Source organism: Veillonella sp. DNF00869 (assembly GCF_001553345.1).
Lineage (GTDB): Bacteria > Bacillota > Negativicutes > Veillonellales > Veillonellaceae > F0422.
In genome coordinates this window covers 87,124-200,214 of record NZ_KQ960771.1, presented here as the reverse complement: position 1 = coordinate 200,214, position 113,091 = coordinate 87,124, and the positions used below count along the sequence as shown (strand labels likewise).

The 113,091-nt window shown below is 38.4% G+C and carries 106 protein-coding genes, 1 other RNA gene and 1 riboswitch; of the genes, 7 read left to right on the top strand and 100 right to left on the bottom strand.

Features of this window, described 5'->3' with window-relative positions; genetic code table 11:
- The 22 genes from HMPREF3032_RS05260 to sigH form a co-directional block, all read right to left on the bottom strand.
- Positions 1–984, bottom strand: a 984-nt coding sequence (locus HMPREF3032_RS05260; RefSeq protein ID WP_197413491.1) for a hypothetical protein, incomplete at its 3' end; no start/stop codon positions are given.
- Positions 985–1,130: 146 nt separating this feature from the next.
- A complete protein-coding gene (locus HMPREF3032_RS07760) occupies positions 1,131–1,229 on the bottom strand; it encodes a DNA/RNA non-specific endonuclease (RefSeq protein WP_369813346.1) in 99 nt (32 codons plus the stop codon).
- A 43-nt stretch (positions 1,230–1,272) separates the two neighbouring features.
- Complete coding sequence (locus tag HMPREF3032_RS05255) at positions 1,273–1,863, bottom strand: hypothetical protein (RefSeq protein ID WP_062402700.1); 591 nt, start codon at positions 1,861–1,863, stop codon at positions 1,273–1,275.
- Between the two features lie 71 nt (positions 1,864–1,934).
- Positions 1,935–2,519 (bottom strand): hypothetical protein, encoded by a 585-nt coding sequence (locus HMPREF3032_RS05250; protein WP_062402696.1) that lies wholly within the window; start codon positions 2,517–2,519, stop codon positions 1,935–1,937.
- A 465-nt stretch (positions 2,520–2,984) separates the two neighbouring features.
- Complete coding sequence (locus HMPREF3032_RS05240) at positions 2,985–3,362, bottom strand: hypothetical protein (RefSeq protein WP_062402689.1); 378 nt, start codon at positions 3,360–3,362, stop codon at positions 2,985–2,987.
- Positions 3,363–3,550: 188 nt separating this feature from the next.
- Positions 3,551–3,721, bottom strand: a complete 171-nt coding sequence (locus HMPREF3032_RS07645) for a hypothetical protein (protein ID WP_164725935.1) — start codon at positions 3,719–3,721, stop codon at positions 3,551–3,553.
- A 59-nt stretch (positions 3,722–3,780) separates the two neighbouring features.
- Positions 3,781–3,963, bottom strand: coding sequence for a hypothetical protein (locus HMPREF3032_RS07600; protein WP_156439346.1), 183 nt, complete (start codon positions 3,961–3,963; stop codon positions 3,781–3,783).
- Between the two features lie 616 nt (positions 3,964–4,579).
- Complete coding sequence (locus HMPREF3032_RS05230; RefSeq protein ID WP_062402683.1) at positions 4,580–4,783, bottom strand: hypothetical protein; 204 nt, start codon at positions 4,781–4,783, stop codon at positions 4,580–4,582.
- A gap of 392 nt (positions 4,784–5,175) precedes the next feature.
- Complete coding sequence (locus HMPREF3032_RS05225) at positions 5,176–5,370, bottom strand: hypothetical protein (protein ID WP_062402681.1); 195 nt, start codon at positions 5,368–5,370, stop codon at positions 5,176–5,178.
- 210 nt (positions 5,371–5,580) lie between these two features.
- Complete coding sequence (locus HMPREF3032_RS05220) at positions 5,581–5,859, bottom strand: hypothetical protein (protein ID WP_062402679.1); 279 nt, start codon at positions 5,857–5,859, stop codon at positions 5,581–5,583.
- A 198-nt stretch (positions 5,860–6,057) separates the two neighbouring features.
- A complete protein-coding gene (locus HMPREF3032_RS05215) occupies positions 6,058–7,299 on the bottom strand; it encodes a methionine gamma-lyase family protein (protein WP_062402676.1) in 1,242 nt (413 codons plus the stop codon).
- Position 7,300: 1 nt separating this feature from the next.
- A complete protein-coding gene (gene miaA / locus HMPREF3032_RS05210; RefSeq protein ID WP_062402673.1) occupies positions 7,301–8,248 on the bottom strand; it encodes a tRNA (adenosine(37)-N6)-dimethylallyltransferase MiaA in 948 nt (315 codons plus the stop codon).
- Between the two features lies 1 nt (position 8,249).
- Positions 8,250–9,029, bottom strand: a complete 780-nt coding sequence (locus tag HMPREF3032_RS05205; RefSeq protein WP_082717801.1) for a class I SAM-dependent methyltransferase — start codon at positions 9,027–9,029, stop codon at positions 8,250–8,252.
- A 1-nt stretch (position 9,030) separates the two neighbouring features.
- Complete coding sequence (gene mutL / locus HMPREF3032_RS05200; RefSeq protein WP_062402667.1) at positions 9,031–11,049, bottom strand: DNA mismatch repair endonuclease MutL; 2,019 nt, start codon at positions 11,047–11,049, stop codon at positions 9,031–9,033.
- On the bottom strand, positions 11,049–13,649 hold the full coding sequence (gene mutS, locus HMPREF3032_RS05195; protein WP_062402664.1) for a DNA mismatch repair protein MutS: 2,601 nt from the start codon (positions 13,647–13,649) through the stop codon (positions 11,049–11,051). The genes mutL and mutS overlap by 1 nt, the downstream gene beginning before the upstream one ends.
- A 14-nt stretch (positions 13,650–13,663) precedes the next feature.
- Positions 13,664–14,974, bottom strand: coding sequence for a tRNA (N6-isopentenyl adenosine(37)-C2)-methylthiotransferase MiaB (miaB, locus tag HMPREF3032_RS05190; protein WP_062402660.1), 1,311 nt, complete (start codon positions 14,972–14,974; stop codon positions 13,664–13,666).
- 1 nt (position 14,975) lies between these two features.
- Positions 14,976–15,833 carry an Asp23/Gls24 family envelope stress response protein gene (locus HMPREF3032_RS05185; protein WP_009352777.1) on the bottom strand — a complete coding sequence of 286 codons (858 nt, stop codon included), beginning with the start codon at positions 15,831–15,833 and terminating at the stop codon, positions 14,976–14,978.
- A gap of 9 nt (positions 15,834–15,842) precedes the next feature.
- A complete protein-coding gene (locus HMPREF3032_RS05180; protein WP_062402657.1) occupies positions 15,843–16,670 on the bottom strand; it encodes a PHP domain-containing protein in 828 nt (275 codons plus the stop codon).
- Positions 16,671–16,683: 13 nt separating this feature from the next.
- Positions 16,684–17,148 (bottom strand): SsrA-binding protein SmpB, encoded by a 465-nt coding sequence (smpB, locus tag HMPREF3032_RS05175; protein WP_009352740.1) that lies wholly within the window; start codon positions 17,146–17,148, stop codon positions 16,684–16,686.
- On the bottom strand, positions 17,148–19,520 hold the full coding sequence (rnr, locus tag HMPREF3032_RS05170) for a ribonuclease R (RefSeq protein WP_072270767.1): 2,373 nt from the start codon (positions 19,518–19,520) through the stop codon (positions 17,148–17,150). Before rnr ends, smpB begins: the two co-directional genes overlap by 1 nt.
- Before the next feature lie 55 nt (positions 19,521–19,575).
- Positions 19,576–19,812 (bottom strand): preprotein translocase subunit SecG, encoded by a 237-nt coding sequence (secG, locus tag HMPREF3032_RS05165; protein ID WP_038144301.1) that lies wholly within the window; start codon positions 19,810–19,812, stop codon positions 19,576–19,578.
- 19 nt (positions 19,813–19,831) lie between these two features.
- Complete coding sequence (gene sigH, locus HMPREF3032_RS05160; RefSeq protein WP_062402655.1) at positions 19,832–20,476, bottom strand: RNA polymerase sporulation sigma factor SigH; 645 nt, start codon at positions 20,474–20,476, stop codon at positions 19,832–19,834.
- Between the two features lie 128 nt (positions 20,477–20,604).
- Here sigH and ssrA point away from each other — a divergent pair.
- Positions 20,605–20,946, top strand: a transfer-messenger RNA (tmRNA) gene (ssrA, locus tag HMPREF3032_RS05155).
- Between the two features lie 316 nt (positions 20,947–21,262).
- On the opposite strand, the gene HMPREF3032_RS05150 is transcribed toward ssrA, so the two are convergent.
- From HMPREF3032_RS05150 to HMPREF3032_RS05005, 30 genes are all read right to left on the bottom strand, one after another.
- Positions 21,263–22,999: a proline--tRNA ligase gene (locus tag HMPREF3032_RS05150; protein WP_062402653.1), complete on the bottom strand. Its 1,737-nt coding sequence runs from the start codon at positions 22,997–22,999 to the stop codon at positions 21,263–21,265.
- 35 nt (positions 23,000–23,034) lie between these two features.
- Complete coding sequence (gene ispG, locus HMPREF3032_RS05145; RefSeq protein WP_062402649.1) at positions 23,035–24,111, bottom strand: flavodoxin-dependent (E)-4-hydroxy-3-methylbut-2-enyl-diphosphate synthase; 1,077 nt, start codon at positions 24,109–24,111, stop codon at positions 23,035–23,037.
- Positions 24,112–24,120: 9 nt separating this feature from the next.
- Positions 24,121–25,140: an RIP metalloprotease RseP gene (gene rseP / locus HMPREF3032_RS05140; RefSeq protein WP_062402647.1), complete on the bottom strand. Its 1,020-nt coding sequence runs from the start codon at positions 25,138–25,140 to the stop codon at positions 24,121–24,123.
- Positions 25,134–26,294, bottom strand: a complete 1,161-nt coding sequence (locus HMPREF3032_RS05135) for a 1-deoxy-D-xylulose-5-phosphate reductoisomerase (protein ID WP_062402645.1) — start codon at positions 26,292–26,294, stop codon at positions 25,134–25,136. The genes rseP and HMPREF3032_RS05135 overlap by 7 nt, the downstream gene beginning before the upstream one ends.
- A gap of 24 nt (positions 26,295–26,318) precedes the next feature.
- On the bottom strand, positions 26,319–27,137 hold the full coding sequence (locus tag HMPREF3032_RS05130) for a phosphatidate cytidylyltransferase (RefSeq protein ID WP_062402643.1): 819 nt from the start codon (positions 27,135–27,137) through the stop codon (positions 26,319–26,321).
- A 1-nt stretch (position 27,138) separates the two neighbouring features.
- Positions 27,139–27,906, bottom strand: coding sequence for an isoprenyl transferase (locus HMPREF3032_RS05125; RefSeq protein ID WP_062402641.1), 768 nt, complete (start codon positions 27,904–27,906; stop codon positions 27,139–27,141).
- A complete protein-coding gene (locus tag HMPREF3032_RS05120; protein ID WP_009352768.1) occupies positions 27,878–28,135 on the bottom strand; it encodes a hypothetical protein in 258 nt (85 codons plus the stop codon). The genes HMPREF3032_RS05125 and HMPREF3032_RS05120 overlap by 29 nt, the downstream gene beginning before the upstream one ends.
- Positions 28,135–28,695, bottom strand: a complete 561-nt coding sequence (gene frr / locus HMPREF3032_RS05115; RefSeq protein WP_062402639.1) for a ribosome recycling factor — start codon at positions 28,693–28,695, stop codon at positions 28,135–28,137. Before frr ends, HMPREF3032_RS05120 begins: the two co-directional genes overlap by 1 nt.
- Positions 28,696–28,707: 12 nt before the next feature.
- Complete coding sequence (gene pyrH, locus HMPREF3032_RS05110) at positions 28,708–29,427, bottom strand: UMP kinase (protein WP_009352746.1); 720 nt, start codon at positions 29,425–29,427, stop codon at positions 28,708–28,710.
- Between the two features lie 76 nt (positions 29,428–29,503).
- Positions 29,504–30,187 (bottom strand): translation elongation factor Ts, encoded by a 684-nt coding sequence (gene tsf, locus HMPREF3032_RS05105; RefSeq protein WP_009352758.1) that lies wholly within the window; start codon positions 30,185–30,187, stop codon positions 29,504–29,506.
- A gap of 121 nt (positions 30,188–30,308) precedes the next feature.
- Complete coding sequence (gene rpsB / locus HMPREF3032_RS05100) at positions 30,309–31,034, bottom strand: 30S ribosomal protein S2 (protein WP_062402636.1); 726 nt, start codon at positions 31,032–31,034, stop codon at positions 30,309–30,311.
- A 182-nt stretch (positions 31,035–31,216) separates the two neighbouring features.
- Positions 31,217–32,521 (bottom strand): phosphomethylpyrimidine synthase ThiC, encoded by a 1,305-nt coding sequence (gene thiC / locus HMPREF3032_RS05095; RefSeq protein WP_062402633.1) that lies wholly within the window; start codon positions 32,519–32,521, stop codon positions 31,217–31,219.
- Positions 32,522–32,598: 77 nt separating this feature from the next.
- Positions 32,599–32,707: riboswitch (TPP riboswitch) on the bottom strand.
- 51 nt (positions 32,708–32,758) lie between these two features.
- Positions 32,759–33,490 carry a YebC/PmpR family DNA-binding transcriptional regulator gene (locus HMPREF3032_RS05090; protein WP_062402630.1) on the bottom strand — a complete coding sequence of 244 codons (732 nt, stop codon included), beginning with the start codon at positions 33,488–33,490 and terminating at the stop codon, positions 32,759–32,761.
- Between the two features lie 9 nt (positions 33,491–33,499).
- A complete protein-coding gene (locus HMPREF3032_RS05085; RefSeq protein WP_009352767.1) occupies positions 33,500–34,072 on the bottom strand; it encodes an RNA methyltransferase in 573 nt (190 codons plus the stop codon).
- Positions 34,073–34,903: a tRNA (guanosine(37)-N1)-methyltransferase TrmD gene (trmD, locus tag HMPREF3032_RS05080; protein WP_062402628.1), complete on the bottom strand. Its 831-nt coding sequence runs from the start codon at positions 34,901–34,903 to the stop codon at positions 34,073–34,075.
- A 188-nt stretch (positions 34,904–35,091) separates the two neighbouring features.
- Positions 35,092–35,514 carry a PaaI family thioesterase gene (locus HMPREF3032_RS05075; RefSeq protein ID WP_062402625.1) on the bottom strand — a complete coding sequence of 141 codons (423 nt, stop codon included), beginning with the start codon at positions 35,512–35,514 and terminating at the stop codon, positions 35,092–35,094.
- 1 nt (position 35,515) lies between these two features.
- Entirely contained in the window at positions 35,516–36,976 is a 1,461-nt protein-coding gene (gene menE / locus HMPREF3032_RS05070; RefSeq protein ID WP_062402622.1) for an o-succinylbenzoate--CoA ligase, read from the bottom strand.
- Between the two features lie 11 nt (positions 36,977–36,987).
- Positions 36,988–37,830, bottom strand: a complete 843-nt coding sequence (gene menB, locus HMPREF3032_RS05065; protein ID WP_009352753.1) for a 1,4-dihydroxy-2-naphthoyl-CoA synthase — start codon at positions 37,828–37,830, stop codon at positions 36,988–36,990.
- Positions 37,831–37,911: 81 nt separating this feature from the next.
- Positions 37,912–38,331 carry a HutP family protein gene (locus HMPREF3032_RS05060; protein ID WP_062402619.1) on the bottom strand — a complete coding sequence of 140 codons (420 nt, stop codon included), beginning with the start codon at positions 38,329–38,331 and terminating at the stop codon, positions 37,912–37,914.
- Positions 38,332–38,600: 269 nt separating this feature from the next.
- On the bottom strand, positions 38,601–39,386 hold the full coding sequence (trpA, locus tag HMPREF3032_RS05055; RefSeq protein WP_062402616.1) for a tryptophan synthase subunit alpha: 786 nt from the start codon (positions 39,384–39,386) through the stop codon (positions 38,601–38,603).
- Positions 39,379–40,572 (bottom strand): tryptophan synthase subunit beta, encoded by a 1,194-nt coding sequence (trpB, locus tag HMPREF3032_RS05050; RefSeq protein ID WP_062402613.1) that lies wholly within the window; start codon positions 40,570–40,572, stop codon positions 39,379–39,381. Before trpB ends, trpA begins: the two co-directional genes overlap by 8 nt.
- Before the next feature lie 60 nt (positions 40,573–40,632).
- On the bottom strand, positions 40,633–42,198 hold the full coding sequence (gene trpC / locus HMPREF3032_RS05045; protein WP_062402611.1) for an indole-3-glycerol phosphate synthase TrpC: 1,566 nt from the start codon (positions 42,196–42,198) through the stop codon (positions 40,633–40,635).
- Between the two features lie 211 nt (positions 42,199–42,409).
- A complete protein-coding gene (trpD, locus tag HMPREF3032_RS05040) occupies positions 42,410–43,426 on the bottom strand; it encodes an anthranilate phosphoribosyltransferase (RefSeq protein WP_062402608.1) in 1,017 nt (338 codons plus the stop codon).
- A 14-nt stretch (positions 43,427–43,440) separates the two neighbouring features.
- Positions 43,441–44,019, bottom strand: a complete 579-nt coding sequence (locus HMPREF3032_RS05035) for an anthranilate synthase component II (protein ID WP_062402605.1) — start codon at positions 44,017–44,019, stop codon at positions 43,441–43,443.
- Position 44,020: 1 nt separating this feature from the next.
- Positions 44,021–45,484 (bottom strand): anthranilate synthase component I family protein, encoded by a 1,464-nt coding sequence (locus HMPREF3032_RS05030; protein WP_156439344.1) that lies wholly within the window; start codon positions 45,482–45,484, stop codon positions 44,021–44,023.
- A 628-nt stretch (positions 45,485–46,112) separates the two neighbouring features.
- On the bottom strand, positions 46,113–46,868 hold the full coding sequence (gene aroD / locus HMPREF3032_RS05025) for a type I 3-dehydroquinate dehydratase (protein ID WP_062402602.1): 756 nt from the start codon (positions 46,866–46,868) through the stop codon (positions 46,113–46,115).
- Positions 46,869–47,234: 366 nt separating this feature from the next.
- Entirely contained in the window at positions 47,235–47,663 is a 429-nt protein-coding gene (locus tag HMPREF3032_RS05020; RefSeq protein WP_062402599.1) for a YbaN family protein, read from the bottom strand.
- 54 nt (positions 47,664–47,717) lie between these two features.
- A complete protein-coding gene (locus HMPREF3032_RS05015; protein ID WP_062402596.1) occupies positions 47,718–48,926 on the bottom strand; it encodes an ATP-binding protein in 1,209 nt (402 codons plus the stop codon).
- 458 nt (positions 48,927–49,384) lie between these two features.
- Positions 49,385–54,637: a TonB-dependent receptor domain-containing protein gene (locus HMPREF3032_RS05010; protein WP_072270766.1), complete on the bottom strand. Its 5,253-nt coding sequence runs from the start codon at positions 54,635–54,637 to the stop codon at positions 49,385–49,387.
- A gap of 448 nt (positions 54,638–55,085) precedes the next feature.
- Positions 55,086–60,320 (bottom strand): TonB-dependent receptor plug domain-containing protein, encoded by a 5,235-nt coding sequence (locus HMPREF3032_RS05005; protein WP_062402593.1) that lies wholly within the window; start codon positions 60,318–60,320, stop codon positions 55,086–55,088.
- A gap of 720 nt (positions 60,321–61,040) precedes the next feature.
- Between HMPREF3032_RS05005 and HMPREF3032_RS05000 the strand changes: the two genes are divergently transcribed.
- Together HMPREF3032_RS05000 and HMPREF3032_RS04995 are read left to right on the top strand one after the other, a co-directional pair.
- A complete protein-coding gene (locus tag HMPREF3032_RS05000; RefSeq protein ID WP_369813345.1) occupies positions 61,041–62,012 on the top strand; it encodes a sirohydrochlorin cobaltochelatase in 972 nt (323 codons plus the stop codon).
- A 74-nt stretch (positions 62,013–62,086) separates the two neighbouring features.
- Positions 62,087–63,031: an ABC transporter substrate-binding protein gene (locus HMPREF3032_RS04995; RefSeq protein ID WP_062402587.1), complete on the top strand. Its 945-nt coding sequence runs from the start codon at positions 62,087–62,089 to the stop codon at positions 63,029–63,031.
- Between the two features lie 370 nt (positions 63,032–63,401).
- Here HMPREF3032_RS04995 and HMPREF3032_RS04990 read toward each other — a convergent pair whose 3' ends face one another.
- The 15 genes from HMPREF3032_RS04990 to HMPREF3032_RS04920 all read right to left on the bottom strand — a co-directional run bounded on the left by HMPREF3032_RS04990 (position 63,402) and on the right by HMPREF3032_RS04920 (position 75,051).
- The gene (locus HMPREF3032_RS04990) at positions 63,402–64,253 is read right to left on the bottom strand and encodes a KilA-N domain-containing protein (RefSeq protein ID WP_062402584.1); all 852 of its coding nucleotides are present in this window, start codon (positions 64,251–64,253) and stop codon (positions 63,402–63,404) included.
- Between the two features lie 246 nt (positions 64,254–64,499).
- Positions 64,500–65,273: an ABC transporter ATP-binding protein gene (locus tag HMPREF3032_RS04985; RefSeq protein WP_062402581.1), complete on the bottom strand. Its 774-nt coding sequence runs from the start codon at positions 65,271–65,273 to the stop codon at positions 64,500–64,502.
- A complete protein-coding gene (locus HMPREF3032_RS04980; RefSeq protein ID WP_369813344.1) occupies positions 65,273–66,235 on the bottom strand; it encodes a FecCD family ABC transporter permease in 963 nt (320 codons plus the stop codon). Before HMPREF3032_RS04980 ends, HMPREF3032_RS04985 begins: the two co-directional genes overlap by 1 nt.
- A gap of 35 nt (positions 66,236–66,270) precedes the next feature.
- Positions 66,271–66,936: a precorrin-8X methylmutase gene (locus tag HMPREF3032_RS04975; protein WP_062402575.1), complete on the bottom strand. Its 666-nt coding sequence runs from the start codon at positions 66,934–66,936 to the stop codon at positions 66,271–66,273.
- On the bottom strand, positions 66,923–67,699 hold the full coding sequence (gene cobK, locus HMPREF3032_RS04970; RefSeq protein WP_062402572.1) for a precorrin-6A reductase: 777 nt from the start codon (positions 67,697–67,699) through the stop codon (positions 66,923–66,925). Before cobK ends, HMPREF3032_RS04975 begins: the two co-directional genes overlap by 14 nt.
- The gene (gene cobJ / locus HMPREF3032_RS04965) at positions 67,696–68,385 is read right to left on the bottom strand and encodes a precorrin-3B C(17)-methyltransferase (RefSeq protein ID WP_062402569.1); all 690 of its coding nucleotides are present in this window, start codon (positions 68,383–68,385) and stop codon (positions 67,696–67,698) included. The genes cobK and cobJ overlap by 4 nt, the downstream gene beginning before the upstream one ends.
- 20 nt (positions 68,386–68,405) lie before the next feature.
- Positions 68,406–69,482, bottom strand: coding sequence for a cobalt-precorrin 5A hydrolase (locus tag HMPREF3032_RS04960; RefSeq protein ID WP_062402567.1), 1,077 nt, complete (start codon positions 69,480–69,482; stop codon positions 68,406–68,408).
- Positions 69,482–70,240 carry a precorrin-4 C(11)-methyltransferase gene (gene cobM, locus HMPREF3032_RS04955; protein WP_062402564.1) on the bottom strand — a complete coding sequence of 253 codons (759 nt, stop codon included), beginning with the start codon at positions 70,238–70,240 and terminating at the stop codon, positions 69,482–69,484. Before cobM ends, HMPREF3032_RS04960 begins: the two co-directional genes overlap by 1 nt.
- Before the next feature lies 1 nt (position 70,241).
- Positions 70,242–70,823: a precorrin-6Y C5,15-methyltransferase (decarboxylating) subunit CbiT gene (gene cbiT / locus HMPREF3032_RS04950; RefSeq protein WP_062402561.1), complete on the bottom strand. Its 582-nt coding sequence runs from the start codon at positions 70,821–70,823 to the stop codon at positions 70,242–70,244.
- The gene (gene cbiE / locus HMPREF3032_RS04945) at positions 70,820–71,446 is read right to left on the bottom strand and encodes a precorrin-6y C5,15-methyltransferase (decarboxylating) subunit CbiE (protein ID WP_062402559.1); all 627 of its coding nucleotides are present in this window, start codon (positions 71,444–71,446) and stop codon (positions 70,820–70,822) included. The genes cbiT and cbiE overlap by 4 nt, the downstream gene beginning before the upstream one ends.
- Positions 71,422–72,540 carry a cobalt-precorrin-5B (C(1))-methyltransferase CbiD gene (gene cbiD, locus HMPREF3032_RS04940; protein ID WP_062402557.1) on the bottom strand — a complete coding sequence of 373 codons (1,119 nt, stop codon included), beginning with the start codon at positions 72,538–72,540 and terminating at the stop codon, positions 71,422–71,424. The genes cbiE and cbiD overlap by 25 nt, the downstream gene beginning before the upstream one ends.
- A 54-nt stretch (positions 72,541–72,594) precedes the next feature.
- Complete coding sequence (locus HMPREF3032_RS04935; protein ID WP_062402554.1) at positions 72,595–73,089, bottom strand: YajQ family cyclic di-GMP-binding protein; 495 nt, start codon at positions 73,087–73,089, stop codon at positions 72,595–72,597.
- A 180-nt stretch (positions 73,090–73,269) separates the two neighbouring features.
- A complete protein-coding gene (gene rpoZ / locus HMPREF3032_RS04930; RefSeq protein WP_009354099.1) occupies positions 73,270–73,482 on the bottom strand; it encodes a DNA-directed RNA polymerase subunit omega in 213 nt (70 codons plus the stop codon).
- Positions 73,483–73,512: 30 nt separating this feature from the next.
- Positions 73,513–74,145 carry a guanylate kinase gene (gene gmk / locus HMPREF3032_RS04925; RefSeq protein ID WP_009354106.1) on the bottom strand — a complete coding sequence of 211 codons (633 nt, stop codon included), beginning with the start codon at positions 74,143–74,145 and terminating at the stop codon, positions 73,513–73,515.
- A 24-nt stretch (positions 74,146–74,169) separates the two neighbouring features.
- Complete coding sequence (locus tag HMPREF3032_RS04920; protein WP_062402553.1) at positions 74,170–75,051, bottom strand: YicC/YloC family endoribonuclease; 882 nt, start codon at positions 75,049–75,051, stop codon at positions 74,170–74,172.
- A gap of 485 nt (positions 75,052–75,536) precedes the next feature.
- On the opposite strand from HMPREF3032_RS04920, the gene HMPREF3032_RS04915 reads away from it, so the two are divergent.
- Positions 75,537–77,264: an Rqc2 family fibronectin-binding protein gene (locus HMPREF3032_RS04915; protein ID WP_062402552.1), complete on the top strand. Its 1,728-nt coding sequence runs from the start codon at positions 75,537–75,539 to the stop codon at positions 77,262–77,264.
- 288 nt (positions 77,265–77,552) lie between these two features.
- Here HMPREF3032_RS04915 and bioA read toward each other — a convergent pair whose 3' ends face one another.
- The 14 genes from bioA to nth all read right to left on the bottom strand — a co-directional run bounded on the left by bioA (position 77,553) and on the right by nth (position 89,417).
- Positions 77,553–78,899, bottom strand: a complete 1,347-nt coding sequence (gene bioA / locus HMPREF3032_RS04910) for an adenosylmethionine--8-amino-7-oxononanoate transaminase (protein WP_062402549.1) — start codon at positions 78,897–78,899, stop codon at positions 77,553–77,555.
- A 33-nt stretch (positions 78,900–78,932) separates the two neighbouring features.
- Positions 78,933–79,637 carry a dethiobiotin synthase gene (gene bioD, locus HMPREF3032_RS04905; RefSeq protein WP_062402547.1) on the bottom strand — a complete coding sequence of 235 codons (705 nt, stop codon included), beginning with the start codon at positions 79,635–79,637 and terminating at the stop codon, positions 78,933–78,935.
- A 108-nt stretch (positions 79,638–79,745) separates the two neighbouring features.
- Complete coding sequence (locus tag HMPREF3032_RS04900; RefSeq protein ID WP_062402544.1) at positions 79,746–80,312, bottom strand: biotin transporter BioY; 567 nt, start codon at positions 80,310–80,312, stop codon at positions 79,746–79,748.
- 265 nt (positions 80,313–80,577) lie between these two features.
- The gene (gene surE, locus HMPREF3032_RS04895) at positions 80,578–81,339 is read right to left on the bottom strand and encodes a 5'/3'-nucleotidase SurE (RefSeq protein WP_062402541.1); all 762 of its coding nucleotides are present in this window, start codon (positions 81,337–81,339) and stop codon (positions 80,578–80,580) included.
- Between the two features lie 158 nt (positions 81,340–81,497).
- Positions 81,498–81,935, bottom strand: coding sequence for a ribose 5-phosphate isomerase B (gene rpiB, locus HMPREF3032_RS04890; protein WP_062402539.1), 438 nt, complete (start codon positions 81,933–81,935; stop codon positions 81,498–81,500).
- Positions 81,936–81,973: 38 nt separating this feature from the next.
- On the bottom strand, positions 81,974–82,417 hold the full coding sequence (locus HMPREF3032_RS04885) for a low molecular weight protein arginine phosphatase (RefSeq protein ID WP_062402536.1): 444 nt from the start codon (positions 82,415–82,417) through the stop codon (positions 81,974–81,976).
- 154 nt (positions 82,418–82,571) lie between these two features.
- The gene (locus HMPREF3032_RS04880) at positions 82,572–83,666 is read right to left on the bottom strand and encodes an L-threonylcarbamoyladenylate synthase (protein WP_082717800.1); all 1,095 of its coding nucleotides are present in this window, start codon (positions 83,664–83,666) and stop codon (positions 82,572–82,574) included.
- Positions 83,667–83,699: 33 nt separating this feature from the next.
- Positions 83,700–84,650 (bottom strand): peptide chain release factor N(5)-glutamine methyltransferase, encoded by a 951-nt coding sequence (gene prmC, locus HMPREF3032_RS04875; protein ID WP_062402533.1) that lies wholly within the window; start codon positions 84,648–84,650, stop codon positions 83,700–83,702.
- Positions 84,643–85,725 carry a peptide chain release factor 1 gene (gene prfA / locus HMPREF3032_RS04870; protein WP_062402531.1) on the bottom strand — a complete coding sequence of 361 codons (1,083 nt, stop codon included), beginning with the start codon at positions 85,723–85,725 and terminating at the stop codon, positions 84,643–84,645. The genes prmC and prfA overlap by 8 nt, the downstream gene beginning before the upstream one ends.
- 12 nt (positions 85,726–85,737) lie before the next feature.
- Positions 85,738–86,628 (bottom strand): DUF1385 domain-containing protein, encoded by an 891-nt coding sequence (locus tag HMPREF3032_RS04865; RefSeq protein WP_062402528.1) that lies wholly within the window; start codon positions 86,626–86,628, stop codon positions 85,738–85,740.
- Between the two features lie 72 nt (positions 86,629–86,700).
- Entirely contained in the window at positions 86,701–86,898 is a 198-nt protein-coding gene (gene rpmE, locus HMPREF3032_RS04860) for a 50S ribosomal protein L31 (RefSeq protein ID WP_009354094.1), read from the bottom strand.
- Positions 86,899–86,984: 86 nt separating this feature from the next.
- Complete coding sequence (locus HMPREF3032_RS04855; RefSeq protein WP_009354108.1) at positions 86,985–87,275, bottom strand: YdbC family protein; 291 nt, start codon at positions 87,273–87,275, stop codon at positions 86,985–86,987.
- A gap of 2 nt (positions 87,276–87,277) precedes the next feature.
- On the bottom strand, positions 87,278–88,780 hold the full coding sequence (locus tag HMPREF3032_RS04850) for a hypothetical protein (RefSeq protein WP_062402525.1): 1,503 nt from the start codon (positions 88,778–88,780) through the stop codon (positions 87,278–87,280).
- Between the two features lies 1 nt (position 88,781).
- On the bottom strand, positions 88,782–89,417 hold the full coding sequence (gene nth, locus HMPREF3032_RS04845; protein WP_062402522.1) for an endonuclease III: 636 nt from the start codon (positions 89,415–89,417) through the stop codon (positions 88,782–88,784).
- 151 nt (positions 89,418–89,568) lie between these two features.
- Between nth and HMPREF3032_RS04840 the strand changes: the two genes are divergently transcribed.
- Positions 89,569–89,835: a DUF896 domain-containing protein gene (locus HMPREF3032_RS04840; protein ID WP_231723410.1), complete on the top strand. Its 267-nt coding sequence runs from the start codon at positions 89,569–89,571 to the stop codon at positions 89,833–89,835.
- A gap of 1 nt (position 89,836) precedes the next feature.
- Positions 89,837–91,165 (top strand): threonine/serine exporter family protein, encoded by a 1,329-nt coding sequence (locus tag HMPREF3032_RS04835; RefSeq protein ID WP_062402519.1) that lies wholly within the window; start codon positions 89,837–89,839, stop codon positions 91,163–91,165.
- Between the two features lie 42 nt (positions 91,166–91,207).
- Here the strand turns inward: HMPREF3032_RS04835 and trxA are convergent, their stop codons facing one another.
- From trxA to polA, 8 genes are all read right to left on the bottom strand, one after another.
- Positions 91,208–91,531 carry a thioredoxin gene (gene trxA, locus HMPREF3032_RS04830; RefSeq protein WP_009354160.1) on the bottom strand — a complete coding sequence of 108 codons (324 nt, stop codon included), beginning with the start codon at positions 91,529–91,531 and terminating at the stop codon, positions 91,208–91,210.
- A 12-nt stretch (positions 91,532–91,543) separates the two neighbouring features.
- Positions 91,544–91,915 carry a CoA-binding protein gene (locus HMPREF3032_RS04825; protein ID WP_062402516.1) on the bottom strand — a complete coding sequence of 124 codons (372 nt, stop codon included), beginning with the start codon at positions 91,913–91,915 and terminating at the stop codon, positions 91,544–91,546.
- Positions 91,916–91,939: 24 nt separating this feature from the next.
- Positions 91,940–92,866 (bottom strand): tRNA glutamyl-Q(34) synthetase GluQRS, encoded by a 927-nt coding sequence (gene gluQRS / locus HMPREF3032_RS04820; RefSeq protein WP_062402513.1) that lies wholly within the window; start codon positions 92,864–92,866, stop codon positions 91,940–91,942.
- Between the two features lie 9 nt (positions 92,867–92,875).
- Complete coding sequence (locus HMPREF3032_RS04815) at positions 92,876–94,888, bottom strand: ABC-F family ATP-binding cassette domain-containing protein (protein ID WP_062402510.1); 2,013 nt, start codon at positions 94,886–94,888, stop codon at positions 92,876–92,878.
- Positions 94,889–94,988: 100 nt separating this feature from the next.
- A complete protein-coding gene (locus tag HMPREF3032_RS04810) occupies positions 94,989–95,633 on the bottom strand; it encodes a hypothetical protein (RefSeq protein ID WP_062402507.1) in 645 nt (214 codons plus the stop codon).
- Between the two features lie 11 nt (positions 95,634–95,644).
- Positions 95,645–96,208, bottom strand: coding sequence for a lytic transglycosylase domain-containing protein (locus HMPREF3032_RS04805; protein WP_062402504.1), 564 nt, complete (start codon positions 96,206–96,208; stop codon positions 95,645–95,647).
- Positions 96,205–96,819, bottom strand: coding sequence for a dephospho-CoA kinase (gene coaE, locus HMPREF3032_RS04800; protein WP_062402501.1), 615 nt, complete (start codon positions 96,817–96,819; stop codon positions 96,205–96,207). Before coaE ends, HMPREF3032_RS04805 begins: the two co-directional genes overlap by 4 nt.
- A 79-nt stretch (positions 96,820–96,898) precedes the next feature.
- Positions 96,899–99,514, bottom strand: a complete 2,616-nt coding sequence (gene polA / locus HMPREF3032_RS04795) for a DNA polymerase I (RefSeq protein ID WP_062402497.1) — start codon at positions 99,512–99,514, stop codon at positions 96,899–96,901.
- 210 nt (positions 99,515–99,724) lie between these two features.
- Between polA and rpsT the strand changes: the two genes are divergently transcribed.
- Complete coding sequence (gene rpsT, locus HMPREF3032_RS04790; RefSeq protein ID WP_009354152.1) at positions 99,725–99,985, top strand: 30S ribosomal protein S20; 261 nt, start codon at positions 99,725–99,727, stop codon at positions 99,983–99,985.
- A gap of 174 nt (positions 99,986–100,159) precedes the next feature.
- On the opposite strand, the gene HMPREF3032_RS04785 is transcribed toward rpsT, so the two are convergent.
- From HMPREF3032_RS04785 to HMPREF3032_RS04735, 11 genes are all read right to left on the bottom strand, one after another.
- Positions 100,160–100,696 (bottom strand): YacP-like NYN domain-containing protein, encoded by a 537-nt coding sequence (locus HMPREF3032_RS04785; RefSeq protein WP_009354153.1) that lies wholly within the window; start codon positions 100,694–100,696, stop codon positions 100,160–100,162.
- A gap of 10 nt (positions 100,697–100,706) precedes the next feature.
- Positions 100,707–101,426: a 23S rRNA (guanosine(2251)-2'-O)-methyltransferase RlmB gene (rlmB, locus tag HMPREF3032_RS04780; protein ID WP_062402494.1), complete on the bottom strand. Its 720-nt coding sequence runs from the start codon at positions 101,424–101,426 to the stop codon at positions 100,707–100,709.
- A 691-nt stretch (positions 101,427–102,117) separates the two neighbouring features.
- Positions 102,118–102,576, bottom strand: a complete 459-nt coding sequence (locus tag HMPREF3032_RS04775) for a Mini-ribonuclease 3 (RefSeq protein ID WP_072270764.1) — start codon at positions 102,574–102,576, stop codon at positions 102,118–102,120.
- The gene (gene cysS / locus HMPREF3032_RS04770) at positions 102,566–104,014 is read right to left on the bottom strand and encodes a cysteine--tRNA ligase (RefSeq protein ID WP_062402491.1); all 1,449 of its coding nucleotides are present in this window, start codon (positions 104,012–104,014) and stop codon (positions 102,566–102,568) included. Before cysS ends, HMPREF3032_RS04775 begins: the two co-directional genes overlap by 11 nt.
- A 24-nt stretch (positions 104,015–104,038) precedes the next feature.
- Positions 104,039–105,478 carry a glutamate--tRNA ligase gene (gene gltX, locus HMPREF3032_RS04765; protein ID WP_062402488.1) on the bottom strand — a complete coding sequence of 480 codons (1,440 nt, stop codon included), beginning with the start codon at positions 105,476–105,478 and terminating at the stop codon, positions 104,039–104,041.
- A 3-nt stretch (positions 105,479–105,481) separates the two neighbouring features.
- The gene (ispD, locus tag HMPREF3032_RS04760) at positions 105,482–106,648 is read right to left on the bottom strand and encodes a 2-C-methyl-D-erythritol 4-phosphate cytidylyltransferase (protein WP_062402484.1); all 1,167 of its coding nucleotides are present in this window, start codon (positions 106,646–106,648) and stop codon (positions 105,482–105,484) included.
- Between the two features lie 12 nt (positions 106,649–106,660).
- On the bottom strand, positions 106,661–107,794 hold the full coding sequence (locus tag HMPREF3032_RS04755) for a PIN/TRAM domain-containing protein (RefSeq protein ID WP_062402481.1): 1,134 nt from the start codon (positions 107,792–107,794) through the stop codon (positions 106,661–106,663).
- 83 nt (positions 107,795–107,877) lie between these two features.
- Positions 107,878–109,254, bottom strand: coding sequence for a DNA repair protein RadA (radA, locus tag HMPREF3032_RS04750; RefSeq protein ID WP_062402479.1), 1,377 nt, complete (start codon positions 109,252–109,254; stop codon positions 107,878–107,880).
- A 71-nt stretch (positions 109,255–109,325) separates the two neighbouring features.
- On the bottom strand, positions 109,326–109,952 hold the full coding sequence (upp, locus tag HMPREF3032_RS04745; RefSeq protein WP_062402476.1) for a uracil phosphoribosyltransferase: 627 nt from the start codon (positions 109,950–109,952) through the stop codon (positions 109,326–109,328).
- A 23-nt stretch (positions 109,953–109,975) separates the two neighbouring features.
- Entirely contained in the window at positions 109,976–111,211 is a 1,236-nt protein-coding gene (gene glyA, locus HMPREF3032_RS04740) for a serine hydroxymethyltransferase (RefSeq protein WP_062402473.1), read from the bottom strand.
- A gap of 96 nt (positions 111,212–111,307) precedes the next feature.
- On the bottom strand, positions 111,308–112,966 hold the full coding sequence (locus HMPREF3032_RS04735; protein WP_062402470.1) for a ShlB/FhaC/HecB family hemolysin secretion/activation protein: 1,659 nt from the start codon (positions 112,964–112,966) through the stop codon (positions 111,308–111,310).
- Between the last annotated feature and the right edge of the window lie 125 nt (positions 112,967–113,091).

The window sequence follows — 113,091 nt, the reverse complement described above, 5'->3', positions numbered from 1 at the left end:
GTGCATAGTCCCTGTGATACATCCTTCATGTGGTGCTACTGCATGCGTATGTAGTGGTTCTCCTTCCGGGGAGAAATACCGTTCTTCCCAGGCATTTATCAAAGCTAGTTCATCAGTAAAATTATCTTCTGTGATATTGTCATATACATAAGAGAGTTCACCAGTGGAAATATTAAATATACAATCTAAGGAAGTATATCTTTTTTCTAAAATTCTATGCATATCATAAAACTCATTAAACCAGTCCCAATAAGCAGCTGGCACTCTAAAATCCACTGTACCTTCAAATTTTGATTGTATATTTTTTTCTTTAATCCATGTATTATCCTTATACTCAACATAGATATTCAATTTTTTCTTATCACAGATTGTATCTAAATGAAAATACATTCTTTTAGAGTTCTTAGATATAAAATCTCTTAAATAAAGTGGCTTTTTCTTAATTATATTATTCAAAGTATCAACTAAATCAACAGATTTAATCCTATTTTTGAGTACTTTTTCTGGAATAATATTTTGTTTCTTTACTATACTAGCTGCTTCATCCCCCCAAAGAACACGACATTTATACCCTATCTTTCTATACTGCCAGATTAATTCTGGCGTATCGTGATATGTATAATCTAGAGGAATTTCATAATAATTAATTTGACTATTTCCGTCAACACCCACTTCTAACTCCACAATATCCAAAGGACAATTCTCTTCATCCTTTGGACTAATATAAGCACTATTAGCTATTTTTCCTAATCCTAGCCCTGAAATATCGTCACGGAGATAATTAGAGACTATAAATAAATCATTTCTAGTTATAAATGAATCATCATTATATATAACTATAAAGTCGCCACAATATGATCCTAAATATAATTCAATATGAACTAGTATCTTTAACCAATTGCCAGGAATATACGTACTTCCTATTTCTCTAATAGCCTGTATTAAATTTTCTTCCATCAATAATTTATTTTCTTCTGAAAACATTATGTACCTCCATTAGAAAACCTAGCTTTCTCTTCATTTCCATTAATAAAATAACTTATATTAAATTCTTTCGGTCTTTTATTTTCTCCATCATATACTATATCTATCATTACCTTTACCTCCTTACCCCTTTGTAACGCATTCTTCTATTGATTTTCCATTATTCTATAATCACTTCTGTTAACAATTTTATCCATAACAACTAGATTATCTAATTCTCCTGATCCTCCAAAGGTTTTAGCTATCAGATGCCCCCTTCGTCATTTGGTAATCGGTCATCATCTGAATTTAATTGATCTCCTTTATTTCTCCATTTCTCTTCATATACTCTTTAACTAATGAGGCATTTAATTCTCGGAGTCCTTGTGCCACTTTTTTTTCATCCTTGTAAACATCAGGGTATTTTTCTATAATCAATAAATATTCTTCATCATCCTTCATTTTCTTATACAACAAATAAAAGGTATCTAGATCTTGATCATCCATATCTTTAAAATTTGTTAAAAGAGTAATATCGTCTAAATACCCATATCTTAATTCCCCTATACTAGAATAAAATGAGCCTCTTCCTTCTACATCAGCAATATAATTTTTTTCATATTCAACATTTAAGACTTTAATAATATGTATACCTAATCCTAATTTTGTCTTTGTATATCCTGACACTCCATAAGTATACAAATAATCACCTTTTACAATATACGTATACATCTCATTTTCTATAGTTAGATTATTAAAGTAATCTCTCAATTCATAAAAATAGGTTATTTCATATCGAAAAAATGTTTTTATATCCATATACCGATAAATATTAATATATAGATAAAGTGGTCCCATTATCGCCATAATTATTAAAAACCATATGCATACTTTTTTCACAATTCATCACCTGCTAAGGATATACAATAGAATATGTAAAGGATAGATAGTTCAGTTGCTTTTTCTTAAATTTACGGAAATAATTGGAAACTATCGTCAAATGTAGGTTCAACTCTCCAATCTATATTTCGTGACTCTAAGTATTCAAAATAATCAACATTACGCCATATACTAGATTCTAGGAAAAATGAATTATCAATAGTTGCAAATGTATGCTGTAAAGCAAACTCTTTTATTTCTTCATACTTTTTCTCAAATAATAAACCTTTTATAATAAAACTTTCAAATTCCCATGCATTAATTATTAAATATCTATAAAAATGCACACAATTTTCTTTATTTGGATTATACGAAAGTATCTTTTTATATAGTTCTATTGCCAAAAAATATGGTTGGCATATAAGTTTCTCTGACTGAATTAGCTTTTCTAATAGGTCATATAATTGGCTATCAAAATGAACATCAGTGATTAGATTATATAAAATATAATAGATTCTAGATATTTTATTATCCCAAATCTTTTCCAGAAACTCAGTTTTTGTTAAAGAGTGTATCGTTCTCTTATCCCAATATTGGTAAAAAAGACAATCAAAAATATTTTTCCCGTCTAGAATACTTGTAAACAGGTATAATAGTATTTTATATCTTTTACACATGTAATAACCTCTACTTAATAAATTGGATAGGATAAAATAGAAAATGACTTTTTGAAAGTTTAAACTTCCAACAACTTGCACAAGATGTATATACTTTCAATACAAACAGAACTGTAAAAGGTATATTTCAAAATATGACGCACTTTATTAGTGAGGGATGATAACAATTCCTCATGTACCCAATAGTAGTAACCTATAATAGTGTAAGTTATTAATAATAAGGAGTTCCATTTAATCCAACCATCTATAAATCCAAATCGAATTAATGTACCAAAAGAGACAGAGAAAATTAATACTCGTAAAATATGAATCCCTATATTGGTTAACATAGTATATCTTTTGTTATTGTATTTAAAACAATATATGCATAACGGAATCAATCCAATGCAATTATAAAACAAAAATAACATATCCTCCACATCAGCTCCATAGCCATCAAGTGTTTGGAGTGTTATTTTGATGATTTCATGCATTTGTATCCTCTTTCACTAAATGACCTAACTTATTTCTCATCTTAACGATAAAATCATCATTTGACTCTGCTACTATAAAACATAATAGATGAAGAGGTATAATAAACATAGCTGTTGCCCAAATGGTTGGAATATTCATTGATCTGAACCGTTTTATAGTAAATATAAACAACATATACTGAGAACCACCTATGATGATAGCTACTATTAAAGCAAGAATGTCAACCTCTGCCCCATTTTTCTCTAAAATAAGTGCAGGAATCCCTAGTAGCCATGACCACAATATTATCCAGCCTAAACTTTTATTATAACCTTTTATCGAAAGTGGTTTATATGGATTAAAATTATCTTTTATTCTCTGCATAATCATTTTTAACTCTCCTTAATTTTACCACTCATTATATATACATCATATCATATTGATAAACTAAATTTGAATAGCCAACCATTTGCTACACCTGTTATTTAACTATTGTTTCTTACTACATACGTTTTTATAAAATCATCACCACATTTCATGCAACACAAAAGGACGCTTATTTCTAAGCGTCCTTATTCCTATTCTGTTTCTAACATCCGTTTCGCTCGTTCTTTGTCTTTTTTCAAGATTTGAGAAAACTCTCTAATGATTTGCCATTCTTCTTCTGTAGCTCTTAATTGGCGTTGCTTTCTTAGCTCTCCACCTGTTAATGGTCTACCTGCACCTTCTCGTGCTCCCCCTCTAGGCATCCTTATCACCACCCATGAATTTAGCTATAATTGTAATTGCATAGCTAACAACAAAGCCATTAATCCATGAACTCCAATCTAACCCTGTGTAAATTTTGGCGATAAACACAGCAATTGCTAATACTACGTACACTTTCAATATTGTTTTCATACTTTTCACGTGTCACAACGGATATATATTGAGAGATTTCTTCTAGCAGTAAGGCTACTATCGAATCGACAATCTCCATCCATTCTTTCACGCTTCACCTCCTTTCATATTTATATTATATCATCTTATAATTCAAATATAAGGAAAGTTAATAGAAAAACCACCTACTTATGCAGGTGGTTTTTATACTTCTCGGTGGGTGTCGCTTACCCCACATCTCAATCCTATTTCTAGTTGTGTAGAGGCCACAAATTTTCTACCTCGAGAAGTTCTTATACCTATTCTACTAAAAATATTAGTAATTTGTAAAGCTCTTTAAATAAATTATGCTGAAAATACCCGATATAATTCTTATCAATAAAACTTCAAGTTAAATTAATCAATACCATATAATGCTTGCTTCATCCTTGCAATCATTATTTGCAATCATTTCTTTGACTTTTATTAAAGCTTTGAAAAAAAATAATTCCGGATAGATTGGATCTAAGCATTCAACCGTAAAGTTGAGAGTTGTTTTATCTACTGAAAATGTCCCATAATCTGTTCCATTATTGGGATAATAATTATATTTTACGGTATTCACTGTTTCATATTGTTTTTGTAGTCTTACCATTCTGTATAAACCTTATTATATTTTAGAATTGTGTAATGTTATAATTTTTTAGGTATTAATATATTCAATCATTTATTAAAGCAACAATAAATAATTAGACTTTTCGCAGTTCATCTTCTAATTCTTTTAACTTTTCTCTTGCTTTATTAATATCTTGTTTTACTAAGTTGGCAAATGCTTTAACTACTTCCCATTCATCTTCGTGCAATCGGATTTGATGACCTTGTCTAGCCTCGCTATATCCTTTACGCCACCCAACCTTGCGACCTGCACCTTCTCGTGTTCCACCTCTAGGCATCCTTATCTCCCCCTAACAGTTTAGTTATGATTGTAATTACATAGCTAACAACAAAGCCATTAATCCAGGAGCTCCAATCTAACCCTGTATAAATTTTAGCAATAAATACAGCAATCGCTAATACTACGTACACTTTCAATATAATTTTTCATACCTATCAACTCTAAAATTCCTTTCATAGTTAATCTATGTCATTTTATGATTACTTTTATTATACCACTTTACCGAAAAAAGTTTATATAGATAAAGATTATTTTTAATCCTCTGCATAATCACCTATTTTAATCCTCCTTAGCATATTGATAACTAAATTAGAATGAGTAGTCTTATGTGTGTCCTTTTTCATATTAATATATCTTTATACATAAAAAACCACCTACCTAAGTAAGTGGTTAGTATCCAAATTGTTTACACAATGCATCAAGTAACTCTTGATATTCTTTATCTTCTGCTAGCATTCTACAAAATTCATCTGCACTTGCAAAATAGGCTTCTTTTGTCTCCCATGTTATCACTGGCTCTGGATTGTTTTTAAAGTCATCAAGATAATCATATTTTATCTTTTCTTTTTGCAATTTGTTCGACATATGTTAACACTCCTTTATTTTGTAAATTTATAAAGGCTGCTCTGACAATTTTGAGGCTCCCATATCAGATTATTTTTCTATTTTATTATATAAAGTATCAAATATTTTTACAACATGCCGTTTATTCCCTTTAATATTCTCACTGTAAAATCACCCATAGGCCATTGCCTAGAGTGCTATTACAGATTATATTTTATTTATTGATTAGTTCTACATTTGTGTATCGACAAGTCTCTTAACCTTTCTTGACTTCTTCTTCTCTTTTCTTGACCTCTTCTTGTTTTTCTTTTTATCAGAAAATCCCAAACTTTTAAATAAATTTTCTGTCCATTCTTTCAACTCTTCATTTGAATCAACCAGTTTTTCAAATTCCTCAATCTCTTTATGATACAAATGAACTGTTTCTAATGTATAAAACGGTGTTGGCTCGTTTTCCCAATCATCTAAATAGTCATATAAATCATCATTTCTTTCGTTTATCTGCGACATATGATCCCCCCTTACCAAATATTGTTATCAATGTCTTCTCAACGATATATGTCTTATCTTTCCTATTATTTATCTACTCATACAAATTATAAGTTATATCAAATGTTGGGGCAAGAGGTTTTCGTCTAATTTAAACTCACCATAGAAAATACGTCATTTGTAACAAAAACCACCTACCTAAGTAAGTGGTTTCAAGATTTAATCTCTATGTTTTAATATCTCTTCCGCAGCCCCCAAGATGCCTAGCATGGAGTGTTCAAATACAAGTCCGCCTTGCATAAAGATGGTGTACGGTGGTCGCACTGGTCCATCTGCGCTCAGTTCAATGGAGGATCCTTGTACAAAGGTTCCGCCAGCCATGATGATTTTATCTTCGTAGCCAGGCATATCTCCTGGGATAGGGTGAACATGGGCATCTACAGGGCTATAGGCTTGCATGCCACGGCAGAAGTATTCCATTTCTTCTGGTCCATGTAGATTGATAGCTTGGATTAAGTCAAAGCGTGGTGCATCGACTTTTGGAAATACTTCATATCCCAATAAGGTTCCCACCGCTGCTGTATAGACCGCCCCTTTTAAAGCTTGTAATACTACATGTGGTGCTAAGAATAGTCCTTGGAAGAATAAGCGATATCCCGGTGCGTAGGATCCCATATGGTCTCCTAAGCCTGGAGCTGTTAACTGATACCCCACTTGTTCCACTAGGTCATCTCGACCTACCACGTAGCCACCGGTAGGCGCAATCCCGCCACCAGCATTTTTAATGAGGGAGCCTGCCATAATATCGGCTCCTACTTCTAGAGGCTCTCTAGTTTCTGTAAATTCACCATAACAATTATCCACAAAGGTTATGGTCTCAGGATTCACTTCTTTTACAGCTTTCACAATGATACCAATGTCTTCTACAGATAAAGGTTCTCGCGTACTATACCCTCTAGAACGTTGGATTACCACTACACGAGTGTCTTTTGTAATAGCTTGGCGAATGCCCTCTAAATCGTAGGTGTTATTTACTAAAGGAACTTCTTTATAGATGAAATCTTGCTCTGTTAATGATCCCGGTACATGACGTGACGCACCAATAACAGACTGCATCGTATCATATGGTTGCCCTACAGCATAGACAAACTCTTTCCCTTTCGATCCATTGCCCAAGATAGCTTGCAAGGTTGTGGCTAATGCATGGGTGCCAGACACGAAATGAGGGCGCACGATGGCACGCTCTCCTTTAAACACGTGAGCGAACACCTCGTCTAGTTTCTCACGACCCACATCATTGTAACCATAGCCACTGGTGCCATTAAAATGATAATCTGAAAGTTGGCACTCTTTAAATGCTTCCAGTACTTTTTTTGTATTATATAACGCCACAGGCTCAAATTTTTTGAACTCTTTTTCAGCTAGCTCAAGAGCCTGTTGACGGATTTCTTCTACAGTCATTCTATTCCTTTCTATGTATAGAAAACTCAAAACTAGTTTTAACCAGCTCCATAGCTTCCTCATAAATGCTTTCTTCACTGCGATTCGGAGTGATAGAAATCCACTGAATATACGGCATCCTTTTATACCACGTAATTTGCCGCTTTGCAAATTGTCGTGTATGTTGTTGGACTAATTCAATAGCCCGTTCTTTTGAATATTCCCCGTGAAAGTAAGGAATAATCTCTTTATATCCAATGCCTTTGAAAGCCTGCGAATCTGGTTTCACGCCAGATTCCAATAGGTGTTCTACTTCCTCGAATAAACCATCTCGAACCATATACTCTACTCGAAGGTTAATCCGTTCGTATAACTCCTCTCTGGACCGTTCTAAGCCGATGACAGGACCATGAAAGACTAATCCTTCTTTTGACGGCGTTAATAAAGCATGTCCCTCACCAGCTAGTACGCACTCAATCGCACGGTATAGGCGATGTTTATCTTGAAATGGTAACGTAAGATCTTCTTTTTTAGCCAATTCATTGGCATAGGCTTGCAAACCTTCTAATCCAGAGGTATCAAAAATTTTATCTAATTCAAGGCGCAAACTGTCATTGCGAGGTACATCTAAAAAGTCATAGCCCTCTAGCAAGGATTGCACATATAGCCCTGTCCCACCGGATAAAATGGGAATCTTACCGTCCTTGTTAACGACATCTATGACATTGTTAGCTTGTGCATCGAACTCTGCCACACTATACGAGTCATTAGGCTCATGGGTATCGATGAAATAATGAGGCACTCTGTTCAATTCTTCAAGGGTAGGTTTGGCAGTGCCAATAGTCAACCCTTTATAAATTTGGTAAGCATCTCCAGATAGTACGGGAGATTGTAAGGTTTCCGCCATCCGCAAGGTAAGGGCTGTTTTCCCTACTGCGGTAGGTCCCAAAATAGTGATTAACTGATTCATCTTACCTCCTTTCATAGATACCATAGGCAATGGAACTATATTTACCACCTACCATTTCTATAGGTGGTATGTCTTTGAATAGACGACTGCCTTTGCGCTCTTTAATGACCAAACGTTTCGATTTTTCCAAGCCGAGTTCTACAATATCTGGATGTATCTTAGATTCTAGTAAATGACCACGCCACTGCTGAAATTGAGGACTTTCATAAACAGGATTTTCAAACATAGGGTCCAAATAGATAACATCATACCGATTAGGTTCTATCTGGTTTAAAAAATCCTGATAATTGCAAATGACTAATTGAATACGGCGCAATGCCTCTGTTACACTTGGATTCTTATGTTGAAAGTGTCGAAATCCATAATTGGTGATATACCCCAAGATAGGATGTCCTTCAATAGCCGTATGACGTGTTAACTGTGGACAACCATAGCTGATAATAGCACTATCGGCTCCTAAGCCGGCAGTACAATCTAAAACAGATGTGGCCGTTTCATAGCCGATAGCTCGCAGAAGATGGTCTGTATGTCCACGGTCGATTTCTAACAAGCGCAAATGTGCCATAGACAGATGAAATTGATGAGGTATTCCCTCTTTTGTTACAAAAGAAGGACCTTCCTTGGTCACTACTAAGGCACCCGCACAATGATGTGCATCTAATAATTCTTCCACGGACTGATGCTTACGCGTCACATAGGGCATTTGCAGGAGTTGACTTAGCTCCTTAGCCTGTTCAATGAGATATGCATTTGTCTTTGAACTTGTGCTAATGAGATACATATTAACTCCGTAAAAATAATTTTCCTAATTCGTCTGGTGTAAATTTAATGATCGTAGGTCGTCCGTGAGGACACACATAGGGCTTTTCTGTGCTGAACAGGTCTTGTAATAAAGCATCAATTTGTACCAAGTTTAGATTATGCCCTGCTTTAATGGCGCCACGACAGGAAGCATAGGCCAACATTTCATGACGTAATTGCGCCGCACTTGGGCTTTGATGATCATGCATATAGGAAAATACGTATTGTAAAATTTCTGGAACTTTACTTTCAATAATATCCACAGGATGACCATCAATACGTAAGGAAGTGGGTCCACCTTGGTCTACTTGGAATCCTAAATCTAACAATGCATCTCTCTGTTCTTCCGCTAATGTTAATTCTTCCTCGCTAACATCCATGTGTATAGGCATCAATAATTCCTGCATAGGAATGGACTCGGAAGATTTGCATAGTTTATCATACCGCACACGTTCGTGCGCTGCATGTTGGTCGATAATGTATAAATCATCGCCTTTTTTTGCCAAAATATAGCAAGAGGCTACTTGGCCCATAGGAAGTAATCCTTGATTGGCTACTGTTTTACTAATATTAGTATTGTTTGAATCACCATGATGAGTATCATAAGAATCATCTGCACCAATAGCTGCTCCAGTGTGAGAATCACCTGCTAATCCTTGTGATGTAGTTAAACCTTCAGCTCCAAATTCTTTTCCAATATGGTTTATATATGGATCTACAGAGCTTGGCACTAGATTAGGCCGTGATTCACGGATTGCTCTGAACCGATCTTTGTCTTCCTGTGTATAACTTTTAGGCACAAAGTTTTCATTCACATCTAGGGATTCGTTAAAATTGCTTTGTTCATACACAGTGCGCTGTGGCACTGTATATCCCTTTTGACGGATGGTATCCACAAGGGCCTCTGTTTTTTCACGCATCACTGTAAATCCTTGGGAACGTCCAGTGAATACTTTATCGTAGTCGATAGCTGTAGCAATGGTTTCTTCTTGCTGGCTAGTTGTGTGATGAGTCGGATGTTCTAAGGCTTGTAAAATACTGTTATACACTGCCTTAAATACCGGCTTATCGTCAGAGAATTTCACTTCACTTTTTCGTGGATGTACATTGATATCTACGGTCCCTGGAGGTACTACGATTTGTAACACCACCAAGGGATAGCCACCTTTCGGTAATAGGGCATGGTACGCCGTATCGATAGCCTTATAGATAGCTTTGTCGGAAATGACACGTTGGTTTACGATGATCGTCTGCCATTGACGGCTACTTTTTAGTACCGTTGGCTTGCTGACCACACCTTCCACATAAATACCTTCCGCCTCATAAGCAATGGGAAATACATCTTCACTCACTTTAAATCCATAGAGAGCGGCGATAGTATCCACCATATTTCCATTTCCTGGTGTCATGATGGTTACACGATTATCCACGATGCATTTAAAGGCTATATGGTTATGGCTAAGAGACAATTTACCAATCATATCTTGAATCTTATTCGCTTCTGTACGAGTAGATTTTAAAAACTTTCTACGAGCCGGGGTGTTATAAAATAAATCTTTCACCTCAATGGAGGTGCCCACCGATGTGCCACATGGATCGCAATCTACCATATGACCACCTTCGATATAAATCCGTGTGCCCATAGTATCCGTTTCCTGACGGGTCCATAAGGTAAACTTAGATACAGAGGCAATGCTGGCAATCGCTTCACCACGAAAACCTAAAGAGGCAATATCGTATAAATCGTCGGCACTGCGAATTTTACTAGTAGCGTGACGCAATACGGCTAGCCGTGCATCTACTTCGGACATACCGCACCCATTGTCGGTAATACGCATGTATTCGATGCCACCTTCTGCGATTTCCACTTCAATAGAAGTAGCCCCTGCGTCGATGGCATTTTCTACTAACTCTTTGATAACAGAGGCAGGGCGTTCTACGACTTCGCCAGCTGCTATCTGATTAATAGTCGTTTCATCTAGGACATGAATGGTTGGCATTACTTGCCACCTCCTTGTTTCGCCTCTTCCTGTAAACGATATAATTCACTGATGGCCTCTATGGGTGTCATACTCATTATGTCTAGCTTTAATAACTGATCCAGAACAGGTTGTGTAAATAAATCACCACTCCCGAATAGAGGGCCTGTAACACTTTGTTTTTCTTTTTTCTTAGGCACTGCTTCCGATACCACTTTTCCATCTTCCAAATGAGATAGAATTGTGTTAGCTCGATCTAGAACAGCCTTAGGAAGACCTGCTAATTTAGCCACATGGATACCATAACTGCGGTCTGCCCCACCTTTTACAATGCGGCGCAAAAATAGTACATCATTGCCTTTATCTTTAACGGCTACCGTATAGTTTTTCAGTTTATTATATTGGTCTTCCAGTTCAATCAACTCGTGATAATGCGTGGCAAACAAACTTTTACAGTGGATGGTTTCACAAATGTGCTCTATTACGGCACGAGCAATGCTAAGGCCATCAAAGGTAGATGTACCACGGCCAATTTCATCGAGGATGACTAGACTGTTGCATGTCGCATGCTCTAGGATATAGGATACTTCTTTCATTTCCACCATGAAAGTACTTTGGCCTGTGGAAATATCATCGCTGGCACCGACGCGGGTAAAAATTCTGTCCACAGGAGCAATGGTGGCTTCTCTAGCAGGAATAAATGAGCCAATTTGCGCCATAATCATGAGCAAAGCCACTTGACGCATATAGGTAGATTTACCTGCCATGTTAGGACCTGTGATAAGGATAAACTCTTCTTCGGAATGGTTCAACACCACATCATTAGGAATGAACAATTCCTGTTTCAGCAAGATTTCAATCACTGGATGGCGACCGTCTTTGATGGAAATCGCTCCATTTGTAACAATAGTAGGACATACATATTTATTAGTAAAGGCCACTTCCCCTAAGCTCAAAATCACGTCTAACTGTGCAATGCCACGAGCCGTTTCTTGAATCTCTTTAATATGCGCTTTAGCAATCAACCGTAAGTCTTGGTACAAAGAATATTCCAACTTTTGAATTTGCTCTTTTGCATTGAGCATTTTTATTTCAAACTCTTTTAGCTCTGGCGTAATATAGCGCTCCGCATTGGTTAAGGTTTGCTTACGAATGAAATAATCTGGCACGAGCCCCACTTGCCCTTGGGATACTTCAAAATAGTATCCGAATACTTTATTATAGCCTGTTTTAAGACGAATTCCTGTAGCTTGTTTCGCCTCTTCTTCTAAGCGATGTAGCCACTCTTGACTATTGGTAGCCAAAGAACGTAATTCATCTAATTCTTCACTGTATCCATCACGGATAACATGACCATCTTTCAACGCCAACGACGGCTGATCCACGATAGCACGTGTTAAGAGGTCACATAGGTCATCATGAGTATGAATCATAATATGACAGTCTTGAAGAATATTAGAGATACAATGTTGTATTACCTCTTGAATCATCGGTAAGACCCGCAAAGATTCTCGTAAGGAGGCAAAATCTCTAGGAGACACACTCCCCGTTTCTACACGGCTTAGAATACGTTCAAAATCATAAACTGATGTCAGTAAAGAACGCAGTTGACTGCGCATGGTTGGATTATCAATAGATTCACCTATGCCCATTTGACGGCGCACGATGCGATGGATATCCATTAAAGGATGTTCAATCCACTGTTTCAACATGCGAGCCCCCATAGGGGTTAATGTTTTATCTAGTACATCTAGGAGCGTACCTTTTTTAGATCCATCTCGAACATTTCTTGTAATCTCCAAATGACGCAAACAAGATGTGTCCAATATCATGCGGTCTCCCACAGATAGTTGGTGTACATAATTAATATGAGATGTATCTGTTTTAATAATTTCTTGTAAATAGAGAATTACATAACCTAAGGCTTCTAATACATCTTCTTCTAGCAAGCCGGCGTCAGAAAAATGTTCACGACCTTTTAGGCGAATACTGTCTATAGTTTCTGTAGGCGTGAACGGAGACAAGGCTATGCCTGACATTTGACGTGTCAAAAATTCTTGGATACTAGGAGGTAATTCACTACTACCAGCTAGGATAAGCTCTTTTGGTTGGTACATGGTGAAAGCATCAAATAAAGAACTTTCACTACCGCAATTCATACGTTCCCAAATCACTTCACCAGTAGTGATATCTGTGAACAACACAATGCGCTGCCCCCCTGTTTCATAGGTCAAGGCTAAAAAGTTATTTTCTCCATCTTTTGTACCATTTTCACTGAGTACTGTACCAGGCGTGATGACACGAATGACATCACGTTTTACGATACCCTTTGCCTCTTTAGGATCTTCCACTTGTTCACAGATGGCTACCTTGTATCCTTTACTGATGAGTTTTTCAATATAGGATTCCGCAGAATGGAAGGGAACGCCACACATAGGAGCTTTATCTTCTTCACCAGCATTGCGACCTGTTAAGGTTATATTCAATTCTCGTGATGCGGTGATAGCATCGTCGTAAAAAAGCTCATAAAAGTCACCTAACCGAAAAAATAATAGTTCCTTTTCATAGCGAGCTTTAATACTAAAATACTGCTCCATCATAGGCGTTTGTTTCTTGCCCATCTGCTAACTCCTTTCTATAGTACCGTGCCGTATAATACCCAAGTTTGTCCTTTATCGATGCGCACATCGATAGTATCCCCAATTTTTAAGGTCTCTTGTTTAGGGAATAGGACCATTTTATTACCTGATGTACGACCAAACCACATATTTTCATCAGTACGGCTAGGACCTTCTACGATAATATCGTATACCTTGCCTTCCATGGCTTGGTTTAACTCGAGGGAAATCTCGTTTTGCACGTCCATCAAGGCTTGCAAACGAACACGTTTTACTTCCTCTGGCACTTGTTCTTCAAACTCCGCTGCTGGTGTACCAGAGCGTTTGGAATAAATGAAAGTAAATGCCATATCATAGCGTACGTCTTTCAATAATTGCAATGTTTGTTGGAAATCTTCCTCTGTTTCTCCAGGGAAACCCACAATAATGTCTGTTGTGATAGTAACGCCATCGATTTTTTCACGGCAATATTGTAACAACTCTTTATATTGTTCTACAGAATAATGACGATTCATTCGTTTTAAAATGTTGTCAGATCCAGACTGCACTGGTAAATGTAACTGTGTCACAATATTAGAAGAACGACCTAAGGCATCTACCATGCCTTTCGTCATATCTTGGGGGTGGCTTGTCATATAACGAATACGCTCGATACCTGGAATGCCATCTAAGGCATCTACTAAAGTACCAAAGTCTGTACCATCTTTAAAATCCAAACCATAGGAGTTTACGTTTTGTCCCAACAAAGTGATTTCTTTAAAGCCCTTTTCACCTAGTTCACGCACATCCTTCACAATGGACTCTACAGGTCGGCTAATTTCACGGCCCCGCACATGGGGTACGATACAGTATGTACAGAACTTATTACAACCATTCATAATTGGTACCCACGCAAAGAAAGTACCATTTGGTTTCGCCGCCAGTTCTGGTAATACAGTGTTATCCATTTCTACATTGACTTGGCGTTTTTTCGTACGTTGCACTTCTTTTACCATTTCATTGATATGTTGGATATTATGCGTACCCAATACAATATCAATATGAGGTGCTCGTTTGAACATATCCGCTTGGTTTTTTTGTGCCATACAGCCAGTGATGGCAATGATTAAGTTTTTATTCTTTTCTTTCAAATGCTTTAACTCGCCAATACGGCCATAAATTTTATTTTCCGCTGTTTCACGAACGCAACAAGTATTTAAAATAATCAAATCCGAAGAATCTACATCTTCTGTAGGTACATATCCAACAGACTCTAATTGATGTGCCAATCGTTCTGAATCACTTTCATTCATTTGGCAACCATATGTATAAATATAGTATGACTTCATATTACTCCTTATGCTTGTATTTTACTTTTGATGGCTCAATGGTGCCACCTACCTTAATAGCAAGTCGCTCAATAGACATGCCTGTAATATATTCAATTTCTTGACGTATCGTTTTTTGTAAAGTATCCATGATTTCCTTGACCACAAATCCTAGCATAACGGTAACGTCAATTTGTAAGATTAAACCATTAGTGACTTCTTTACTTTTCTTAATGTCCATACTACGCACATCTGTCACACCTGGAGATTTTTCAATGCTATTCCTGATGAGTGCTTGAATCACTGCATCTTCAAAAACTAGTTTTCCATAATAGCTAAAAGCTGGACGGATAACAGATTTTTCCCATCCTTCATCTTGTTTCGAAGATAATCTAGTTCTTCGCCAGAAAGATTTAATAGGGTCGATTAAAAAGCCTTTAAAATGGGGTTTCAATTCAACAGTTGGAACGGGAATAATATGCTTTCCTTCTTTTAATCTAGCGTGTTGTGCTTTTTCAATATCTTTTGGGGTGGCTACATCTTCAATATGGATATAATAGGACGGCCCAGGGATGCCGAGGGCTTTTGTAATTTTTCCAATCATATTTTCCGACGTACCTAATATCATAAGGCGTTCTGGTTGAATTTCATCTAGCGCTTTTCTTACGCTTTCTACCTGTTTTTTATCCTGAAAGATAGCACGTCGAACTGCTTTAATGCGATTTTCTTCTTTTTTTGCTGAAAAACCACCTACAATGCGATTATTATGAATTAAAATTCCATCATCAATGATACAAGATGCGTGATGTTCATGTGCCACCACCAATGCTCTATGACTTTTACCTGTTCCGCTAGGGCCAATAAATGCGATTACATCCATACTACACCTCTATGCGCCTTGTAAGGCTTTCATAAAATTAGCTACCCACTCATGTTGTATTTCGTATTCTCCAAGACCGATACTTTCAGGGAAACGATCTTGAATGCCATGAAAGTCGGATCCACCAGATATTAACAATCCTCGAGTCTCTGCAATCTTGCGATATTTAGTACTATCCTTGGTGGAATGACTAGAATGATACACCTCGACACCATCAAATGGTAGGTCTAGTAACTCATTCACATAGGTATCATTCTCTACTAGTTTCGGGTGTGCAAGTACAGCTATACCACCAGCACGATGAATCAAATCAATGGCTTGTTGAGGCTCATACTTTTCTTTTGGTACAAAGCAAGGACCTTTTGGGTTTAACATCGTATCAAAGGCTTCTCCTACGGTTTCCACATACCCATGAGCAATAAGTAATTGCGCAATATGAGGGCGTCCAAAGGACACTGCATCAGTGAATGTATTTACTAATTCCTCGTAGGAAATATCATAGCCTGCGTCCGCACATTTATCTACCATTTTATGAATTCTAGAGCGTCGCACTTCTTTAAAATGAGAAATATAATCCTGTAGTTCTGGATGCTCTAAGGAAAACTGATATCCCAACACATGAACTTCTTTTTCATGGTAATAGGTACTAAACTCGCAACCATGAAAGATTTGAATCCCTGTTCTATCATTTGTCGTCAATTGCGCATAGGCTCCTACTTCATCATGATCTGTAATAGAAATAGCTTGTAAATGCTTTTCCTTTGCTAATGCCACCAAATCTCTTGGCATATATGTACCATCTGATACATTCGTATGCATGTGGAAATCGACTAACATAGACTTTCCTTTCTTAACGATTTTGTTCTTTCATACGGCGCTGAATATCTCGTTTTGCATCACGTTCCGCCATATCTTGTCGTTTATCATAATTTTTCTTACCTGTTACAAGGCCAATAGTGACTTTAACATATCCATGACTATAGTGAAAGTTCAAGGGGATCAAAGAGTAACCTTTTTCTTTTACTTGCCCTAATAATTTATGAATCTCCCGTTTATGCATAAGCAATTTACGTGTCCGTTCTGGCTCATGATTAAATTGATTGCCTTGCTCGTATTTACTGATATGTACTTGGTATAAGAAAAGTTCACCATGTTCAATGCGGCAAAAACTATCTTTTAAATTGATGCGACCAGCTCGAATGGATTTCACTTCCGTTCCCGTAAGGGCAATCCCTGCTTCATAGGTTTCATGAATGTGAAAGTCATGCCTAGCTTTGCGATTATCTACAATTAATGCATTGTTATCTTTCGCCATTACCGTTTCCTCTGTTTCTTTCCTTTTTTATGATTACTTTTTTTGTGTATCGTTTCATAAAATGCTGTTTTCTTTTTTGTATCCAACTTGCGTAGCATTCGCTCTACCGCTTTCGTGGTACCTGTCGTTTCTATTATATCATGAGTTTGTCTATCTCGACTTTTTCGTTTCTCTTCTCTTTGCTTCTTATAGGATTTTCTATTTCCCCGTTTCGGTTTTGAAAGTGACTCTTCACGACCTTGTCCTCGCCGTAAGTATCTATCGATGTATTCCACTTCACCAATGACAAAATCGATTTGGCGAAGCTCTGTATCAGCTTTAATCAATGTTACTGTCACCGGTGTACCTAAGTGATATTCCTTTCCACTTCGTCTACCATAGGCCATATAATGTGGCTCGTCAAAGACATAATGGTCATCATCCATTAAATTATACGGTACTAAACCATCTACCCCATTATTAAGTTCAATAAATAAACCAAAGGCAGTAATTGAACTTACATGTCCTTCGAAACTTTCACCAACATATTGTGCCATATACTGAACCTTTTTCATGTCCAAAGTTTCCCGTTCTGCTTCTGTAGCGATTTGTTCACGCTCTGAGCAATGACTGGCACTATGTGTTAAATAGGACTCATCAGCAATCGGCGCGAGTCGTTTTGGTTTGCCTTCTAGGACATAGCGCAATAGTCGATGAATCATTAAATCTGGATAGCGGCGAATAGGTGATGTAAAATGGGTATACGTAGAAGATGCCAGACCAAAGTGTCCCATATTCTCTGAACTATATTTTGCTTGTTGCATAGAACGAAGTACCATGATTTGTACTACAGGTTCAATCTCTGTACCAGCCACAGATTGTAATAACTCCTCAATATGCTTAGGCTCAACCTTAGTCGGCAGTTTTACAGGATATCCTGCATGGTGTAATACCGTAATAAGTTGCTCTAACTTTGTATCTTTTGGTTCTTCATGAATACGATACACAGAAGTATCTAACCGTTCACTAAGAAATGTAGCTACGGTTTCATTGGCTAATAACATACATTGTTCGATTAATTTTTCTGCAATGGTTCTATCTTTTCGTACGATTCGTTGCGGTATGCCTGTAGCATCTAAAAGAACCTTATATTCTGGGAATTCAAAACTTATGGCTCCTGCTTGTTGACGCATCTTAATTAATTGGTATGCCAATGTTTCTAGGGTCCGCACCATTGCCATGAGTGGTGCCAAATCATCAGGAATGATATTTTCTTCTAAAGCTAAATAGATTTCCTTATAGCTACAACGACGAGTGATATGAATAATGGATGGCTTTATAGAATAGTGCAATACCTTACCTTGAGGACTTACTTCCATAATACAGGACATGGCATAGCGATCTTCCTTGGCTTGTAAGGAACAAATACCGTTTGATAGCTCCACTGGTAACATAGGGATCACACGATCCACCAAATACACACTGGTGCCACGGCGGTATGCCTCTTGGTCAATGATTGATCCAGCTGGCACGTAATGACTGACGTCTGCAATATGAACCCCCAATTCAATATTGCCATTGTCCAATACTTTCGCATGCACAGCATCATCTAAATCTTTCGCATCTTCTCCATCGATGGTGATCATTTCTTGGTGGCGCAAATCTAAGCGGTCTGCATCATCAGTAACTGTGAAAGAAATCTTCCGGGCCTCTTCTTGCACATCTTTTGGAAACTCTTTTGGCAAATTAAAGGTAGCCATCACTGACAAGACATCTAAATCTGGGGTAGAACTATCCCCTACAATTTCTACAATTTTTCCTTCTGCTTTACGATTTTCTTCTGGCCAAGCAGTTAATTCTACCACTACGGTAGCACCACTTCTAGCATCTAAAGTAGCTTCTAAAGGAATATAAATATCATCACCTAATCGTTCATTATGAGGTGTAACAAATCCACTTGTTTTTAGACGCTCAAAAACACCTACTACACGATTCGTATTTCGAGTCACAATACGATGGATAATACCTTCTGCTTTTCGCTCACTAGTTCCTTTCCGTTTGATTATATATTCTACTTCATCATCATGCATGGCTGTGCCTGAACAACCATTGGGAATGAATACATCTGGTAAGTGTCCCTCTGTAGGTATAACAAATCCAAACCCTTTTTTACTAGCTTTATAGATACCTAGTAATTTCCTATTTTCTGTTTTTTGATAGGTTGCATATTCACCATCTTTAATGCAAATAGAGCCTGCAGTTTCTAAATCATGTAAAATAGAAAAATATGCTTTAATTTCCTCATCTTTATAGCCCAAGATGAAAGGAACATCTTCTATATGATAAGATTCAGGCCATATATCTCTAAAAAATTGTAAGATTTCGTCTCTCATAGTACCTCAATATATCTATAAAAAAAACCTACCATAGGGTAGGGTTTTTTGTGTATTAATAAGAACTTAACACTAAATCTAATGCTAAGCTAACCAAAATGAATAGTGTTGCTAACACAACTGTACACCGTGATAAGAATCCATCTACACCACGTTCTTTCCCACCGAATACGGAATCAGCTGCGCCAGAAACAGCACCACCCATACCTGCACTTTTACCGGTCTGTGCTACTACTACCACAATTAAAAGAATAGAAATAATAATTTCAACAACCATTAGAAAATCTCTCATGAATCTCTTCCTTTCTGTATTAACGGTTATGTCCGAAGTAAACTTCCATTTTTTTCTTTACTCGTTGCAATGCATTATCAATAGATTTTATAGAACGATGATGTTCTTCTGCCATTTCTTGGTAGGATTTGGCATCCATATATCCACGTAATACATCCCATTCTAGAGGGCTCAGAACAGCCTCCATCACTTCTTTAATAAGAGCGTATTGCTCTCTATTAATAACTACTTCCTCTGGGTCTAAATTTTTTTCTGTTTCCAGTACTTCTATTAAAGTTCGCTCTGAATCATCATAGGCTGGTTTATTTAAAGAGATATAGGAATTCAAAGGAATGTGCTTTTGACGACTAGCCCCTTTGATAGCAGAAATGATTTGTCTTGTAATACATAATTCAGCAAATGATTTAAAACTGACCTCACGGTCTCGATTATAGTCTCTTGTTGCTTTATACAAACCAATCATACCTTCTTGAATAATATCTTCTTTATCAGCACCCATTAAAAAATAGGACCTAGCTTTAGAGCGTACAAAATTTTTATATCGTTGAACAATATAATCAGTAGCAAAATGATTGTTTTCACGTTGATAAATATCAACAATCTCTTCATCAGATAATGATGAAAACCTTTCAAACTCAGCTACTGTTTCTGTTTCATATGACATAGGATTCCTCCTGTAACTCTGTACTAGGAATGATATTTAATAGTATACACTATCTTTAAAAAAAAGTACATATTACATTTGACTTTCACAAGATATATCTATATAATTATAAGACAATAATTACATATGGGGACGTAAAGGTTTCGACAGGTATGGATGTATCTTAGAAAGCGAGCTGGTGTCTCACTTGACCATAAAACAGTGAAACTTAAATTAAACGCAGAAGAAAATTTTGCATTAGCTGCATAAGCTACGTCACACCTTCTCTCGCCCGTGGAGAGGGATGTGGCGTCAAACTACGGGCTAGCTAGTTCTATCCGCTCAATTAAAGCTAGTTAAATCTCATGAGCTAGAATAGCTTAGGTTGTTGATGTCCAAACACTATTCGAAGTTAAAAACATCAACTGCGCTCGGAGAGGTCTAGGGGGCAACATGTTTGGACAGGGGTTCGACTCCCCTCGTCTCCACCACAATACAAAATGAAATAACCGTTTATTCATAAGTGTTCGCAAGTGTTCGCGAATACGATGAATAAGCGGTTTTTGTTATTTTTATTTCTTTTTTATGTTCGTAAGTGTTCGTATAGTTTAGGTGTTTTTGCCCACTGGAAAATGCCCTATAGAGAACACTCAATACAAAGGCTATTCCATTAATAATAAAAGACAATTTAAAAAAATATACTTTAAAGACTATTGCTATCCCCCAAAATATATTATAGAGGCAAAAAAGCTGTTCTACGCATATACGCATAGAGCAGCTCTTTTTAGTTTATACTATAATCATAAATTATATGGAAAATCCATCTTTCAACAGACGAAGTAATCCTTGTACAGAGGTACTTACTTCATCAATTTTAACAGTGCTTGTAGAACCATCTTTACGAACACGTAATTCTACTTCACCAGATTCGATGGTATTTTTACTTACTGTGATGCGTACAGGATAGCCAATCAAATCTGCGTCTTTAAATTTAACACCTGCACGATCTTTACGATCATCCAATAGAACATCAACGCCAGCTTGTTTCATCTCTTTATACAAGCGTTCACTTACATCCATTAAAGCTTCATCTTTCGCATTAATTGGAACGATAACAACCTCGAATGGAGCGATCGCTACTGGCCAAATGATACCATTTTCATCATAACTTTGTTCAATAGCAGCTGCCAATGTACGTCCTACACCGATACCATAGCAACCCATTTGGAATGGAGTTGGACGGCCACCTTGGTTCAATACTGTGGCATTCATAGATTCAGAGTACTTCGTACCCAATTTAAATACTTGACCTACTTCGATACCTTTATCGATGCGAAGTTGACCACCGCATTTAGGGCATGGGTCATCGAGAGTAATCAAACGAATTGGTGCCACAATGATATCATCTACATTGAAATCCCGGTTAGGATTGATATTGATATAATGCGCATCTGTTGTATTAGCACCGCCACATACATTATGTAAGTTCATCACTGTTTCATCCACTACAATGGCAAACTCTTCTGATTGTGAAAGTCCAACTGGGCTAATGAATCCAGCTGTTAATCCTACACGTGCTAAGTCTTCTGGGGTTGCCATTTCTGGCTCAATGCCACCTTCTACAGCTCGTTGTACAGCGATTTCATTCACTTCATGGTCACCACGAACAATAGCAAGAATAACTTTACCTTCAATGTTGTAGACTACTGCTTTAATTGTTTTTTCCAATGGCAATTGTAACATATCGGCTACCGCTTGAATTGACTTAGCATCTGGTGTAGATACTGTTTCCAATGCTTTAGCTTCTTCTGTATCCACTTCCAATGCTTTTGGTTGGCCAATTTCAATATTTGCAGCATAATCACATTTTGTGCAGTGGATAACATCTGCTTCGCCGGATTCCGCCAAAGCCATGAATTCAAAGCTACCGGAACCACCAATAGCACCATTATCTGCTTCTACTGGTTTACATGTTAAGCCACAACGTTTGAAAATTTTACTATATGCCTCATACATATCCCAAAAAGACTTGCTCATACCTTCTTCATCGATGTCAAAGGAATAGGCATCTTTCATGATAAACTCACGGCTACGCATCAATCCATAGCGTGGACGACGTTCATCGCGATATTTATTTTGAATTTGATATAAACTTAAAGGTAATTGACGATAGGAATTGACTTCTCCTCGAACTAGATTAGTTACCATTTCTTCATGAGTTGGTCCTAAGCAATATTCACGGCCATGACGATCAGAAATGCGCATCATTTCTGCGCCATACGCAGCCCAACGACCAGATTCTTCCCATAGTTCACTAGGTTGTAAGATTGGCATCATGATTTCTTGGCTATTGATAGCTTCCATTTCTTCACGAATGATTTCATTAATTTTATGAATACTGCGCCAAGCCAATGGTAAATAAGTATATAATCCACCTGCTACTTTACGAACAAAACCTGCACGCAACATTAACTGTTGGCTGATTACATCAGCATCGGAAGGCATTTCACGTAATGTTGGTGCATACAAGCGACTTGCTAACATAACATACTCCTTTATATTCTATATGATTCATACTCTTAATTATCTTCTAACGTTAAAAGATATTGATCGATTTCAGCAAATAAGGTATCTACCAATTCTTGTTCTGGTACAGTTTTTAATACTTTTCCTTTACGGAAAATGATACCTTGTCCTTTACCTCCTGCAATACCAAAATCAGCTTCTCGTGCTTCTCCAGGTCCGTTGACTACACATCCCATAACAGCTACACGGATTGGGGCTTTTATAGCCTTCAATCGTTCTTCAACAACGTCTGCCATATTGAATAAATTGACTTGGCATCTGCCACAGGTAGGACAAGAAATCATAGTCGCTCCAAAGGTACGAAGTTCCAAAGAACTTAAAATAGTTTTTGCCACTTCTACCTCATGGATTGGATCGCCCGTTAAGGACACACGAATGGTATCACCGATACCATCTGCTAAGAGTGTTCCAATACCGATAGCCGATTTAATCGTTCCTTGTTTGATAGTTCCTGCTTCCGTTACACCTAAATGCAATGGATACGGTATTTTACTTGATAATTTGCGGTATGCTTCAATCATTAAAGGTACATCTGTAGCTTTAATAGAAATTTTCATTTGGTCATATTCTAAAGATTCTAAAATACGAATATGTTCTAAGGCAGTATCCACCATACCATCTGCTGTAGGATGTCCACCATGGGCATCTAATACATGCTGTGGTAAAGAACCAGCATTGACACCTATACGAATAGGAATCAATTTAGGCTTCGCTTTTTCCACAACTTTTACCACATTATCGATACTACCTATATTTCCTGGATTAATGCGAAGCCCATCAATCCCACTGTCAATAGCTTGCAGTGCTAACCGATAGTCAAAATGGATATCCGCAATTAATGGAATCATCGCACGCTCTTTGATATCTTTAATTGCTTTTGCTGCAGCCATATCAGGAACAGCTAAACGAACCAATTCACAACCAGCAGTAGCTAGGCGATTGATTTCCTCAATAGATTGTTCTACTTTCACAGGATTTGTAGTAATCATAGATTGGATACTGACAGGTGCGTTATCACCAATATGGACGGTACCCACTTGAATACCTTTTGTCGGTTTACGTTCTATCATAGGATACCTCTAAAATAATCGTAGAATATCTTGGAATGTAGAATATACAAACACTAATAATAATAGGCCTACGCCAGTCATTTGGATGTATTGTAATGCCTTCTCTGGTAGTTTACGGCCCGTAATTCCTTCTAGAATTAATAACACCAAGTGGCCACCATCTAAGACGGGAATTGGCAATAGGTTGATAACTCCAAGGTTTAAGCTCAATAATGCAGTAAATAGTAGCAAACTGATAAAACCATGTTGTGCTACTTGCCCTGCCATTTGTGCTACACCGATAGGACCCGCTACATCGCCTTTACTATGCCCTGTTACAATATTCCACAATCCTTGTATCATATCAGTAAGGGTAGATCCAGTGTGGGATACAGCATGCACCGCAGATTCGCTAATACTATACTCTTTTACTTCCAATACTGGATTGATTCCGATAACGGCTCTATCACCAGATTCACGAGGAATCACTGTCGTAGATATAGTCTCACCATTTCTATCTAAAATAACTGACACTACATGATTGCTATGACCTTTTAGAGACTCTGTAATATCTTTCCATTCTTTAATGGATTGACCATTAATGGATACAATTTTGTCTCCCTTTTGGATACCAGCCGTAGCCGCTGGATTTCCTGCTAATATATCTCCAATAATCGGTTCCTGAGATGGTACTGTGGTTCCATGGAACGCAAATACACAAAAATATATCACAATAGCCAATAAAAAGTTAAATGTAGCACCTGCAGCGATAACGATAAATCGTTGCCATACAGGTTTACTATTAAAACCACGTTCGCCAGCATCTTCCGATGGATCCATACCAGCAATTTTGTTGAATCCACCTAGTGGTAATAAACGCAAGGAATATAGTGTTTCTCCTTTTTGCTTTTGAACGACATTAGGGCCAATACCGATAGCAAATTCATCAACACGCATGCCACAGGCTTTCGCAGTTAGAAAGTGCCCCAATTCGTGAATCATAACTATAACGCCGAATACGAAGACAGCTCCTAAAATTGTAATTAACATGCACTTCTCCTTTGTATTTCTTTGGTAGCTTCTTGTCTAGCCCAGGCATCCATAGCAAGTACTTCTTCTATGGAAGTAGGCACGCCATTTATCATCCTCCCGAGAACGGTAGAAACTACTTCATATATATGTCCATAGGTAATTCGTTCATCCAGTAAGGCATACACGGCCATTTCATTGGCTGCATTAAATACAGCAGGTGCATAACCGCCTTCTTTTCCCACCGTGAAAGCTAGTCGTAAGGCAGGAAAATCATCCCACCGAGGTGCCATGAACTGAAGATCTAAACCTTTGGTAAAATCTAAATGCTCCATTTGTAATGGATATCGTTTCGGATAGGTCATCGCATATTGGATAGGCTCACGCATATCTGGATTCCCTAACTGTGCCAAAATAGCACCATCTTTCATTTGAATCATAGAATGTACAATACTTTGTGGATGTACCACTACGTCAATATGATTGTAATCAAAGTCAAAAAGCCAATGGGCTTCAATAACCTCTAGGCCTTTATTAAATAAAGTAGCGGAATCAATAGTAATTTTATTTCCCATATTCCATGTTGGGTGTGCTAAACAATCTTTTGCTGTCGCTTTATATAAATCGTCTGACTTCCAGTGACGTAAGGCACCACCTGAAGCTGTGACGATTAATTTTTCTACATTACCTCTATCTTGACCTTCCAAACATTGAAAGATAGCACTATGTTCACTATCAATTGGCAAAATTGAAACACTATTGTCTTGGGCAGCTTTTGTAATTAAAGACCCACAAGCCACTAAAGTTTCTTTATTAGCAAGGCCAATCGTTTTTTGTGCACGAATCGCAGCCATGGTAGGTTCAATGCCTGCAGCACCAACTACGGCAGTGACTACCATCATAGCTTCTGGCAAAGTTGCCGCTATAGATAAGGCTTCTTTACCACCAATAATTTCTGTGGGGCCATTATAGCCTTCTCTTAATTGTATATATGCCTTTTCATCTACAACACCAGCCATAATTGGCTTAAATTCGGCAATTTGCTGCTCTAGTAAATCAATATTTCCATGTGTTACTAACGCTACTGCTTGGAATTGATCTGGATGTTGACGAATCACATCTAAAGTTTGTGTTCCTATAGACCCCGTGGAGCCTAAGATACTTATAGCTTTCATAAAGGTCTCCCTACAATTAAATCATTACAGCATAAGAATATATGCCAATACTAATGGTGCAGCAAACAATAGGCTATCAAAACGATCTAATACGCCACCGTGGCCAGGTAATAATGTGCCAGAATCTTTTTTATTTGCCTCACGTTTTAATTTTGATTCGAATAAATCTCCTAGCGGTGCTAATATCCCAACAATGACACCTATACCAACGCCAAAATTCAGAGGTAATCCTAAGGAAAGAGATCCAATCCACCCTGTTAAAATACAGCCGATGAAACCACCAATAAAACCTTCCAATGTTTTATTAGGACTAATAGTTGGTACAATGTTTCGTTTTCCAAAAGAACGGCCTACAAAATAAGCAAATGTATCACTAGCCCAAATAGCTATCAACACAAGCCAAATGACAGCCGTACCAAAGCCTTCTTGACCAGCATAATACGTTGTATTTTCATAGATACTATTATCACGCAACACCATCAATGCAATAAAGCCACTGGTAACATACAACAAACTACTAATAGTAGATTGCACTGTTGGAAGAGTTCTTTTCCCGTTGCAGAAGGTATATTCGATGACCATAGCTAACATCACCAAAATTCCTAAGAATAAAGCTAATGGGTAGCTACCAAACACCAAGGAACCGCATACAAGGGCAATATAAATCAGACCCCACTGTGGTAATAGACGCCGTTTCATATGACGAAATAAGCTAACACATTCTACCCAACCGATGACAGCTAACACGGACATCACAAGATTAAAAAACAGGCCCCCATAGGTGATGGCAACCGCCAGCAAGACAACGCCAATCAAAGCTGTGATGAGACGGGTTTTTAACATATTATTTCTCCTCTTTTAAACCACCAAATCTACGCTCACGTTGTTGGTATGCCAAGATGGCTTCTTCCAATACTTGTGGCGTAAAATCTGGCCAATGCAAAGGGGTAAACCAGAACTCTGCATAAGCAATTTGCCATAACAAGAAATTACTAATTCGTGCATCATTACTTGGTCGAATCAGTAAATCCACACGATCAAATTCTTTTGTATCTAAGTAGGAAGAAACCAATGTTTCTGTAATATCTTCCTCAGTGATAGCACCCTTTGCCACATCTTGGACAATCTGTTTTGTAGCTCTTGTGAGTTCGTCACGTCCCCCATAATTAATTGCTAATTGCAGTGTGATTCCCTTATTATCTTTTGTTAATTCCTCAGATTCTTTGATGATTCCTTGTAACTCTTGAGATAACTTGGTTATATCTCCCACAAAACGAATGCGCACACCTTCCGCATGCATACGTTTTACATTTGAAAGTAAATACTCTTTAATAAGACCCATTAACAGGCTGACTTCTTCTTCTGGTCGTTTCCAGTTTTCAGTGGAAAAACCATAGACAGTCAATGCTTTCACACCAAATCCTTGGGCTGCTTTCACAATATCCTTTAATACTTCCGCACCTGCGCGATGACCCATACTCCGTGGCATGCCTTTACGCTTTGCCCATCTACCGTTACCGTCCATGATAATGGCAATATGTTCTGGAATATTCGTTGGATCTATAGTCGGTCTCTCTTGATGTTTACTTTTCTTCCATAAGTTTTTTAGCATACTGTACCTCATTCGACTGCGCCACATGACTGGCTACCATAGGATGAAAGAGAACTATCTCCCATGCGCCTTCTTTTACTATGACACGGCCTACATAACATTCTTCGGAAGAAATGGAAAAGAACCGATTATAGTTCTTTTCTATTTTTGTAGTAAAAGGGATAGAGGCAGCCTGCAAAAGAGACTGTGCAAGCTGCCATGGAAATCCCAAAATAGATGTATGTTCCATTAGACAGACATAACATCCTTTTCTTTTATATCGCGAAGTTCATCAATTAAATTAATTTTTTTGTCAGTCAATTTTTGAACTTGTTCTTGTCCATCTTTTGACACGTCTTCAGTAATAGTTTTCGCTTTTTCTTCTTTTTTGATTGCATCATTAGCATCACGACGAATGTTACGAATCGCAACTTTAGCGTCTTCTGCTTTTTTGCTTACAACTTTTACCAATTCTTTACGGCGGTCTTCCGTCAATTGAGGAATCGCCAAACGAATAGAATCACCATCATTATTAGGATTTAATCCTAAGTCAGATGTTAAGATTGCCTTTTCAATAGCACCAATCATCGTTTTATCCCATGGAGCGATTAAAATCATACGTGGATCTGGAGCAGATACATTCGCTACTTGATTAACAGGTGTTGGTGCACCATAGTAATCTACCATAACGGAATCCAATAAAGATGTATGTGCACGACCTGTGCGTACATTAGCAAATTCATGTTTTAAGGATTCAATTGTTTTGTCCATGCGCGCTTCTTCGCGGCTAATAATTTCTTTAATTTCCATAGTGTTCACCTTTTATTTTACGATAGTACCGATGGCTTCTCCCTTAGCAGCACGTGTGATGTTACCAGGAATATCCATGCTAAATACAACGATAGGAATATGATTATCTTTACATAATGTAGTTGATGTAGCATCCATTACTTTCAATTCTTTGCTGATTACATCCATGTATGTCAATTCATCAAATTTTACAGCATTTGGATTTGTTTTAGGGTCGGAATCGTATACGCCATCAGCAAATTTTTTCGCCATTAAAATAGCATCCGCTTCGATTTCAGCAGCACGCAAAGCAGCTGTTGTATCTGTAGAGAAGTATGGATTACCCGTACCTGCTGCAAAGATAACAATACGACCTTTTTCTAAGTGACGAATAGCACGACGACGAATGTATGGTTCTGCTACTTCTTGCATTTCAATCGCTGTTTGAACACGAGTTGCTACGCCTGCATTTTCAAGAGCATCTTGTAATGCGATAGCATTCATCACTGTTGCAATCATACCCATATAATCAGCAGATGCACGATCCATACCTTTAGCACTACCGGATAGACCACGCCAAATATTTCCACCACCTACAACGATAGCAATTTCAATACCACTTTCTTTGGAAAGTGCGGCAATTTCTTGTGCCAATGGTTCTACCACTTGTGGGTTAATGCCAAATCCTTGATCACCTGCTAAGGCCTCACCGCTAAGTTTTAATACGATACGTTTAAATTTACGTTCACTCATGTCCTTCTCCTTATGACGTTTCTAACAAATAATTCAAAAATAAGAGAACACTTGCGGTGTTCTCTTATCTCCGTACTTATTTACCTACAGTAGCCATAACTTCTGCAACGAAATCGTCTTGTTTCTTTTCGATACCTTCGCCTAAAGCATAGCGAACATAACGACGTACGTTAATGTTTTCACCGATTTTAGCGATTGCTTCATTGATCATAGCTTGTACAGTTTTTTCACCGTCTTTAATGAAAACTTGTTCTAATAGGCAGTTTTCTTTATAGAATTTTTCAACGCGGCCAGCTACCATTTTTTCAAGAACTGCTTCTGGTTTTGGTTTACGGCCAGCTTTAACGTCTTCTTCAGCTTCTACTTTAGCTTGTTCCATCAATACAGCTTTTTCGTGTTCGATTATATTAGCTGGAACATCTTCACGTTTTAAGTATGTTGGGTTAGCTGCTGCAATTTGCATTGCTACATCTTTACAAAGAGCTTGGAAATCATCAGTTTTAGCAACGAAGTCTGTTTCACAGTTTACTTCTACTAATACGCCGATACGTCCACCACCATGAATGTAAGATGCTACTACACCTTCAGCTGCAATACGACCAGCTTTTTTAGCTGCCGCTGCTAAGCCTTTTTCACGAAGAAAGTCAACTGCTTTTTGGATATCGCCATCAACTTCTACCAATGCTTTTTTAGCATCCATCATACCTGCGCCAGTCATGTCGCGTAATTCTTTTACTAAAGCTGCTGTAATTTGAGCCATGATTTTTCCTCCTATAAATAATTAAGGTAAGACCTTAGCCTTACCTTAATTTTACATCGTTATTACTTATTTATCAATTAAGACTATGTCTGTATATATTGTTAAATAATCTTACAGATTCTTAAGCTTCTTCGGAAGCAGTTTCTGTACCGAAAGCGTCTTGTTCACCTTGACGACCTTCTAAAATAGCGTCAGCCATTTTACCAGCTAATAATTTAACTGCACGAATAGCATCATCATTTGCTGGGATAGGGAAATCAACTTCGTCTGGATCACAGTTAGTGTCCACAGTAGCTACTACAGGAATACCTAATTTTTTAGCTTCTGCGATAGCGATTTTTTCTTTTTTAGGGTCAATTACGAAAAGTGCGCCTGGCATTTCTGGCATATCTTTGATACCGCCAAGATATTTTTCCAATTTTTCCCACTCATGACGAAGACGAATTACTTCTTTTTTAGGAAGAACTTCAAATGTTCCATCTTCAGCCATTTTTTCTAATTGTTTTAAGCGTTTAATACGAGCTTCGATAGTTTTGAAGTTAGTCAACATACCGCCCAACCAACGTTCGTTAACGAAGTACATATTAGCACGAAGAGCTTCTTCTTTTACAGCTTCTTGAGCTTGTTTTTTAGTACCTACGAAAAGGATTGTTTTGCCTTCTTGAGCTACTTCACGTAAGAAATCATACGCTTCTTCTACTTTTTTTACAGTTTTTTGAAGGTCAATGATATAAATACCATTACGTTCAGTGAAGATGAATTTAGCCATTTTAGGATTCCATCTTCTTGTTTGATGTCCAAAGTGAACACCAGCTTCTAATAATTGTTTAAGTGATACTACTGCCATGTTGGCACCTCCTGTTAAAAAACCTCCGCAACTCTCATCCCTCAGCAAACGCGAAATTGCGCACAGAACTGATAGTCTAGTTGCGTGTGTATTCATACTTGGTTAGTATAGCACAAAATGTGAGATGAAAGCAAGTGCAAAACAACCAACTTCCTACAAAAGTTGGCTGTTTCGTTTCTCATTTATAATATATCAATCTTCTCTCCCTCTAAGGCTTTATTGATGCTCCGTACGGCGCAAAATTTACCACACATACTGCAAGCTTCTTTATGCCCTTCTTCTGGGGCACGACTTTTACGGATGCGACGTGCTTTTTCAGGATCTAGTGCTACTGCATATTGTGCTTCCCAATCGAGTTTTTGGCGCGCCTCTGCCATCCGGTCATCGCGATCTCGTGCATTCGGAATGCCTTTTGCAATGTCTGCGGCATGCGCAGCAATTTTGAAAGCCATGATGCCTTCTTTTACATCATTTTCGTCAGGTAAGGCTAAGTGTTCTGCTGGTGTCACATAGCAAAGGAAGGCTGCCCCATGCATGGCTGCCACGGCACCACCGATAGCCGCTGTAATATGGTCATAGCCTGGTGCAATATCTGTGACCAATGGTCCTAACACATAGAACGGTGCCCCATCGCAGATCGTTTGTTGCACTTCCATGTTGGCTTGTACTTGATTCAATGGTACATGACCAGGACCTTCCACCAACACTTGTACACCACGTTCACGAGCTCGTTTTGTTAACTCACCAAGACGAACGAGTTCTTCGATTTGACAGATATCTGTAGCATCTGCCAAGCAACCAGGACGGCATGCATCGCCAAGAGAAATAGTCATGTCATATTCTGCACAAATGTCCAAGATTTCATCATAGTGTTCATAGAAAGGATTCTCTTGACCAGTCATGGACATCCAAGCAAAGACTAAACTACCGCCACGACTAACAATGTTTAACTTCCGTTTGTGACGTTTAATTTGCTCCACTGTATGTTGTGTAATTCCACAATGTAATGTGACAAAATCTACCCCATCTTCTGCATGGAGACGGATCGTAGAAATAAAGTCTTCAGCTGTCAATTCACCTAAATCTTTTTGATGATGGATAACGCTATCATAGATAGGCACGGTGCCAATCATTACGGGACATTCTTTTGTGAGCAGACGGCGGAACACCTTTGTATCACCATGTGTAGATAAGTCCATAATCGATTCAGCCCCTAATGCCACTGCATGATGAACTTTTTTCATCTCTTCTTCGTAGTCTGTACAATCCTTAGATGTACCTAAGTTTACATTAATTTTTGTGCGTAACTTTTGTCCGATTCCTTCTGGTTGTAAAGATGTATGATGCTTGTTACACGGAATTGTTACATGTCCTTTTGCCACTAAGTCTCGTAATACTTCAACATCCATGTTTTCTTTTTCTGCTACCACTTTCATCGCGTCGGTAACAATGCCTTTTTGGGCTGCTTGCATTTGTGTGTAAAACATAAAAAGCTCCTTTCATTACAAAGGAGCCTATTTTGAGTACTCTATACACAAAAAGGTATCGACATTACATCGATACCCACATATGTCAGCGTGCTTCCTACGCGGGCATGATCCCGATCAGGTCAAAAGGTCAGGTACTTCATAGTCCTTTCTCAGCCTATTACATAGGCTCCCTTGCAAATCTAAAATATTTACTTGTTTATAGTATAGCATGGAATGGTGGATTTTTATAGTAAATTATTCTTCCTCATCCATGATGGCATTATGATACACATCTTGTACATCGTCTAAGTCTTCCAGCATGTCTAGTACTCGTTGCATATTCACTGCGTCATCACCGGTTAATTCCATATTAGTATCTGGAACCATTGTGATTTGTGCCATATCTGTAGCGATGGATGCTTCTCCTAGGGCAGCTTCTACGGCATCGTAATCATCTGGCAATGTGTAGATAACGAATACATCGTCTTCTACTTTGATGTCTTCAGCGCCAGCGTCAAGAGCCAATAATGTCAATGTCTCTTCATCATTGCCTTCTTGGGGAATCACGAATACACCTTTGCGTTTAAACATCCAGTTAACAGAGCCACTTTCACCTAGGTTACCGCCACGTTTGGAGAAGGCATGACGCACATCAGCTGCTGCACGGTTACGGTTATCTGTCATCACTTCTACAAGGATAGCAGCACCGCCTGGGCCGTATCCTTCATAGGTAATTTCTTCGTAATTGTTCGCATCCCCTGCACCGGCACCTTTATCGATGGCACGTTGAATATTATCCTTAGGAATGTTATTTTCACGAGCTTTTTGTAGCGCCAACTTAAAGCGCATATTACCTGTTGGGTCTGTACCACCAGCTTTCACAGCTACTGTGATTTCACGACTAATTTTTGTGGTAATTTTTGCTTTTAATGCATCATTTTTACCTTTTCTATGTTTAATATTTGACCATTTAGAATGTCCTGACATTGTGTCCTCCTATTTATTCCACCACGCTTCGCCTCGCAAGCGGTCTAATATAATTGATACGGCACTACGAACTGAAAGGTGATTGTACTCTCCATGTCCATAGATGGGTTCTAAGATATAATCGAAATCTTCCATTGTTTCTTTCGTCATACCATACCCCGTTCCAAATAATACTACCACAGGACGGCTCTCACTTTCAAGTGATTTACGGAGCGATGCATAGGTAATGGTATTATCATAGGTCCGTGCATCCGTAGTACACACGATTGGCGTCTGTCCTTCTAATTCCGTCACCATATCGATGGCTTGTCGAATGGAATTGACAAGTTCCACATGTTTGAAAGCATCTTTTCTATCCGGATTATAAGTACTGCCAAATCCCGTTTTCCAATGACTCATCACAGTTTCTGCCAATTCACGTTGGCTCGGTACATTGTGAATGATGAAATATCGTTCCACATCGTAGGTTGTAGATGCTCTGGCAATATCATGGATATCGTAGTTCGTGATGGCCGTCGTGATCACCTCACCATGTTTATTCATAATGGGATAATGAACGAGGCCGATATATAAATTCGCCATTTATTTCCTCTTTTCCTCTGTGAAATTAGACTGTTCTATCAATTTTGAAAGTACTTGTTGTTCCTCTTCAGAATCCACTCTATCTAGTACTCTTTTCAGAGCCTTAAATTCATCTACAGTTAATTCTCGTTGCAACAAATCATTTCGCAGTAAAGCAGTCCGTTTCAATGACTCTTCTAATCGCCACTGCTCAATATGTTTATGATGACCACTTAATAATATATCTGGCACCATCATACCTCTGTATATTTGGGGTTTCGTATATTGTGGACATTCAAGTACTGGATGATAAAAAGAATCTTCTATAGCTCCTGAGGTAGCTCCTAAAACACCGGGAATCATGCGAGCCACTGCGTCAGCTACCACCATGGCTGGTAGTTCACCGCCAGTTAACACATAATCTCCAATAGATATAGTTTCATCCACTAAGTGTTCTTCCACTCGATAATCTACCCCTTCGTAGTGTCCACAGACGATGACAAGTTGATCATAGGTGGACAATTCCCTTGCTTTTTCTTGTGTAAATGGTCTCCCTGTAGGCCCCATAAACACAACATGGCGTTTGTGACTCTCCTTTGTACAACGATGTTCTTCTATGGGAATCTGCAACACATGCTCTACAGCCTCAAAGAGAGGAGGTGCTTTCATGAGCATGCCAGCGCCACCTCCATAAGGAGTATCGTCCACTTGACCATGCTTGCTATGAGAAAATTCTCGTGGATTTGTCACTTTCATTTCTAATCGATTTGCCTGTAAGGCACGTTTGATGATGGAATGTGTAAAAAAGGCATCAAAAAACTCTGGGAATAGGGATATAATATCTATTTTCATGGACTATGCACCTCCTTTCTAGTCAATACAATACTGTATAACATATTAATTCTATTCAGACTTATGCTACTTATTTATAAAGTGTTACGGTGTACTACCAATCTATCTATAGATACTCTTTTATAATTAACATGGATGTAATAATAACATCGTGTTATACATAAATTCCGACTAATAGATATAATTTCTTACACCTTAATTATACTATTCGTCACCGTCATATGAGATAACAATCGATCTGTTTCATCAAAGATATTAATCATCCATACATGATTTCGACCACCTTTGTGTAACAATTGCCCACGTGCTACGACATATCCTTCACATCGTTTCGGTTTCACATGATTAGCCGTTATGGATTGACCTACAGCTACTTTTCGTTCAGCCGAATCTAAGTCCACGCTTTTATGGCTCGATGTTGATTCTTGTGCCAATATAGCATTAGATGCCATGCCTGCTAATACTTCTCCATAGGCTAAATACACGCCACCGTTGACGAATCCAAAGGGTTGTGCATGAAACGATGAAAGCTTCATAGTACTTTGAAAGGCCTGTTGAGTACAGTAAAATGTCTCTATCTGTAATTGTTCTAATAAAGAGGTTTCCTTCATACTATGCCCTTTCTACTGTGTGAATCAAGTCTTGTCGCAATATTTTCCCCATACTATTTTTCGGTAATGCATCAAAATATATCATTCGTTTCGGTACTTTATACTTTGCTAAACGACTGAGTAGATATTGTGATATATCTTCTTTGGAACAATTTGTTACCACGCACAATACAGGTACTTGTCCCCACTTAGGATCTGATACAGGAATGACTGCACATTCCTGTATACCGTCCATTCCATATAGAATATCCTCGATTTCCTTAGGATAAATATTCTCACCCCCAGAAATGATGATGTCCTTTCTGCGATTCAAAAGATATAAAAATCCATCTTCATCTACGTATCCAATGTCATCTGTATTAAAAGCACCTTTTATAAGTTCTTTATTAAGATATCCTTTCATCAGCATTGGGGATGAAAGCCACACTTCTCCTACTCCTTCTTCATCAGGATTGCGAATTTCAATAGTAACACCCTGTAAAGGATATCCTACAGAGGCTAATTTATTCGGATACTCCTGTATACTAAAGGTAGTACTTTGAGCAAAAGTTTCTGACATGCCGTATGTCTTATAGACGGGTAAATTTCGTTGTACGCACTCTTGTAAGAGTGGCATAGGAATAAACTCGCCACCTAGTAAGATAGCCCGTAAAGTTGGTACTTGTATCCGTTCTACTATGCGTTGTAATACTGTAGGCACCAAAGATACCATGGTGACTTCATCTGTTTTCAATGCCTCTAGTACGACTTGTTCCGAGAACTTTTCACGAATCGTTGCTCTTGTGCCATTGTACAAGGTACGCAAAATAATAGATAAGCCGCTGACATGGAACATAGGGAGCACCACAAGCCAATTGTCATCTTTCTCCACGCCAAGCACATTGGCAGAAGCTTTCACATGAGCCTTAATCTGTGACCACCGCACAGGGACTGATTTGAATTTGCCTGTTGTAGCACTGGTATTAATGATGCAAAATACTTTTTCATCAGATGGATCCCACTCTAGATTTTCGTCACTATGTTTAAGAGAAATAGGGTTGAAATCAATATCTTTAGAAAAGCACAAATACTGTAAGACTGCTGTACTTTGTCTATGCGAAGACCTAGAAACATCTGTGATCTCTATGTCACAGACTCCCTTATGTGCACGCAATATCTGTGTCATTTTTTCTGACATCAATAAGGTGCGAACTTCCGTACTTTCCATCTGTTCGGTCACTTCTCGTTCAGTCAGATTCGTATTCAGCAACACTGTTTCTATACCCAATGCAGATAGAGCAAATAGGTGTATCGCCATGGATACTGAATTTTCTGCCCATAAAGCAATACGACTCTCCCCTCGAAGATGAGGAGCGAGTCGTTTTGCTGTAGCTATTGTTAAATCCAACACAGTACCATAGGTAAGCTCGTTTAAAAAAAGCTTATCTCCATGTGTTTGTGCTCGATTATATAACCACTTCATAACCTAACCCATTAAGGGAATTTAGGGAACTGTTTGAAATTAGGTTTACGTTTTTCTTTAAATGCATCGCGACCTTCTTTACCTTCATCAGTTGTGTAGAACAATAAAGTCGCATCCCCTGCAAATTGTTGTAAACCAGCTAAACCATCTGTATCCGCATTGAAGGAAGCTTTCAAGAAACGAAGTGCCATTGGAGATAATTGAAGAATTTCTTCACACCATTTTACTGTTTCTGCTTCTAATTGATCAAATGGAACTACTGTATTGACAAGTCCCATGTCTAAGGCTTCTTTTGCAGAATATTGACGGCATAAGAACCAAATTTCACGAGCTTTTTTATGGCCTACTAAACGCGCTAAGTATCCAGCACCGTAACCAGCATCAAAAGATCCTACACGAGGACCTGTTTGACCGAATTTTGCATTTTCAGAGGCAATAGAAAGGTCACATACGATGTGCAATACATGACCACCACCAATAGCAAAACCGTTAACCATAGCAATAACAGGTTTTGGAGTAATACGGATTAAATGTTGCAAATCCAATACGTTTAGACGAGGAATTTTATCATCCCCCACATAACCGCCATCTCCACGAACACGTTGGTCACCACCAGAGCAGAATGCTTCTTTATCTTCTCCTTGACCATGATTAGCACCAGTCAAAATGATAACGCCCACTTCTGCATCTTCACGAGCAATGGTAAACGCATCGATTAACTCCATCACTGTTTTAGGACGGAATGCATTACGCACTTCTGGACGATTAATTGTAATTTTAGCAATCCCATTATATGTTTCGTAAATGACATCTTCGTAATTACGATCTAATACTTTCCAATCGAATTGACTCATAGTTACCTCCAAAATGATTAGCTATTGTCTATAAACTCTAAAGAACATTATACCAAAAATACTGTAAAATTTATAGCACCACTACATACTTGGTACAGCTCGATGTGCCATAGCCACAGCAATCTCATCTAAATGCAATACGCCAACACCTAAATAAATAGCTACACTTAGATGTTCTTGGCTACGTGCAATTCCTACTTTACCGCCCACATTGAGACCGACACATTTATTTTTCAGTTGCTCTAAGGCTTGTGCTGTAGCGCCTACCACAGCGCCTTTGCTAACGTGATCATCTTGAATCAACCCTTGTCGGTCCGCTGCTACCACAGCTCGTTCAATGATTTTAGGAATAATCTCTGTGAAAGCTCCTCCAAAATCTATAGCACACGTATGAATCCCCTGCGCTTCAAACTCTTTCCGCAATGCCATCTCTTCGGCGCGACTTTCAGAGATAGCCACATGTAATGCAGCACGCCCAACGCCAATACTTGTTTTTTCCATACCCTATGTCTCCTGTTAAGAACTATGTATAGTATTAAGTATACAGTATATCAAATCATGTTACCATCAATTTTTTTAAGACTGCAGTATATCTACTTTAACTATGATCCTCTGTGAATGTAATGTCCTTTCGATGAAAAAATAGCTGCACAAGAGAAACTTCTTGCACAGCTATTCAAGAGACATCGTAAATAACAGAATAGGATATAAAGGATACTATCACCAAGTAACTCTGTCATACATAGGAGTTACCTTAGAATACATTACTATTAGTTACCCACAGCTTCTACCATAGAACAAACGTACTTATATAATTGTTGTTCACCATTAGGACCCCACTCTCCAATTTGTTTCACAATGGCACTGCCTACGATGGCTCCATCAGATACTGCGGCCATCGCCTTTGCTTGTTCCGGCGTGGAAATACCAAAGCCAACAGCTACAGGAATATCTGTGTATTGACGAACTTGTTCTACGATGCTAGCAATGTCTGTTGTAATGTCACTGCGCATACCTGTTACACCAAGAGATGACACACAATACACAAAGCCTTCTGCTTGACTAGCAATCTCCTCAATTCGTTGCTCTGAAGTAGGTGCAATTAATGAAATGACAGCAACGCCATGAGCTTTTGCTTGATGGGATAATTCTTGTTTTTCTTCCAATGGACAGTCTGGCACAATGACACCTTGGATTCCCACTTCTTCACAGCGTGTCATGAAGCTTTCAACACCATACACATAGATAGGGTTCAAATAGGTCATGAACACAAGTGGTATGGTCAACGGCTCTGTACCGGTGCGCAAACGTTTTACCATATCAAAGATATCATCTGTTGTAATGCCTGTGGATAGAGCGCGCTCACTGGCGGCTTGAATGACAGGACCTTCTGCTACAGGATCAGAAAAAGGAATGCCAATTTCAATCAAACTGGCCCCCGCCTTCGCCATAGTACGAATGTATTTCTCTGTGGCATCAATCCCTTGGTCACCGGAAGTAATGAAAGGGATAAATGCTTTCTTTTTGAAAGCCTCTGCTATTGTTATCTTATTCATGTAAATTCACCCCTCTATATCTCGCCATAGCTGCTACATCCTTATCACCACGTCCGGATAAGCAAATGATGATACTTTCATCAGGACCTAACGTAGGTGCCAATCGCATAGCATGGGCTACGGCATGAGCACTTTCAATAGCTGGAATAATGCCCTCCATACGAGACAGATATTCAAAAGCATCCACTGCCTCATCGTCTGTTATGGGCACATATTGAGCACGGCCACTGTCATGTAAATAGGCATGCTCTGGACCTATTCCTGGATAATCCAAACCTGCTGAAATAGAAAATACAGGTGCGATTTGTCCATAGGAATTTTGACAGAAGTAAGATTTCATACCATGGAAAATACCTACTGTACCTTTTGTCATGGTTGCTGCATGTTCTTCTGTATCAACTCCTTTGCCAGCCGCTTCACAACCGATGAGTCGTACACCTTCATCCTGAATGAAATGATAGAACATACCAATGGCATTACTACCGCCACCAACACAAGCTAATACGGCAGCAGGTAATTTACCTTCTTTTTCTAAAATTTGCTCCCGTGCCTCACGACTGATGATGGACTGAAAGTCACGTACCATCATAGGGAACGGATGAGCCCCCATAACAGATCCTAAGACATAATGGGTGTCCGCCATTCGATTGGTCCATTCCCGCATCGTTTCAGACACAGCATCTTTCAGGGTACCTGTTCCAGAAGTAACCGGATGCACCTTAGCACCTAATAGTTCCATGCGGTATACATTTAAAGCTTGTCGCTCACAGTCTTCTTGACCCATGAAAATTTCACATTCCATGCCCATTAAAGCCGCCACTGTGGCAGTGGCTACACCATGTTGACCGGCACCCGTTTCTGCAATCACTCTCGTTTTACCCATTCGCTTAGCCAATAACATTTGACCTAACACATTATTTAATTTGTGGGATCCTGTATGGTTTAAGTCTTCCCGTTTTAAGTAAATTTTAGCTCCGCCCAAATCTTTTGTCATTTGTTCTGCAAAATATAGTAAGGATGGACGGCCGGTATAGGATACATGTAAATCTTCTAATTCCTTAACAAATTCAGGATCATTTTTATACATTTCATAGGCTGCTTCCAGTTCAATGATGGCATTCATTAGTGTTTCTGGCATGAATTGTCCACCAAATTCACCAAAATAGCCATGGCGATGTGTTGTCATAGTCTATCTCCTTATCTGCTTGTTACTATCTTAACGATCTGTTCCATAGTTTTCATTTTCTTAGCATCTATTTGTTACTGTTTTAATAATCTGTGCCATAGATTTTATTTTCTTCACATCTTTTTGCCCATTTGTCTCTAGACTACTACTCATGTCGAGCCCATAAGGCTGTAGTCGACGAATGGCACGAGCTACATTGTGTAGCCCTATACCGCCTGCTAGGTAGTATGGAACCTGCACATCATCAAGCAATGACCAATCAATAGTCTTACCAGTGCCTCCACGTTCTTCCTTTGAATAGGCATCTACCACCAGTCCATCGATGGGAGCTTGTTTCCATGGCAAGATATCTTCTTTACCTTGCACTTGTATAGCTTTCCAAATCTCAATGGATTCTAATTGTTCTTCCCGTAATTGGCTCCGTAATGTTTCAATATATGTTACAGTTTCATCTCCATGTAATTGCACTACTGAAAGTGGTACTGCCTTTGTAATCTCTACAATAGTAGGTATCGTTTCATTCACAAATACGCCTACCCGTGAGCAGCATTTGTTACCGCTTGTAGTGTGTACGCTATCTTGCAAACTTCTCGTAATAGATTTGGCTTGTTCTACCGTCACTTGTCGTTTGCTGGGTGCAAAGATGAACCCCACATAGTCTGGTTGTGTCTCCAGTAATACAGGAACTGTATCTTCTTGGGATATGCCACAAAATTTGACCTTAACCTCATAACTAGATTGAGTAGCTTCATCTACTGTTGGTGCACTTGGTACCTCTATGTTAGATGTATCTTCTGTTCCTAACCTGTCTCGTTCTGTATTATTATGTATATAACATTTCGATCTGATAGGTCCATACAATTCAGCTAATTTAGCAACTTTATCGTTAGTTCGCATAAAGCTTTCACCCATAAGTGCAGCGTGAATCTTGTTGTCTCGTAACCGTTGGATATCTGCGGCTGTATCTAGGCCACTTTCAGAAACGAAAATCACTGAATCATCCACTAGCTTTCGTAGGCGAATGCTATTGTTCACGTCCACCGTAAAATCTTTTAAATTTCGGTTATTGACCCCAATGATGCGGGCCCCTATATTCACTGCTCGCAATACTTCCGTTTCATCGTGAGCTTCTACCAAACAAGATAGACCCAAACTATCTGCCAACTTATGAAAGCGTGCCATTGTTTCATCATTCAAGATAGCGGCTATGAGTAATATAGCTGAGGCACCCCACAATTTTTCTTCATAGATTTGATATTCATCGATAATAAAGTCCTTCCGTAATACAGGAATATGTACCGCTTCAGCAATTTCTTGTAAATATTGCGGGCTACCTAAAAAGAAATCTGGTTCTGTCAACACGGAAATAGCAGCCGCCCCTGCCATTTCGTACTCCTTGGCTATCTCTAAATAGGGAAAATCTTCTGCAATTATCCCTTTTGATGGAGACGCTTTTTTCACTTCACATATAAAATTAAAATCTAATTCTTGTAATGCCTGTTCAAAAAGAAAATCCTTCGTAATAGGCATTCTTTCTACTTGCTGTTGCAACTCTGACAAGGGTAAATTATCTTTTGCGTCATAGACCCGTTTTTCAGTAGCTGCTACAATCTTATCTAATATCATAACTATTTCTATCCTATTATTCTGGAATAACCTTATTATCATAGTATGTATATGCCAAAACACTTTCCGTAGCATTCATATATCTAAATGATATGGGTAGGAATTACTATATTTGTACTATTTAGTTACCAAAATACCTAAATACGTTTTAGAATCTACTATTCCTAAAGGATATCTCCCGCTTTATAAATATATTGACAATCACGGCCTATTAAGCATTTTGTGATGCTTTCACAAATTTTAAAAGTGCCTTTGCTCCAACACCAGAATACAATAACTCTTGCACCGTTTTAAAAGCATTCTCTAAGGTTACCGTTCCCTCTTTGGCTAAGTAGTATGCCATGCCCGCATTTAAAATCACAGCGGTAGCACGACCGCTTCTATCTTTGCCTTCTAATAGTGTACGTGTAATCTCTGCATTAACTTTTGCGTCACCACCTACAAGTTCATCTGGTGTGGCGCAGTCAAATCCATAGTCCTTAGGATCTAATTCATAGGTCTTGAACGTACCATGATTGATTTCGCACACTGTCGTTGTTCCGGTTGCTGTAATTTCATCTAGCCCATCGCTACCATATACGACAGCACCACGATGAACACCTAAGTTAGATAAAACCTGTGCCAATGGTTCCACTAAGGACCGATCGTATACACCCATCAGTTCTACCGTTGCACCTGCTGGGTTTGCCAAAGGTCCCAAGATATTAAATACGGTTCTGACCCCCATAGATTTTCGTACAGGACCTGCGTATTTCATCGCTTCATGATATACCGGAGCAAACATAAAGCAAATATTTGCTTCTTCTAACACTTTTTTATTCTGCTCTCCATTGAGTTCTAGTTTCACACCCAATGCTTCTAGCACATCAGCGGCGCCACATTTACTAGATACGCTACGATTCCCATGTTTAGCGATAGGAACTCCCGCTGCAGCTAGTAGGATGGCAGATGTCGTAGAAATGTTGAAAGTACTACTACCATCTCCACCGGTACCTACGATTTCTACCACTGTATTGTCATGTGGCACAGAGCCGGCTTTTTCTCGCATGACTTCCGCAAAGGCGGTAATCTCTGTAACGCTAGGTCCCTTTGCTTGTAAACCACCTAAAAAAGCAGCCATAGGCACTTCCTGTACGTCTCCACTCATAATAGCGTTCATCGTTGCTTTTGCCACTTCATATGGCATATCTTGTCCCTCTGTGACAAGGCGTATTGCTTGTTGAATCATACTCTATATCTCCCTTATATAATCTTATGATATTCCAAGAAATTCTTAACCATTTGTGTTCCTTGCGGTGTCAAAATAGACTCTGGATGGAATTGCACTCCGTAAATCGGATGTGTTCTATGTTCCATGGCCATGATTTCTCCATCTTCCGTACGAGCCGTTACTACTAGTTCATCTCCTAGGGTATCTTCCAAAACTGCTAAGGAATGATACCGCGCTACGGGGAACTCTTGAGGAATATCTTTCCATAATATGGATGGATAACATTGGGTAGCTACGCTTTGTTTGCCATGCATGACTTCTTTCGCATATCCCACAGTGGCGCCGAACACTTCGCCCATGGCTTGATGGCCCAAGCAAATGCCCAAGATAGGAAACTCACCTTGGCATATTTCCAGCAATTCTTCATACACACCTGCATCTTTTGGTCTGCCCGTGCCTGGTGAAAGGATGACGCACTCAGGTGAAAGCTCTTGAATTTCTTTCACTGTCATTTCATCACTGCGGATTACCTTAATATCTTTTACTAGCGAGCCAATTAATTGATAAATGTTAAAAGAGAAACTATCGTAATGATCGATAAGTAATACCATGTTACACCTCCTGTGCCAATGTGATAGCCGTTACCATAGATTGTGCTTTGTGGATAGTTTCATTATACTCATTCACAGGCACACTATCTCGCACAATGCCACCGCCGGAACGAACGAATACCCGACCATCTTTTGCCATGGCCATGCGGATACCAATACACACATCCATATTTCCGGAGAAATCTAAGTATCCTACAGCACCACCGTAGACACCACGAGGACTTTTCTCTAATTCTTGTAAAATCTGAATGGCACGAATTTTAGGAGCCCCCGATAAAGTGCCTGCCGGTAAAGTAGCACCGATAGCATCTAAGGCATCAAACTCTTCTCTTAATGTTCCTTTCACAGTACTCGTTAAATGAATCACGTGAGAGAACCGTTGTAATTGATGTAACGCTTCTACTTGGACGGACCCGAACTCACAGACTTTACCAATGTCGTTACGTCCTAAATCGACGAGCATATTATGTTCTGCTAATTCTTTTTCATCTTTGCTTAACTTAGCCTCTTGCGCTCTATCTTCCTCTTCATTCTTGCCCCGTGGCAATGTGCCCGCAATTGGGAATGTATAGACGCTTCTATCTTGCAATTTCACCAATGTTTCCGGTGAAGCTCCCGTTAATTCTACAGACTTACCACTCATATAGAACATATACGGAGATGGATTCATCGTTCTTAGTACACGATAAGCATTGAGTAAACTTCCTTTGAATTTTGCTTCTCTACGATTGGATACGACGGCTTGAAAGATATCTCCTTCCGTGATGTAATGTTGTGTTTTTCGTACTACTTCTTGGTATTCTTCGGAAGTAAACTCCGAGGTGAATTCACTTTCTAATACACCTCGCTCGATTTGAGCCTCTTCGCCTTCTTTCACTAGGTCTGCTAAGGCTTGCAATTCCAATTGGGTACGCTCGTAATTACGTTCAATATCGTCTGTACGTACATGACCGATGATATAGATTTTATTTTTATAATGGTCGAACGCAATGACTTTATCGAAGAGCATAAGATCTACATCGTTCACCATACTCGTATCTGTATCACTAATATGTTGATCTAAGGTAGGCTCAATGTAACGTATGTATTCATAGGCGAAGTATCCCACAAATCCACCTGTGAAAGTTGGCAATGCTTCTACTCTAGGGCTTTTATATTGACCCAAGATGTTTCGAATTTCTTCTGCTGGATTATGACATGTAAACGTACGTATCATATCTCCTTTGATCGTCATCATATGGTTTTTGCATGTTACTTCTAACAATGGATTATAACCTAAGAAAGAATATCGCCCCCAGTGATGGGTGTTATCTGCACTTTCCAATAAGAATGTATGAGCGCTCATCTTTTTTAACGCTTTCAATACAGAAATAGGTGTACGAATATCCGATAATAATTCTACATAGACCGGTACGATATCAAATCCCTGTCCTAATTGTTTTACCGTTTCTATTGATGGTTTCATAATTCCTCCTGCAATAAAAAAACTCGCCCTAGACGTAAATGTCAAGGACGAGTTCATATGCTAAATAACTGCACAAATGCGCAGAAAGATTCATATAAATCGCGGTACCACCTTGTTTGAATGCATGCATTCCCCTTTGCAGGATACTATCATATCCCTCACGATTAACGCTCATGACACGTTATGCTATACTAGGACACATTGTCCGTTCCCCATACCCTCGGTGGTCCATTTAATAGACTGCGTTCTGCGGGGCTCTCAGCTACCCCCCACTCTCTGGAAGTGCACGTTCTATTTTTATCTCCACCTCATCGGTTTGTTAGGCGAGTATTAAATTATGTATCAAATCTTATCACACTAAAATACATTTGTCTACTGAATAATAACAATTTTCTATAATTTTTATAGGAGTATCCTGTATAACCTATAGATACTCCCTATAGATATATATCTACTAAGCATAAAAGTGAATAATCGCATAAGTGCTCCCTATAGCTACGTAACTACTCCGCATGAAAACGAATAATCTCAATATCTACTCCTTACCATGCAGAATAGCAGAAATAATCTTCTTGATTCCATAGTATAGTAATTATAAAACAATTTTACTATCACGTTGATTTTTGCCTTATACTAGTTGCTTTAAAACCGCTACCTCTACCTGTCCAGGTGCTGATGCTTGTCCCAGTGTACCAAAGGTCAAACAATTTCCAAACACATGGCCGCAAGTCCGTGTCATCTGTCCTAATTTTCCCATAGACATAGTAATCCGTGGCAATTGTGGATACCGTTCAGTTAACTCCTTTGTAAATTGTAACACTGAAAGTACATCATCACTCGTTGTTGGCATCAAGGCAAACTTAATCACTGCAGCTCCTGCTGATATCATACGTTCTGCATAGAGATGCAATGTATCTCTATTCAAGGTTTTGTGGAAATTATGATAACTCATTACTGTTTGAATCCCTTGATGATGAGCTTCTTTGATAATTTGGCCGATTGTGTCTGTATAGGTAAATAATTCCACATCCACAGCATCTACTACATTTTGATCCACAATTGCTTGTAATAGGTTACCGTAATTCTCGTTACTTAAGGACGTTTCTCCACCCTCAGCTAAGGTGCGCCATGTAAACAATATCGACATTTTTTCATATCTGGAGTGCACTTCTTCTACCAAGTTTACTATTGTTGGTATGTACTCTTCTTCATGCAGATGAGAACCCTTCATCCACATATCTGGGCGCAATTCGATGAGGTCCACCTTTGCTTTCACTGCCTCTTGCACCTGTGAAAGTATATCCTCTACTGTCGGTCCTACAATAGGAACGCAGATACCACATCGATCTCCTTGTATAGGGCCTTGTTGTTGTTTTGAATTCATAATATTCCGCTCCTAATTATAATCTATACATATACACATCCATATAGTGCTACCATTATTTATTTTCACAGTCAGAGCATATCATATCTAGTATGTCGAATCATTCTTAACGAATAGATTGTCATACTCACTATGTATGGTAGCTAAAGATCTTGTAAAATAACTTCTATCAATACACCCAATGACTAGGTTATCTTTAGGCATCTTTATGGTTGCTACTACTATACCACATAAGCACAATACAATAAAAGCCAAATCACGATGAGCATTCATTCATGATTTGGCTAATACAACTATTCTATCTGTATGTGTACATCATATTCAGTAAAATACAAACATGATAAAGTTGCACTACTACTAAAATAACTATTGCTCTGCTTTAGCATCAGGTGGCGCCGTTTTCACAATAAATGCAAGGGCAATGACATGACCGATCCACACGGCTCCCATAATATACAATGCTACAGGCATATTACGCATACCATAAGCTCCAATACCCAATAAAATCGATACGGACACTAAGATATTAATCTTAGTACGAAGTGGCATGCCACTTTTATTCTTAAAAGGTTCTACATAATTTGCATAAAGCTTAGAGTTTACAAACTTCTCATGGAATCGTTTAGAACCTCTAGCAAAACAAAATACGGCGAATAAATAAAACGGTACCGTTGGCAATAAAGGTAATACAATTCCCAACGAACCTAAGCCAAAGCTAATAGCACCTAATACAATCCAAATATAACGAATCACACCTGTTGATTCTTGTACTTCTTTTGTTACTGTTTCTTTCACTTGTCACCCCTATATAACGTATATTCTAATACGTTTATTCCATATTTAAAATCCCTATTCCAATAGCCATTCTATCACATTTTTTTGTTGTATTCCCTCATAAGATGCATTGCTATTAATCTCATCCAAAGTAAGCAAAAATTTCGGATGATAGTCTTTCACCTCAAATAAAGGCGTTAGTTCTCTGTCTAATGTGGTAGGGTCTAACACACTTTGACTCACTTGATAATACTCAAATAGTCCATGTTTCTGAGCTACAAAATCTATTTCACCATTTTTTAGGATACCGACATGAACCGTATAGCCTCGGCGCAATAATTCTAAATACACCACATTTTCAAGAATGTGACCTGTATCTCGTCCTGTATTAGGTACGAAAAATCTTCTCAGCCCAGGATCAACTAAATAAAATTTAGAATATAATCTAAGCAGTTCTTTCCCTCGCACATCAAATCTAGACGCTTCATAAATTAACAATGCATCTCTCAGTGCTGCTATGTACCTTTCTACAGTACGACTATCTACCTTTCTTCCCATACTAGTAAGAGAATCAGCTATCTTCTTAGGTGTTAATAAACTTCCCACGTTGGCAGCAATATACCGAATAATACTTTCTAATATTAAAATATCGCTTCCCTTTAAGCGTGTCATAACATCTTTCAACACTACAGAATTGACTATACCTTCTAAATAGGTATGTAGCATTTCATCATGACCAGCATATTCTAGTGTCCCTGGGAAACCACTTTGCGCTACAAATAGACGATACAAACCATTCAAAGATAGATTCGTTGTCTCTTTGTGTGCTTCAACAAACTCTTTAAATGATAAAGGTAACATATCTAGCTGAACATATCGACCCGCTAATAATGTAGCTATTTCTGAAGACATAAAGTACGCATTAGATCCGGTAATATAGATATCTACATTATCTTTAATATAGAAACTATCTACCACACGTTCGAACCCTTGCACATGTTGGACCTCATCCAAAAATATATACATTTGTTGATTAGGAATTATTTTGGATTTTATGTATTCATACAACCGTATATAATCCGTTAAGTCCCTGTATTCCAAATCTTCAAAGTTAATAGCGATGATTTGATTTTCATTTACCCCTTCTTGTAGTAACTCTTGTTGAAAGAGATAAAATAAAGTTGATTTACCACATCTACGCACGCCAGACACAATTTTTATAACACGTTTTTCTCTGTGATTTCTCAGAAACTGTATGTACTTTTCCCTATTAATTAACTTCATGTCTACTCCTCTATCATTTGTGATACCCTTCAATACAATGAAAGTGTTATCCATACTCTCAGTATATTGCAAAAATACATTACAATGTAATCTTTATTATAATTTTAACTAAGATTGCATTTGATTGCAATCTTTATTTTAAATAAATTACTTTTTGCATTTCGATGTAACTTTTATTCTATAATAGATAATTTTTGCATCTCAATGCAATCTTTAATCACAATGTAGTTTTTATATCACAATATATTTTTGGATACACAGAGAATGACCCATACCTTTAGATAGCTCGCAATCCTTTGTTCCCATACTAGTACACATAGCATAGTAATAGAGGATAGCTAACTTGCATCGTTAACTATCCTCTATGGTATATCATTATGTACTGAATGCCTGTCTATCTTCCTATGAAGTTATACACAGGTATAGTCCAACATCTATAAGATTTCTATTCCTTTATCTTAGAATTTGTACGTACCTTGGATACGAGTGTAGTTACCTAATTTAAAGTTTTCTCCACCGTATAATGTATCACGTTGTCCAATACCTTTTGCATCGAATGTGTAGAATGCTTCTACTAAGAAATCTTTCGCTGGTACATATCCACCACCTAATGTGAAGCTACGAATACCATCTAAGTAACGATCTGGTACAGCTCCTGTGCCATTACCACCTAAGAAAGCACCATGTCCGAAGTATTTGTAGTCAATAAATGCATTCCAGCTACCAGGACGGTAGTAATCAGATTGACCTACATCAAAACGAAGTGCCCAGAAGTGTGGAGTACCACCTGTTCTATGACCTTTCAATTCAAATTGAGGATTACCTGCTGGATTATCATATACTTTACCTGCTGTAGATTGATAGATACTTCCACCATTCATATAGCGACCGAAGTCTGTTCTATTTTGACCATAGTCGAAAGATACAGCTGTATTATCACCAATTTGGTATTTTAAGCCTAAACCAAATACATTCGCTAAACGACCAAAGCTGCGAGACTCATTTCCGTTATCGCTTGTATAATGTACAGTATGATTTTCATGGCCTGTAGAGCGTAAGTACCAAGCTGTGACACCTAATTTATTATTTACTTGTTGACGATATTGGATAAAACCAGCACGTTTAACAGCAGGAATTACATCACGTTGGATAATAACACCTTCCGTTGGAATGACTTTGCCTGTCGCATTGCCTAAAGCTTCACGAGGAAGTTTACTGTAGTGGTCAGCTTCTGTTAAAGTTTTTCTCATATTATCAAAAAATGATACTAACATTCTTGAATATGCATTAGAAGTTCCTGTTAACAGTCCACGTTGACCAGAATGTTCTTTATAAATATTTTCATAAATAAAGCGCTCTTTTAAGTTACTCATCACCTGATTATCAAGTACAATAGATTCATTTGTAGCTGATTTATAAATAGTAGCTATTTTATCTTTATTAGTATCAAACCATTTTGATAGGTATGTTATACCGCCATTATCTAATAACCCTGGAGTATTTAACGGTATATCAAATAATGCTTTATCTTTATCACTTAAAGAGCCAGTTGGATCTACAGAAACTTTTTTATCCATATTGCCATTTTCTAATACTGGTAATTTGACTTCAGGAATCTCAATTCTAAGTTTATTTTTTTCTGATAAAGCATCACTATATCCTTGATTAGCTAAATCAGTCATTCGTTTTAAAACTTCAAATTGTTTGTCTATAAATGGCTTACGTATTTCATTTCTTTTTGCTTCTTTACTATCTTCTTTACTAGCCTCTAAATCGTTACGTTTACTAATAAATCTATTTTCTTCATCAATCACAGATTTGTATTTTACTTTTAAATCTGACTTCTCTTTATCTAATTCTTTGCTTTTTTCAAGCAATGCATTAAATTTTTCTTCCGGTAGTGGGTTATCTCCAATTTCAGGATCTCCATCTGCAATCTCATCGTTAATTTTACTAATCTTATCATCTAAAACAAGTTTTTTATCGTTATATTCCTTGTAAGCATTAGACTCTTTAAATGTATTTAATTCATTAGTTATCTCATCAATTTTAGAGTTTATTTCTTCTCCCGCATTATTAATAACATCTGTAGCTGCTTCGACTGCTTTTTTCTCGTCTTCTTTTATGACTTCTAGCTGTTTATGGAATCCAATGGTATTACCAGCATTTTCAATATTAAGCTCTTCATTACCGCCACCTGAGCTAGTTTTAACTCCCATAAATTCATCAACAGTTGGAGCTCGTTTAAATGCGTTATAAATAGCATGTGTATAGGCAGAATCTGTTACACCTGTGCTATGTGAGAAATCACCATAGCCGACACGAACTTGTTTCGTATCATCTGTCCAAACACCACGAATACCATCGTATTCTTTTCCAAACCAATATCCAGTGACGCCCATTGGCTCTGTCATGCGACCTGCAGTGATATCCCATTTGTTAGTATGCTTTGTTATCGTCGCTTCATCAATCCGTTGATGGTTAAAGCCTTTTGTCACTGTAACATGATGATCTGTATCTACACCAGCTTGACCACTAGCGCTAGCTACAACACGCACATCCACATCTTTACCAATACGAGCATCTACGCCAGCACGAACGCGGGATGTAAATCCATGATTATCTGTATCTCGAAGGTTTTCTACCGCATCATTGTCAATATAGCTAGTCGCTGTTACACGACTAGTTGGGCGGTCAAAGCCTAAATGGCTATCCCAACGGTTTCTGTAATCGCCAACGAAAGACACACCTTCTGGTTTATTTTCATCGAAATCACGGTGAATGAAAGAATCCATTGGATCCATCACTCGTGTTTTTACTTCTACTGTAGCCGTATTCGGTTGACCACTACCTGTATTAGCATCGCTACCAAATTTCAAGTTAATACCCATACGGAATTGGCGTGTAGAAAGAGCACGATCATCATCACGATGGTCAAAAATGTTATTGATACCGAAGTACACACGGGAATCTTTATTGATTTTCTTTTGAACGATCATATTCCAAATGCCATATGTTTTACGTTCATACATATCGCTAGTACGACGGTCAGATCCAGAGTAAGAAATTTCAGATTTACCTTCTATTTTCTTAGCTTTTCTTGTAACAGGATCAAGTACAATAGCTTTTGTAATTGGATCTCTTTCATAGGCTGTACCTGATGTCATATATCCGCCACCACCAGATACGGAGTTACTATCTAACATATTGATGTAGTAATCACTCCAGAGGCTACCAGACCAACCTGTTTTTTCATCTTCGTAATCTACGCCAATACCAATTTTGTGAGTCGGTTTGTCTAACAATTGACGTGGCATATCTGGATTACTCTTGTTGATAGCATGTAAATAGGTATAGCCTAAACGAGCTTTCCATTTATTGGAAAGTTTTTGTTTTAATTCCCATTCAAGACCAGTAATCTCTGCTTTACCAATATTTTTAAAGCTGTAAATCATATCTGGAGCATATAAGAATTTATAAATTCCTCGTTCTGTATTTTCATTCAAATCTGTATGGAAGTCTAAGATATGTCCTGTATTATAAGCAGTAATATAATTATCTATATTATTTCTGAATACAGTCAATTTACTGTAGGTATTTTTATTTTCACCTTCAATAGATACGTCAAAGTTAATGGATTTTTCAGGTTTTAAGTTAGGATTACCTTGCCAATACCAACCAAGACGAGCTTCACCACCATTTAAACTAAATGCCGTAATATGGGATGGGAACATTTGCCAGTTATAGAATAATTCACCCATACCTGGTTCTACATAGCTACTACCCACGTTAGCTTTCAAACGGCGATGTGTATTGCCATTCAAATTATGCGTTACGCCCATATTGAAAGATAAATTAGATCCAAACAAGCTGCTATGGTCAAAGCGAGCAATTGGATTTAAGATTGTGTTCTTGTTTAATTGCCAAGTATCTTGTATAAATAGGTATTGTTTATTAATAGTACCAGTACCGACCGTTTGTTTATTGATACGTTTGTTAGCTTCTTCTTTGAAAGTAGCACCGTTTAGCTTAAGGACTTCACTAACTTTTGGTTTAACTGTATTATCATAATAATACAATGGTAAATATGCTACATCATATCTTGAGTCGAGATCTACTTTATCACTATTACTAGTTTGCTTTTTATTAAACTCAATCAAATCTGCTCTATTAATTTCTTTTAGTGTATTGGCAAATTCTAAGTATTTTTTATATGCTTCAGGGTATTTTTTTTCTAATGTATTAGGGTTAACTCCATTAATCCATGTTCTAGCGGCTGCAGGATCTCCTTCCGTCAACTTCTCTTTATAATTCAAGAAATCTTCATAGGTAAACTCAGGTACTTTACTGTTTGCATTGGATTTATCTGTGTTGTACCACTCTTTTTCTTTATTTCGTTCGATGATACCATCTTTATTCTTACCAAAAGAATAGTCATAAATGTTAGATTTTGGAACACCATTTCGGTCTACAGATAGACTCTTATCGTAATCCCATGGATCTATATCACGTACATAGGTATGCGGTGCATTTTTCAAACGGCTACCTGTACCTGTTTCACGAGACATGCCAACACCATAAGATACTAGGTGATTGTCGTTGGCTTGAATATCTCCAGAAATGCCAAAGTTCCATTGTCTGTGGTCAATATTATCTGTGTATTCTAAAGTGTTTTTACCTTCATAGGTGCTTTTACCATAGTCACTGCTCAACGTTAAATCGTTTTCATTGGTACGAGTATAGTTAACTTCCGCTTTCCAGTTGGATACATCGTCTCTACCTTCGTAAGTTAAGTTCATAGTATTACGATTTAAATCACGTTTGTAATGCATTTGTGGGACCATGAAAGAATCACTATTTTTCACATAGCGCTCTAAATCTTCACGATAACGATCTAGCTTCATGCTGATCGTTTGATTATCTTTCACATCTATAATACTAGCCACACCTACATTCGCATTTGTACCATAGTAACGCAAGGAGTTTTTAAGGAACCCATGGTCTACCGTATCATCAGCTCCTAGACAATCTGCTCTAGGTCTTTCACTAGCATAAATAGGCATAATATCTCGTTTGCTGCCAAAGATATTTACTTTTACTTTGCCCATTTTACCAGAATCGGCACGGACAAAGACGTTCGTAGCTGGTGTACTGTTGCCGTCACCTCGCTCACGGATGCCTTCTACATTTAACTGAAGACCCGCTTTATTGCGTGGCTTGTTAGTAATCACATTAATGACACCACCCATAGCATCGGAACCATATTTAGCGCTCGCTGCACCTTGTACAATTTCAATATGATCTAAGTTTTCAGTGCCAAGACGTTGTAACTCATCACCAGCACCTTGATATTTCGATAGGTCACCCATTACAGGTTGACCATCTACCAAGATTAGGGTATGACGAGGCTCTGCCCCACGAATGGATACACCAACACGACCCATGGCATCCACAGTACGGCTTACACCTGTTTCACTAAATACAATATCTTCCGCAGACTTAGCCTGCTTAGCTTCGATATCTTTTTTAGTAATAATTTGTACTTGTTGCGAATTATACTTAGCCTCTTCTTGTGCACGATTCGCTGTTACATATACAGACCCTTCTGCATGCGCTACTGTTGGAACTAGAAAACTTGCGCCCCCAATCCATGTAGCAATGGCACAGGAAAGCATAAGGTATTTCTTTGTTGATTCACCTTTCCTTGTCATTGGCAACCTCCTCCTAAACTCAAAATTATACATTTTTTTGAGAAATAAATTCAAATTACTTTTATTATATCTGTTATTGATAATCTTTTTCTACTCTAAAAAGTATGCCAATGCTCCATTACGACATTTTAAGAATAATTTTTATATAATATATGATTAATTTCTTTCTCTATTCTTAATAACACTTTATACACAGAATACTTATTAATTTACTTTTAGTATAATTATCTCCTATATTGATAGTATATATATAATTACTTTTAGTTTTATCACCATATATTTGGTATCTAATATGCAGAAAAGCTATAACTAATTGAGGGTATTCCTCAACTATGCTATAGCTTTTCTAATGTATATTCCCCCTATGTTATCTTTTTTACAAACGATACTGCTTGATCATCGTGCCACGGCGAATTATATCATAAGAGAAATACTATGTAATTGTATATTAGAATTTGTAAGTACCTTGAATACGAGTGTAGTTACCTAATTTAAAGTTTTCTGCACCGTATAATGTATCACGTTCTCCAATACTCTTCGCATCAAATGTATAGAATGCTTCTAGTAATAAATCTTTACGAGGAACATAACCACCACCTAATGTAAAGCTGCGGATACCATCTAAGTAACGATCAGGTACTGCACCTGTGCCATTACCACCGAAGAAGGAACCATGGGCAAAGTATTTGTAATCCATGAACGCATTCCAGCTACCAGGTCTTGTGTAATCAGATTGACCGATGTCAAGACGAGCAGTCCAGAAGTGTGGAGTACCCCCCATAGAGTGACCTTTCACTGTGAAGTCAGCTGTATTTCGTACATGATCAAAGTTTGTATGACCGTTCATATAACGACCGAAATCACTGCGATTCAAACCATAATCTAAGGAAAGTAACGCATTATGACCTAATTGATATTGTGCACCGATGGCAAATATATTTGCCAAGCGATTTGTTGTGTATGTATCATTTGTTAAGTCTGGTACTTCAGATGTTACATCCCCGTAAATAGGTGTTGAATAGTAATCATTAGCATGTCCTACCACATCTCGATGTGTTTCCATCTTAGTTTTTGCATGACCAGCTTGCATTGTGTGTTCATTATTGTTCAAAGAGCGTAAGAACCATGCTTGAATACCTAACCGTGGATTGATTTGTGTTTTATATTGAGCAAACACAGCTTTATCAATAGCTGGAATTGTATCACGTTCTAGTTTTAAACCAGTCACTTTGACAGGTTTACCAATTACTTTTTCTAAAGCGGCACGAGGTAATGTATTACCTTGTTCAGATTCTTCAACTGCAAGCTTTAATAACGATAAATATTCTCGTGCAATTGTAGTTACATCACCCTTGCTATATTCACTATCACTATTACTAAAGTTTGCAGCCTTTAATTCATCAACAACATTAACATCATCCGCTTTTTTTGTACTAGTAGCAAAATCATAAGCTCCTAGTTTCTTTATTCCTACGACTCGTTTAAACTTAAAGTTCTTTACTGGATTGGTTAATTTATCAATATCCATTGTTTTAGGTAATAATGATTTTGCAACAACTTTTGTGGAAAAACCTGTTAATTGTCCATTAATAATATTTTTTAAAGTTTTCTCCCGTTCATCACTTTGGTATAAGTATATGCTATTAAAGTGTGTTTTAGCTACCCATTCAGCAACCTTAGAATAAGCTGATTCAAATTCCTCTTTATGATTATCTATATAGTTAGAATTAAGAATATTAGCATTATCTAATGTTGTGCCAAACCGTTTATTTAATTCAGGCTTTTCTTTGAGATATAATTCACCCAAGACTTTATTTTTTTCTTCTTTGTAAGCTTTTATCACAGCAGAATCTTCTTTTTCATCGATACGATCTGGGCTAAAATTAGAATCATAATATAGAGCCATCGTTGATGTTAAATACCCTACATTATGGTTTTCATCTTCTACTTCATAAACGACGTGTATATTATCCGGGCTTTCAGCAACTTTATATGAAATATTATGATTTTTGATAAGTTCTGGATAAGCTTGGCTTAAGATATTAGCCATACGTTGAATAATCTCTGTGCGCTTAGCAATTTTTTCTTCCTCAGTAGCATTAGGCATTGAATTATCAACATCACTCAATTGCTCCATGAAATAAAGGTTTTCATTTTTACCTTTAAATTCTCTAAGGTATATATCCATTGGTGACCCTTCACCAGCCACTTTATTACCATCTACTTCAGGTACAACACCCCATTTATCAGCTAACATCGCTTTATCATTATCATATGGATATAAGTGATTTAAACCAATAAATTCTTCCATTGTTGGAGCTCTAAAGTATGTAGAGTATGTGCTATGGCTATACGCAGAGTCTGTAATACCAGTGCTTGCTTTGAATGAGCCGATACCAGTACGGAATTGATTGCGTTGGTCCGTCCAAACAGCACGAATACCATCAAACGTTTTATTAAACCAATATCCTGTGGTACCCATAGATTCAGATAAACGACCGATAGAGAAATCCCAACGTCCGTTAGAATTTGTTACGTCCAAGTTTTCCAATCGTTGTTTATTAAGTCCTTGTGAGTTAACTGTCGTGCTTGCAGTATCTACGGAGTGAGTACCACTTGCACTCGCTAATACTTTCACATTCGTATGGTCATTGATTTTTGCATCTACACCAAAACGAATGCGTTGTTCTAGGCCATGCTCTCTTTGATCTTTTAAGTTATATTCAGCACTTCCTACATAAGAAGTACTTGTATACAAGGATTGTGGACGTTCAGAGCCACCATGTGCCATTAAGCGTGCACGGTAATCACCGATAAATTGAGTGCCTACTTCTTTATTTGCATCAAATGGACGATCTAAGAAGTGATGACTATGTCCCATATCATCGCCATTGATTCTAGCTAATGCAGTATCAACTTGAGTTTGTGAAATCGCTGTTGTAGATCCTGTACTATTATTCGATGTACCTGGGGTTTGTGCTTTCGCATTTGCATCTTTATGTGCACCACCAGCACCGAATTTAAGGTTCACACCAAAACGGTACACACGAGCTTGGGTAGCTCTGTCATCATCACGATGGTCAAAGATATTATTAATACCAAAGTATACTAAGGAATCATCGCCAAATTTACGTTGTACCATCGCATTCCATGTACCGTAGGATTTTTCTTCGTATTCATTAGACACATTGTAAATAGCACTGTCAGAATCTATGCCACTAATCCAGTAATTGGAACGATTTTTTTGTGTGTTACTATCAAGCATTTTATGATAGTAATCTGCCCAAAGTTGTGCATTCCATTTTTTACTTTCATAGGTAATGCCAAAATCAATTTTATTTGTTGGACGATCTAATAATTGACTTGGCATAGTAGGATCAGATTGGTTCAACGCTTGTAGACGAGTCCAACCAAAGCGTGTACTCCAATGGTTGCCAAATTTATGTTTCCACTCTAATTGAACCCCTGTTATCTTAGCTTTTCCAATATTTTTGAAGCTATAGATTAAATCAGGTGCTTGCATCCATTTATCTTGTTTCGATAATTGTGGAGCCCAATCTTGTAATTCTCCTGTAAAGTATACAGACATGTAGTTAGTAATACGATTTTGGAAAATGCCAAAGCGAGCATAGTCATTTTTGCCTTCTCCTTCAAAACTAATGTCAATATTTTTTGATGTTTCTGGTTTTAAATTAGGATTGCCTGCCCAGTACCATCCCATTTTAGCTACGCCTTGTGCTACTGGGTTAGAACCAAACATTTGCCAGTTATACCACAATTCACCCATACCTGGTTCAGCATAGCCTGTTCCTACATTGACTTTCAAGCGACGATGAGCATTAGAATTTACATTATAAGTAGCCCCTAAATTCCAGGATACGTGGCTACCAAATAAGTTGCTCTTATCGAGACGAATCGTAGGTTGTACTAGCAAGTCTTTATTAACCTGCCATGCATCAGATAAATACACATTTGTCTTGTTGATAGTGCCTTCCCCTTCTGTGATACGTTGTTCGCGTTCACGGTATTTTTCGAGGAATTTGACACCTTTATATTTTGGTGCTTTCGCACGTTCAGCTGGATCTAAAGATTCCCCTTGTGTAAAGTATTTTACATACACCGAAGAAGCACCTTGAAGATTATTTTCTTTTTTCAAAGCTTCATTAAATTCAACAATTTTTTTCCAATGTGCATCATCTACATCAAATTTAGATAAATTATTGTACGAATTATATGGCTCGGTACTTTCTTTAGGATCATCTAATTTATGTTCTCGGAAATATTCATATGTAATCGGTGGAACATCACTTTCTTTTTCCACACCATAATATTCATAATCTTTATCCCAAATTGGTAAACTATCTTTGCCTGGTTTAAATTTATAGTCGTGAATATGAGAATAAATACGTAAACTATTGTCTCCAGGGCGACGCTCTAGACGGTCCACTCCGGCTACTAATAAGTTCTTATCGTAATCCCATGGATCAATGTATCGAGTTTTTACATTTGGAGAGCTTTTTAATCGGCTACCAAAACCAGTTTCATGGGTTTGCGCAATACCCCAACTCAATGTGTGTTTGTCCCCAATAGCTGAATTTGCATTGAAGCGGACATCAGTTTGACGATGATCAACATCATCAATATACTTCAATTCATTCTTACCTTCATATTGAGAACGACCAGTGTAGTTAATTAAAGATATATCATTTTCATTAATACGAGAATGATTCAATTCTAATTTCCAATCACTAGCGCCACCTCGGCCGTTCCAAATCATATTCATGGTGTTACGATTACTATCACGTTTGAAATGACGTTGTGGCTCAAACGGAGATGTACTATGTTTTACATCACGTTGTAAATCTTCTGTATAGCGGTTTAAACGGATTTGGATATTATTTTCTTTATTAATATCATAAATCGCATTTAGTCCAATATCCGACGTGTCACCATAGAAACGAAGTACATTTGGTTTAAATTCGCCTTCTAATTTATCTCCTGTATCTCTTCTTTCTTGCGTAGCATATACAGGTAAAATATCCCGTTTACTACCAGAGATAGCTACCCGGACTTTACCCATTTGTCCAGAGTCGGCACGCATAAAGAAGTTGGAGTTACGATAGCCAGGTTCTCCACCCTTCGCACGAGATCCTTCACCATTGATTTGGATGGTTGGTTTTTTAGCTGCTTTTTTAGTGATGATATTAACAACACCACCAATGGCATCAGATCCATATTTAGCGCTGGCAGAACCTTGTACGATTTCAATACGTTCTACGTTCTCTGTGCCTAAGCGCATAACTTCATCAGCTGCACCACTGAACTTAGCCAAGTCACCTAATACAGCTTGACCATCTACTAAAATCAAAGTATGACGGGCTTCTGCACCACGAATGGATACACCTACACGACCCATGGAGTCTACTGTACGAGATACACCGCTTTCAGTGAAAATGATATCTTCTACTGATTTAGCTTGTTTTTGTTCAATATCCTTTTTAGTAATAATACTCACTTGTTGTGAGTTATATTTAGCCTCTTCATGAGCTCTATCAGCTGTAACATATACAGACCCCTCAGCTTGTACTGAGTTGGAATACATTAAACCTGGTAGCGCTATCCATGTAGCAATCGCACATGATAGCATGAAGTATTTCTGTTGCTTTCTACGATTTGTCGTCATTGCAATCTACTCCTACTTTATAACATAACACAATAAAACAAATAACACAAATGACATGAAATATCATTTTCTATAAATTCTACCGTAATTCAATACATGATTCTACTCCGAAACGTTATAAATTAGCCCAAAAAGGTTATTAATTTATTAATCGTTATCATTTATCATTAATGAACATTTGACAAATGCCTAATAAATAAGAAATTTATTCTCATTTATTAGGCAAATATCTTATGTATTGCACTCCTTATATATAGGGCAAAAAAGGCTATAGCCGATTCTATCAGTCTATAGCCTTTGACGGTATAAGTATTATTCCTGTTCTATTGTATTATTTCAACAATGCCTTTAAGGCTTGTACGTCTTGTTGTAAACCTTCTAGACTTCTTATTGCTCTTGATAATTTTATAATTTGTTAAGTCTATCACAGTGATTTTTTTAAGTCAATAAAATCATAGTAGTTTACTGTGTAAATAGAGAGTGAATGGCCTGTTTGTATCCCTTAATTTTTGTTGAAACTCATTGATATCCCAAGTACTAAGATATTTTATTTGATTATATCTAACTTTCATGATTATATGTTTATATTTCATTGACACTTATCACAGTTGAGATTATAATAATAGTAAGTATGAATAGGGAAAATAAGTATTCATGCTTTTGGGTATATTCTAGTTTTAGGTAAGGAGAATTATTATGAAGTTCTTTTCTAAAAGCGCTATGATTGCGGCATTAGCAGTAACTGCAGCTTTCGGCGTATCTCAATCTACTGACGCGGCGTACATGTTAAATGCTGAAGTAAAAGACGCAACTCCAGCATTACAAGAAGCAGCTTCCATTGGTGTTCGTACATACGAAAATCCAATGATGAAAAATGCTATGAACAAAGATGCTATCGTAGTTATGTCCTTTGGCACTACTTTCAAAGATACTCGTGCAAAAACAATTGATGCTACTATCAATGAAATCAAAGCACAACATCCAAATGTAAAAGTAGTCACTGCTTTCACATCCCATATTATCATTGATCGCATTAAAGCCCATGAAGGTATTACATACCCTACTCCAGAAGAAGCATTAGACCAATTAAAAGCTGATGGATACACTCGTGTTGCTTTAACAACATTAAATATGATTCCAGGTATGGAATATAACTATGCTGGCGCTGTATTCAACCATCATAAACAAGATTTCAAAAAAATGACATTAGGTTTACCTTTAATGTACTGGATGGGACAAGAAGAACAACGCGATGATATTGAACAAGCATTAAAAGCATACTCTTCCCAATTCCCTATGATCCAAACAAAAGATTCTGCTGTATTGATCATGGCTCATGGTACTCCAGATCCATCTAATGCGTACTATGCAGTAATCCAAGATCGTATCGATTCCATGGGATTCCAAAATACATACCTTTACACAGTTGAAGGATGGCCAAACCTTGAAACAGTAATCCCTCAATTAAAAGAAAAAGGTATCAAACACGTTACATTAATGCCATTAATGATGGTGGCTGGTGACCATGCAAACAACGACATGGCTGGTGACGAACCTGATTCACACAAAAGCATCCTTATGAAAGAAGGCTTCACTGTAGATACTTACATCCATGGTGCTGGTGAAAACCAACAAATCCGTGATATCTTTGCTGAACGTGCTTCTGAAGCATATGATGCATTAGTAAAATAATCGCAATCACAATAGTATAGTATTAAAATTTAGGGGGATACGATTCGTATCCCCTTATTTGAAAGTTAAGACCCATGAAAACATATTTAAAAATTTGTAGTGCTGTTCTACTCTCCACTTCTCTTTTACTAGGTGGATGTACGAAAACAGGTCCTACTACAACAGAAACAACTCGTACTGTATCTTACCAAGATCAGTCCTACACAATTCCTACTAACCCATCCAAGGTAGTAGCTTTATCTAATTCGATTTCCAAAATGATCTATGCTGTAGGTGGCAAAGCCATCGCTCGTGTTGAAAGTAATGAAAAATTACCTAGTGAAATTGAATCATTACCAAGCATAGGACATACAGCCAATCCTAATATGGAACAATTAGTTGGTCTACATCCTGATTTAGTATTAGGTTTACCTAGCCAACATGAAAAATTTAAAGGGCAGCTAGATAGCAATAATATTCCATCTATTCTAATTAATTACGATGGCATCAATGATAACATTCCACTATTAACATTATTGGGCAATATTTTCCATACAGAAGATAAGGCCAAATCTGTCATCGAAGATTACAATAAAAAAATCGATACAGTGAAAGCCTCGATTCCAAAAGACAAACCTGTCAAAGTCGCTGTATTGCGAGCTACTGGTAAATCGGTAACAGCAGAAACACCACTAGCAATCACAGCGTCTATGATTCGTGAATTAGGCATTACCAATGTTGTCGAACAACATTTAAAAGATAATGTGACTTCTAAAACAGTGCCTTATTCCTTAGAAACATTAACAGTAGACAACCCTGATATCATCCTTGTTGTTACCATGGGTAAAAAGGATGAAATCAATGCAACCTTTGCCAAAGAAATGACTAGTAACCCAGCTTGGAATCAATTACAAGCTGTGAAACATAACAAAGTCATCTTCTTACCATCCCAATGGTTCTTATTGAACCCTGGACTAGAAACACCAGAAGCTATGGCTGAATTAGTTAAGATCATTTATGGTGTGAAAGAGCAATTATAAACGATAAAATGCATGCTAACGTATATAGCAACCTATATACTGTATAGCATGCATTTTAATTTGCTATCTTGTTACTTTCATTCTCAACTGATTACAAATTGTAAGCAGTTAACTTACTTCTCGTTTTAATCTCTTCTGAATTTATTTCGTACCTATATGTTACTTCAAACTTCCTATTTCGTCTTCTACTTGCAATGTAAGATTATTTCTACTTTATAATCACGCTTTACAAACAATTGACTACTTACGTAGCACCAATCCAACCATATCCTTGCACTGCCATATCTACAAAGTGATTCATGAGCAATATTCCAAAGAACGAATCGATCCTAGAAGAAAATCTCTAATGCCTACCTCACAATATACATCTCTACTTCTTTGACTTATTTCCTAATCTTTTTATTCCTGTATTATTTAATTTTTCAAGTGATAACATTTGATTTCTTGCAAGCTTTCTTAGTTCTATCATTCTTTCTTTTTGTTCTAAACCTTTCTCAATGAGAATTGCATTGTAGCTTTCCATATTGGCTAAAACTAATAATTCATTTAAACTTGCATAATCTCTCATATTACCTTTTAAGTTTTTATTTTCATCTCGCCACTGTTTAGCCGTTTTATCAAATAAGGAAACATTTAACATATCTGCTTCACTTGCATATTTAAAACCTAACTGACTGTCCGTTAAATCATTTAGTAAATATGTTTGAATAGCATCAGTATGAATTTTATAGTTTATTTTTGATATTTCACGATGTAAATTCCAAGTGAGTGATAATTTTGAAGTTTCATCTTCTTTTAGTCTTTGGTAATCTTTAATGATATAAAGTTCAAATTCAGCTGAAATCCAAGAAGCGAATTTAAAAGCAATATCTTTATGTGCGAACGTACCACCACCTCTACCAACTTTTACAAATAAGCCTTTGGCATTTGTAGTCGTTGCCCATTTCTGTGGAGATAATGTAAAGGCATTGCTACCTGCTTCTTTTAAAAACCCCTCGAATTCGAGGGGGTTAAATTCTGGATTATTTAACTTCTCCCAAATTCCTAAATATTCGATGGTATTAAAGTTTCTCATCCAATTTGCAACAACAACATTAGGTTCTTCTTTGTTTTTATATCTTGCGATATCTGTAAGACTAATATAATCATTTTTAAAATCTTCTGTGTAAATTTGTATTTCAAATCCTTTTACTTCAATCATTTCTTTTTTAATCTTTGACAAAACTTATTTCTCCTTTCTAGTTCTATGTGGTGTTTACAATCATCTAAATATTAGATAACTCTAAATAACACATAGATTACTTATTTTAAGAGTTTTAATTTATAACGTTATTGTATCATACAATTATTGATTTATATACTAACACCATCAGTACATATCCCAACTCAAAAAAATCGGCATAGCCCATGGTTATGACTATGCCAATATAAAGGAGTTATAGATCTCTTGTTAAGTTTTGCTCAAGTACTACAATAGCCCCTGTATGCGTATATAAGGAAACTCCCCTACTTCTACATCGGTTCTAACAGCAAATACTTTTTCTAGTAATTCTTCTGTCATCACATCTTTGGGTGATCCATCGGCCAAAATCTGTCCTTGATAAAGTACACCAACCCGATGGGAATATTGTGCAGTTTGGTTCAATTCATGAAGAACCATGACAACTGTTAACCCTTCACAGCGATTTAGGTCCTGTAATAACTCCATAATCTCCAATTGGTGGTTAATATCTAAATACGTGGTAGGCTCATCCAAGATTAACACTTTTGGTTCTTGAGCTAATGCCATGGCAATCCATACACGTTGCCGTTCTCCACCAGACAAGGAAGATACTAGTTGATTCCGCAAATGACTCACTTGCGTGGCCTCTAAGGCAGCATCTACTACTTCTTTATCATGAGCTCCTTGTTGCTTCCACCAGGATTGGTAAGGGAATCGACCACAGTTGACGAGTTCTTCTACTAACATATCTTTTGGGATAGATGGTACTTGTGGTAAGAATGCCATATATCTAGCTAATTCTTTATTAGAATACTCCGTTGCCGCTTTCCCAGCAATTTGGATGGTTCCCGCACTTTTAATAGCACTAGTAATGGCATGTAATAAGGTACTTTTACCACAACCATTAGGACCGATTAAGGTAGCGATTTCACCTTCGTACACAGTCCAATCGATGCCTTTTAAGACTTCTTTTTCACCGAAGGAGACACAACAATCTTTCACAGAAATTACTGGTTTCATTAGTCATCCCTCCTCAATAAATACAAGAAGAATGGAGCGCCGAAGAATGCCATAATGATACCCACTGGAATTTCAATAGGACTAAACAGCGTACGTCCCACTGTATCGCTGATAACGAGTACAAACGCTCCTAAGAAGGCAGATCCTGGCAATAAGAAGCGATAATCTGTACCTAGCATCATGCGTGCAATGTGCGGAATAATCAATCCTACGAAGCCAATCAAGCCCGCTACTGATACGGCACTGGCTGCTAATAATGCTGCCACAGCAGTCATCATAAACCTTGTTTTTTCAACGGTTAAGCCTAAACTGCGTGCTGTTTCATCACCTAAGCTGAGTATGGTCAATCGTTTTGCCCCTAAGAAGGCAAATAACAAACCCCCTATTGTATACGGAATTAAGACATACACTTGCGGCCAACTACGAGCGGCTAGACCGCCAACCATCCATAGTAGAGCCCCTTGCACTCGATCTCCATAGAATACGAGAAGGGCAGATATCATGGACCCTAAGAATGCTGCTACGGCTACCCCAGCCAAGATAATACGACTTGGACGTATACCCTGTTTCCAGGCCAAGGCATACACAAGTATGGCCGCTGTCAAAGCGCCAATAAAGGCGATGAATGGCACCGCATATTCTAGGTAAGGAAATAAAATTAATACTATGACACCAGCTAATCCTGCACCTGAGGAAACCCCTACGATTTGCGGATCTGCTAATGGATTTTTCATAACTGCTTGTAAGATAGCACCTGCTACAGCTAGATTCGAGCCTACTAGGGCCGCGACTATATTTCTGGGAAAGCGAATGTTCCATATGACTAGTGAATTTGTATCAGATAAAGTGGGAGACCACAATGTATGCCATATTTGAGCCAATGTAGTCTGGGCGGACCCAAATACTAATGATAAGATGAGGGCAGCAATCGCTGCTGCCCCAAACACTAGAACGAGAAACATACGCCATGCATTGCGTGTTTGACTCGTTCTATTCATTATTTCTTTTCTTTTCCTTCAACAAATAACATGTCGTTACGTTTTACATCTGTGTAGAACAATGCGTTAACAACGGATGCAGCAATGGAGCTACCACCTTTGTTACCTTGAATTGTAATGTAAGGAACTGGAGATACTTCTGCCAAATAATCTTTAGATTCTGCAGCACCTACGAAGCCTACTGGAATCCCGATGATTAAAGCAGGACGAATACCTTCTTCTAAGGCAAGACGCAATACTTCGTATAAAGCAGTTGGTGCATTACCAATTGCCACGATTTGGCCTTCTAACTGTTTACCGAATGTACGCATCGCAGCAATAGAGCGTGTTACGCCTAATTCTTTTGCCATTTCAGCCACTTTTTCGTCACGAATTAAGCAATGTGCTTCACTGTTATGAAGTTTCAATGCTGGTTTAGAAATACCTGTACGCACCATTTCTACGTCAGTGTAAACATGAGCGCCATTGTTAACAGCTGCAATTCCTGCCGCTACAGCACCTTCACTAGTACGGAATAATTTTGCATATTCTACGTCACCAGATGCATGAATGGTACGAGATACCACACGAATTTCGTCCTCAGTAAATCCCATATCTTTAACATATGGATAGATAATTTCCATACTTTTATCTTCAATTGCTTTAGGGTTTTTAATGTAATCCATCGTAATCCTCCCATAGGGTTTTAAATTCTTCTACTGTTGAAATCGTCACTGCTCCTTTCGCCGGTGTTGGGCGATCGATAACAATGACATGAACATCTAAATCGATAGCAGCTTGTAACTTAGTGTCTGAACCTCCTACAAGGCCAGAGTTTTTCATGACTACTACTTCTGCTTTTGTATCTTGGAACATGACCTTATTCATGTCATAAGAAAATGGTCCTTGCATAGCAATGGTATATTTAGGAGATACTCCCAAATCTTCCATCATTTGTAGCACTTCCGCCGTCGGTAATACACGGGTCCATACTTCTTTATCTTGTAAAGCTTCAGACTTGGCAAAGACATGCATCGTCTTACTACCTGTTGTAAGATATACCACCTTACCTAGTTCACCTGCTAAAGTAGCTGCCTCTTCTTCATTGCTCACATGATGTAATTTATCATACTCTGGCAATGGCACTTCTTTCCGTTCAAATCGAATGAAAGGAATTTCCATATCTGCGGCAGCTTCGCGAGCTGTGGCGGTCACAATCGCCGCATAGGGATGGCTCGCATCAATGAGCATCGTTATGCCTTTATTTTGTATGAGAGCTTTCATCTCCTCTAAATTCAAGCGTCCTTCATGGACTTCAATGCCTGGATGGGATGCTAATTGTGCCCCGTATTGGCTAACCACAGACACCAACACAGGTAATCCTGTATGCTCTTGTACTGCTACCGCCAAATTACGGCCATCTAGCGTACCCGCTATGACCCAAATCACAGTTTATATCCTCGCGGCGTAATAATTTTACCATTTTCCACATACGTTTGGCTGTTACCAATGATAACTAATGTTTGCATATCGATTTCTTCTTTGTGGAAATGCTCTAAGTCAGATATGATAATATGTTGACCTACACGACCTGCCTTTTGGACAATGCCTACAGGCGTTTTAGGGTCACGATGTTGCAATACTAGTTCACGTACTTCATCTAAATGTGTGACCCGTTTTTTACTGCGTGGGTTGTATAAAGCGATAACCATATCACCTTCTGCACATAGAGCTGCACGTTTTTTTATTAAGTCCCATGGTGTCATCAAATCGCTCAAGCTGATAACCGCGAAGTCATGCATCAATGGAGCACCTAACACAGCTGCTGCCATGTTTACAGCGCTTAAACCTGGTACGATATGTACAGGAGGACGGTTTTCCTCTGCCACTTTATTAGCCAATTCGATAACAAGTCCAGCCATCCCGTATACACCAGGGTCACCGCTAGATACTACTACCACTTTATAACCTTCTACAGCTAAATCCACTGCTTGTTGGCAACGATCTACTTCTTGCATCATGCCTGTACCTACAGTTACTTTGTCTGCTACAAGGTCTTTAATTAAATCTAAATAGGTAATGTAACCTACTACACGGTCAGCTTGTAGAATCGCTTCGCGTGCTTCTGGTGTCATGAATTCTGGGTTACCAGGTCCTATTCCGATGACTTGCAATGTGCCCGTGCAATGGCTACGGTTGTTCTCGGAAATATTGTTTTGTGCTGCAGTAGCTCCTGCCCCTGCGCTAGTAATAGTGCTGTCGTTTCGCATACGTTTCCTACTCCTATGGTTTGTTTAACAAAATTTGATTCAATAATTTGTGCCTCTTCAATACAAGGGGCCATTTCTTCTTGTGTATAAAATTGGATAGGCCATTTGAGTTCTTCCATGGCGTCTAATAATCCTATTTCATCAGCTTTTACAATGACTGAGGCCGCTCCTTTGACGCTTAATGGGGATCGTCCTACATTTTGCAATGATTCTGCTATGGCTGAAAGTATCAATTCTTTCGGTGTATCACGACGGCATCCGATACCTACCGTCATAGTCGGTGGTCGCAGCACCAGTGTGACACCTACGCAATCAATGGTTCTATCTGTAATCACAACCTTTGGCTCATCCCCCCATGGGAATGCTTCCTCTGGGTGAAAGAGAACATAGTCCACTTGATGTGCTTGTACAGCCCTTTCAAAGTCATCTGCCAAAGTGCTATCCAAATAATATTTAACAGCATCACCATTGACGATAGCTGCATTCACCTTAATAAGCATAGAGAAATCTTCTACCTTAGCACCAATTTTTCGGGCCAATACATCTGGTGCAGGCAACTGATTCACGTCTGTAGCTGTCGTAATCACCGGAGTAGCCCCCGTAATCATAGCCACCTCGCTAGTCCATTCATTAGCGCCACCTAAATGTCCAGATAATAGGCTAATCACAAAGTGACCACCTTCATCCATCACTAAAATAGCTGGATCTTCCGATTTATGCTTGATAAAAGGTGCAATCATACGCACTACAATGCCTGTGGCCATAATGAATAAGATACGGTCATAGTCTTTCCACAACTGTTCTATATGCGGTTTCAAAGAAGAAAAGGATATGGCTTTGTCTCCACTTTCACGTTCTACTTTTTCATAACAATCCACCACATGTTCCTGTATATAGGCACTGCGTACTTGTTGGCCTAACTTAGCCCCACGTTTTGTAACAGATACGATAGCAATCTTCATTACTTAGCATCTCGATACATATGAGCAAAGCCTTTGTCATAGAGTTTAGATAATTCATAATCTGTATCCAGTACACGGCTTACTACAATCATAGCTTGGCGGATAACGCCTTCTTCTGCCACCACATCAGCAATCGTTTCTAAAGTACCACGAATGATACGTTGATCTGGCCAAGATGCTTTTACAACGATAGCCACTGGTGTCGTTTTATCGTAGCCACCTTCAATTAACTCTGCCGCCACTTTATCAATCATTTGGACAGACAAGAAAATACACATAGTAGCGCCATGGCTAGCTAGCATAGATAATTTTTCTTTTTCAGGCATAGGTGTTCTGCCTTCCATACGAGTGATGATGACAGTTTGCGTTACATTAGGCAATGTGTACTCTTGTTGCAAGGCTGCTGCCGTTGCCAAGAAAGAGCTTACCCCAGGTGTTACATCATAAGTAATACCCATTTCTTTCAAAGCATCCATCTGCTCTTGGATCGCTCCATAGATAGCTGGGTCACCTGTGTGTAAACGCACTACCGTTTTACCTTCTGCCACTCTAGCTTTTGTGACTGCTAATACATCATCTAAGCTCATAGACGCAGAATTATGTATTTCACAGCCTTCTTTACAAGCTTCTAAAATTGCTGGGTTCACCAAGGAACCAGCGTAGATTACTACATCTGCTTCTTGTACCAATCGGTATCCCTTACGGGTAATTAATTCCGGATCTCCAGGGCCTGCGCCCACGATATGCACTTGTGCCATATTATGCCTCCTGTTTCACTGCAGTTACGATAAAAATAGGGCTCAATGGATTTAATAAATGGTATGGACCAGCTTTTCTGAAACGGCTCACTTGCATTTGAAATCCTTCATAAGTATACGGTCTACCTTTTAGTTCTTTTAAAATCGTATAGCCTGTTTCCATAGTCACAGCGGTTACTACAAGACGACCGCCCACTTTTAACAACCGTGTAGCTTCGTCCATAATTGTACCCATACCACCAGCGCTACCACCGATGATAACAGCGTCTAATTCTGGTAAATCTTCCATACCTTCTGGCGCTTTGGCTTCAATAATTGTTAAGTTTTTTACACCAAATTTTTCTTGATTTTGGCGAATTAAATCTGTCGCTTTTTCAAAGCGTTCGATAGCATATACATGTCCTTTCGGAGCAGCTATGGCAGCTTCAATCGAAATGGAACCAGTACCAGCTCCCACATCAAGAACCACGCTATCTTCTTCTACACGAGCTGCATTCATAACTACCATACGAATTTCTTTTTTCGTCATGGGCACATCGCCACGAATAAATTCCTCGTCTTCAATTCCAAAAAAATGTCTCATCCTAATACCACCATTACGGAGTGCCCAAAGCCCTCCAATTTTTGTAATTCTTCTAATGTACCGCGTTCAATACGCTCATCTTCATAACTCAATCGTTCACAGGCTGCCGCTTTTGTATCCTTCGGCCAACCATGCTCTTCGATTAAATATCTTGCAATATAGGCAGGATTTTGTTCAGGATCCGTTAAGAAACCTAACTTACGTCCTTCTGCATAATACAAATCTTTTTCCTCTGGTCGACGACCGTGAAAGCTCATTAAATCTGCATTGTGCCATACTTCTCCAAGTCTAGCAAAGGCAAATGTCATAGAGCTAATTCCTGGTGTCACATCGATAGGATTGTTAGGGAATTTAGTTTTTAAGTATGGCAATAAGGAATAATATCCTGTATCGCCACTGACTAATACAACAATATCATTGGATTCTAGTTGTTCTCCCATCCACTCCGCCATAGGTGCTAATTTCGCAATAGGAAAGGTCGCCTGACCTGGCTGAGCAAAATCTTCTAATGCTCGCTCACTTCCTACCAAGACCTTAGCCTGTTTGATTAGATGTAATCCTCTAGGTACTACATACTCTGGGTTCCCAGGGCCAATACCTACGACATACAAGGTATGTGCCATGATTCTTCTTCTCCTATTTCCTTCGCTACTTCATCGACGGCCAATATAGTGCCATCTAAGGTAGATATGATAATGCCAACTTTTGCATCTTGCGCAATATAACGCATAGAGCGCAAAGACGCTCGATCCGCTACGCGCTGGTAAATACCCTCCAAGTGTTCTCGTTCGATAATTGGCATGGCAGCCTCTGTTGTGCGACACTCCATCAATTCTTCACAAACTTCTCGAGATGCCCCTTCTAAGGCTGCATAAGCTACAATCGTTTCCATACGTCCATCACTCATGCGATTATGGGTATGAAAGCTGCCGCTAGCCAATTTGATAATTTTACCAATGTGACCAATGATGAGGATATTTTTAAATCCAATTTTGACACATTGTTCTAGCATGAAGCCGATAAAATTGCTTGTTTCTGCCATTTGATTGATAGAAATCCCTAGTTGTTCTTTTGCGATTTCTTGACCAATACGCCCCGGCACCAGGATGGCCGTTGTATAGCCTGCTTCTTTCATGACACGCAATTGCGGCACTAGGGAGTTTTTGAACCCTTCTTCACTCATTGGTTTTACAATACCTGTTGTACCAATGATGGAAATACCACCTTCAATACCAAGAGTGCCATTCAAGGTCTTTCTAGCTAAGGTCTCCCCAGCTGGTACGGATACTTTCACATGAATGCCCATGTCCTTTGGTACGAGCTCTTCGAACACATAGGAAATCATCGTTCTAGGGCCCGGATTAATAGCAGGTTCTCCTACGGGTAATGCCAAGCCTGGTTTCGTTATGGTTCCTACGCCAAAACCTGCTTCATAAGTAATATTTCCCGATTGATTTAATGTTACCGTGGTCACAATATCTGTACCATGTGTGACATCCGGATCATCACCACCGTCTTTCACAACGGTTACCATTGCTTCCATTGGAGACAGTACTTCCACCTTCGCAATGGGCACATCAATAAAAGCATCTTGAGGGTTTCGTATAGAAACTTGGTCAACGATTTCTTCTTCGATTAGGGCTAAGAGTCCAGCTTTTACCCCTGCTGTTGCACAGGAACCAGTGGTGTAACCACCACGCATATCTTCTACGTTCATAGTCCCTCACATGATAAAATAGGAGCATCCATTGGATGATGCTCCTTTATTTAATTAAGATCGGAAATTCACAAATTGTAATTCCACAGGTAAATCTTGTTCACGAAGCATAGTAATCACTGCTTGCAATTGATCTTTATCTTTTCCTGCTACACGTACTTGGTCTTCCATAATTTGAGCCGTCACTTTTAATTTCATATTTTTAATTAATTTGACAACATCTTTAGCCACCTCTTTAGAGATACCATTCTTAATAGTCACAACTTGACGTACAGTACCGCCAGATGCTGGTTCGATTTTACCATACTCTAAATTTTTAATGGCTACATTACGTTTTACCATTTTCCCTTTTAGGACATCGATAATGGCTCCTAATTTGTATTCATCATCGCAATGAATTTTAATGGTATCCCCATCATGTTCTATATCTGCTTTGCTATTACGAAAATCATAGCGTGTACCGATTTCTTTCTTCGCTTGATTTACTGCATTATCTACTTCTTGCATATCCACTTCGGATACAACATCAAATGAACAATCTTTAGCCATATAAACCTCCAATAATTATTTACATGAACAGTCTAATTATACCCTAAATACCTTATATTTTCTACCTTTTCAGGTGCTTTTATTATAGCTTTTAGGAATGTAGTATACGTTAAAAAAATACCTAATGAATACAGCTTTGATTCCTCTATTCATTAGGTATCTTATCATCATAATATAAACTTATTTCACACCATCTTTAGTGCGTTCAAAACCTACTTGTTCTGCAGCGATTTCATATAAAGCAATAGATACAGGGTTTTCTGTTCCTACTTCACCTACAAGGGATGGATCTCCATCTGTCAATTCACGAGCACGCTTAGCTGCTAAAGTTACCAACGTGTATTTGCTGTCCACCTGTTTTTCTAAATCTTTTAAATGCGGTTCTACCATCATAATGAAAGTCTCCTTTATCTACTTACTATATTATTGCTGTCCTTGTTCATTGCTATACCGTTTATAAATATATTGAATCTTTTCTTTGTTGCGGCTAATCTTGCATGTTTCAGCCCGTAAGATGGAAGCTGTTCGTTCAATGGCATCTTCCAAATCGTCATTCACCACAATGTAGTCATAACGATGTGCTAATGCTAATTCAGAACAAGCTAAAGATAAACGTTTATGAATCACTTCTTTATCATCCGTACCACGACCATGCAGACGAGATGTTAACACATCTAAGGATGGCGGCACAACATAAATAAAGACAGCATCGCTGTAAGATTCTTTTACCTTCATAGCACCTTGAATATCAATCTCCAAAATCACGCTCTTGCCTTCTTCTAATAAGTTCATAACGTGCTCTTTCGGTGTACCATAGTAATTATCATACACTTTTGCATATTCTAAGAATGCATCTTCTTTGATTAGTTTTTCAAATGTATCTACATCTCGGAAGAAATAGCTAATGCCTTCTTCTTCTCCCACCCGCGGTTGACGTGTGGTCATCGATACAGAATAGACCAGGTTTGGCATTTGTTTGCGGAGTTCTGCACAAATCGTGCCTTTTCCTGCCCCAGATGGTCCTGAAATGACGATTAATATTCCTTTATCAGACATGATAACTCCAGTACTACTTACACATTATTCTATATTCTGAATTTGCTCTCTTACCTTTTCTAACTCTACTTTCAATTGTACAACTGTATCTACAATTGTAATTTCATTCCCCTTAGATCCCATGGTATTAACCTCACGGTTCATTTCTTGTAACAAGAAATCTAACTTGCGTCCAATAGGCCCTTCTTCCTCAAGGATTTCTTTTAATTGTACCACATGTGAGGCAAATCGGGCAATCTCTTCTGAAATATCTACCTTATCTGAAAGTATAGCCACTTCTTGCATAAACCGTTCTTCTTGAAAATCTACGCCCACTTTATCTAGCATAGTTTGGATTCTTTGCAATAATCGCTCTTCATGGTGCGCTAAGGCTACGTCTCTTCGACTTTCCATGTAAGCAAATAATGTTTCAATTCCTTGTAGGCGTTTCGTAATATCTTCTTTCATTGCAACGCCTTCTTTGGCACGCATCGCAAGAACACCGTCAATGGCCAATTTTGTTGCCTCTTCTAAAGATCGTCCCATCGCCTCTTCATCAGTAGGTGGTTCTTCTACAGAGATCCAATCCGAAGAAATGGACATAATTGCCGATAAAGGGACCTCTTTCACATCTGTATAGAATCCTTCATCTACTAAAAACTGTTTAATCTGTCCACATAAAGCACGATTCATCCGCAAGTCTTTTTCTTGCTCACCAGATTCTTTATAGAGAATAGCCACCTCTACCTTACCACGTTGAAAGGCAGATTGGATTAACCGTCGTACTTTATCCTCAAAGATATTAAATTGTTTAGGGCTTTTAATAGTAATGTCACAATATCTTGTGTTTACCGTTTTAATCTCTACTTGGAAACTTCCTGTTTCTGTAGTCACTATGCCGCGACCAAAGCCTGTCATACTGTTCATGGATTTACCTCGCGTTTCCGTTCTATTTCTTACCTTTCAGTATAGCACGGTAGGAGTAAAAATAAAACGTTTTATTTGCTCTAATCTATATCTACCATAATGTTAATATAGTTAGAAATTTTATTTTACTGCTAATTCAGATATGCATTATTCTTCTCTTATATATCGCTCTCAGTGAAACATCAAGTTTAACGATGTCTCTATTCATCTATATTTTGGGTGTCATACCTTTAATTCAAAACCTACCTATATCTCCTAGTACTAGATTAGTGTATACTAGTATAGTGATAGTTTTTAAATTTTTCTCTTACTAATAGATAGTATAAGAATAGGGTATCTTTAGTAAGGTACCATGTAATATCAATTATTTTTCGTAAATTTATACAAATTACCTATTCAATTTGTATAAAAAAGAAGTGTAATTGCAAGGATATTTTACACTTTCAAATATAATCGTACTATACACCTATAACGAAAGGATTCCCATGAATTTAGATGGTTTAACCTTGTCTGTATTAATACGAGAACTGAACGACCAAGTTGGTAATGGTCAAATTCAACGTATTCAGCAGATTGATAAAACAAGTATACTTTTAAAAATCAATACACCTACCACAAGTCCATACTTAGTGATTACTGTAGGCAGTGCTCCATCCATCTATGTAACAGACAAGATTGTAGATGCTCCCAAGGAGCCCACATCTCTTATAATGTATTTACGGAAATACATTGAAGGAGCTCGTATCACAAATATTGAGCAACTACACGGTGACCGCATCATCCGCATCACCGCCGATAAATTAGGGTTAGATGGTTCCATACTTGTAAATGAAATCTATGTAGAACTAATGGGCAAATATTCCAACTGTATATTTGTGCAAGATGGCATCATTTTAGAATCCCTGGTTCATGTCACACCACTTATGAATCGTGTTCGGTCAGTAGCTCCTAAATTACCTTACGAGCTACCTCCTAATACATCTCGTGTGGATCTTATGCAGTTCTCTGGTCCGGAGATAACACAATTACTCCAATCTTTTTCACAAGACACAGTGGGCAATACCATTCGTCATATCTTCAACGGCTTTGGTTCTGTCCTATTAGATGATCTATGTTATCGTATGGGGCTAACTCTTACGACACCAGTGGCATCGGAGCTCATCAACAGTATCACCGAAGGACTTATTAATTTGCAATCCCAGCTTCTTAGGGCACAAGGATTATTCCAATACACCACGGCTACTGGTAAACGCTTGTTAACGCCTATTCCACTCTGTGAAAGTTCCCCCCACACCATTGTTGATACTACCCAGTATCCAACAATTTCTGAGGCCCTTTCACAGGATGTGGCAAAGCTAGGAGCTATTCATACAGCAGGAAAAGAGTTAGAAAAAATTATCTCCGCCGCTATCAAAAAAGAGGAAGGTCGTCACGAAAAAATAAAAGCTGAACTAGACGACACATCCAAAGCGGATATGTATAAATCCTATGGGGATTTGCTCATGATTTATAGCTACTTGCCCCACCACTATGAATCGGAAGTGACAGTACAAAATGTATTATCTGACTCGGCTGAAGATATTACAATCCCATTGGATCCCCCATTATCCATTACAGAAAATGCGCAGGCCTATTATAAACTATATCGTAAGATGAAAAATCGTACAAAAAATGGTCAATACCAACTAGAGCAAAGCACCATGCGCCTTTCTTATTTGGAATCCATTCAATACAGTTTATCTTTGGCCACGACCAAACAGTCTGTTCAAGAAATTCGCAGTGAATGTGAAAGTGCAGGCATCTTGCGTCAATCTAAAAAGCCGATTCCTTTCAAGATTAAAAAAGACAATTTCTTGCATTTTACCATTCCTAATGGTGACGTATATGTAGGGCAAAACAACCAGCAAAATGAGTACCTTACCAACCGTTGGGCTAAACCTAATGACCTATGGTTACATACACAGCATATTCAAGGATCTCATGTTATCTTACGTTCAAATATAGAACCAGATATTAAAATGATTGAAGCCGCTGCGCAAATCGCTGCGTACTTTAGCAAAGGAAAAGATACATCTAAAGTAACCGTGGACTACACCTTAGTGAAGCACATTAAAAAGCCACCTGGATCTCCTTTGGGATATGTCATATTTAATACCCACAACGACATTGTGGTAGAACCGAAAGTACCTAAGGGGTATACAGAAAATCACTAGTTTATCTTATGTACAAGTTAGAATATTCCTTTGTAATCTAATGGTAACCAATGATTTTAACAACATAATCAAAATATAGAAAAGGCTGTAAGCATTCATATCGTTTGCTTACAGCCTTTTTATTATTCTAATTCATATCGTATGAACTTCACTATCACTCTCGTACATCAGACTATATTCAGGTTCTTTTCCATCTATATAATCTAAAAAATATTTTAGGGAGTTAGATATTACCCAAATTGTAGCACAAAGATGATAGTTTAACGAGTTATATTTAATGATTTACACTTATCCCAATACATCTGCCATAGCTTGTACTGTTCGTTCGATAGCAATATCGATGGTCTCTTTATCTATGGTTAAAGGGGGATTAAAGTAAATGACATTCCCCAATGGTCTAAGTAGTAATCCTCTATCTAATGCTTTTTTGTAGATTTGATAGCCCATGCGCAAGGAGCCATCAAATCCTTCTTTTGTTTCTTTATTGGTAACAAGTTCGATGGCATTTATTAATCCCATACGACGGATTTCTCCTACATTGGGGTGATTCCCCAAGGCTTTCACTAAAGCATCATGTAAATAGTTACCCATTTCCTCAGCTTGTTCCAAAATATGTTCATCTCGCAACGTATCTAGTACTGCCAATGCCGCGGCACAGCCCAGTGGATTACCACTATAGGTATGACTATGCATGAATGCTTTCATCGTATGGTAATCATCGTAGAAGGCCTGATAAATTTTTTCAGCTACTACTGTAATTGACATCGGCATATAGCCACCAGTCAATGCTTTGGAGACAGTCATAATATCTGGAGAAACTCCTGCATGGTCAAAGGCAAATAACTTGCCTGTACGACCAAATCCTGTGGCAATTTCATCAGCAATCAGTAACACTCCATAACGGTCGCACAGCTCACGTAGTTTACGTAGGTATTCTGGCGGATACATTTTCATACCTGCACACCCTTGAATCAATGGTTCGACGATCACTGCTGCCAAGGTAGATCCATGTTCTGCAAAGTCTTTTTCCATATGCTCAAAACATTCACAGGAACAAGTTTCACGAGTTTTATCATAAGCACAACGATAACAGTCTGGTCCTTGTGTGTGAACAGTTTGATCCATCAACATTGGCTTATAAATTTCAGCAAACAAATCCATACTACCTACCGATAAAGCACCAATGGTTTCACCATGGTAGCTCTCACTGAGGCATAAAAATTTTTGACGCTCTGGGTGACCTGTTTGATAGTGATATTGGAACGCCATTTTCAAAGCACATTCTACGGCGCCAGACCCATTATCACTAAAGTGAAACCTTGTTAATCCTTCTGGTACTACTTCTTTCAATCGTTCAGCCAAAGTGATAGCCGGACGATGACTAAAATTAGCAAAGATGACATGTTCCAATGTATCTAGTTGATGTTTAATCGCCTCATTTACTTTTGGATGACAATGTCCTAGTAAATTACACCACCAAGAACTAATGATATCTATGTATTCTTTTCCATCTACATCATATAAATAGCAACCTTTTGCATGGTCGATCACAATGGGTGGCAATGTTTCATAATCTTTCATTTGTGAACATGGATGCCAAATTAACTCTAAATCCTTTTTTGCCCAATCTTTCATGTGTATACCTATACCTCTCTTATAATTATCTAATTACGCATGGGGATTCACTATATCATCATAACAACGTAACATGTGCTCCACATCTATATGCAAGGATGTTTCCTCAGGTCCTACTCGATCTAAGACAGGAATCCCCGTTAGTCGTTCCATCATCACACAATTATCTTCTTCCATAGGGTTTCCTGTGTATTGGTTTACAATAATACCTTTTACAGCAATACCCTTAGATTGCAAATAATGGATTGTCAATACAGTACTATTAATTGTTCCTAATGCTGCTGTAGCTACCACAATGGTTGGCAAGCCTAAATCTTTTACTACATCTTCTAGCATATATAGCTCTGTATCTGTTACATATAGAGGACAAATAATTCCCCCACTACCTTCTACGGTTGTATAGGTATGTGACCTAGCGACATTACAGAAATTTTGGTTCACTATGGTTCTATCGATAACTTTTCCTTCATGACGAGCCGCTAAATGGGGAGAGACAGCCTCATCAAATACATAAGATAGTAAACTTTCATCCTCTTGTGAAAGTCCCCCCACTTGTTTCACATATCCTGCATCGCTTTCAGAAATGCTAGGAGCTCCACTGACAGCTGCTTTATAATATGCCACATCATGGCCAGCTTCATGAAGTTTTTTGAGCCATAAAGCAGTGATATATGTTTTACCTACATCTGTTCCTGTACCTAATATATACAAACCTTTTGGGCTTTGAGTTATTGTCATGATTTTATCCTTTCCTACGTTATTCATCACTTATGTGACTTTCACAATTATCAACATAAGGTGCATACAAAAGTGTATATGCACCTTATGTCACATCTGTTATGTATACTATCGTTTTAAAATCGGAAGTAATCGTTTTGCAATCACTGCTGCCAAGATACAGAGGAAAATATCTGGTATCACTGGCAATGCAAAACAGTAGATAAATAATACATCTAGTCCAATTGGTTTTGCTAAGTATAGATCCATAATTTCATATAAGTAGACCATGCCTAAGGCATATACTATAGCTAAATTCACAAAAGAAGCGGTTAACAATGTTTTGAAAGTCACAACTGTTGCTTTTTCTATCATACGACCCGCCATAAAAGCACCAATAGCAAAGCCTAATAGATAACCAAAGGTAGGTTTGAAGATGTACATAAATCCACCACCTTCAGTAAATACCGGCACCCCTACAAGGCCAAGAATGATGTACATCGCCACACTCATACCGCCTAATCGACTTCCCAAGATTAAACCAGCTAATGTGGTAAAGAGCAATTGCAAGGTAAATGGTAAATTAGGAATAGGAATCTTAATAAATGCTCCTACTGCTACCAAAGCCACAAATAATGCGGTCATCGTAATTTGTCTTGCACTCATCGTACCTGTTACATTTGATTCTTCTTTCATGATAGGACCCTCCCTTGAGCCACAACATAAGATGATAAAAAATGTCTTTCAAATAGTATTAAAACACTATTGCTTTTTATTGTCAACTCCAATATGATTACTAGGTGTTTACAATAAAAAGAAACGACCTATCGTATCATATATCATGATAGATAGATCGTTTGTATATTATTAGATACATCAAAGATTTATAACTATACTATAATAAATATATCCAAAAGTTAATACTCCCTCCTCGGGGTTGTAAAGCTTTAATGACTGCACGCTATTTATTTGCAATTAACTGTTCCACCACAGGAATTTGAGCCGTATCTTCTTGTTTCCACGTCAAAGGCACCACAGATATATATCCTTCTTTGATATGTCCCACATCGGTTGGTTTATCTTCCTTATGGAATCCTTGGTCCCCTACAATCCAATAGTACTCTCTACCCTTAGCATCTTGGCGCACATCAATGACATTCGTATACTCTTGAAAACCTTGATGGAATACTTTTACTTGGTCCCAGCCAACAGGACCTTCTTTTAGGAAATTAACATTCAATAGTCCTTGATATTTTCCTTCTTCGTACATAACTTTGATAAAATTAACAATGAAAGGCACGACTTCTTCCATGCGTTTGGCGCTGTATTTTTCTAGGGATAGTGCCAAGGATGGAATACCGTACATCAATCCCTCTAGTGCGGCACCTACAGTACCTGAATACACTGCATCAGATCCCAAATTAAATCCATGGTTGATACCAGATACAACTAAGTCAGGACGATCATTTTTTAATAAATAAGATAAAGAAAACTTTACGCAGTCTACTGGTGTACCCTCTACAAAGAGCATTCTTGGGTTGTCACCCTCTTCACTCATCTCTTTTGCTCGAATCGGCACTTGTACCGTTAACGCACTAGATTTTGCACTTTGCTCCACCTTAGGTGCCACCATTGTTACTCGATGGTGCTTTGCTAATTCCTGTGCTAATCCTTGTATAGCTGGGGCCCATAAGCCGTCGTCATTTGTTAATAAAATATGCATAGTATCTCCTATCTAATAGTAATATTACATACACTATTGTATAGTAAATTGACTAATATTTCTATATTTGTAAGATTCCGAATATATTTATTTTAGAATTATATCGAACATAAAAACGGCTAGTCCAATCTCAGGACCAGCCGTTACTTTGTTCGATATTATTCTTCAATAGCGGAAATTTTATCCACACGTTTTGCATGGCGACCGCCTTCAAATTCAGTGTGCAACCAAATATCGACAATATCTAATGCCAATCCTTGACCGATAACACGTTCACCCATAGTGAGTACATTCGCATTGTTATGCTCACGGCTAGCGTGTGCAGAGAATGTATCATGGCATAATGCAGCACGAATGCCTTTTACTTTGTTCGCTGCAATACCGATTCCAATACCTGTACCACATGTCAAAATGCCACGGTCAAATTCACCAGCTGCTACTGCTTCTGCCAATGGTTTTGCCACATCTGGATAATCCATAGAATCTGTAGAGTACGTACCAAAATCTTTGTACTCAATACCTTGTTTCTCTAGTAAGCCTTTAATCGCTTCTTTTAAATGAAATCCACCATGATCACAACCAACTGCTACTTTCATTTTGTCCTCCTTTATTTAAAACGTCATTCACCATTTAATTACTTATGTAATTCAATCCCTTTTCGTATATACTCTACAATCTGTTCCGCTGTTTTAGTATATATTTCTTGAGATTGTCCAAATGGGTCTTCTACGTCCCCAACTTCGCCACCAAATTCAGCAAGGGTCATAATTTTTTTACTATCGAAAGGAAATTGGCGAAGTAATATTTTTTTATGATCTTCTGTCATTGCCAATACATAATCTGCGGCTTTCACAAAATCTACTTTTAATGGGCGAGAGCTGTGTTCGCTAATATCTTCGCCTACTAATTCACGAACTGCCTCCACTGCTTCGTCGCTCACCTTAGCTCCAGGAACACAAAATAATCCTGTGGATAAAGTCACTACCTCTATACCAAGCTCACGCCCTACAGCACGGGCAATTCCTTCTCCCATAGGACTACGACATGTATTTCCTGTGCAAACAAATAATAAATTCATAAGTACCTCTACTATACTTTAAAGCTGATTACACTATTTAATGTAGTCTAGCCAACACTTTTACAAAACAATTAATAGAAACCATATCTGATATATATCAATACACCAATATTCACAACTAATACACTCATCCCATCAAGCGTTTCAAACATCCTTAGATATATTGTACATGACCACCACTAGCCTTCTCTAAGCGATTCATAACGGCCACACCAAGTCCTACCGGAGCACAGCCTTCCACAAGTAATGTATCCACACCCATGTCGTTGAACTGTAATAAACTATCATATAAACGGTTGGCCAATGCCATAGGCTCTGCTTGTTCACCATATACAATGATATCTACTGACAGTGCAAAGTTGGAAAGAATTACATTTAAATTTTCCAAGGTTTCCTCTGACAGTAATAACCCAATTCTCGTTTTTCCCTTACAATCTTCTTGTAAAACAGGTTCTTGCTGAACCATCTTATCTATGATGTCTTTCATATGTTCTGCTACTATTAATGACTGTCCCACAAGTACTTGTACAGGCATATCAGGGGCATAATGGCGATATTTCATCCCTGGCGCTTTGGGCGCCTCTGTAGGATCATGCAATGCCGTATCATATACCACATGGTCCGCCACCATTTCTAGCATCTCTTTTGTGACACCACCGGGACGCAAGATAATGACAGTATTATCTTCTACTTGTACTACTGTAGATTCCACTCCAATTTCACAGGGACCTGCATCCACTATTGCATGAATACGTCCTTTCATATCGTGTAAGACTGCTTCTGCCGTAGTCGGACTTGGTCGACCTGAACGATTGGCGCTAGGCGCTGCAACAGGCACACCAGCTATGCGTATCATCTCACGACACACCTCATGGTCTGGGCATCGTAATGCCACCCGTGAAAGTCCACCGGTCGCACGCTCTGGCACTAGTGCAGACTTTTCAAAGGTAATCGTCAATGGACCTGGCCAAAAGGTATCCATTAATCTTTGTTCTAAAGGAGAGATATGTTTCACTAAACGGTGTACCATAGACTGATCACATACATGTAAAATTAAAGGATTATCAGAAGGTCGCCCTTTTGCAGCATAAATGCGATCCATCGCATCTGCTGCCAGTCCATTAGCTCCTAAGCCGTAGACCGTCTCCGTAGGTATAGCTACTAAATCGCCTACACGAAGCAAAGTGCCCGCTAACTCCACATCATTTGCAGTTAATAACTGTGTCTCAATATGATCTAATGCTTCCATATCGTACCTCCTTTCCTATGTACTATTATATCACTATTTGCGTTGTATCTTCCAACGTACTTCACGAATAATACCAGCTATATCGTGTTGATACACTGGTTCTCCATAGCATCCTGTTTCTACGGCTAGCTTTGATACAGCCTCTTCTTGGCCTTGTCCAATTTCGATGGCAAGGTATCCACCGTCTTTTACAAGACGCCAACCTTCACGAATGATAGGAATATAAAACTCTAATCCTATAGTTCCTCCATGAAGAGCAATATGAGGTTCATGTAATACTTCTTGAGATAATGTGTTCATCTCTGCGGTGGTAATATATGGTGGGTTTGACACAATTATATCAAATAAACCGTCTAAGGATGTTTGTTGCTCACCAAATAGAGACTTACAAGCATCCAATACCGCACCATATTCAGTACCTTTGCCTACTTTCACCTGTTCTAATAGTTGCTTTATATCACTTTCACAGAACCTTGAAACATCGGCTAATTCTAAGGATATGCGATTCTCTTCAGCTACTGCTAATGCTTTGTTGGAAATATCTACACCTACACCAGTGGCATTAGTCAAATAATGCAATAGACTTAATAAAATAGTACCAGGACCTGTACATAAGTCTAAAATGCATGGCGATGCATCTACATCATAGAGAGCTAGTATATCCTCAATTAATGTTTCCGTATCAGGACGGGGAATCAATACATGCTCGTTCACATGAAAGTCTAACCCCATAAATTCTTTATGCCCTGTAATAGCGGCTACGCTATACCCCTTCGCACGCTGTACCACTAGAGGTCGATAGGCATCTAATTCAGCTTTGTCCAAAGGTCGGTCAAAGTTGACATATAAATACATACGGTCACAGCCCAAACTATGAGAAAGCAGTACTTCCCCATCCAAGCGGCTTGATTCTATGCCTTTGGAGCGAAAATACTGCTCTGTCCATTGGAGCATGCGACTAATTGTCCATAACTCATTATCCATGTTGATTTGCCTCTTGCATTTTAGCGGCTTGTTCTGCTGTGATTAAAGCTTGAATTAATTCATCCATATCGCCATTTAATACAGCATTTAATTTGTATAAAGTTAAGTTAATACGATGGTCTGTCACACGACCTTGTGGATAGTTGTACGTACGAATACGCTCGGAGCGATCCCCTGTACCCACTTGGCTTTTACGGTCTGCTGCCATAGCGGACGTCGCTTCTTGCTCTGCTTTATCTTGTAATTTAGCACGCAATACGCGCATGGCTTTTTCACGGTTTTTGAGCTGAGAACGCTCATCCTGACAAGCTACCACAATACCAGATGGTTTGTGTGTAATACGGACAGCTGACTCCGTTTTATTAATGTGCTGTCCACCTGCACCAGAGGCACGGTATGTATCGATTTCCAAATCTTTTTCATTGATTTCGATGTCGATATCTTCTGCTTCTGGTAATACTGCTACCGTTACAGTAGACGTATGGATACGTCCAGAAGATTCTGTATCTGGCACACGTTGCACACGGTGTACGCCACTTTCAAATTTTAACTTAGAATATACACTGTCGCCTTCGATAGAGAATACCACCTCTTTGAAGCCCCCTAATTCAGGCTCGTTCGCATCGATGATGGTACATCTCCAGCCTTGTGTTTCTGCGTACTTTGTAAACATGCGGAATAAATCTCCTGCGAATAAAGCTGCTTCATCACCACCAGCACCGCCACGAATTTCGACGATAATATTTTTATCATCGTTCGGATCTTTTGGTAATAGCAAAATATGTAATTCTGCTTCTAATTCATCTCGACGAACTTTTAATTCATTCAATTCTTCTTGTGCCATAGCACGGAAGTCTTCATCTAGGCTTTTATCACCTAGTACTTCTAACGCTTCTTCAATGCCGGCTAAGACTTGTTTATATTGACGGAATGTGTTCACTGTATCCGTTAATGACGCATGTTGGCGAGTCAGTTTACGCCATTCTTCTTGGCGAGCAATCACATCTGGGTCAGAAATGCGCTGTTCCAAGTCTAAAAATTTATCTTCAATCACTTGCAGTTTATCTACTAACACGGTGACTCCTTTCTAATCTTCTTCGTAAGCATCTTCTTCACTAGGTCGCACAGATTGTAAGGCACGAATAGCCACTTCAATTTGATCATCCTCTGGCTCTCTCGTAGTCATATATTGTAGGGCCAAACCAGGAGCAATGATGGCTTTCATGAGTGGATGCTGTGTCCGTCCAGCTAGGCGAATCAATTCATAGGAAATTCCAGCCACCACTGGCATCAAGGCTAATCTAGATACTATACGTTCCACTAAATTAGGCCAACCTAGAAATGCGAATACAATAATACTCACTACCATGACGAATAATAAGAAATTAGTACCGCACCGTGCATGTAATCTAGAATGATTTCGCACATTTTCCACGGTTAATTCCATATCATTTTCATAGGTGTGTATCGTTTTATGCTCTGCTCCATGATACTGAAAGACACGCTTAATATCTGGAGTGAGTCCAATAGCAAAAATATATAATAAAAAAAGGATTAAACGAATAATTCCTTCATATAAATTCAATATCATATGATCTGTGCCTGCACCTGGCATAAATTTTGCCAACCATGTCGGTAAGGCGATAAATAATGCTGCTGCAATGAGTACAGATACAGCCATAGTGATGGCAATTTCTTTGTTGGATACCTCTTCCTCTTCTTCTCCAGAGGCCTGTGCCGAAAAGGATAAGGCTTTCATACCAATCACTAAGGATTCAAATAAAGCTACTACTCCACGCAGAAATGGCAACTTTAATACGGGATACTTGTCTTGGATAGATTTCGTAGGTTCTTCTTTAACCGTGATGGTTCCATCTGGTTTTCGACAAGCTGTGGCCATAATCTTAGGACCACGCATCATAACCCCTTCAATGACAGCTTGTCCACCTACATATTTTTTTACTCGTTCCTGAGTCATAGGGTCTCCTGTAAAACAAATATAGGCAGAGCCTTAGCTCTGCCAATTAATTTGTATAGGTTATTTACGTAATTATTTGCCGTAACGTTTGTTAAATTGTTCGATACGACCGCGAGCTTTAGCCGCACGTTGTTGGCCTGTGAAGAATGGATGGCAGTTGGAGCAAACGTCCACGCGAAGATCACCTTTAACAGAACCAGTTTTGAATGTGTTTCCACAACCGCAAGTTACAGTTGCTTCCGCATAATTAGGATGAATTCCTTCTTTCATGTATATACACCTCTTTTCAACGTCTAAACTTTTCCTATAGATTATATCACGAATGCTATACTCTATGCAATACTAGGGACTATGACTTATTCAGATTTTTCTGCTTCTAATTTTTTAGCCTCTGCTCGTTCTTGTTTTGCTTCTTCTAAAGCTTCTTCTAAATCTACAGAGTTTAAGATTTCTTTTAGTTCTAAAATTTCTTCTAATGTTAAGGTGACACCTTTTGTCATTTGTGAGTAATCTTCATCCCAAGCACGGATATCGAATTTAGGATTGTAACGTCCCCAGCTTGTGCATGTTAATTGCTTTTTCATGCCATCTTTATTTTCTGAAAGTGTACCTAGTACTTTATAAATTGAATAATTCACCACAGCCATGATTAGCCCTCCTCTGCTTCTGTATTCGTTTCTGTTGGCACTGGTATGACCTCACTAGCTAGTGTGGCTAATGCATTGCCCCAGTTTGTTTCAGCTTGCGCTTTTTCTGTTTCATATTGTTCTAATGAAGTGGTAAAGCTTGTCGTAAATGTAGCCAAGGCCTCTTCTTTTACTACTTGACGACGGCAACTACCCATTAATTGTAATAATGCAGGTGTGGTAGTTACCATGGACGCTAAGGTGCGTACTACTTGTTTTCCTTCTTCGCTATTGAAATACGTATACCATAAGAATGGTGCACTTGGATGGTTAAAATACCAACGATATTCAACTGTATCATCTTGTAAAACAGATTGTTCCATCGCATTTTGTACGCATTCATCCTCTGGGGATGCTCCTAAGGGAATACCATCCTTTTGTTCCAATGTAACAGACACATCGATGCCTTTCATAGATACTTGTAAATAATATCCCTCCAATGCTTCAAACATGCGTTGCATGTATGTTGGAATACGATAGTCTCCATGCATATATCCATCTTCACCCATGGTTGGATGTTTTGGATCCATACTTACTTGTACACCATATAGTGAAAGTCCATAGTGAGCCAAACTAAATGTTTCCATAGACGCCAAAACTTCGTGAGGCAATGGAATGAAGTTGGTTTGCTTATACCCATCTTCAACGATTTCACAAATGGACAAATCTACTTTTTTCACAGGTCCTAAGCCATAGCGGAATTCATAGGTTTGCAATGGGGCCCATTCTCGAACGACTTCTAAATGATTTTGAAGAATCATGAACTGTAAGGCTACACGATTCATATTCAACTGATCTTGTACGGCAGACACTGGAATGAAGTAACGTACAGTGCCTTTTTCGCTTACATTATTCACACGAGCCGCCATTTCTTCCATAGTCGTTACTGGTGCTGTGAACATGCCAGATGTGGCTGCTACAATGTGGTCAAAAATGACATCTTCTGGCCATTCATTGATCACTGGTGCCAATGGATATAAGCTACGGAATAGATTGTAGCAGCTTTCAGAGGCTGTATAGAACAGCAAACGATCTGTGGGAAGGGTTTGCATTATTTCTTCTGCAATGGCTGCATATTCCTCAAAATAGGCAAAGAGAATTATACCTTCTGTATTCTTGTGGAAGTCGATAACTTCTTTGAACGGTACAGTCCATTGACGACCTGCGGATACACCTTCATAATAGCCAGTAGCACTGATGAAATCCATTAATTCTACGCTAAAGGAAATGCCGTAAATTTCCTTAAACCCTGCTTCATCATATGGTAAAGGACCAAACATATCTACTGTGGATGTTTGAGCAAGCTCAAACAATTCTTTCGGCGTAATCCCCCACTCACGGACTTCACCGCTTTGGGTGATAATTTGATCTAATACACGGAATCTTGCTATTTCCTGTACGATAGCAGGACCTGTAATACCTACTTTTGTAAAAGTCTCAATGAGACGTCTCATTTGTTCTGTCATATTATACCTTCCCCGCCGATTGGCATACATCATATAAAGGGCATTCGTCACATAATGGTTTTCGTGCTTTGCAAATCTTTCGGCCATGCCAGATCAGCCAATGATGTGCAGCACTCCAGTGTTCCATAGGAATTGCTTTTTTCAGTTTATTTTCTACTTCGTCTGGTGTTTTACCCTTGGCTAAACCTAACCGATTGGACACTCGGAACACATGCGTGTCTACCGCAATGGCTGGTGTATCAAATAGTATGGATACTAATACATTGGCTGTTTTACGACCAACCCCTGGCAATGTGACTAAGGTATCAAAATCTCGGGGCACTTCACTATTGTGTTGTTCCACTAAAATTTTGCATGTTTCATGAATATGTTTAGCTTTAGAACGATATAACCCGCAATCTTTAATGAGCGCCTCTAATCCAGGTATACCTAATTCATACATGTCTTTAGGATCGCTATATTTCGGAAAGAGTCGTTTTGTTACAATGTTGACTCGTTCGTCAGTACATTGTGCAGATAATGCAACTGCTACTAGTAATTCAAAAGGCGTAGTAAATTCTAGTGCCGGTTTTGCATCATGGTAGACTTCTCCCAATATTCGTATTTGCTCTGCCTTGATGGCTTTTGTGATTCGCATCGGAGCCTTCTCCTCTAAGATGAAAAAACTATATAAATTGTGTTATAATATAAATCTACAATGAATATCATCGATTAGATACTTTCATCTAACCAAGTATATAAAGTATCATACCATAAAGAAAGTCTACTAACAAATAAGGAGATTATCTATGACTGAACAAGAAAAAAAAGAAATGACCATGGAAGAAGCATTAACACGCATTAATGCATTGGCAGCGAAAAAAAAATCTGGTCAAACTTTAACAGAAGAAGAATTAGCAGAAAAGAAAGATTTATATGAAGTGTATTTAGGTTTTATCCGTGCCCAAGTGGTACAACATTTGGAATCTATTGAGTTTGTAGATGCTGAACCTGAAGCAGATACTGTGGAAGTGGATGTAGATTTAGACATAAAACACTTACGGAAGAAGTATTAATATGTCTCAATACACAGAAAAGGATTTGCGCATTTTAGAAGAACCCTTTGTGGAAATCAGAAAAAAGGTAAAAATTCTACTTCGTATGGGCTGTTTATTATCTGAAAATGGAGCCAATGCGAACCAAATTGTTCGAGATATGCGTCGCGCAGCCGCATATATGGGAATTCCAGCAGATCATCTTCATATCCATATTGCCTACTCTAATATTTTAATTAATATTCATAGTCCAGAAGATTGCTTTACATCCTTTAGAAATGTCCAATATTTAGGTGCTAATATGGATATTATTTCCGCCATTAGTGTCTTAACTTGGACTGCATTACGTAATGAGTATACTCTTGATGAATTTTCCCAAAAACTCGAAGAGATTGCTAAAAAAGATCCTCCCCATTCGGATGCCACATCTGCCATCTTTGCAGGATTTGCCTGTGGTGCTTTTCCTATCTTATTTGGGGGTACTATTATCTCTGCATGGATTACAACATTCTGCGCTCTCCTTGGATTTATTATACAATTGATATTAAAACGTTTTCAAATTAATGGGTATATCAGTATCGCCTGTGCTGCTGCGGTATCTTCTGGATTAGCCTTTCTATCTGGATGTATTTTTGACTCTGCCGATGTCATCTATGCTATGATTGCTTGCACATTGTTTATGGTTCCTGGCATTCCTCTCATTAATACAGTCGATGATTTGCTAAACAACTACATTTTGGCAGGAATATCTCGATCTGTACATACGTTACTCATTGTGGGCAGTATGACTGTAGGGATTAGCATGGCTCAATACTTCAATCATTCTTATGATTTCACCCATTTAAGTATTGTTCCAGACAGCATTTCCATTGTTTTATTAGGTGCTGCCGTTGTGGGTGCTGCAGGCTATGCTGTGATGTTTTATACTCCAAAGCGTCTACTCCCACTCATAGGTATTGGTGGCCTCATTGCTATTTTAGTAAAAAATACGCTCATATTATACTTAGGATTTTCTGTGTTTGGCGCTACTTTCATCGCTGCTGCTATGGTCAGTTTATTTTCTCTGAAAGCAGCTCGTTATTCCCATACATCCTCTAAAGTATTAGCGATTCCATCAGCGATTCCTCTTGTACCTGGCGTATTTATCTATCGATTTTTATATGCCATGTTACATATTAATTCTCTCACATCTGCAACCTTAGTCGAAGCCATTCAAAGTGGAGTCACTGCCATCCTAATCATCATATCCATCGGTGTGGGCGTTGCTATTCCTTCTATTCTAGCTGGTAAAATATTAGATGCTAGAAAAGAGAAAAAACTAGAAAGTTTATTAGATAAACGGTATACATAAGAAAAGGACTGATATCTCAAAGATATCAGTCCTTTTTGTGTATTATAGATGAGCTTCTACAGCTGCTTTTAATTCTTCTAATGGAATGAAACCGATTTTGCGATCTACGATTTCACCATTTTTGAAGATAGCAAAAGTAGGAAGAATTTCAATTTTGAAGAATTGTGCCAATTCAGGTTGTTCATCAGTGTTTACTTTTGTTAATGTCACTTTGTCGCCTAAGGCAGCTGCCAATTCATCATATACTGGCATCATGCGAACACAGTATCCACACCATGGTGCCCAGAAATCTACAACAGTTACTTTATCATTTGTTGCTACTACTTCTTTAAAATTTGCAGATGTTACATCAATAATTGCGCTCATATAAGCCTCCTATTAAATTTGAATCAATACACAGTCTTGAATCACTTCAAGACCTAATTCAGTTGCCTTTTTCACTACTGCCGGTTTATCCGCACCTGGTTGTAGCCAAACGGTCTTAACCCCTAACTCTTTACAACTATCTAGAGCTTCTAAACCAACTTTTTCTGGCACAACAAAGTCGACTACAGTAGGTACTACTGGCAACTCATGCAAGCTTGGATAGCATTGTACGCCATCGATAGATGTAATATTAGGATTCACTGGATACACTGTATATCCTTTATTGACAAGATGTTTGAAAATCTTATATCCGAACTTATCGGTTCTTGTTGTGGCACCTAAAACGGCCCACGTTTTTTCTTGGATCGCTGTTTCCATTGACATACGTATCACCTCGTTACTGTACTATCATACCATAATATCGAAATTTGTCAATTTAATTGTATCTTGTTTTAATAGTTTCTTTGGAATTGTAATCTCCAATAGTTCTGAAAGCCCTATGTGACCGCTAAGAGGTAAGTCCCCCTTTGTGAGTAATCCTGTTTCTAATGCAAACCATGCCCACAATCTCTCTGGTGTAGCCCCTTGGTTCTGCAGATCACGTATGGTTATACTTTGTTGCCGTTTAGACAGACGATACCCTTCTGCATCCACTAGCATAGGGGCATGACCATATTGCAAAGAAGGAAACCCCAAGGCTTGGGCCAGCGCAATTTGATGACCCGTCACAGGCAGTAAATCATTACCACGAACTACTTCTGTGACACCCATTTCATAATCATCAATGACCACCGCCAAATGATAGGCAATCATTCCATCCCATCGCTTTAACACGATATCATCATTACAAGATTGGATTTCATAATCTATCGTGCCTCGATATATGTCCAGAAAGGATCCTTTTATATTCTCCATATGAAATCGCCAAGAAGGTGGTCTTTCACCTATAGTCGGCTCATGGGTTAAACAATATCCATCGTACACATGATTGGCTTCACCTTGATGAGGAGCGCTACTGATTTCCTGTAAGCGCGCTCGATTACAATAACACGGATATAACCGTTTTTGGCTATGTAATTCTTGTAAATATCTCTCGTATATATCCAAACGTTCGGATTGATACGTAGGTGCTTCGTCCCAAGTAAAACCAAGCCAAGATAAATCTTCTAGTATATGTTCTGCATAGATTAGTTTAGACCGTTGTGTATCTACATCTTCTATGCGCACTATATATTCACCATCTTGATGCCGTGCAGACCAATAGGACAAAAATGCTACCCACAAATTCCCTACATGCATATGGCCTGTAGGACTGGGTGCAAAACGACCTTTCATAGAAACCTCCTAGGCCTCTTCGCTAAGGTGTTCCCACCTCTCATAGAGAGCCTCTAACTGTGATGTTGTATTGGCTAACTCTTGAGACAATCGTTCATATTCTGATATATCTCCTTGTATAGATGGGTCCTGTAGCTGTACCGTATACATTTTAACTGTCGCCTCATACCTTGCAATATCTGATTCTACTTTGGCTAATTCCTTTTCCAGCATAAAAGAATTCGTTTTCTTTTTAGGGGCTGTCACTGCTTCTGAATAGCTAGTATCTTGTTCCTCTGTTATAGCAGCCTCAGATATACCTTTATGTATCTCACCATTAGAATCAGTACTCACTGCTGTACCTCCAGCATTGTCGGCCTTTCCTGCTGTATTGCTGGACATATTGTTGCGTTTCATCTGCTCAACTTCTAATCGTTGGGCTGCTAACACTGATCGTTCCAACATTTTTTCTTTATAATACGAATAATTGCCATGAAACTCTTCAATGCCACCATTATCTAAGACCACAATGCGTTTTGCCACAGCATCCAACAAATATCTGTCATGGGAAATAATGAGCAATGTGCCCTCAAACTGTTGTAAGGCTTGCTCCACTGTTTCTCGTGTAGGGATGTCTAAATGATTTGTCGGTTCGTCAAGGATTAAGAAGTTACGGCCTTCTAAAAATAACTGTAATAAAGCTACCCTAGCACGTTCTCCACCAGATAAATCTCCTATTAACTTGAATACATCATCACCTCTAAATCGAAAGGCACCTAATACGCTACGAGCAGATTCTTCTGACATATCATAAGGAGCCATGATCTCTTGTAACACAGACCAACTAGGGTGTAATTCTTCATGTTCTTGCGAGAAATATCCTGTCTGTACACGATTTCCAGTTGTAATCGATCCATCCAGTGTATTAAGTTCCCCCATAATTGTTTTTACAAAAGTCGATTTTCCAGCTCCATTCGCACCAATTAAGCCTACCACATCTCCTCGACGTAAGGTCGTTGTAATATGTGTAGCCACTGGATGTTCTACATCATATCCAATGGACACATCTTCCACCATCAACACTCTGTCTGCACTCATTTCTGCCTTAGGAAAGGTAAAAGCAAACTCTCTATCTTGGTCTGGTGCCTCTAATCTTTCTAGTCTATCTAACTGTGATTGACGACCACGAGCCATTTTAGATTTTATGCCTGCTCGATATTTGTCAATATATTCTTCCGTTTTACGAATGTGTTCCTGTTGCTTTTCATACGCACGTTGATACGCCACTCGTTGCTGCTCTCGTTGTTTCAAGAACTGGCTATAATTACCTTTATAGGTATGCACTTTATGATGAGATAATTCTACCACTTCTGTCGCCACTTGATCTAAGAAATATCGGTCATGACTGATGATGACAATGCCACCTTTATAGGATTTTAAATATCCCTCTAACCACTCTAACATTGGCATATCTAGATGGTTAGTAGGCTCATCAAGAAATAAAAAATCAGGACGACGCACCAAGGCTTTCGCCAAGTTAATACGCGTTTTTTGTCCCCCAGAAAATTCACTGGCTTTCTTCTTTAAATCTTCGTCACTAAATCCTAACCCATAAGCAATACGTTGGCTTTGTTTTTCATAATCATAGCCACCAAGCCATTCTAATCGCTCTTGTAAATAGGATAAACGACGCAAGTCCTGTTCTGTGGCATCTCGATTTTCTAATTCTGTCGTTAACGCTTCTAACTGGGATTCTAAGTGCTGTACATCAGCCCAAGCCGTTTGAATTTCTTCTTCTAAACTAGCATCACCTAAATTTACATCTTGCTGTAAATAGCCTATAGTGATACTACTGTCTTTCACAATGATCCCCTCATCATGTTCTTCTATGCCTAGTATGCATTTCATCAACGTCGATTTACCTGCCCCATTCGGGCCAACTAAAGCAAGACGCTCTCCTTGTCGTATGGTAAAAGATACATTAGAAAAGATTTCTCGTATCCCAAAGGATTTCCCTAGTTTTTCTATTCGGATCTGTTCCAAAATACTTCCCCTATCCTATTTCTGTTCCCTATACAAAAGTATTACCATTACATAGTATCTAAAAAATATACCATTTATCTTAGTAAATAATATAGGTAGTTTATAAACTAAGTAATACTTCTTGTAAATGATTCGTCAAAGCTTGTTCAAATTTATCTATCGTAGTTGCGTCCAAGTCATGTGTAATTCCTGGATAGCCTTGTTGTCTAGTTTCACCAAAAAATTCATTGCGGAATGTATTATAAAATAAGACCACTCCTGTTTCCTCATTATCTTTGATATAGGTGCCAATAATATAGGAACCATTAATCATATCTAATGCAGTATGAGGTGTCACATCTAAATGATATTCTGCGATTGTTTGTGGCAATGCCTCTGTATAATTCCACTGATGTATACCTTTTTTCTTGTATTCGTACACAAATCCTTCTTGGGGCGCCATAAATCGTGTCATCATAGATGCTTTATAGTTGGCCTTTAGGTTCTCCATAAATGGGGTTAAAGACTCACGTATAAAAGCAATATCTACAAACTCTACTAAAGGTACTGTAATACGTACCATATAATCCCCTACTTCCGTATCATAGAGAACTGACCAACGCCAATTTCTATCATTTGTATAATAAAAGATACTATATACAGTAGATGATAAGGCTTTTTGTTCCACCACTAAGTGAAAGTCTCCAATAGTGGATTCTAACCATGATAAATCGAGGGTTTCACATTCTTTTATGATTGTATCCATGAACTCTTTCCTTATCGTAGTTGACTATATAATGCTTGATACTGTGATTCATGAGCTATCACGCGTTTTACGTAATCTTTTGTTTCTGGAAATGGTATTTTGTCTATATCATCAAAATTATCATCCCAGCCATAGGTCTGCATCCATTCCTCCACATGACCACGTCCTGCATTGTAGGCTGCTAAGGCTAAGATTTCGTTACCTTTAAATTCTTCTAATAAATATGATAAATACCAAGTCCCTAATTGTATATTCGTGTTCGGTTCCTTAATATCTTGGTCAGACAGGCTAGACTGATTTAATTGTTCTCCAATCCAGTGCGCTGTTTCTGGCATTAACTGCATCAATCCTATAGCCCCTGGTAAAGATTTTGCATTCGTATCAAATTTACTTTCCGTATAGATAACAGCCGCAACCATAGATGGTCTTACATGGTAAGTAGATGCATTTTTCATTACCGCGCTTTCATATACTAACGGATACGCATACTGTCTAGCTAAATAGGGTTGTCCATATTGCACATAATAGGCCGTAAGAACAACGATTAGCCAAGCAAATGCTGTGGATACCCTCATAGTTCCTCCTTCTGAAAGTGAATTTTCGCTGTTTTCCACAATTTACGTAATTGTTTTTCTAATTCTTTCATAGTCCCAGAATTATCGATGACCACAGTACTTAAATCACGTTTTTCATCTAAACTCATTTGACTACGAATTCGATCCAGTGCCTCCTGTTCAGAATAAGCGTTTCGTTTCATCAAACGCTCTAGTTGTGTCACAGGGTTTACGTACACAAGCCAAATCTCATCCATCTGTGTATGCCAATCTGTTTCAAACATCAATGGTATATCATAGATAATAGCCTGCTTTCCTTTTGCTTCCCATTCTTCTGTCAATTCTTGTATACGATGTCTAATATGGGGTTGCAATATAGAATTGATGGTCTCCAAGGCTTCTGGATCAGAAAATACAAGGCTACCAATATAGGCACGATGTAACGTACCATCTTCTAGCACTGTATTAGGTCCAAAGGCCTCTACCAATTCCTGTAAACCTGGTGTCCCCGGCTCTACTACTTCTCTAGCCACTACATCTGCATCAATATAGGGAATACCTTTTTTTTGTAACCATCGTAACACTGTACTTTTACCAGAGGCAATACCTCCTGTGAGTCCGATTTTATACATATTTACCCCCACATTTGATTCTAGTCATACTCAACTATTATTATACACAAATACATTGTATAGAAATTCTATAAACCTACTATTTTACATCTGCCCAGTTCTGTGCACTGTGCACATCTACCTGCAATGGCACTCGTAATGTCACTACTTGTTCCATACAATTACGCAACAGAGTTTCTACTTGCTCTTGTTCCGATTCTACTACTTCTAGCACTAGTTCATCATGTACCTGTAATAAAATACGAGATTGCAAGCCTTGCTCTTCTAGCGCTTGTTCTACTTGGTTCATGGCTAACTTAATAATGTCGGCCGCTGTCCCTTGAATTGGTGTATTCATAGCTGTACGCTCCGCAAAGGATCGACGGTTAAAGTTACGGCTATTAATATCAGGTAATGGGCGAACACGGCCAAACATAGTGCGTACAGATCCAGTTTCATGGGCTTCTTGCACCATGCGGTCCATGTACCCTTTAATTTGTGGATAACGACTGAAATATAACTCAATATATTCTTTTGCTTCTGCTCTCGTAATACCTAAGTCACGCGACAAACCAAAGTCACTAATACCATAAATAATACCGAAGTTGATCGCCTTTGCATGGGAACGCTCCAGCGGCGTTACTTCTTCTAAGGATTTACCTAATACTTCTGCTGCTGTAAAACGGTGAATATCTTCACCATTTTGGAACGCTTGAATTAAGGCAGGATCTTCTGACAAGTGCGCCAAAATACGTAATTCTATCTGAGAATAATCGGCACTGACGAACATATCATATCCATCATGAGGTTTAAATAAAGCTCGAATTTCTCGGCCTTTTTCACTGCGTACAGGAATGTTTTGCAAATTTGGATCAGAACTACTTAAACGACCAGTAGCTGTTACCATTTGATTAAAAGAAGTATGAATTCGATTAGTATGAGGATTCACAAGTCCTTCAAACCCTTCTAAGTAGGTAGATACCAATTTTACCACTGAACGATAGGCCAAAATTTGTTCAACAATTTCATGGTCATTTCTGAGCATGTCTAGGACTTCAGCATCCGTAGAATAACCAGTTTTTGTTTTCTTAATCACTGGCAATTGTAATTTTTCAAACAAGATAACACCCAATTGTTTTGGAGAATTAATGTTGAAAGTTTCTCCAGCCAATGTAAATATCTTTTCTTGTAGTTCACTAACCTCTACTTTGAAGCGTTCCAATGTAATGTGTAATTGGTCTACATCCATGTAAATACCATTTTTTTCTAGTACACATAGAGTACGTAATAATGGCAATTCAATATCTCGATATAAGTCCCACACACCTGCTACTTCCATCTCTTCCGTAGCCTTCTCGTGCATATGGTATAAAGCTTGTGCTTGTAGAGCCCACTCTGTTTCATTTTCCGTAGCAGGAATGGAAGGTTGTCCAAAACGTTCGCATAAATAAGTCATACCATAGTTTGCTCGTGTAGGATCGAGTAAATACGCCATTAATGTGAGATCTTTGATATGAACAGTTTCTTCTTTCAAAATTGAAATGCGACCTGTTGTTTCAGTACCTAATACTTCAAATAATAATTTTGCATTATCTGTAACCAGTTCCCTGGCCCCTTCAAAGACTGTTTCTAAATGCCCTACATCTACAAATCCATTTACAACTAATTGGGCATCCCCATTATATAGATATAAGGCTTCTATCGTCCTAAATGGATGTTTTCCAGCTTCTTTCAAGACAAGGCTAATCACTTTATCTTCGTAAAATTCTCGTGGCACTTCTGTGACATGAGTTAATTCAATTTCTTCTGCTGGTGGAGCTAAGAATTGATCGAATAGAGTCCCTTCTTCTGCCACACCCATAGCCTTTAGTAGTCTTGGTGTTACTGCGTGAAAACCTAACTTTTCAAATAAAGGTGTCACTTCACCACGATGTACAGCAGGAACAAATTGCTCTAGTTCATAAGGCATATCCATATCTGTTTTGATGGTAGCTAGTTGATGCGAAATGAACGCTAAGTCTTTGTTGTCTACTAAGCGTTCTTTCAGTTTTCCCTTTTGTTCCTCAATATGCTCATATACACCTTCTAAAGTACCATATTGATTTAATAGTTTAAGGGCTGTTTTTTCACCAACGCCAGGTACACCTGGAATATTATCTGAAGAATCTCCCATAAGAGATTTCATTTCAATAACCATTTGAGGCCCATACCCATACAGTTCTTCCATATTAGCCATAGTCACATGAAGCATATCAGTGATGCCCTTTTTCGTTAAAAACACACTGGTATACTCATCGACTAGTTGTAGGTTGTCTCTATCACCAGTAATGATATGAACAGCAAGGTCTGATGAGCCCCATTTTTTGCTCAACGAGCCAATGATATCGTCGCCTTCAAATCCTTCTTCTTCAATGACAATGATACCTAAGGATTCTAAGACTTCACGGATCAAGCTAAATTGTGGACGCAATTCATCTGGTGCACTTTGACGAGTTCCTTTATAGTCTTCGTAAATATCCATACGGAATGTTTCTTTACCTTTATCAAAGGCAACTGCAATGTAATCGGGATTGATTTCTTCATACAGTTTTGTAAGCATTGTTAAGAATCCATACACAGCATTGGTAGGAACTCCTAGAGCATTTTGCAGTGGTGGAAGTGCAAAAAATGCACGATATAATAAACTACTGCCATCTATAACCATTAATTTTTTCATATAAGCATCTCCTATTAATAGATTTATGTATCCTTAATTATATCATATTTCCTGCTCTCATGAGTGATGAAAATAGAGGTTATTTCTGTGTAAAGCCTTGCTATATAAGCCAATATTCCTTAGAGTAAATATAAAAATAGTTGCAAAACTGTACGCCCTATGATATACTACTTTAGTAATAATACAGTAAATCACAAGGAGGTGACTCAATTGCCAAATATTAAATCCAGTATTAGAAGCGTAAAAACGGATGCTGAACGTCGTGCGAAAAACTCTGCTGTAAAATCTCAAATTCGTACAGCTACTCGTAAGACTGTAGAAGCTGCTCAAGCAGGCGCTGTAGAAGAAGCTAAAAAAGCACTAGTTCATGCTACAAGCGTAATTGATAAAGCAGCCTCCAAAGGCGTTCTTCATAAAAATACTGCAGCTCGCAAAAAATCCAATTTAGCAGCTAAAGTAAATGCTCTATAATGAACTCTAAAAGAGGGTTAACAAGGAGAAATACCATTTCTCTTAGTTAACCCTCTTTTTTTAATGTCACCTTTATGTTCTAGCTACATTGTAAGGCACTAGTATACATATATCTGCTTTTGTTATGTTTGCCTAAATGAGTTATCAAGGCAAACATAACAAAAGGAGCTACTTTCATAGCTCCCCTCGTCGCATTCGTTCAAGTTTTTCCGCCACATCCCCATCAATATGTGCACCTAATTCATTACGTTGTAATGTCATAGCATCACGTTGATGATAACCTGTATATCGTTTACGTTCTTCTTGTTTAGCTAAGTCAATTTGATGACGTAATTCACGTGCTGATATGCGTAATCCTCCAAATCCTAAAATTTGGCTTTGTTCTTCTCCATCACTTGTTACCACATAGATTGTTTTATATTGACCCTTTTTACTAAAGACTTCACGCTCAATATAGGCATCTGCCGTCTCATGGGTACCTGTAAAAACTTCAATAAAATCTGCAGATATACGCTGTTCATCTGCTGTAAAAGGTGCGTGCTTACCATCAAATACAAGAATAATTTTATACCCCTTATAGGTCCCATAATTGAGTAATCTATGACGTAATTCTAATCGGGCATGTTCTAAAGACTCCTTACTGAGTGATTTCAAGTCAGCCCAATCAAAAATAACATTATACCCATCTACAATTAAAATATCTTTTTTCATAGTATACCTATTATCGTTGACGTCTCGCTTCATATAAAAGAATCGCTGCTGCTACCGATGCATTTAATGAGTTAATGGTTCCAAACATAGGAATCGTTACCAATATATCACACAATTCCTTTGTCAATCGACTTAGACCTTTTCCCTCATTACCAATGACCAATACAATAGGACCTGTCATATTCACATCATACATCACCGTCCCATCCATATGAGCTCCCATCACCCAGAAGCCTTGACTTTTTAATTGCTCAATCGTCTGTGCTACATTGCCAATTTGTACCAATGGAATCGATTCTACAGCCCCTGCAGAGGTTTTACTTACCGTCGCATTAATAGGCGCATTATGACGTTTGGGAATCAGCACAGCCGTAGCACCAACACACTCTGCCGTACGAATGATGGCCCCCATATTATGAGGATCTTCCACACCATCCGTTAAAATTAACAACGGATGTTCTTCCGTACATGCCAGCAATACATCTTGTAACTCTTGGAACTTCACTGCATTCACCAAGGCTACCACACCTTGATTCGGCACGTCACTAGGATACTTCTGTAAATCCCGTTCCTTCACGCGACGAACCTCAATACCCTTAGACTTTGCCAAACCCAATATCTCCGAAAGAGAGCCACCTTGCTTACCTTCTGCCACTAAAATACGATGAATCCCTCGATCCGACTTCAGCGCCTCACGCACAGCATTACGACCTACAATAAACGTATCCATGAAAACCTCAAACCTTCCAAAAAGCAAACCTAACAATACGCAGTAACATCTTACTAAACATATTGCGCTTCACATTACTAAGCATACTAACTAGAAATAGTGTCTATACATACATGTTAAACATATCAATATGAAAAGTACATATTTCATATCATCAAAATCAATACAAAAGCTTAGAAACCACTAAGCTATTAATCTATTATACCACTAAAACAAGACAACTCCCAACATAACACATGAGCGCCCCCCCTGAAACGTTGTCACACCCACTAGTACAATGAAAAAAACATATTCTATGCCATGTCACGTTCATCTGTCGTTAATTCAGAAAACACAAGAAGAGCACGGTGTGCCCCCGAACAAACATCATGAAATGCCGTTTGAGAAGGGGTATACCGTGCTCTTCCCTTTTCACCTGAGCACCATCTGATGAAAGGTTGTCATCCTATATACTTTTAGAGAAATACGCCATAGACTTCCAAGAAGATATATTTGTATCTGCTATAAGAAGTCTGTAGCTTTTTGATGATTAGCTGAAGACCTAGAAGAGCACGGCGTGTTCCTGAAGAAACATCATGAAATGCCGTTTCTGAAGGAATATGCCGTGCTCTTCCATTCCACAGATTAAGAAAACGCCACAGACTTCAATACAAGTTAATTAATGAAAGCCTATGGCGTATTTATATTCATGCTACATATGTGACAACGTTTCAGCAAAAGCGAATTCCATGAGAGTAGTAAGCCTCTCTTCATCCCCCTTGCGATAGGTATACCCCAACAACGCCTCAAATGCTGTACTCATGCGGTATTCCTGTACACTGGCACTTTTCGGTACATGCACATTACTATTGCGAGCCCGTTTTGCCACTAATAACTCTTCCTCTGTCAGAGTTGACTCTAATGCCTGTAATACTTTCGCCTGTGCTTTTGCATTGATAAATGATGTCACTACATCATGAAGTATTTGTGTTTTAGTAATGCCCGTTTCTACTACACGATTTCTGATAAATAAGGTATATACACCATCCCCAATATAAGCAAGCATAAGAGAGTCCTCTAAAGGACCCTCTCCATTTGCTTCTACTTTCACTGAAGATTTTAATTTATCAATCGCCATAGATCGTAGCTGTTTATATCGATTAAAGTTCACGTTTTTTCCACCGTGCCCCTTGTGGGGAATCTTCGATGACGATGCCAATATTGGTCAATTCATCACGAATGGAGTCTGCAATACCCCATTGTTTTTGGTCACGTGCACATTGACGAATATTTAAGATTACTTCCATTAATTGATTGTATTCTTCGTTACTAGTTTCTTGACCTTTCCAGCCCTCTTCTAATAAACCTAGAATATCTAACATCATTTTAAAGATCTCTTTAACTTCACCAATAGTGCTATGGCATACAGTGCCATCACAGCTTTGAACAGATTGGTAATAGATGTTAATTTCTTTTGCCAAACCATAAATTGGTGCTGTTGCTAACGCTGTATTAAAATCATCGCTCATAGCTGCTTCAAACTCTTCTTTATAATTACGAGCATTTTTCAATAATTCTGCTGCTTCCAGTTCACACAATCCTTCTGGACGATCTTCTAAGTACAGTAAGTTGTCAATCACGGTTTGGAATCGTTCAATAGCCTTAGTCGCTTCATCTAAGCGTTCATCACTGAAGTCCAATGGACTACGATAATGTGTGCTCAACAAGAAGAAACGCAATGCATCTGGACTATATTGTTCTAAAATATCTTTCACCAAGAAGAAATTGTTCAAGGATTTACTCATTTTTTCTTGATTAATCGTAATGAAACCATTGTGTACCCAATAACGTACGGCTGGATGGTGTTCAGAGCATCCTTCAGATTGAGCAATTTCATTTTCATGATGAGGGAAAATTAAGTCAGATCCACCGCCATGGAAGTCAAACTCTTCGCCCAAATATTTTTGACTCATGGCAGAACATTCAATATGCCAGCCTGGACGACCTTGTCCCCATGGGCTTTCCCAGAATGGTTCGCCTGGTTTTGCCGCTTTCCATAAAGCAAAGTCCATTGGATTTTCCTTACGGTCATCTACATCTACACGAGCACCAGCTTCCATATCGTCTAAAGTACGACCAGATAGCTTACCATAATGCTCAAATTTCTCTACACGATAGTACACATCACCATCTACTGCATAGGCATAGCCATTGTCGATTAATGTAGTGATCATGGAAATAATTTCTTCCATATGCGTAGACACACGAGGATATACATCGGCACGACGCACATGTAATGCATCCATTACATCATAGTAGGCATCAATATAGCGATCAGAGATTACATTCCATGCTACCCCTTCACCATTAGACGTATTAATGATTTTATCATCCACATCTGTAAAGTTTTGGATATATGTTACTTTATAGCCTACATGGCTCAAATAACGACGAATGGTGTCCCAAGTCACAAAAGGACGTGCATTACCAATATGAGGATGATTATATGGTGTAACTCCGCATACATAGATGCTAACTTCCCCCTCTTTCACAGGTTGGAATACTGATTTTTCACGAGTCATCGTGTTGAAAACGGTCAGTTCTCTCATTAGAAATAGCCTCCTTGTATGCACTTAGCCTAAACGGCGAAGTACTTTTTCTTTGCCAAATAAGGTAATAATATAATTCAAATCAGGACCGTGCATTTGACCTGTGGTAGCAATGCGAATTGGCATAAATACAAATTTGCCTTTTAATCCTGTTTCTTTCATAATCGCTTTGATTGCTGCTTTGACAGCATCTGGGGTAATCTCATCCATAGCTTCAATTTTTTCTTTAAAAGCCCCAATTACTGTTGGATAGGATTCTTCTGCTTTCACAGCTGCAATCTCTTCTGCATGTTCTGCATCTTCTAGGATATCATCTTGGAAGAACATATTTACTTCATCTACGATTTGAGCACCATAACTAATATGGTCTTTCACGCAAGTACAAAGCATTGTGAGCCATGCTTGTTCCTCTGTAGACGGACTTTCACTAGCGTAGCCAGCTTTTACCAAATGAGGTAAACATAATTCATATAATGCATCTGGTGTCAATTGTTTCATATAATTGAAATTAATATAATTCAATTTATCAATATCAAAGACAGCTGGATTTTTTGCCACTCGATCCATAGAGAATTTTTGACACAACTCTTCCTTAGTGAATAGTTCTTCCTCACCTTCAGGAGCCCAGCCTAGTAAGGCTAAGAAGTTCACAATCGCTTCTGGTAAGTATCCCAACTCACGGTATTGTTCAACAGAGGTAGCACCATGTCGCTTACTCATTTTTTTGCCATCTTTGCCCATAATCAAGGAAATATGACCAAATGTTGGTACATCCCAGCCCAAAGCTTTATAGATCACGATTTGACGTGGTGTATTAGATAAATGTTCTTCCGCACGGATAACATGAGAAATACCCATTGTGTGATCGTCTACCACAACGGCATAGTTATAGACAGGAATTCCATCGGATTTAACAATAACGAAATCTCCAATACCATTAGACTCAAAGGATACATGACCACGAACCATATCATCAAAAGCTACTGTTTCATGCAACGGAACACGTAAACGGATGGTTGGTTTACGTCCTTCTGCTTTGTAAGCAGCCTTTTGTTCTTCTGTTAAATGATGGCAATGACCATTATATTTTGGGGTTTCACCACGACCTAATTGCTCTTCCCGAACAGAATCTAATTCTTCTTGGGAACAATAGCATTCGTAAGCATGACCAGATTCTAATAATTGTTTCGTCACTTGATCGTAAATATCTAAGCGTTCTGTTTGACGATATGGTCCTGCTTCGCCACCTACGTCAACACCTTCATCCCAGTCCATACCAAGCCATTTAAGAGCAGCCTTAATATTTTCTTCGCTTTCACGAGTAGACCGAGCTTGGTCAGTATCTTCCACGCGCAATAAGAATGTACCTTGCTCCTTGCGAGCTAATAAATAGTTAAATAATGCGGAACGAGCTCCACCAATATGAAATGGACCGGTTGGACTCGGTGCAAAACGAACTTTCATGAGTTATAACTCCTCTCTTTCATACATTGAAACAACAGCTTGTGCGGCTATACCTTCTGTTCTTCCCAAGGCACCTAACCCTTCATTTGTCGTTGCTTTAATACTAATTCTACTAAGAGGGATACCTAAATCCACACTTAGATTTTCTTTCATTTTTTCAATATGAGGTTTCAATTTTGGAGCTTCTGCAATGACCATGATATCTGCATTGTAGATTCCAAAATTTGAGTCCTTTAATAATTGTACCACTTTTTCTAATAATAGCCTACTAGAAATCCCTTTGAAAGCATCATCTTCTGGAGGAAAATAATAGCCAATGTCTCGCATACCTACAGCCCCTAGCATAGCATCCATAAGGGCATGAATCAACACATCCGCATCAGAATGCCCATCAGGACCAATAGGGCTGTCGATAGTTACCCCTCCTAATACACAAGGTCGTCCCTCTTTGAAACGGTGGATATCATAACCATAACCAATACGCATCATAGATTCTACTCCTAAATACTTCTTAGCAATTGCCACATCTTCAGGGACTGTTAATTTAATATTTTTTCTATCCCCTTCTACAATGTGCACTGGGTTTCCTTGAAACTCTACTAAAGACACATCATCGGTTCCTTTATATCTGTGTTCTTCCGCATATACATAAGCATCTAACAAAATAGCAGTTTGAAACCCTTGTGGTGTTTGCATTCCATATAATTCAGAACGTACTAATGTTTCTTCTACATATCCCTCTGCATTCACTCGTTTTATCGTATCTACCACAGGGATGGCTGGCACTGCTGCTCCATATACTTTAGCCCCCTCAACCACTCGATGAGCTAACTCCTTGTTCGCTAATGGTCTTGCACCATCATGCACTAATACAACCTCTGCTCTATTCGATACTTGTGAAAGTCCAGCGGCTACAGAGTCTTGTCGTTCTGCACCGCCAATCACATATTGTACCATCCACGGTACCTGCATAGCTTCTACTTGTTCTTGAATAGAGAGTTGATCTTCTTCCGATACAACCACAATGACTTCTTCCAAGCCTTCCCATTGTTTCATGTGATGTAAATTCCATTGTAACACTGTATACTGTCCTAACGGCATACACACTTTATTCTCTGTATAGCCCATTCGGCGTCCTGCACCTGCCGCTAATAAGATACAACTAATCATGGTACTCCCTTTCTAGGAATTTGATTCCTCTACACGGGCAAAAATCATTCGTCCCGCACTAGTTTGTAATACAGAGGTAACTACTACATTTACTGTTTGATCCACATAGTCTACACCATTTTCCACAACAATCATAGTACCGTCATCTAAATAGGCAACTCCTTGATGTGGTTCTTTACCAGCTTTCATAATACGTACTAGTAAGGTTTCACCACTCGTCATTTTTGGCTTAATAGCATTTGCCAGATCATTCAGGTTCAACACCCCAACTCCTTGCAATGTAGCTACTTTATTCAGATTAAAATCATTAGTTATGAGCTTCCAATGTTTATCCATACTAAGGCGAATCAATTTCAAATCTACTTCTGATAGATCTTCATAATCAACATCTATGATTTCCATAGATTCTGTTAATTTTTCACGCATTGTCTGTAGTAAGTCTAACCCTCGTCTGCCTTTATTACGTTTCAAAGTATCCGCAGAATCAGACAATTTTTGTAATTCTTCTAGTACAAATACAGGCACTATGAAAGGACCTTCCAAAAATCCTGTATTCACAATATCTAAAATTCGACCATCAATGACAACCGATGTATCTAAGACCTTAGCAGAACAAGTTCGGATTTCTTTTACTTTTGATTCTTTAGGTGATCTACCCTTATTGAGCAATCCTCTAAACGTATAAGATACCATAGCTTTATATAAGTCTGGCCCTTTATCCATCCCCAAACGAATCCCTATATATCCCAATACAGCACTAAGCGCGATAGGTAAGTATGAGCCAATAATTGGTACACGCTCAAAAGCCATACCAATTAAATTAGCAATAATGAGTCCAAATAATAATCCTATCGTGCCAGCTACTAGTTGTTGACTAGGAACTCGACTTAAAATACGTTCAATTTGTTTTGCTACTCTTAATCCTATACGCAAAATAAACTGGGACACTAAATAACCGATAAAAGCTGCTAGTAAGATACTTATGGTATAGTACAATATCATCACTGCAGAGATTCCAAATACACCCATTTGCAGCATCTTTTCATCCCATATAGATACCATAAGTGTTGATAGTGCATCTGCTCCGACGTACCCCATACTGCCAAATAAAATAGCAATAGCATAGCGCAATAATTTATAAATCATATGGTCACCTCCTCTTTTTTTAGTATACTATCCCTACGTGTAATTCTAATGAATACTTCATAGTAAAGACTTCGCACATAGGGTTAGAAAATACTTTTCATCACTTCTTGAATACTAGTCACCCCTTGTATAGAGATACCTTCTTGTATTCCTTTTAGTTGTTTTACATTTCCAGCAGGAATTACAAATTGTTTAAACCCTAATTTCTTAGCTTCCGCAATTCGTTGTTCTATTCTTGGAATACTACGAATATTACCTGTCAAGCCTACTTCGCCTAATATCACCATATCGGGAGGTACTGGTTTATTCTTTAAGTTAGAAATGATAGCTACTGCCATGGCTAGGTCACAAGCAGGTTCATTAATTTTTAAGCCCCCAATAATAGTAACATACACATCTTTGTTACCTAAGGTAAAGCCACAGCGTTTTTCTAATACTGCTAGAAGTAAAATCAGCTTATTTAAATCATATCCAATAGCGGTTCTTCGTGGCATACCAAAGGCAGTGGATACCACTAAACTCTGCACTTCTACCAAGATAGGTCGTACTCCTTCTAAGTAAGCCATTATGGCAGATCCTGTTTCTTCTTCTGATCGCTCTGCTAATAGAGTCGCTGATGGATTGAGGAGTTCACCTAACCCTTCTTCTTCCATGGTAAATAATCCTGATTCCGATGTAGATCCAAATCGATTTTTAATTCCTCGTAAAATACGAAATTGATAGGACCGTTCTCCTTCAAAATACAATACTACGTCTACCATATGCTCTAACATACGAGGTCCTGCGATAGTACCATCTTTGGTAACATGACCAATGATGATGACTGGAATGTCTTGATCTTTTGCAAAGCGTAACAATCTTGCTGTACATTCACGAACTTGACTGACACTTCCCGGTGCAGATTCTACAGAACCTACATACATAGTTTGGATAGAGTCAATAACAAGTAACATTGGTTGACTTCGTTTAGCTTCATTCAATATGGTATCTAAATTAGTTTCTGCTTGCACTAAGAGATTGGAAGAATTGATACCTAGTCGATGAGCTCTCAGCTTTAACTGCATATCTGATTCTTCTCCAGATGCATATAGGACTTTACCTGACTCTTCTGCAATACGACCAGACACTTGTAACAGTAAGGTAGACTTACCAATACCTGGGTCCCCACCTAGCAAGATTAACGCACCAGGTACAATACCCCCGCCAAGAACACGATCAATTTCTCCATATCCAGAAGTAATTCGGGCAATAGCACCTATCTCAATTTCTGTCAAAGCCTTGGGCTTGTTATCCTCATCTTCTACCGGTCGATAAGACGCTACATGCTTTGTTTTAACTTCCGGTTGCAGTTCTTCCTCCACCGCCGTATTCCAAGCACCACAAGCAGTACAACGACCAAACCATTTCGATGATTCATTTCCACACTCTGAGCAGAAAAAAACTGTTTTCTTTTTAGCCATATATACCCTTTCTTATAAAAATAATGCGCGTCACTGAAAAGAAACGCGCACTACTCTTCGGGCAACACCGTTTATTTCGTACCGAAAATACGATCTCCCGCATCACCAAGACCAGGTAAAATATATCCATGGTCATTTAATTTTTCATCTAATGCAGCTACATAGATGCGTACGTCAGGATGCGCTTTATTCACAACTTCTACACCTTCTGGGGCTGCTACTAGACACATTAATTGAATTTCTTTAGCACCTTTTTCTTTCAATAAAGAAATCGCTGCTGCTGCACTACCACCTGTAGCCAACATTGGATCTGTCACGATAATGCGACGATCAGCCAAATCAGATGGTAATTTGCAATAGTACTCTACTGGTTGCAATGTTTCTGGATCACGATACATACCTACATGACCTACTTTTGCCATTGGCATTAATTCCAACAAACCATTCACCATACCTAAACCAGCACGAAGGATAGGCACAATACCCAATTTTTTTCCTGCAATTTGTTTACCAATTGCTTTCACCAATGGGGTCTCTACTTCTACATCTTCTAATGGCAAATCTCGTGTGATTTCATAACCCATTAACAAAGCGATTTCTTCTAATAATTGGCGGAAATCTTTTGTCCCAGTTTCTACGGATCGAATCAACGTTACTTTATGTTGAATCAAAGGATGTGTCATTACATTTACGTTCATCTTACTTACTTCCTTTTTATTAATTACGCATACATTGGATATTTTTCACAAAGTGCTGCTACACGTTGCTTAGCCTCTGCTAATACAGCAGTATCTTCTGGTTGTTTCAATACTAAAGAAATGATGCTTGCAATTTCTTTCATATCTTCTGCATGTAAACCTCTAGTTGTTAACGCTGGAGTGCCTAGGCGGATACCAGATGTAACAAATGGGCTTTCTGGATCAAATGGAATTGTATTTTTATTACATGTAATACCTACTTCATCTAGTACATGTTCAGCTACTTTACCAGTTAAGCCAACAGTACGTAGGTCTACTAATAATACATGCGTATCAGTACCACCAGATACGATAGTAAAACCTTCTTCTTGTAACGCATCAGCTAATGTTTGGGCATTCACAATGATTTGTTTTGCATATTCCTTAAATTCTGGTTGCAATGCTTCACCAAAAGCAACTGCTTTGGCAGCGATGACATGCATCAATGGACCACCTTGAATACCAGGGAAGATAGATTTATCAATCGCTTTAGCATATTCTTCTTTGCACATAATCATACCACCACGTGGTCCACGCAATGTTTTATGTGTAGTGGTAGTTACAATATCAGCATATTCCACTGGATTTGGATGCAATCCTGCTGCCACTAAGCCAGCAAAGTGTGCCATATCCACCATGAAAATTGCGCCTACTTCATGGGCAATATCTGCCATGGTTTTGAAATCAATTTGACGGGAATAAGCACTGCCACCACCGATAATCATTTTAGGCTTATGCTCTTGCGCAATTTTACGCATTTCCTCATAATCAATGCGACCTGTTTCTGCATCTACGCCATAAGGAATAATATTAAAATACTTACCAGATACATTCACTGGAGATCCATGTGTTAAATGTCCACCATGGGATAAATTCATCCCCATAATAGTGTCGCCTGGCTCTAATAAGGCAAAGTACACGCCAAAGTTTGCTTGAGAGCCAGAATGAGGTTGTACATTCACATGTTCTGCGCCGAATAGTTGTTTCGCTCTTTCAATAGCCAACTCTTCTACCATGTCGACATATTCACATCCACCGTAATAGCGTTTATGTGGATATCCTTCTGCGTATTTATTTGTCAATACGCTACCTTGTGCTTCCATCACAGCTTGAGACACAAAGTTTTCCGATGCAATCATTTCTAATTTATTGCGTTGACGACCCAACTCTAATTCAATCATTTCTTGAACTTTAGGGTCTTGCTGTTTTACATAGCTCATGGTAACCTCCTGTGAAAGAAACATATTAATCTATCCTTTATTATAGTAATAATCACAGCCTTTTGCAAGGTAAATTAGTGAATCACCTAACCGTGCTTAGAAGGCAGTACTCATCTGTATTCCTAGGACTCGATATGGCACTGTAAAACCGTTTGGCACTTGTAACGGGGTGGATAAGAATATATTATAGTTAGCACTTCCATAGTGTCCTTTCATACCAATCGCTCCGCCCCATAACGCTGTACCCAATATATCTTCCGTAGATTTTCCGTATACTTTACCATAATCTAAACCTACATACACTGTATGATTCTGATTTAATGATACATCTAAGGTGTTCCGTACATAGAACCCTCGTTCTGCGGCTAGATTTCTATCGCCGGTAAACCCACGCACCGTATACCATCCACCAATGGTAAAGAACTCACTACTGTAAAGATTACTATTCGTATACTGTCCTTTCGCTTCCATTGTATAGGTTGCTTTCCGGTTCCAAAGAGTCATTGTACGCTGATAGTTCACTTTCCCCGTATATATATGATATTGTGTAGTGGCTTCTCCTAAATGATCAGTAGGACCAGGGCTAGCCCACCAAGGAACACCCTTTTCATATTGCACTAACCAATCTAGACTTCCATTCTTGCTATATCGTTTTTGGTGTATTCCTATAGACCAAGACGTGGTATTTCTCCGTTGCACATCAATTTCACTACCATTGATAAAAGAATGCCTTGTCTTATGCGTAAGACCTTGCACTAATTCTGTAATCTGTTGACTATTCCTGTGCAATACGTGTTTCCATCGTAATTCACTGCTAGTAAAGTTACCGCTAGAAATAAAAGGTTTAATGGCATAGCCAACCCGTTGTTGATAGTCTGAATTAGAATGGCTAAGGGTAATGCTATCATTTCCAATAGGTAGTTGGTATGATACATAACTGGATTTACTTATATTGATGCTATCTGAGTGTCTAGATCTAGTTAAGCTATAGTACAAGGTATCACTACGGTCTAATAGTCTACCTACCGTGATGGACACATTCCCTTGAAAGCGTCCTGTTCCTTCATTACCGAAATTATCAAATCCTGTGGTGACCTCTACTTTAGACCTATTTTCTATCTGAAATACCACTATAGATGTACCTAACTTACTTCCCGGTTGTAACTGTACCGTAGCCTTCTGATGGGGCACTGTATTTAGATTATCTACCGTTTGTTCTATCTTCCTTATATTTAAGATATGCCCCTTATGAAAGGCTATTGCGTTTGTATAATTACCTGCCACGCCCTTAAATTGTATTTCTTCCACGGTTCCTACCAGCAAGGATAAGCGAAGTGTGCCACTTCCTATATTTTGAGGCTCCATATAGACCTTAGAGGTAACGTAACCTCTATCTAGTAATGCTGTATTAAGTTCCTGCAACAAGGTATTAATTGTTTCTACCCCATACGATTGATGTTCTTTCTTAGCCACCATGGTTTGCAGAAAACTAAACTCTGGTGGAACCTGTGAAAGTTCAATATGATGAATTAAAAATTCTGGTGCATAATTGGATAGTAGATTCACCTTTTCAGATACTTTCTCTTCTGTAATAACTGTGAAAGCTGGGGGTGTCTTTTGCTCTACATGAGATATAGAACGCTCCATCTGCTCTAGCAGTTTACCTTGCTCGTCTATAGTATTAGCATGAACACTATGAGAAAGCGCCCCTATACACAAACAAGCAAGGCCTGTAACTATTTTATGATTTGTCAATCCTAGACTCCTTCATATTAAAATTTGGCATACTCATTTTCTGGAACAATAGATGCTATCTTCTCTTCAGACAAGTTAGGACTCTTAATTCCTAATTTTTCATAAGACCAAAGGTCAAAGAGTTC

What these genes read in the sequence shown, in the direction of transcription:
- smpB (WP_009352740.1), bottom strand. Translation starts at nt 17,148, where the DNA reads ATGGCGAAAGATAACAATGCATTAATTGTAGATAATCGCAAAGCTAGG.
- rnr (WP_072270767.1), bottom strand. Translation starts at nt 19,520, where the DNA reads ATGAGAGACGAAATCTTACAATTTTTTAGAGATATATGGCCTGAATCT.
- HMPREF3032_RS05230 (WP_062402683.1), bottom strand. Translation starts at nt 4,783, where the DNA reads ATGCCTAGAGGTGGAACACGAGAAGGTGCAGGTCGCAAGGTTGGGTGG.
- frr (WP_062402639.1), bottom strand. Translation starts at nt 28,695, where the DNA reads ATGGAAATTAAAGAAATTATTAGCCGCGAAGAAGCGCGCATGGACAAA.
- HMPREF3032_RS05005 (WP_062402593.1), bottom strand. Translation starts at nt 60,320, where the DNA reads ATGACGACAAATCGTAGAAAGCAACAGAAATACTTCATGCTATCATGT.
- cobJ (WP_062402569.1), bottom strand. Translation starts at nt 68,385, where the DNA reads ATGACACCAGAAGCACGCGAAGCGATTCTACAAGCTGACCGTGTAGTA.
- HMPREF3032_RS04975 (WP_062402575.1), bottom strand. Translation starts at nt 66,936, where the DNA reads ATGGATTACATTAAAAACCCTAAAGCAATTGAAGATAAAAGTATGGAA.
- bioD (WP_062402547.1), bottom strand. Translation starts at nt 79,637, where the DNA reads ATGACAATAACTCAAAGCCCAAAAGGTTTGTATATATTAGGTACAGGA.
- polA (WP_062402497.1), bottom strand. Translation starts at nt 99,514, where the DNA reads ATGAAAAAATTAATGGTTATAGATGGCAGTAGTTTATTATATCGTGCA.
- rpmE (WP_009354094.1), bottom strand. Translation starts at nt 86,898, where the DNA reads ATGAAAGAAGGAATTCATCCTAATTATGCGGAAGCAACTGTAACTTGC.
- ispD (WP_062402484.1), bottom strand. Translation starts at nt 106,648, where the DNA reads ATGATTAGTTGTATCTTATTAGCGGCAGGTGCAGGACGCCGAATGGGC.
- gmk (WP_009354106.1), bottom strand. Translation starts at nt 74,145, where the DNA reads ATGTCTGATAAAGGAATATTAATCGTCATTTCAGGACCATCTGGGGCA.
- cbiT (WP_062402561.1), bottom strand. Translation starts at nt 70,823, where the DNA reads ATGAGACATTTTTTTGGAATTGAAGACGAGGAATTTATTCGTGGCGAT.
- rpiB (WP_062402539.1), bottom strand. Translation starts at nt 81,935, where the DNA reads ATGAAAGTAGCAGTTGGTTGTGATCATGGTGGATTTCATTTAAAAGAA.
- trpB (WP_062402613.1), bottom strand. Translation starts at nt 40,572, where the DNA reads ATGACAACACATCGCCATGGCTATTTTGGTGAATTTGGTGGACAATTC.
- thiC (WP_062402633.1), bottom strand. Translation starts at nt 32,521, where the DNA reads ATGTTTTACACACAAATGCAAGCAGCCCAAAAAGGCATTGTTACCGAC.
- HMPREF3032_RS04825 (WP_062402516.1), bottom strand. Translation starts at nt 91,915, where the DNA reads ATGTCAATGGAAACAGCGATCCAAGAAAAAACGTGGGCCGTTTTAGGT.
- HMPREF3032_RS04935 (WP_062402554.1), bottom strand. Translation starts at nt 73,089, where the DNA reads ATGGCTAAAGATTGTTCATTTGATGTTGTATCCGAAGTGGATATGCAA.
- HMPREF3032_RS04885 (WP_062402536.1), bottom strand. Translation starts at nt 82,417, where the DNA reads ATGAATTTATTATTTGTTTGCACAGGAAATACATGTCGTAGTCCTATG.
- HMPREF3032_RS05220 (WP_062402679.1), bottom strand. Translation starts at nt 5,859, where the DNA reads ATGTCGCAGATAAACGAAAGAAATGATGATTTATATGACTATTTAGAT.
- glyA (WP_062402473.1), bottom strand. Translation starts at nt 111,211, where the DNA reads ATGAGCTATGTAAAACAGCAAGACCCTAAAGTTCAAGAAATGATTGAA.
- HMPREF3032_RS05120 (WP_009352768.1), bottom strand. Translation starts at nt 28,135, where the DNA reads ATGGAACATACATCTATTTTGGGATTTCCATGGCAGCTTGCACAGTCT.
- menB (WP_009352753.1), bottom strand. Translation starts at nt 37,830, where the DNA reads ATGAGTCAATTCGATTGGAAAGTATTAGATCGTAATTACGAAGATGTC.
- prmC (WP_062402533.1), bottom strand. Translation starts at nt 84,650, where the DNA reads ATGGATAATGAGTTATGGACAATTAGTCGCATGCTCCAATGGACAGAG.
- HMPREF3032_RS04805 (WP_062402504.1), bottom strand. Translation starts at nt 96,208, where the DNA reads ATGAGGGTATCCACAGCATTTGCTTGGCTAATCGTTGTTCTTACGGCC.
- HMPREF3032_RS05035 (WP_062402605.1), bottom strand. Translation starts at nt 44,019, where the DNA reads ATGGTATTACTTATCGATCATTACGATAGTTTCTCTTTTAACATTTAT.
- secG (WP_038144301.1), bottom strand. Translation starts at nt 19,812, where the DNA reads ATGAGAGATTTTCTAATGGTTGTTGAAATTATTATTTCTATTCTTTTA.
- bioA (WP_062402549.1), bottom strand. Translation starts at nt 78,899, where the DNA reads ATGAAAGATTGGGCAAAAAAGGATTTAGAGTTAATTTGGCATCCATGT.
- trpA (WP_062402616.1), bottom strand. Translation starts at nt 39,386, where the DNA reads ATGAATAAGATAACAATAGCAGAGGCTTTCAAAAAGAAAGCATTTATC.
- HMPREF3032_RS05130 (WP_062402643.1), bottom strand. Translation starts at nt 27,137, where the DNA reads ATGTTAAAAACCCGTCTCATCACAGCTTTGATTGGCGTTGTCTTGCTG.
- HMPREF3032_RS05125 (WP_062402641.1), bottom strand. Translation starts at nt 27,906, where the DNA reads ATGCTAAAAAACTTATGGAAGAAAAGTAAACATCAAGAGAGACCGACT.
- cbiD (WP_062402557.1), bottom strand. Translation starts at nt 72,540, where the DNA reads ATGAACGTAGAAGATATGCGTGGTGGTTACACCACTGGTTCCTGTGCA.
- tsf (WP_009352758.1), bottom strand. Translation starts at nt 30,187, where the DNA reads ATGGCTCAAATTACAGCAGCTTTAGTAAAAGAATTACGCGACATGACT.
- HMPREF3032_RS05090 (WP_062402630.1), bottom strand. Translation starts at nt 33,490, where the DNA reads ATGTCAGGACATTCTAAATGGTCAAATATTAAACATAGAAAAGGTAAA.
- sigH (WP_062402655.1), bottom strand. Translation starts at nt 20,476, where the DNA reads ATGTCATATGAAACAGAAACAGTAGCTGAGTTTGAAAGGTTTTCATCA.
- HMPREF3032_RS05085 (WP_009352767.1), bottom strand. Translation starts at nt 34,072, where the DNA reads ATGGCGAATTTATATATCGGCCTCGTTCATTATCCCATTATGAATAAA.
- HMPREF3032_RS04880 (WP_082717800.1), bottom strand. Translation starts at nt 83,666, where the DNA reads ATGGAAGCATTAGATCATATTGAGACACAGTTATTAACTGCAAATGAT.
- HMPREF3032_RS05075 (WP_062402625.1), bottom strand. Translation starts at nt 35,514, where the DNA reads ATGAAGGAAACCTCTTTATTAGAACAATTACAGATAGAGACATTTTAC.
- HMPREF3032_RS04995 (WP_062402587.1), top strand. Translation starts at nt 62,087, where the DNA reads ATGAAAACATATTTAAAAATTTGTAGTGCTGTTCTACTCTCCACTTCT.
- HMPREF3032_RS04915 (WP_062402552.1), top strand. Translation starts at nt 75,537, where the DNA reads ATGAATTTAGATGGTTTAACCTTGTCTGTATTAATACGAGAACTGAAC.
- trmD (WP_062402628.1), bottom strand. Translation starts at nt 34,903, where the DNA reads ATGAAAATAGATATTATATCCCTATTCCCAGAGTTTTTTGATGCCTTT.
- mutS (WP_062402664.1), bottom strand. Translation starts at nt 13,649, where the DNA reads ATGGGCAAGAAACAAACGCCTATGATGGAGCAGTATTTTAGTATTAAA.
- HMPREF3032_RS04850 (WP_062402525.1), bottom strand. Translation starts at nt 88,780, where the DNA reads ATGACAGAACAAATGAGACGTCTCATTGAGACTTTTACAAAAGTAGGT.
- HMPREF3032_RS04785 (WP_009354153.1), bottom strand. Translation starts at nt 100,696, where the DNA reads ATGAAAAAAGATATTTTAATTGTAGATGGGTATAATGTTATTTTTGAT.
- HMPREF3032_RS05180 (WP_062402657.1), bottom strand. Translation starts at nt 16,670, where the DNA reads ATGTTAGTCGATTTCCACATGCATACGAATGTATCAGATGGTACATAT.
- HMPREF3032_RS04755 (WP_062402481.1), bottom strand. Translation starts at nt 107,794, where the DNA reads ATGATTTATAAATTATTGCGCTATGCTATTGCTATTTTATTTGGCAGT.
- ispG (WP_062402649.1), bottom strand. Translation starts at nt 24,111, where the DNA reads ATGATAGAACGTAAACCGACAAAAGGTATTCAAGTGGGTACCGTCCAT.
- trpC (WP_062402611.1), bottom strand. Translation starts at nt 42,198, where the DNA reads ATGATATTAGATAAGATTGTAGCAGCTACTGAAAAACGGGTCTATGAC.
- pyrH (WP_009352746.1), bottom strand. Translation starts at nt 29,427, where the DNA reads ATGAGTGAACGTAAATTTAAACGTATCGTATTAAAACTTAGCGGTGAG.
- surE (WP_062402541.1), bottom strand. Translation starts at nt 81,339, where the DNA reads ATGCATATTTTATTAACAAATGACGACGGCTTATGGGCCCCAGCTATA.
- HMPREF3032_RS05185 (WP_009352777.1), bottom strand. Translation starts at nt 15,833, where the DNA reads ATGGATGTAATCGCATTTATTGGCCCTAGCGGAACAGGTAAAAGTCAT.
- coaE (WP_062402501.1), bottom strand. Translation starts at nt 96,819, where the DNA reads ATGTATAAAATCGGACTCACAGGAGGTATTGCCTCTGGTAAAAGTACA.
- upp (WP_062402476.1), bottom strand. Translation starts at nt 109,952, where the DNA reads ATGAACGTAAATGTAATGACACATCCTTTGATTCAACATAAAGTAACG.
- nth (WP_062402522.1), bottom strand. Translation starts at nt 89,417, where the DNA reads ATGCGAATCACAAAAGCCATCAAGGCAGAGCAAATACGAATATTGGGA.
- miaB (WP_062402660.1), bottom strand. Translation starts at nt 14,974, where the DNA reads ATGAAGTCATACTATATTTATACATATGGTTGCCAAATGAATGAAAGT.
- gltX (WP_062402488.1), bottom strand. Translation starts at nt 105,478, where the DNA reads ATGAAAGTTCGTTTTGCACCGAGTCCAACCGGTCCATTTCATATTGGT.
- radA (WP_062402479.1), bottom strand. Translation starts at nt 109,254, where the DNA reads ATGGCTAAAAAGAAAACAGTTTTTTTCTGCTCAGAGTGTGGAAATGAA.
- HMPREF3032_RS04920 (WP_062402553.1), bottom strand. Translation starts at nt 75,051, where the DNA reads ATGAACAGTATGACAGGCTTTGGTCGCGGCATAGTGACTACAGAAACA.
- HMPREF3032_RS05250 (WP_062402696.1), bottom strand. Translation starts at nt 2,519, where the DNA reads ATGTGTAAAAGATATAAAATACTATTATACCTGTTTACAAGTATTCTA.
- HMPREF3032_RS04900 (WP_062402544.1), bottom strand. Translation starts at nt 80,312, where the DNA reads ATGAAAGAAGAATCAAATGTAACAGGTACGATGAGTGCAAGACAAATT.
- HMPREF3032_RS07645 (WP_164725935.1), bottom strand. Translation starts at nt 3,721, where the DNA reads ATGCCTAGAGGGGGAGCACGAGAAGGTGCAGGTAGACCATTAACAGGT.
- gluQRS (WP_062402513.1), bottom strand. Translation starts at nt 92,866, where the DNA reads ATGAAAGGTCGTTTTGCACCCAGTCCTACAGGCCATATGCATGTAGGG.
- HMPREF3032_RS05150 (WP_062402653.1), bottom strand. Translation starts at nt 22,999, where the DNA reads ATGTTAGCAAGTCGCTTGTATGCACCAACATTACGTGAAATGCCTTCC.
- HMPREF3032_RS04810 (WP_062402507.1), bottom strand. Translation starts at nt 95,633, where the DNA reads ATGGATACAATCATAAAAGAATGTGAAACCCTCGATTTATCATGGTTA.
- HMPREF3032_RS05240 (WP_062402689.1), bottom strand. Translation starts at nt 3,362, where the DNA reads ATGATTATGCAGAGAATAAAAGATAATTTTAATCCATATAAACCACTT.
- HMPREF3032_RS04835 (WP_062402519.1), top strand. Translation starts at nt 89,837, where the DNA reads ATGTCTCAATACACAGAAAAGGATTTGCGCATTTTAGAAGAACCCTTT.
- rlmB (WP_062402494.1), bottom strand. Translation starts at nt 101,426, where the DNA reads ATGGATACGTTTATTGTAGGTCGTAATGCTGTGCGTGAGGCGCTGAAG.
- rseP (WP_062402647.1), bottom strand. Translation starts at nt 25,140, where the DNA reads ATGTTAATTACAATTTTAGGAGCTGTCTTCGTATTCGGCGTTATAGTT.
- rpoZ (WP_009354099.1), bottom strand. Translation starts at nt 73,482, where the DNA reads ATGATGGTAGAACCGCATTTAAAAGATTTAGAAAAACAGGTGGACAGC.
- HMPREF3032_RS04865 (WP_062402528.1), bottom strand. Translation starts at nt 86,628, where the DNA reads ATGACTCAGGAACGAGTAAAAAAATATGTAGGTGGACAAGCTGTCATT.
- miaA (WP_062402673.1), bottom strand. Translation starts at nt 8,248, where the DNA reads ATGAATCAGTTAATCACTATTTTGGGACCTACCGCAGTAGGGAAAACA.
- rpsB (WP_062402636.1), bottom strand. Translation starts at nt 31,034, where the DNA reads ATGGCAGTAGTATCACTTAAACAATTATTAGAAGCTGGTGTTCACTTT.
- HMPREF3032_RS04960 (WP_062402567.1), bottom strand. Translation starts at nt 69,482, where the DNA reads ATGAAGATTGCTATCGTATCTGTTACAAAACGTGGGGCTAAGTTAGGC.
- HMPREF3032_RS05030 (WP_156439344.1), bottom strand. Translation starts at nt 45,484, where the DNA reads ATGAAACCATCAATAGAAACGGTAAAACAATTAGGACAGGGATTTGAT.
- mutL (WP_062402667.1), bottom strand. Translation starts at nt 11,049, where the DNA reads ATGCCAACCATTCATGTCCTAGATGAAACGACTATTAATCAGATAGCA.
- menE (WP_062402622.1), bottom strand. Translation starts at nt 36,976, where the DNA reads ATGAAGTGGTTATATAATCGAGCACAAACACATGGAGATAAGCTTTTT.
- HMPREF3032_RS05215 (WP_062402676.1), bottom strand. Translation starts at nt 7,299, where the DNA reads ATGACTGTAGAAGAAATCCGTCAACAGGCTCTTGAGCTAGCTGAAAAA.
- HMPREF3032_RS05205 (WP_082717801.1), bottom strand. Translation starts at nt 9,029, where the DNA reads ATGTATCTCATTAGCACAAGTTCAAAGACAAATGCATATCTCATTGAA.
- cbiE (WP_062402559.1), bottom strand. Translation starts at nt 71,446, where the DNA reads ATGGCACATACCTTGTATGTCGTAGGTATTGGCCCTGGGAACCCAGAG.
- aroD (WP_062402602.1), bottom strand. Translation starts at nt 46,868, where the DNA reads ATGAATTCAAAACAACAACAAGGCCCTATACAAGGAGATCGATGTGGT.
- HMPREF3032_RS05000 (WP_369813345.1), top strand. Translation starts at nt 61,041, where the DNA reads ATGATTGCGGCATTAGCAGTAACTGCAGCTTTCGGCGTATCTCAATCT.
- HMPREF3032_RS04980 (WP_369813344.1), bottom strand. Translation starts at nt 66,235, where the DNA reads ATGTTTCTCGTTCTAGTGTTTGGGGCAGCAGCGATTGCTGCCCTCATC.
- trxA (WP_009354160.1), bottom strand. Translation starts at nt 91,531, where the DNA reads ATGAGCGCAATTATTGATGTAACATCTGCAAATTTTAAAGAAGTAGTA.
- HMPREF3032_RS05135 (WP_062402645.1), bottom strand. Translation starts at nt 26,294, where the DNA reads ATGAAAGCTATAAGTATCTTAGGCTCCACGGGGTCTATAGGAACACAA.
- HMPREF3032_RS04840 (WP_231723410.1), top strand. Translation starts at nt 89,569, where the DNA reads ATGACTGAACAAGAAAAAAAAGAAATGACCATGGAAGAAGCATTAACA.
- HMPREF3032_RS05015 (WP_062402596.1), bottom strand. Translation starts at nt 48,926, where the DNA reads ATGAAGTTAATTAATAGGGAAAAGTACATACAGTTTCTGAGAAATCAC.
- HMPREF3032_RS05010 (WP_072270766.1), bottom strand. Translation starts at nt 54,637, where the DNA reads ATGACAAGGAAAGGTGAATCAACAAAGAAATACCTTATGCTTTCCTGT.
- trpD (WP_062402608.1), bottom strand. Translation starts at nt 43,426, where the DNA reads ATGATTCAACAAGCAATACGCCTTGTCACAGAGGGACAAGATATGCCA.
- HMPREF3032_RS04985 (WP_062402581.1), bottom strand. Translation starts at nt 65,273, where the DNA reads ATGAAACCAGTAATTTCTGTGAAAGATTGTTGTGTCTCCTTCGGTGAA.
- HMPREF3032_RS04855 (WP_009354108.1), bottom strand. Translation starts at nt 87,275, where the DNA reads ATGGCTGTGGTGAATTATTCAATTTATAAAGTACTAGGTACACTTTCA.
- cobM (WP_062402564.1), bottom strand. Translation starts at nt 70,240, where the DNA reads ATGGCACAAGTGCATATCGTGGGCGCAGGCCCTGGAGATCCGGAATTA.
- HMPREF3032_RS05225 (WP_062402681.1), bottom strand. Translation starts at nt 5,370, where the DNA reads ATGTCGAACAAATTGCAAAAAGAAAAGATAAAATATGATTATCTTGAT.
- cysS (WP_062402491.1), bottom strand. Translation starts at nt 104,014, where the DNA reads ATGAGAGAACTGACCGTTTTCAACACGATGACTCGTGAAAAATCAGTA.
- HMPREF3032_RS05060 (WP_062402619.1), bottom strand. Translation starts at nt 38,331, where the DNA reads ATGGAAAAAACAAGTATTGGCGTTGGGCGTGCTGCATTACATGTGGCT.